This window comes from Limosilactobacillus reuteri, from assembly GCF_020785355.1.
GTDB classification, from domain to species: domain Bacteria; phylum Bacillota; class Bacilli; order Lactobacillales; family Lactobacillaceae; genus Limosilactobacillus; species Limosilactobacillus reuteri_I.
Map to the genome: position 1 here is coordinate 1 of NZ_JAJGVH010000080.1, position 100,407 is coordinate 100,407.

The 100,407-nt window shown below is 39.9% G+C and carries 99 protein-coding genes, 9 tRNA genes, 2 pseudogenes, 1 riboswitch and 2 other annotated features; of the genes and pseudogenes, 87 read left to right on the forward strand and 23 right to left on the reverse strand.

The annotated features are described in order from the left end of the window. The first annotated feature begins 29 nt into the window (after positions 1-29). The 11 genes from LMB56_RS07800 to LMB56_RS07850 all read left to right on the forward strand — a co-directional run bounded on the left by LMB56_RS07800 (position 30) and on the right by LMB56_RS07850 (position 3,928). A tRNA-Val gene (locus tag LMB56_RS07800) sits at positions 30-102 on the forward strand. Positions 103-138: 36 nt separating this feature from the next. Further along, positions 139-211, forward strand: a tRNA-Phe gene (locus LMB56_RS07805). 5 nt (positions 212-216) lie between these two features. After that, positions 217-299: transfer RNA gene (locus tag LMB56_RS07810), tRNA-Tyr, on the forward strand. 6 nt (positions 300-305) lie between these two features. Continuing rightward, positions 306-376, forward strand: a tRNA-Trp gene (locus LMB56_RS07815). Positions 377-393: 17 nt separating this feature from the next. Continuing rightward, positions 394-468 (forward strand) — tRNA-His (locus LMB56_RS07820). Between the two features lie 36 nt (positions 469-504). Next, positions 505-575 (forward strand) — tRNA-Cys (locus LMB56_RS07825). A 14-nt stretch (positions 576-589) separates the two neighbouring features. After that, positions 590-674 (forward strand) — tRNA-Leu (locus tag LMB56_RS07830). Between the two features lie 224 nt (positions 675-898). Next, positions 899-1,087 carry a hypothetical protein gene (locus tag LMB56_RS07835; protein ID WP_229283729.1) on the forward strand — a complete coding sequence of 63 codons (189 nt, stop codon included), beginning with the start codon at positions 899-901 and terminating at the stop codon, positions 1,085-1,087. Further along, on the forward strand, positions 1,077-1,433 hold the full coding sequence (gene tnpB / locus LMB56_RS07840) for an IS66 family insertion sequence element accessory protein TnpB (protein ID WP_122480873.1): 357 nt from the start codon (positions 1,077-1,079) through the stop codon (positions 1,431-1,433). Before LMB56_RS07835 ends, tnpB begins: the two co-directional genes overlap by 11 nt. Positions 1,434-1,503: 70 nt before the next feature. Next, positions 1,504-3,048 (forward strand): IS66 family transposase, encoded by a 1,545-nt coding sequence (gene tnpC, locus LMB56_RS07845; RefSeq protein ID WP_229283731.1) that lies wholly within the window; start codon positions 1,504-1,506, stop codon positions 3,046-3,048. A 325-nt stretch (positions 3,049-3,373) separates the two neighbouring features. Next, positions 3,374-3,928 carry a GNAT family N-acetyltransferase gene (locus LMB56_RS07850; RefSeq protein WP_229277834.1) on the forward strand — a complete coding sequence of 185 codons (555 nt, stop codon included), beginning with the start codon at positions 3,374-3,376 and terminating at the stop codon, positions 3,926-3,928. Positions 3,929-3,967: 39 nt separating this feature from the next. Here LMB56_RS07850 and LMB56_RS07855 read toward each other — a convergent pair whose 3' ends face one another. Beyond that, positions 3,968-5,365, reverse strand: coding sequence for a DHA2 family efflux MFS transporter permease subunit (locus LMB56_RS07855; RefSeq protein ID WP_229283732.1), 1,398 nt, complete (start codon positions 5,363-5,365; stop codon positions 3,968-3,970). A 394-nt stretch (positions 5,366-5,759) separates the two neighbouring features. Here LMB56_RS07855 and nrdD point away from each other — a divergent pair, with 394 nt between their 5' ends. From nrdD to apf (LMB56_RS07885), 6 genes are all read left to right on the forward strand, one after another. Next, positions 5,760-7,994 carry an anaerobic ribonucleoside-triphosphate reductase gene (gene nrdD, locus LMB56_RS07860; RefSeq protein WP_229283733.1) on the forward strand — a complete coding sequence of 745 codons (2,235 nt, stop codon included), beginning with the start codon at positions 5,760-5,762 and terminating at the stop codon, positions 7,992-7,994. A gap of 65 nt (positions 7,995-8,059) precedes the next feature. After that, positions 8,060-8,638 (forward strand): anaerobic ribonucleoside-triphosphate reductase activating protein, encoded by a 579-nt coding sequence (gene nrdG, locus LMB56_RS07865; RefSeq protein WP_003664234.1) that lies wholly within the window; start codon positions 8,060-8,062, stop codon positions 8,636-8,638. 11 nt (positions 8,639-8,649) lie between these two features. Continuing rightward, positions 8,650-9,540 (forward strand): SufD family Fe-S cluster assembly protein, encoded by an 891-nt coding sequence (locus tag LMB56_RS07870; protein ID WP_229283737.1) that lies wholly within the window; start codon positions 8,650-8,652, stop codon positions 9,538-9,540. A 384-nt stretch (positions 9,541-9,924) separates the two neighbouring features. Beyond that, a complete protein-coding gene (apf, locus tag LMB56_RS07875) occupies positions 9,925-10,719 on the forward strand; it encodes an aggregation-promoting factor (protein ID WP_229283739.1) in 795 nt (264 codons plus the stop codon). A 156-nt stretch (positions 10,720-10,875) separates the two neighbouring features. After that, positions 10,876-12,576, forward strand: coding sequence for a phosphoenolpyruvate carboxykinase (ATP) (locus LMB56_RS07880; RefSeq protein WP_122481336.1), 1,701 nt, complete (start codon positions 10,876-10,878; stop codon positions 12,574-12,576). A 328-nt stretch (positions 12,577-12,904) separates the two neighbouring features. Then, positions 12,905-13,609: an aggregation-promoting factor gene (apf, locus tag LMB56_RS07885; RefSeq protein ID WP_229283744.1), complete on the forward strand. Its 705-nt coding sequence runs from the start codon at positions 12,905-12,907 to the stop codon at positions 13,607-13,609. Positions 13,610-13,729: 120 nt separating this feature from the next. Here the strand turns inward: apf (LMB56_RS07885) and LMB56_RS07890 are convergent, their stop codons facing one another. Next, entirely contained in the window at positions 13,730-14,491 is a 762-nt protein-coding gene (locus LMB56_RS07890) for an exodeoxyribonuclease III (protein WP_229283745.1), read from the reverse strand. 295 nt (positions 14,492-14,786) lie between these two features. On the opposite strand from LMB56_RS07890, the gene LMB56_RS07895 reads away from it, so the two are divergent. Continuing rightward, positions 14,787-16,028, forward strand: coding sequence for an NAD(P)-dependent oxidoreductase (locus LMB56_RS07895; RefSeq protein WP_229283747.1), 1,242 nt, complete (start codon positions 14,787-14,789; stop codon positions 16,026-16,028). Then, on the forward strand, positions 16,021-17,319 hold the full coding sequence (gene preA, locus LMB56_RS07900; RefSeq protein ID WP_003664227.1) for an NAD-dependent dihydropyrimidine dehydrogenase subunit PreA: 1,299 nt from the start codon (positions 16,021-16,023) through the stop codon (positions 17,317-17,319). Before LMB56_RS07895 ends, preA begins: the two co-directional genes overlap by 8 nt. A 241-nt stretch (positions 17,320-17,560) precedes the next feature. Here preA and LMB56_RS07905 read toward each other — a convergent pair whose 3' ends face one another. Further along, positions 17,561-18,409, reverse strand: coding sequence for an aldo/keto reductase (locus LMB56_RS07905; protein WP_229283748.1), 849 nt, complete (start codon positions 18,407-18,409; stop codon positions 17,561-17,563). Between the two features lie 132 nt (positions 18,410-18,541). On the opposite strand from LMB56_RS07905, the gene LMB56_RS07910 reads away from it, so the two are divergent. The 3 genes from LMB56_RS07910 to LMB56_RS07920 all read left to right on the forward strand — a co-directional run bounded on the left by LMB56_RS07910 (position 18,542) and on the right by LMB56_RS07920 (position 21,036). Further along, positions 18,542-18,973: an Hsp20/alpha crystallin family protein gene (locus tag LMB56_RS07910; protein WP_066035893.1), complete on the forward strand. Its 432-nt coding sequence runs from the start codon at positions 18,542-18,544 to the stop codon at positions 18,971-18,973. Positions 18,974-19,093: 120 nt separating this feature from the next. Then, positions 19,094-20,593: a Y-family DNA polymerase gene (locus tag LMB56_RS07915; RefSeq protein WP_229277841.1), complete on the forward strand. Its 1,500-nt coding sequence runs from the start codon at positions 19,094-19,096 to the stop codon at positions 20,591-20,593. Continuing rightward, positions 20,593-21,036 (forward strand): hypothetical protein, encoded by a 444-nt coding sequence (locus tag LMB56_RS07920; RefSeq protein WP_003668556.1) that lies wholly within the window; start codon positions 20,593-20,595, stop codon positions 21,034-21,036. Before LMB56_RS07915 ends, LMB56_RS07920 begins: the two co-directional genes overlap by 1 nt. A 16-nt stretch (positions 21,037-21,052) precedes the next feature. Here the strand turns inward: LMB56_RS07920 and LMB56_RS07925 are convergent, their stop codons facing one another. From LMB56_RS07925 to LMB56_RS07935, 3 genes are all read right to left on the reverse strand, one after another. Next, positions 21,053-21,577 (reverse strand): HdeD family acid-resistance protein, encoded by a 525-nt coding sequence (locus LMB56_RS07925; RefSeq protein ID WP_003664221.1) that lies wholly within the window; start codon positions 21,575-21,577, stop codon positions 21,053-21,055. 169 nt (positions 21,578-21,746) lie between these two features. Next, entirely contained in the window at positions 21,747-21,914 is a 168-nt protein-coding gene (locus LMB56_RS07930) for a hypothetical protein (protein ID WP_003664220.1), read from the reverse strand. An 11-nt stretch (positions 21,915-21,925) separates the two neighbouring features. Next, complete coding sequence (locus tag LMB56_RS07935) at positions 21,926-22,537, reverse strand: VanZ family protein (protein ID WP_324294059.1); 612 nt, start codon at positions 22,535-22,537, stop codon at positions 21,926-21,928. Between the two features lie 90 nt (positions 22,538-22,627). Here LMB56_RS07935 and LMB56_RS07940 point away from each other — a divergent pair, with 90 nt between their 5' ends. Then, positions 22,628-23,974: an amino acid permease gene (locus tag LMB56_RS07940; protein ID WP_229283749.1), complete on the forward strand. Its 1,347-nt coding sequence runs from the start codon at positions 22,628-22,630 to the stop codon at positions 23,972-23,974. 31 nt (positions 23,975-24,005) lie between these two features. Here LMB56_RS07940 and LMB56_RS07945 read toward each other — a convergent pair whose 3' ends face one another. Continuing rightward, on the reverse strand, positions 24,006-24,461 hold the full coding sequence (locus LMB56_RS07945; protein ID WP_003664217.1) for a Fur family transcriptional regulator: 456 nt from the start codon (positions 24,459-24,461) through the stop codon (positions 24,006-24,008). A 123-nt stretch (positions 24,462-24,584) separates the two neighbouring features. Between LMB56_RS07945 and LMB56_RS07950 the strand changes: the two genes are divergently transcribed. From LMB56_RS07950 to LMB56_RS07975, 6 genes are all read left to right on the forward strand, one after another. Then, positions 24,585-26,024, forward strand: coding sequence for an MFS transporter (locus LMB56_RS07950; protein WP_229283750.1), 1,440 nt, complete (start codon positions 24,585-24,587; stop codon positions 26,022-26,024). A 78-nt stretch (positions 26,025-26,102) separates the two neighbouring features. Then, positions 26,103-26,642 (forward strand): DNA-3-methyladenine glycosylase I, encoded by a 540-nt coding sequence (locus LMB56_RS07955; protein WP_229283751.1) that lies wholly within the window; start codon positions 26,103-26,105, stop codon positions 26,640-26,642. Between the two features lie 50 nt (positions 26,643-26,692). Continuing rightward, positions 26,693-26,805: riboswitch (SMK box riboswitch) on the forward strand. Further along, complete coding sequence (gene metK / locus LMB56_RS07960) at positions 26,803-27,990, forward strand: methionine adenosyltransferase (RefSeq protein ID WP_003664212.1); 1,188 nt, start codon at positions 26,803-26,805, stop codon at positions 27,988-27,990. It overlaps the preceding riboswitch by 3 nt. A gap of 52 nt (positions 27,991-28,042) precedes the next feature. Beyond that, positions 28,043-28,251: a binding site (T-box leader), on the forward strand. 60 nt (positions 28,252-28,311) lie between these two features. Further along, entirely contained in the window at positions 28,312-30,732 is a 2,421-nt protein-coding gene (gene leuS, locus LMB56_RS07965) for a leucine--tRNA ligase (protein WP_229283752.1), read from the forward strand. Positions 30,733-30,794: 62 nt separating this feature from the next. Beyond that, positions 30,795-31,058 (forward strand): type II toxin-antitoxin system HicB family antitoxin, encoded by a 264-nt coding sequence (locus LMB56_RS07970; protein WP_229274252.1) that lies wholly within the window; start codon positions 30,795-30,797, stop codon positions 31,056-31,058. A 114-nt stretch (positions 31,059-31,172) separates the two neighbouring features. Further along, positions 31,173-32,822 (forward strand): putative polysaccharide biosynthesis protein, encoded by a 1,650-nt coding sequence (locus tag LMB56_RS07975; protein WP_016496675.1) that lies wholly within the window; start codon positions 31,173-31,175, stop codon positions 32,820-32,822. 63 nt (positions 32,823-32,885) lie between these two features. Here LMB56_RS07975 and LMB56_RS07980 read toward each other — a convergent pair whose 3' ends face one another. Next, on the reverse strand, positions 32,886-33,746 hold the full coding sequence (locus tag LMB56_RS07980) for an NAD(P)H-hydrate dehydratase (protein ID WP_229283753.1): 861 nt from the start codon (positions 33,744-33,746) through the stop codon (positions 32,886-32,888). Positions 33,747-33,834: 88 nt separating this feature from the next. On the opposite strand from LMB56_RS07980, the gene pepV reads away from it, so the two are divergent. The 3 genes from pepV (at position 33,835) to LMB56_RS07995 (ending at position 36,913) form a co-directional block, all read left to right on the forward strand. Next, positions 33,835-35,238 carry a dipeptidase PepV gene (pepV, locus tag LMB56_RS07985; protein ID WP_229283754.1) on the forward strand — a complete coding sequence of 468 codons (1,404 nt, stop codon included), beginning with the start codon at positions 33,835-33,837 and terminating at the stop codon, positions 35,236-35,238. Between the two features lie 25 nt (positions 35,239-35,263). Further along, positions 35,264-35,776, forward strand: a complete 513-nt coding sequence (locus tag LMB56_RS07990) for a universal stress protein (protein WP_229283755.1) — start codon at positions 35,264-35,266, stop codon at positions 35,774-35,776. A gap of 90 nt (positions 35,777-35,866) precedes the next feature. Further along, positions 35,867-36,913: a glycoside hydrolase family 73 protein gene (locus LMB56_RS07995; RefSeq protein ID WP_229283757.1), complete on the forward strand. Its 1,047-nt coding sequence runs from the start codon at positions 35,867-35,869 to the stop codon at positions 36,911-36,913. A 34-nt stretch (positions 36,914-36,947) separates the two neighbouring features. On the opposite strand, the gene LMB56_RS08000 is transcribed toward LMB56_RS07995, so the two are convergent. Next, positions 36,948-37,580 carry a deoxynucleoside kinase gene (locus LMB56_RS08000; protein WP_122481816.1) on the reverse strand — a complete coding sequence of 211 codons (633 nt, stop codon included), beginning with the start codon at positions 37,578-37,580 and terminating at the stop codon, positions 36,948-36,950. Positions 37,581-37,795: 215 nt separating this feature from the next. On the opposite strand from LMB56_RS08000, the gene LMB56_RS08005 reads away from it, so the two are divergent. From LMB56_RS08005 to folP, 14 genes are all read left to right on the forward strand, one after another. Next, positions 37,796-38,404 carry a hypothetical protein gene (locus LMB56_RS08005; RefSeq protein ID WP_003668538.1) on the forward strand — a complete coding sequence of 203 codons (609 nt, stop codon included), beginning with the start codon at positions 37,796-37,798 and terminating at the stop codon, positions 38,402-38,404. Between the two features lie 81 nt (positions 38,405-38,485). Continuing rightward, entirely contained in the window at positions 38,486-39,502 is a 1,017-nt protein-coding gene (rbsR, locus tag LMB56_RS08010; RefSeq protein WP_229283758.1) for a ribose utilization transcriptional repressor RbsR, read from the forward strand. Positions 39,503-39,558: 56 nt separating this feature from the next. Then, positions 39,559-40,482, forward strand: coding sequence for a ribokinase (gene rbsK, locus LMB56_RS08015; RefSeq protein ID WP_003668535.1), 924 nt, complete (start codon positions 39,559-39,561; stop codon positions 40,480-40,482). A gap of 116 nt (positions 40,483-40,598) precedes the next feature. Next, on the forward strand, positions 40,599-40,844 hold the full coding sequence (locus LMB56_RS08020; RefSeq protein ID WP_003668533.1) for a hypothetical protein: 246 nt from the start codon (positions 40,599-40,601) through the stop codon (positions 40,842-40,844). Then, complete coding sequence (locus LMB56_RS08025) at positions 40,828-41,505, forward strand: CPBP family intramembrane glutamic endopeptidase (protein WP_229283759.1); 678 nt, start codon at positions 40,828-40,830, stop codon at positions 41,503-41,505. Before LMB56_RS08020 ends, LMB56_RS08025 begins: the two co-directional genes overlap by 17 nt. Positions 41,506-41,849: 344 nt before the next feature. Beyond that, positions 41,850-42,128, forward strand: a complete 279-nt coding sequence (locus tag LMB56_RS08030; RefSeq protein WP_003664194.1) for a heavy metal-binding domain-containing protein — start codon at positions 41,850-41,852, stop codon at positions 42,126-42,128. An 82-nt stretch (positions 42,129-42,210) separates the two neighbouring features. Next, positions 42,211-42,294, forward strand: a tRNA-Leu gene (locus LMB56_RS08035). A 76-nt stretch (positions 42,295-42,370) separates the two neighbouring features. Then, positions 42,371-42,766, forward strand: a complete 396-nt coding sequence (locus LMB56_RS08040) for an ASCH domain-containing protein (protein ID WP_229283763.1) — start codon at positions 42,371-42,373, stop codon at positions 42,764-42,766. Positions 42,767-42,829: 63 nt separating this feature from the next. Beyond that, positions 42,830-43,189, forward strand: a complete 360-nt coding sequence (gene folB / locus LMB56_RS08045; RefSeq protein WP_324294730.1) for a dihydroneopterin aldolase — start codon at positions 42,830-42,832, stop codon at positions 43,187-43,189. 2 nt (positions 43,190-43,191) lie between these two features. After that, a complete protein-coding gene (gene folK / locus LMB56_RS08050) occupies positions 43,192-43,704 on the forward strand; it encodes a 2-amino-4-hydroxy-6-hydroxymethyldihydropteridine diphosphokinase (RefSeq protein ID WP_229283765.1) in 513 nt (170 codons plus the stop codon). Further along, a complete protein-coding gene (gene folE / locus LMB56_RS08055) occupies positions 43,686-44,264 on the forward strand; it encodes a GTP cyclohydrolase I FolE (protein WP_003664184.1) in 579 nt (192 codons plus the stop codon). Before folK ends, folE begins: the two co-directional genes overlap by 19 nt. Next, positions 44,251-45,510, forward strand: a complete 1,260-nt coding sequence (locus tag LMB56_RS08060; RefSeq protein WP_229283766.1) for a bifunctional folylpolyglutamate synthase/dihydrofolate synthase — start codon at positions 44,251-44,253, stop codon at positions 45,508-45,510. The genes folE and LMB56_RS08060 overlap by 14 nt, the downstream gene beginning before the upstream one ends. After that, positions 45,500-46,087 (forward strand): non-canonical purine NTP pyrophosphatase, encoded by a 588-nt coding sequence (locus tag LMB56_RS08065; protein ID WP_229283767.1) that lies wholly within the window; start codon positions 45,500-45,502, stop codon positions 46,085-46,087. The genes LMB56_RS08060 and LMB56_RS08065 overlap by 11 nt, the downstream gene beginning before the upstream one ends. Position 46,088: 1 nt before the next feature. Next, a complete protein-coding gene (gene folP, locus LMB56_RS08070; protein ID WP_229283769.1) occupies positions 46,089-47,252 on the forward strand; it encodes a dihydropteroate synthase in 1,164 nt (387 codons plus the stop codon). On the opposite strand, the gene LMB56_RS08075 is transcribed toward folP, so the two are convergent. Then, positions 47,218-47,553 (reverse strand): hypothetical protein, encoded by a 336-nt coding sequence (locus LMB56_RS08075; protein WP_003664176.1) that lies wholly within the window; start codon positions 47,551-47,553, stop codon positions 47,218-47,220. The genes folP and LMB56_RS08075 overlap by 35 nt on opposite strands. Before the next feature lie 141 nt (positions 47,554-47,694). On the opposite strand from LMB56_RS08075, the gene LMB56_RS08080 reads away from it, so the two are divergent. Together LMB56_RS08080 and LMB56_RS08085 are read left to right on the forward strand one after the other, a co-directional pair. After that, positions 47,695-47,967, forward strand: coding sequence for a hypothetical protein (locus LMB56_RS08080; RefSeq protein ID WP_003664174.1), 273 nt, complete (start codon positions 47,695-47,697; stop codon positions 47,965-47,967). A gap of 63 nt (positions 47,968-48,030) precedes the next feature. After that, positions 48,031-48,101 (forward strand) — tRNA-Gly (locus LMB56_RS08085). A 52-nt stretch (positions 48,102-48,153) separates the two neighbouring features. Here LMB56_RS08085 and LMB56_RS08090 read toward each other — a convergent pair. Then, positions 48,154-49,092: an L-lactate dehydrogenase gene (locus tag LMB56_RS08090; protein ID WP_019252916.1), complete on the reverse strand. Its 939-nt coding sequence runs from the start codon at positions 49,090-49,092 to the stop codon at positions 48,154-48,156. Positions 49,093-49,104: 12 nt separating this feature from the next. Further along, positions 49,105-49,920 (reverse strand): bifunctional hydroxymethylpyrimidine kinase/phosphomethylpyrimidine kinase, encoded by an 816-nt coding sequence (gene thiD / locus LMB56_RS08095; protein ID WP_229277859.1) that lies wholly within the window; start codon positions 49,918-49,920, stop codon positions 49,105-49,107. Between the two features lie 359 nt (positions 49,921-50,279). Here thiD and argS point away from each other — a divergent pair, with 359 nt between their 5' ends. The 6 genes from argS (at position 50,280) to LMB56_RS08125 (ending at position 59,534) form a co-directional block, all read left to right on the forward strand. Continuing rightward, positions 50,280-51,968: an arginine--tRNA ligase gene (gene argS, locus LMB56_RS08100; RefSeq protein WP_003668521.1), complete on the forward strand. Its 1,689-nt coding sequence runs from the start codon at positions 50,280-50,282 to the stop codon at positions 51,966-51,968. Between the two features lie 167 nt (positions 51,969-52,135). Continuing rightward, positions 52,136-54,301: a PBP1A family penicillin-binding protein gene (locus LMB56_RS08105; RefSeq protein ID WP_229283771.1), complete on the forward strand. Its 2,166-nt coding sequence runs from the start codon at positions 52,136-52,138 to the stop codon at positions 54,299-54,301. Positions 54,302-54,349: 48 nt separating this feature from the next. Next, positions 54,350-54,721: a YlbF family regulator gene (locus LMB56_RS08110; protein WP_003670831.1), complete on the forward strand. Its 372-nt coding sequence runs from the start codon at positions 54,350-54,352 to the stop codon at positions 54,719-54,721. 79 nt (positions 54,722-54,800) lie between these two features. Beyond that, positions 54,801-55,985 carry a metallophosphoesterase family protein gene (locus LMB56_RS08115; RefSeq protein WP_229283773.1) on the forward strand — a complete coding sequence of 395 codons (1,185 nt, stop codon included), beginning with the start codon at positions 54,801-54,803 and terminating at the stop codon, positions 55,983-55,985. A 3-nt stretch (positions 55,986-55,988) separates the two neighbouring features. Continuing rightward, on the forward strand, positions 55,989-58,481 hold the full coding sequence (locus LMB56_RS08120) for an ATP-binding protein (protein WP_229283775.1): 2,493 nt from the start codon (positions 55,989-55,991) through the stop codon (positions 58,479-58,481). Positions 58,482-58,595: 114 nt separating this feature from the next. Beyond that, entirely contained in the window at positions 58,596-59,534 is a 939-nt protein-coding gene (locus tag LMB56_RS08125; protein WP_019252921.1) for a peptidylprolyl isomerase, read from the forward strand. 51 nt (positions 59,535-59,585) lie between these two features. Here LMB56_RS08125 and LMB56_RS08130 read toward each other — a convergent pair whose 3' ends face one another. Continuing rightward, entirely contained in the window at positions 59,586-59,816 is a 231-nt protein-coding gene (locus tag LMB56_RS08130) for a hypothetical protein (protein ID WP_229277863.1), read from the reverse strand. A gap of 2 nt (positions 59,817-59,818) precedes the next feature. Continuing rightward, positions 59,819-60,253: an HIT family protein gene (locus LMB56_RS08135; RefSeq protein WP_003668511.1), complete on the reverse strand. Its 435-nt coding sequence runs from the start codon at positions 60,251-60,253 to the stop codon at positions 59,819-59,821. A 136-nt stretch (positions 60,254-60,389) separates the two neighbouring features. On the opposite strand from LMB56_RS08135, the gene LMB56_RS08140 reads away from it, so the two are divergent. The 6 genes and pseudogenes from LMB56_RS08140 to LMB56_RS10560 all read left to right on the forward strand — a co-directional run. Beyond that, positions 60,390-61,127 (forward strand): ABC transporter ATP-binding protein, encoded by a 738-nt coding sequence (locus tag LMB56_RS08140; protein ID WP_019251391.1) that lies wholly within the window; start codon positions 60,390-60,392, stop codon positions 61,125-61,127. After that, on the forward strand, positions 61,120-62,322 hold the full coding sequence (locus LMB56_RS08145) for an ABC transporter permease (RefSeq protein WP_035156978.1): 1,203 nt from the start codon (positions 61,120-61,122) through the stop codon (positions 62,320-62,322). The genes LMB56_RS08140 and LMB56_RS08145 overlap by 8 nt, the downstream gene beginning before the upstream one ends. Before the next feature lie 12 nt (positions 62,323-62,334). Then, positions 62,335-62,976, forward strand: coding sequence for a tRNA (guanosine(46)-N7)-methyltransferase TrmB (gene trmB, locus LMB56_RS08150; RefSeq protein WP_003668507.1), 642 nt, complete (start codon positions 62,335-62,337; stop codon positions 62,974-62,976). A gap of 267 nt (positions 62,977-63,243) precedes the next feature. After that, positions 63,244-66,099, forward strand: a pseudogene (locus LMB56_RS10605) (YSIRK-type signal peptide-containing protein); the annotation flags it as partial. Positions 66,100-67,357: 1,258 nt separating this feature from the next. Beyond that, positions 67,358-67,765, forward strand: a complete 408-nt coding sequence (locus tag LMB56_RS10555; RefSeq protein WP_411378249.1) for a hypothetical protein — start codon at positions 67,358-67,360, stop codon at positions 67,763-67,765. Between the two features lie 89 nt (positions 67,766-67,854). Next, a pseudogene (locus LMB56_RS10560) lies at positions 67,855-67,968 on the forward strand (LPXTG cell wall anchor domain-containing protein); the annotation flags it as partial. A gap of 45 nt (positions 67,969-68,013) precedes the next feature. On the opposite strand, the gene LMB56_RS08170 reads toward LMB56_RS10560, so the two are convergent. The 4 genes from LMB56_RS08170 to LMB56_RS08185 all read right to left on the reverse strand — a co-directional run bounded on the left by LMB56_RS08170 (position 68,014) and on the right by LMB56_RS08185 (position 72,014). Beyond that, positions 68,014-69,516: a glycosyltransferase gene (locus LMB56_RS08170; protein WP_229283776.1), complete on the reverse strand. Its 1,503-nt coding sequence runs from the start codon at positions 69,514-69,516 to the stop codon at positions 68,014-68,016. A gap of 37 nt (positions 69,517-69,553) precedes the next feature. Then, complete coding sequence (locus tag LMB56_RS08175; RefSeq protein ID WP_229274257.1) at positions 69,554-70,534, reverse strand: aldo/keto reductase; 981 nt, start codon at positions 70,532-70,534, stop codon at positions 69,554-69,556. Positions 70,535-70,702: 168 nt separating this feature from the next. After that, a complete protein-coding gene (gene glsA, locus LMB56_RS08180) occupies positions 70,703-71,623 on the reverse strand; it encodes a glutaminase A (RefSeq protein WP_003664135.1) in 921 nt (306 codons plus the stop codon). 52 nt (positions 71,624-71,675) lie between these two features. Beyond that, positions 71,676-72,014 (reverse strand): PepSY domain-containing protein, encoded by a 339-nt coding sequence (locus LMB56_RS08185; RefSeq protein ID WP_003664133.1) that lies wholly within the window; start codon positions 72,012-72,014, stop codon positions 71,676-71,678. A 164-nt stretch (positions 72,015-72,178) separates the two neighbouring features. Between LMB56_RS08185 and LMB56_RS08190 the strand changes: the two genes are divergently transcribed. The 4 genes from LMB56_RS08190 (at position 72,179) to LMB56_RS08205 (ending at position 75,511) form a co-directional block, all read left to right on the forward strand. Beyond that, complete coding sequence (locus LMB56_RS08190) at positions 72,179-72,499, forward strand: thioredoxin family protein (RefSeq protein WP_003664132.1); 321 nt, start codon at positions 72,179-72,181, stop codon at positions 72,497-72,499. A gap of 128 nt (positions 72,500-72,627) precedes the next feature. After that, positions 72,628-73,275: a YtpR family tRNA-binding protein gene (gene ytpR / locus LMB56_RS08195; RefSeq protein ID WP_229283777.1), complete on the forward strand. Its 648-nt coding sequence runs from the start codon at positions 72,628-72,630 to the stop codon at positions 73,273-73,275. A gap of 126 nt (positions 73,276-73,401) precedes the next feature. Next, positions 73,402-74,706, forward strand: a complete 1,305-nt coding sequence (murC, locus tag LMB56_RS08200) for a UDP-N-acetylmuramate--L-alanine ligase (protein WP_229283778.1) — start codon at positions 73,402-73,404, stop codon at positions 74,704-74,706. Between the two features lie 91 nt (positions 74,707-74,797). Then, positions 74,798-75,511 (forward strand): Bax inhibitor-1/YccA family protein, encoded by a 714-nt coding sequence (locus LMB56_RS08205; RefSeq protein WP_229283780.1) that lies wholly within the window; start codon positions 74,798-74,800, stop codon positions 75,509-75,511. 58 nt (positions 75,512-75,569) lie between these two features. On the opposite strand, the gene LMB56_RS08210 is transcribed toward LMB56_RS08205, so the two are convergent. Beyond that, entirely contained in the window at positions 75,570-76,244 is a 675-nt protein-coding gene (locus LMB56_RS08210; RefSeq protein ID WP_011953513.1) for a YoaK family protein, read from the reverse strand. Positions 76,245-76,367: 123 nt separating this feature from the next. Here LMB56_RS08210 and polA point away from each other — a divergent pair, with 123 nt between their 5' ends. From polA to yjeM, 22 genes are all read left to right on the forward strand, one after another. Continuing rightward, positions 76,368-79,034 carry a DNA polymerase I gene (gene polA, locus LMB56_RS08215; RefSeq protein ID WP_229283782.1) on the forward strand — a complete coding sequence of 889 codons (2,667 nt, stop codon included), beginning with the start codon at positions 76,368-76,370 and terminating at the stop codon, positions 79,032-79,034. A 14-nt stretch (positions 79,035-79,048) separates the two neighbouring features. Then, positions 79,049-79,879 (forward strand): bifunctional DNA-formamidopyrimidine glycosylase/DNA-(apurinic or apyrimidinic site) lyase, encoded by an 831-nt coding sequence (mutM, locus tag LMB56_RS08220; RefSeq protein ID WP_229278544.1) that lies wholly within the window; start codon positions 79,049-79,051, stop codon positions 79,877-79,879. A 3-nt stretch (positions 79,880-79,882) separates the two neighbouring features. After that, the gene (coaE, locus tag LMB56_RS08225) at positions 79,883-80,482 is read left to right on the forward strand and encodes a dephospho-CoA kinase (RefSeq protein ID WP_229278542.1); all 600 of its coding nucleotides are present in this window, start codon (positions 79,883-79,885) and stop codon (positions 80,480-80,482) included. Between the two features lie 45 nt (positions 80,483-80,527). Further along, a complete protein-coding gene (gene nrdR, locus LMB56_RS08230; protein WP_003668489.1) occupies positions 80,528-80,992 on the forward strand; it encodes a transcriptional regulator NrdR in 465 nt (154 codons plus the stop codon). A 17-nt stretch (positions 80,993-81,009) separates the two neighbouring features. Next, the gene (locus LMB56_RS08235; protein ID WP_229278540.1) at positions 81,010-82,365 is read left to right on the forward strand and encodes a replication initiation and membrane attachment family protein; all 1,356 of its coding nucleotides are present in this window, start codon (positions 81,010-81,012) and stop codon (positions 82,363-82,365) included. Positions 82,366-82,385: 20 nt separating this feature from the next. Then, entirely contained in the window at positions 82,386-83,327 is a 942-nt protein-coding gene (gene dnaI / locus LMB56_RS08240; protein WP_229278538.1) for a primosomal protein DnaI, read from the forward strand. A gap of 46 nt (positions 83,328-83,373) precedes the next feature. Further along, positions 83,374-83,510: a sequence feature (ribosomal protein L20 leader region), on the forward strand. A gap of 42 nt (positions 83,511-83,552) precedes the next feature. Then, positions 83,553-84,065, forward strand: a complete 513-nt coding sequence (infC, locus tag LMB56_RS08245; RefSeq protein ID WP_003664107.1) for a translation initiation factor IF-3 — start codon at positions 83,553-83,555, stop codon at positions 84,063-84,065. 22 nt (positions 84,066-84,087) lie between these two features. Next, positions 84,088-84,285 (forward strand): 50S ribosomal protein L35, encoded by a 198-nt coding sequence (rpmI, locus tag LMB56_RS08250; RefSeq protein ID WP_003664106.1) that lies wholly within the window; start codon positions 84,088-84,090, stop codon positions 84,283-84,285. Positions 84,286-84,329: 44 nt separating this feature from the next. After that, positions 84,330-84,683: a 50S ribosomal protein L20 gene (rplT, locus tag LMB56_RS08255; RefSeq protein ID WP_003664105.1), complete on the forward strand. Its 354-nt coding sequence runs from the start codon at positions 84,330-84,332 to the stop codon at positions 84,681-84,683. A gap of 152 nt (positions 84,684-84,835) precedes the next feature. Then, on the forward strand, positions 84,836-85,366 hold the full coding sequence (locus tag LMB56_RS08260; RefSeq protein ID WP_229278537.1) for a YqeG family HAD IIIA-type phosphatase: 531 nt from the start codon (positions 84,836-84,838) through the stop codon (positions 85,364-85,366). Beyond that, complete coding sequence (gene yqeH, locus LMB56_RS08265) at positions 85,359-86,486, forward strand: ribosome biogenesis GTPase YqeH (RefSeq protein ID WP_003675744.1); 1,128 nt, start codon at positions 85,359-85,361, stop codon at positions 86,484-86,486. The genes LMB56_RS08260 and yqeH overlap by 8 nt, the downstream gene beginning before the upstream one ends. A 23-nt stretch (positions 86,487-86,509) precedes the next feature. After that, a complete protein-coding gene (gene yhbY / locus LMB56_RS08270) occupies positions 86,510-86,821 on the forward strand; it encodes a ribosome assembly RNA-binding protein YhbY (RefSeq protein ID WP_003664099.1) in 312 nt (103 codons plus the stop codon). A gap of 12 nt (positions 86,822-86,833) precedes the next feature. After that, positions 86,834-87,487, forward strand: coding sequence for a nicotinate-nucleotide adenylyltransferase (locus LMB56_RS08275; protein ID WP_019253097.1), 654 nt, complete (start codon positions 86,834-86,836; stop codon positions 87,485-87,487). Then, the gene (gene yqeK / locus LMB56_RS08280; protein ID WP_229273682.1) at positions 87,480-88,094 is read left to right on the forward strand and encodes a bis(5'-nucleosyl)-tetraphosphatase (symmetrical) YqeK; all 615 of its coding nucleotides are present in this window, start codon (positions 87,480-87,482) and stop codon (positions 88,092-88,094) included. The genes LMB56_RS08275 and yqeK overlap by 8 nt, the downstream gene beginning before the upstream one ends. Continuing rightward, entirely contained in the window at positions 88,094-88,450 is a 357-nt protein-coding gene (gene rsfS, locus LMB56_RS08285; RefSeq protein WP_003670865.1) for a ribosome silencing factor, read from the forward strand. Before yqeK ends, rsfS begins: the two co-directional genes overlap by 1 nt. Next, positions 88,450-89,190: a class I SAM-dependent DNA methyltransferase gene (locus LMB56_RS08290; RefSeq protein ID WP_153702966.1), complete on the forward strand. Its 741-nt coding sequence runs from the start codon at positions 88,450-88,452 to the stop codon at positions 89,188-89,190. Before rsfS ends, LMB56_RS08290 begins: the two co-directional genes overlap by 1 nt. Positions 89,191-89,201: 11 nt before the next feature. After that, the gene (locus LMB56_RS08295; protein WP_229283783.1) at positions 89,202-90,335 is read left to right on the forward strand and encodes a nucleotidyltransferase; all 1,134 of its coding nucleotides are present in this window, start codon (positions 89,202-89,204) and stop codon (positions 90,333-90,335) included. 129 nt (positions 90,336-90,464) lie between these two features. Continuing rightward, positions 90,465-91,022 (forward strand): DUF177 domain-containing protein, encoded by a 558-nt coding sequence (locus LMB56_RS08300; protein ID WP_003664093.1) that lies wholly within the window; start codon positions 90,465-90,467, stop codon positions 91,020-91,022. Between the two features lie 54 nt (positions 91,023-91,076). Next, positions 91,077-91,256 carry a 50S ribosomal protein L32 gene (rpmF, locus tag LMB56_RS08305; protein ID WP_003664092.1) on the forward strand — a complete coding sequence of 60 codons (180 nt, stop codon included), beginning with the start codon at positions 91,077-91,079 and terminating at the stop codon, positions 91,254-91,256. Positions 91,257-91,477: 221 nt separating this feature from the next. Beyond that, entirely contained in the window at positions 91,478-92,164 is a 687-nt protein-coding gene (locus tag LMB56_RS08310) for a response regulator transcription factor (RefSeq protein ID WP_113897509.1), read from the forward strand. Positions 92,165-92,176: 12 nt separating this feature from the next. Further along, on the forward strand, positions 92,177-93,652 hold the full coding sequence (locus tag LMB56_RS08315) for a HAMP domain-containing sensor histidine kinase (RefSeq protein WP_153702963.1): 1,476 nt from the start codon (positions 92,177-92,179) through the stop codon (positions 93,650-93,652). Positions 93,653-93,840: 188 nt separating this feature from the next. Then, the gene (gene yjeM / locus LMB56_RS08320; protein ID WP_003668471.1) at positions 93,841-95,334 is read left to right on the forward strand and encodes a glutamate/gamma-aminobutyrate family transporter YjeM; all 1,494 of its coding nucleotides are present in this window, start codon (positions 93,841-93,843) and stop codon (positions 95,332-95,334) included. A gap of 84 nt (positions 95,335-95,418) precedes the next feature. Here yjeM and LMB56_RS08325 read toward each other — a convergent pair whose 3' ends face one another. The 4 genes from LMB56_RS08325 to LMB56_RS08340 form a co-directional block, all read right to left on the reverse strand. Then, entirely contained in the window at positions 95,419-96,798 is a 1,380-nt protein-coding gene (locus LMB56_RS08325; RefSeq protein ID WP_229283784.1) for an MATE family efflux transporter, read from the reverse strand. A 78-nt stretch (positions 96,799-96,876) separates the two neighbouring features. Beyond that, positions 96,877-97,287, reverse strand: coding sequence for a peptide deformylase (locus LMB56_RS08330; RefSeq protein WP_229273687.1), 411 nt, complete (start codon positions 97,285-97,287; stop codon positions 96,877-96,879). A gap of 63 nt (positions 97,288-97,350) precedes the next feature. After that, entirely contained in the window at positions 97,351-98,301 is a 951-nt protein-coding gene (gene yidC, locus LMB56_RS08335; protein WP_229283785.1) for a membrane protein insertase YidC, read from the reverse strand. Between the two features lie 98 nt (positions 98,302-98,399). Continuing rightward, complete coding sequence (locus tag LMB56_RS08340; protein WP_229283787.1) at positions 98,400-98,675, reverse strand: acylphosphatase; 276 nt, start codon at positions 98,673-98,675, stop codon at positions 98,400-98,402. A 363-nt stretch (positions 98,676-99,038) separates the two neighbouring features. Between LMB56_RS08340 and LMB56_RS08345 the strand changes: the two genes are divergently transcribed. Next, entirely contained in the window at positions 99,039-100,268 is a 1,230-nt protein-coding gene (locus tag LMB56_RS08345; protein ID WP_229282092.1) for an IS110 family RNA-guided transposase, read from the forward strand. The last annotated feature ends 139 nt before the right edge of the window (positions 100,269-100,407 follow it).

Genomic DNA, 100,407 nt, shown 5'->3' on the forward strand with positions numbered 1-100,407 from the left:
TGGGTTCAAATCCCGCACGGGTCACTTTTGGAGGATTAGCTCAGTTGGGAGAGCATCTGCCTTACAAGCAGGGGGTCACAGGTTCGAGCCCTGTATCCTCCATTACAACTTAATAGTTGTATATACCCATGATACAATGGCTCGGTAGCTCAGTTGGTAGAGCAACGGATTGAAGCTCCGTGTGTCGGCGGTTCGATTCCGTCCCGCGCCATTTATGGGGGAGTAGCGAAGTCTGGCTAAACGCGACGGTCTGTAAAACCGTTCCTTCGGGTTCGGTGGTTCGAATCCACTCTCCCCCATTTTATAGGGATATAGTTAAACGGTATAACTACGGTCTCCAAAACCGTCATTGTGGGTTCGATTCCTACTATCCCTGCTTAACTGAATATTTTGGCGGTATTGGTGAAGTTTGGTTAACACACCGGTTTGTGGGTCCGGCACGCGTGGGTTCGAATCCCACATACCGCCCTTTTGATTAAGCGTATTACTTAATCTTAACTATTTGGTGGTATAGCCAAGTGGTAAGGCAGAGGTCTGCAAAACCTTTATCATCGGTTCAAATCCGATTACCACCTTTTAGTTAGCTGATGCCTCTGTGGCGGAATTGGCAGACGCGCTGGACTCAAAATCCAGTTCCCGTTGAGGGAGTGTGGGTTCGACCCCCACCGGAGGCATATTTAAGCAGGAATGCGAAGTATCAGCTAAGCTAAAGTTAACACCTGTAACTCTTGTGTATCAAGGGTTGCAGGTGTTTTTGCTTTTTAAATGATTTTACTTTTGATTCGATTTGTGCATCATTTGTGCATCAGCATCATAAGCAGTCCATAACAGTACGTCTAGCCCTAGCTACCTCAGATCTCCTATACTGAGACTATCATCAGTAAGGAGATTTTTATGTATGACAGAACAAAATGAAATTATTACCTCAGTTTTCAAAAATAAAGCAAGTGATTTTAAGAAGCAAGTTTTTACGGCACGCCCTGCCGTAAAAATCAATGTAAATGAAGTCGAATTAACTATTTTTAAGGGAACTAATTCTATTTTGGCTTCAGATATTGCTAAAGTGGTTATTCGTTATGCTCGTTAATTGGCATGATCCAGATCATATCTATTTAGTCTGTGGAAAAACCGACATGCGAAAAGGCATTGATGGGCTCGTAATGGTGATTGCCGAAAACTATGGATTAGAATTATATAGCAATTCGCTTTTCTTATTTTGTGGTGGACGTAATGATCGCTTTAAAGGATTGTTTTGGGATGGTGAGGGCTTTATTATGCTCTATAAACGGTTTGAAAATGGCCACCTTAGTTGGCCGAGAAACAATAATGAAGCCAAAGAATTATCCGCTCAACAGCTCGACTGGTTATTGCAAGGACTGAACCCATTACCAATTCGTAAAATTCAAGCTGTTCGGCCGGGAAGCTTTTATTGAGTTACCTCTATTTAAAAGAAGAATTCTTTGATATAATTACCAAAGAATTCTTCAAAGGAGGTGACGTACCATGAAACAAACAGCAGAAGAACAAATCAAAGAACTTAAACAGCAATTAGCTGATGCCAATGAAAAAATTGCTCAATTAATGGCAATCATTAAACTTCAGCGGAACCAAATCTTTGGGAAAAAAACTGAAATAATGGAGTCCGTAGTGAATGGACAACAATCATTATTTAGTGAGCAAGAAATGGATCAACTTCAAGATCCTGATATTTCAGTCACGAAAGTGACTGAAAAGAAAATAAAGCAAGTGGTGCGTCACCGGAAAGCAAAGCAATCTGGCCAGCGGACCACTTTTTTAGATGGCTTACCGCAGGTTAACGAAGTCATCTCATTAAAAGATACTAACTGTCCTCACTGTCATCAATTAATGAAAAGAATAGGTCAACACATTTATAGTCGAGAAGCTCGGTTAAAGCCAGCTGAATTATATTGTGTGAACTTGATTCAAGAAACATATAAGTGTGATGAGTGTATTAATTCTAATGGTAGCGAGGTATTAATTAGTAGCGAGATGCCCCAAAGTCTTTTACCGCATAGTTACTTTTCGAGTACTATTTTAGCAAAAGTAGCAGAATTGAAGTTTAATCTTGCATTACCGTTTCATCGTCAAATTAAGCTTTGGCAAGCCATCGGCTTACAAGTTGATGCCCGACTATTGGCAGCGAACATCATTAAAGTTAGTCAAACTTACCTTGAACCACTGTATGATTATTTACAAGGATTAGTTAAAACAGAACCGGTAATTCATATGGATGAAACACCATTTAAAGTAATTGATGAATCTAATGGAAATGGCTATTTTTGGGTAACGCGATCAACGAAAGAATTCAGTAAACATCAAATTACCATGTTTCATTACTATAATACCCGAGCAGGCAAAACTATTGGACAAATTCTTGGTCAGCAATATAGTGGAGTGATTATGTGTGATGGCTATGGTGGATATAGTGATCGATTATATCCTCAAGCAAAGTTTGGGTCATGTTTAGTTCATATTCGACGTGAATTTTACCGCATTACATGTTTATTGAAAAAGGAGCAATTGAAGAATTCCAAAGCATACCAAGTTTTACAACTAATGCGACCAGTTTTTCACGAAGAGAAACAATTAGCATATCACACTCATAAGGAAAAGCTAGTGCAACGTCGGTTGCACGTAAAACCCTTGATGGACAAGCTCTATGCCTATTTAGAAAACATTAACTTTCCTCAAGGACGTTTAAGAGCCGCCATTAACAATGCTTTAAAGTTAAAAACACGAGTGTATCGAATTTTTGAAGATGGCCGTGTACCATTAACAAATAATCCTGTTGAACAAGCGATTCGTCCATCAACTCTTATTCGAAAGAATAGTTTATTTGCGAAAAGTACTGCCGGAGCTCAGGCAAATGCCATTTTCTATACTTTGGTGGCAACTGCAAACCAGAACCATTTAAATATCTACAAATACTTTAAGTATCTTTTTGATCACTTACAAAACCGCAAGGACGAAGGACTTGAGGCTTATTTACCATGGTCAAAAAAAGTCCAAACAGAATGCCATAAATAAAAACGGGGACATGAATTACCACTTTCGGTAGCTCATGCCCCTGATTTTTTCAATTCGTACTGTTATTGACTGCTTACAAAGCAATCTTAGTATAGGAGGTTTTTCTAGGGAAGGAAAACACGATATTGTAGTACCAATTTTTAAGATTAGGAATTCAGTAGTTAATAAGGAAGAATTTGTTCCTCTATAACTGAAGTGGTTATTCGTTATGCTTGTTAATTGGTAGAAGATTTCATTGAAGCTTAATTAAAATTAAAGCTAGTCTCTTGTTTCTTGTCTGGTAAGTTTTTTCTAGGTACTATTACATAAATGGAGGGATTCTTAAATGATTGAAGTTCGTCAAATATCTACAAAGTCAAATGATTTCAAAAATATCAAGCGGGTTTATAATACCGTGTTTCCACAAAATGAACTTTTACCATTATCTTTACTTAAAATGCGTGCTAAAGCGGGGAAAGCAGAATTTTGTAGCATCTATAATGAAGAAGGAAAATGGGTTGGCTTTTTCTACACAGTCTACAACAAGCGTATCGCCTATATTTTCTTTCTAGCAATTGATCCTCACTATCATGGACAGGGCTTGGGTAGTGCGACGCTAACCGCGATCAAAGAACGATATGCTGGAAAGCAGATAACACTTAGCGCTGAACGCCCAGATCCTCATGCACCCAATAACGAACAGCGACTCAGACGACATCGTTTTTACGCTAAAAATGGTTTTGTCAAAACGGGTCTTTATACCGTTGAAAAGGGTAATGAAAAATTTGATCTTTTAAGTACACAATCAAACGTGAATCCACAATTTTACCAACAGTTAATGGATAGTTATCTGACTAAACATCGCCGCCATTACTTGCCGTATAAGATTGTTAAAGAGTAAAAAAAATCCCCACTACATGGATGAGTAGTGAGGATTTATTTAGTTTTTCTGATCTTTAATTTTGAATGATAAGAGCAGTGCTACCACAATTAAGATAATTGCAAAGTAAATGCCGTAGTGGAAACCATTGGTAAAGCGAATAGCTTCGGATCCACTAATAGGAGAACTACCCCAAGCCAAGCAACCAGTAGCTAAGGCTGTGGCAAGCGCACCGATAACCTGTTGCATTGTATTCATGATTGTACTGCCGTCACCAGATTCTAATCCAGAAAGCGTACTTAGAGCACTAGTTTGTGCAGGAGACATTGCTAAAGGACAACCAATCATTAAAATAATATGCGCGCATACAACGTAGATAATGGGACTATGCGGCGTCGTAAAGGCCAGCATCAAGGCACCAAATAAGGCAAGGACAAAACCAATTAAAACAGGACGTTTAGCCCCAATACTATCGTAAAGGCGACCTGCAATTGCAGAAGTGGCTGCATTAATAATTCCACCAGGGAGCATTACTAGTCCAGTAAGGGCAACGGAAACTAAGAGCCCTCGTTGATAGAATAACGGTAAAAGATACATCGTGGAAAGAATAATTCCAAAGTCAAGCATCACGATTGAAGAACCAATTGTGAAAGCCCGATACTTAAAGATATGAAGATTTAAAATTGGTTCTTCCAGATGAAGTTGGCGATGGGTGTAAAAGATTAAGACAATAATTCCGATTATTAACGCACTGAGAACTGTAGGTGAAGTCCAACCATCTTCACTAGCCAAACTAGCACCAATAACGAGCCCTGAACAACCTACTGCCGATTCAATAATTGAGAGCACATCAACATGCGGCTTAGTAATTTCACCAACATTTTCTAATGAAGTGATAGCAAAGATCAAGGCAATAAATAAAAACGGAATAAATAACCAGAAGATCCATTGCCATGATAATTTAGCAAGAATTAGCCCAGTTAAAGTAGGACCAATTGCAGGGGCAAACATAATTACGAGGGCACATATTCCTAGAACTGCTCCAATTTGTTTCGGTGGGAAGATTTGCATTACCACTGCAAACATTAATGGAAGAATTAAGCCTGTTCCGATCCCTTGAATCATTCGTCCAATCAACAAAATAGTAAAATTATGCGCTAAGGCAGAAATACAAGCCCCAACCATGAAGTCAATTAATGCAAATATAATGACTTGGCGGGTCGTAAACCATTTAGTAATAATACTGGACAGTGGCAAGATAATCCCAATAATTAACATATATCCAGTAACTAACCATTGAATTGTTGACGTACTTACTTGAAAAGCTGCCATCAATTTTGGCAAGGCAATATTTAATGAGGTCTCACTAAACATTCCGACAAAAGCTCCTAGCAGCATACTAACCATCATTAATCCTGGATGTGCTGCTTGTTTACGAGCTTGTAAAGCATTTTCCATAAATATAAAAACTCCTTTTACCCTAAAAATTGCACAAGGATTAGTCTAGCAAATCGTGCTATCTGCTCGTAAGTTATTTTTTTAATAACTAATAATCTTAAGTATATTGATTAAGATTATTAAGTTAGGGTTAGCGTTTTCAAATTTGCGCTTTTAGGGATAAAAAATTCTATTCAGTGATAATAGTAATTTAAAAATAAATGATTTAAAAGGTCTCACAGTAATCTCAAAATAGCGTCGTTGCTTGTATTTTCATTTTATTCCTGGTAGATCAGAACAGAATATTTAAAGAATTAACTTGACCACAACATATAGTGTTTCGAATGTCAATACTTCCTATAAGTTGTATTTTGAGCTATGATAGATAACGTTAATTACGAGAGGGGAAATAAAAATGAAAGTGGAAATAATTGATAAGAAGGATCTTAAAAGTTTGACAAGTATTCAAGTAGTTAAACGTGATGGAACAGTAACGTCATTCTATTCCTACAAGATTAACCTTGTTTTAAATGCGCTCAATGCTGATGAGCAGACTAGCCAAAGTGTTTATGTTACCTTATTGGATGTCTTACTTAATCAAACAACTGTCACTACTAAAAAGATTGCGGATCTCTTTGTTCAAGGACTGGTCAATGCTAATCATGAAGAATTGGCAAAAGTTTACCGTGATTATCGCCAGCATGATGAAGAAGCATTTGCTGAAGCCACTAATCCCCAAAATAAGTTAGAGCAGCTTTTCGACCGAAACTCCCGGATTGTTCACGAAAATGCTAATAAAGATAGTCATGTTTTTAATACTCAACGGGACCTGGAAGCAGGGGTCGTGAGTCGTGCATTAGGATTACGGATGCTTCCAGGTATTGTGGCCAAGGCGCATCTTCGTGGTGATATTCACTGGCATGACCTTGATTATTCACCGGTAACGCCTGAAACTAACTGTTGTTTAATTGACTTTGATGAGATGTTTAAGCATGGATTTAAGATTGGTAATGCTTGGGTTTCTTCACCACGCTCGATTCAAACGGCAACCGCGCAGATGTCGCAGATTATTGCTAACGTGGCTTCCCTGCAATATGGGGGATGTTCCGCTAATCGGATTGATCAATTATTAGAACCATATGCAAAGCTAAATTACGAAAAGCATATGAAGGATGCCGAAGAATGGATAGTACCAGAGAAACGGGAAGAATTTGCTCGTGAGAAGACCAAAAAAGATATTTACGATGCAATGCAGGCTTTAGAATACGAGATTAATACCCTCTATTCTAGTCAAGGTCAAACTCCATTTACGACCATTAACTTTGGCTTAGGGACAAGTTGGATTGCCCGGGAGATCCAAAAAGCTATTTTAATGATCCGGATTAAGGGCCTTGGTAAGGAACATCGTACAGCCATCTTTCCTAAATTAACTTTTACTATTAAACGGGGCTTAAATCTTGACCCTGAAGATCCTAATTATGATATCAAGCAACTAGCGCTTGAGTGTTCAACGAAGCGAATGTATCCAGATCTTTTGATGTATGACAAGATTAAGGAACTAACGGGGAGTTTTAAGACACCAATGGGTTGCCGTTCGTTCTTACAGGGATGGACAGATCCAGAAACTGGTAAAGAAGTAAATTCAGGCCGAATGAATTTAGGAGTAGTGACAGTCAACTTGCCACGGATTGCCCTGGAGGCTCATGGCGATAAGCAACTATTCTGGGAAATTTTTCAAGAGAAGATGAATATTTGTAAGATTGCCTTGGATTACCGGATTAAGCGTACTAAAGAAGCCAAGCCTGAAAATGCCCCCCTCCTGTATATGTATGGAGCATTTGGTAAACGGCTAAAGAAAACTGATAGTGTCGATGAAGTCTTTAAGAATAGTCGGGCAACTGTTTCGCTAGGTTATATTGGTTTATATGAAGTATGTACGACTTTCTATGGGTCAAATTGGGAGCATAATAAAGAAGCGCATGACTTTGCGATTGCAATTACTAAGGCAATGCATGATTTATGCGCTGAATGGGAAAAAGAAGAAGGATATCACTTTAGTCTTTATTCCACTCCTGCTGAATCGTTAACAGATACATTCTGTCAAGATGATTTGAAGAAGTTTGGTCGGGTTGAAGATGTAACAGATAAGGAATACTACACAAATAGTTTCCACTATGATGTTCGTAAACATCCGACACCATTTGAAAAGCTATCATTTGAAGAGGCTTTTCCCAAGTATGCGGCTGGTGGTTTTATTCATTATTGCGAATACCCCAACTTACGCCAAAATCCAAAAGCCTTAGAAGCAGTGTGGGACTGGGCATATGATCATGTTGGCTATCTTGGAACGAATACTTCAATTGATCAGTGTTTTAAGTGTGGATTCAAAGGTGAATTTGAAGCAACTGCTCGCGGTTTTAAGTGTCCGCAGTGTGGGAACCATGACCCGGCAACTTGTGACGTTGTTAAGCGGACATGTGGTTATCTTGGTAATCCTCAGCAGCGGCCAATGGTTCATGGACGGCATGAGGAAATTATTCACCGGGTTAAACATATGAATGCTGGAATGATCAAGAATGCAGCTGAATTTGAGCAACAGCGGCAAATGGATAATAAAGCCCATGCTCATATTACTGGTGATCAAATTTAATTAATTATCAAAAGGCCAGTTGCCCGCAAAGCTACCGGCCTTTTATTATATAGGAGGAAAAAGAAATGGCAGAAACACGATTACCCCGTAACCCTAAACCACAAGAATGGTTAGCGAAGGATCATTCACTACAATATATTGCAGACTATAAACCCTTCAATTTTGTTGATGGAGAAGGGGTCCGGTGTAGTTTATATGTTAGTGGATGCCTTTTTAATTGTCCTGGTTGCTATAATAAGGCAGCGCAGAATTTTCATTATGGGCAGCCATACACTCAGGATTTAGAAGATCAAATTATTGAAGACCTTTCCCAGAGTTATGTTCAAGGATTGACTTTATTGGGTGGCGAACCATTCCTTAATACTCAGGTTTGTCTGAAGTTAGTTAAACGGGTCCGGAAAGAATTCGGTCATGAAAAGGATATTTGGTCTTGGTCTGGCTATACTTGGGAAGAATTAATGAAGGAGTCGAGCGATAAACTTGAACTCCTGCACTACCTCGATATTTTAGTCGATGGTCGATTCTTGCTGGCTAAAAAGGACCTTACCCTTCAGTTTAGGGGGAGTTCAAATCAACGAATTATTGATGTTCCGCAATCTCTTCAAACGGGGAAAGTGGTTATTTGGGATAAGCTTGTTCATTAGAGGAGAAAACGATGGCAAGAATTTGGAAGCAAGAGCCAGCATGGTTAGAGAAAAAACGTCAACTAGCAGTTCTGCTGCAATCACGATTCCCGACTTTACCCGGCCAAGAAGAATGGGTGGATCACTGGCAAAAGAGAACAACTAGTGTAAGCAGAGATTGGCTTTCTTTACAAGAAGATAGCCTAACTGCGATGCCTCTTGAACAAGCGGTTAATGAATACTCAACACTATTACAAGAAAATTTAATGGAGAAGGCGATCTTTTGGCAGGATAGCCAGTTAGCAGCCATGCACCTTGCAAATATTGATTGTGGACAGTTTATATATTTGCGTCCACAAATTACTCAGGAGCGTCCAATTGTCTTTAGTCCCTACCTTAACTCTGCGAACACTCACAATATTATTGTCATCAGTGCGGGGGCTAACGCAGTAATTGAAGAACGGATGGTTAATGATACGTTATTACCATCATATGAAGGAACAGAGATTTTAGTTGGAGCTAATGCGCACGTTACGTACCGGCAGGCAAATCGCTCGACCAGTAAAAATATCTATCGGACAATCCATGCATACCAAGCTCATGGTTCAACACTGCAGTTTGAAGTAGCGAGTCAAGTTCAAACTAAAGCTACTGTTGATCTTTATAGTTTTCTGGATGGTCAAAATACTCAATGGGCGACAACAATTGCTTTAAGCGGAACGCAGCAGTTAACCGCACTGGTTGATGGTTTTGGTAAGGGAACTTCTGCCACTCTTACCCAATATCGGGATCCAGAAGTGGTCACTGGAGCACCTTTTAAAGTAAAAGCCGGTGAACCACTGCCAATTAGCGAAGATATCCATCCATTAAAAGAATTAGCTAGTAGTGAGCGCTGGTTAAAACAAACAATGATTGCTGAATAGGGGCTAAAGTTAATTACAGTAATGTTACAAGAAAACATTAATAACGAAAAATAAGTCGTTGAAATTCTTCTTTATAAGAAAAATTCAGCGACTTATTTATTATTATGTTACAAATTTTGGCTAATTCTGGGGAAAAGTTAGCTAGACCTAAGTTACTATCAGGACGTGGCCGAGGTTGATTTGCTTGACAGAGTATTAAAATTTTTATTACAAAGTATTACGAAAATCAACCGAATTGATATTTCGGAGTAATCCGCATGTAATTTTGGGGGAGTATAGTAATAGGTGTTGAGAGATATGAGGACTCAACAACTTAAACTAAATTAAACTAATAAATAACTAATTAATAAAAAGTATTTTATGAAAAGGATGGGATTTTTCTTTATGAAGTTAACTAAAAACATCGCGAAAATCACTGCTGCCGTTGCAGGTGCAGTTGCCTTGGGAACATTCGCTACTGCAACTACTGCTAATGCTGATTCTGTTTACACGGTGCAAAGTGGTGATACCTTATCAAGTATTTCCTATAAGTTAGGCCATGACTTAACTTATGTTGACTCTTTAGCTTCGACTAATCAAATTGCCAATAAGAACTTAATTTATGTTGGTCAAAAGTTAGTAATTAAAGATGACGGTGAAGTAACCCAAGCAACTGCTCAACAAGCTGCTACTTTACCTGAAGCATCTCAAGCTCCAGCATCAGCTAGTGTTGAAAGTCAACAACCTAGCCAAGCTCCGGTGGTTGCTAGTCAGGCTCCTGTAGCAACAAGCCAAGTACAATCATCAGCTGCACCGGTTTCTGCTCCTGCTCAATCACAGGCTCCAGTACAATCTCAAGCACCAGTTCAATCAGTAGCTCCACAACAATCAACTGTTTCAGCTGCTGCTCAACAAAGCTACAGTGCACCAGTACAAACACAAGCTGCTAGTTCAAACTACAGCTCAAATGTTAGTGGTAATGATGCTGCTGCTAAGGCTTGGATCGCAGCTCGTGAATCAGGTGGTAGCTACAGTGCTCGTAACGGTCAATACGTTGGTAAGTACCAATTATCAGCATCATACTTAAATGGTGACTACTCAGAAGCTAACCAAGAACGAGTAGCTGACCAATACGTAACTAGCCGTTATGGTTCCTGGAGTGCTGCTCAATCATTCTGGCAATCACATGGTTGGTACTAAAATTCAATAATTAGTTTTAATAGTAGGATAATTGTCTCTATAAGAGGTAGTTATCCTATTTTATTTAAATAAATGAAAAAAAGTTAATATTATTTTCATCTTAATCTAAAAACTATACTATAATAGAAGTATTCGAATGATGAAAGGATGAGATCCATGTCAAAAGAGAGTCAGATTATTGATACAAAATCATTATATGTAAACCCTGACCGCGGTGTTGCAACGTTAAACTATAGTCAAAATTACTTTACTGATATTCCTTCATTAATTAATAGTGATGAAGTAAAGGAAATTATCCGTCTGTATTTAGCTTCACGTAACCCGGATAATGATGATGATGCTTTTGATAATGCGACTGTTAATAAGTTTGTTGATATTTTGAAGAAAGTTCTGTTTGACGATGACAGTGCTTTTGATGAATATGATCCTAAAGATATTCTTGAAAGTGTCGAAGAATTATATTCATACTATCGTTCACTATTACGGGTATCAGTAATTAATCTTAGTGATAATCAGATTATCGGGAACGAATTCCGGACCATTGATACTCAATTCAACGACTTAGTGCGTAAAGCATACCGGATCCTCGAAGAAAAGCTCCAAGGTTTTGAAAACCGGACTTATCGACAAGTTAATGCGGCAACTAACGCAACAATTTTAGTTCAACAACAAGATTGGAAGATTCCAGCTGGTTATGAAGAACTAAAGGATATTGATTTTATTAATACGGTGATGCTTCGTCCGCCAATGATGATGCATACTAAGAGTAACAAACGGGAAGGAGTCTTTTCTGAAGTAAAAGATAACCCGATCGAACGTTTCCGTGGTGAACGCGGTAAGTGGTATTGTTACCCAGCTAAGATTGGTGAAAGTTTAGCCTTTATTTACTTCAATGTTGATTACTTGGTAAACGGAATCGCGCTTTCGAACTTATTTGAAATTGCATCACCTGATGAGATTAAGGGACAAAAACCTGATATGATTCTTCTTTTCGGTCTAAAAGAAACAGAAGGCATGGTTTCTCATTACTATCGTGACGAAAAGAATGATTTGTGGGTTGGTGAAGTACCTTACACAGATAAGACTACTTACTTTGGTTACATGAAGAAGATGTGCTTGACGCTCCATAACCTTCATCAAATTTACAATGGTCGTCTGCCAATTCACGGCTCCATGTTGAAGATTAAATTTACTAATGGTAAAGAAAAGAATGTTGTTTTCTTCGGTGATTCAGGTGCCGGAAAGTCAGAATCAATTGAAGCATTGCAAGAATTAGCTGACGACAAGATTGTCAGCATGGAAACAATTTTTGACGACATGGGAAGTTTTACCCTTACTGATGGTGAACCAGGGGTATATGCTCAAGGAACAGAAACTGGTGCCTTTGTTCGTCTTGATGATTTGAGTAGTGCCGTGGCCTTCAATAACATGGACCGGGGTGTTTACCTTAACCCTGAACAAAAGAATGCCCGGGTTATTATTCCTGCTGATACCTACGAAAACGTAATCAAACATCACCATATTGATATGTGGCTATACGCTAACAATTATAGTGATGAAGTTGGTATTCATCGTTTTGATACAAAGGAAGAGGCAGAAAAAGTATTTATTGCTGGACAACGGAAGGCCCTTGGAACAACTGATGAAGTTGGAATGAGCAAGACATTCTTTGCTAACCCATTTGGTCCAGTTCAAGAACCAGAATTAACTAAGCCGATTATTGATAAGGTCTTTACAAAGCTATTTGACCAAGATGTATACGTTGGAGAAATCTTTACTCACCTTGGTAATGACAAGTCAAAGGATGCTTTGAAAGAATCAGCTCAAGAATTGCTTGATGTTTTGATGAATAATTAAGATTACGATTAAGACAATTTTGTCATCGCCCTGTAACAAACAGTCTGTTACAGGGCGATTTTTGTGTCGTCAAGAAAAAATGAGCAGTTTTTTTGAATAATTTTTACATGAGATAATTCTAGTTATAATTTTACAAGTTACTCAAAAGCGATTAAATCAACGTTTAAGCGACTATAAAAAAATCAGCGAACATTTGTTACAAAAAATTACAGAAATAACGAAATTTGATAAGTCCTAGTAACCCGCTCGTAACCCTAATCCTGTATAGTAGTTATCGTTGAAATGAGTTATTTGATTAATTAAGAGAAAAGGATGGATTGAATTTATAATGAAGTTATCTAAGAAAGTAGCCAAGATTACAGCAGCGATTACTGGTGCAGTTGCATTAGGAACAGTAGCTACTGCAACGACTGCAAACGCCGACAGTATTTACACGGTGCAAGCAGGTGACACCCTTTCTGGGATTTCTTACAAATTAGGTCACGATCTAACTTTTGTAGATACATTAGCAAACAACAATAATATTGCTGATAAGAACTTGATTTACGTTGGTCAACAATTAGTAATCAAGGATAATGGTGAGGTTGCACCAGCTACTCAAGAAGAAGTTGCTACTTTACCAGCCGCAAATGTTGCACCACAAGCAGATACACAAGCTACACCTGCTGAAAATCAAGCACAACAAAACCAACAAGTACAATCAAACCAAGAAGCACCAGTTGCTCAACAACAAGTACAAACTCCACAAACACAAAATGTACAACAATCTAGTGCTCAAGCATCAACTGGCTATAACTCAAATGTAGCTGGAAATGATGCTGCTGCCAAGGCTTGGATCGCAGCTCGCGAATCAGGTGGTAGCTACAGTGCACGGAATGGTCAATACATTGGTAAGTACCAATTGTCAGCATCATACTTAAATGGTGACTACTCAGAAGCTAACCAAGAACGAGTAGCTGATCAATACGTAGCTAGCCGTTACGGTTCATGGAGTGCTGCTCAATCATTCTGGCAATCACACGGTTGGTACTAAAACAAGATTTAATAAAATAGATAATCAACAAATTTCAAACATACGATAAAAGAGGTTGGAAAAATTTTAGTTTTTCCAACCTCTTTTCGTTTAACTATTATAAAATTTAGCTCAGTTTTCTTATACTTCAACATTAGCAACAAGTTCAATTGGACAGTGACTTGAACCTTTAACATCGGAGAGAATCTTGGCTTCTTCAATTCGTTCTTTCCATACATCAGAAACTAAGAAGTAGTCGAGGCGCCAACCAACATTTCGTTCCCGTGCGTCATAACGATAACTCCACCAGGTATATGCACCATGCAAATTAGGATGAAGATAACGGAAAGTATCCGTAAAGCCAGCATCAAGTAATTTGCCAAAATCAGCTCGTTCTTGTTTTGTAAAGCCGGCTTTATGATGATCTTCTGTTGGCTCTGCTAGGTCAATTGGTTGATAGGCAACGCTCATATCACCACCAATGATTACTGGCTTACTACTTTGTAAATTAGTAACATAATCAAGAAAAGCACGATCCCAGTCGAGACGATAATCAAGATGTTGCAACTTTTCACCTGAAACTGGGACGTATACATCAATCAAATAGAAGTTTGGATATTCGAGCGTGATTAGTCGCCCTTCTTTATCAAAAATTGAATTATTCATTCCGTATATAACGTTTTCTGGCTTATATTTAGTAAAAATGGCGGTACCAGAATAACCCTTCTTTTCCGCATAATTCCAGTATTGGTAATAATTAGGAATTTGAATCGGTTCTTCGCCTTTATCCAATCGTGTACGTTGTAGACAGAAGAAGTCAGCATCTTGGCGCTTAAAATCTTCGATAAATCCATGATTAATGGCTGACTTCAAGCCATTGACACTCCAAGAAATAAATTTCATGTTAATCCTTCTTTCAATTTAACCAAACCATGTCTCTGTAATAATTGTACAAGGAATTTGATTTTTCATTAAGTAATAAGACTCTTTTTGTGATTTTTGATACAAAAACTGTTGTAGATGTTAAATAAAAATATTCATATTGTATATACGAAGATATCAACTTTAAGAATAAAAGATGCAATATATTAAGGGGATCGCCTACTTATATCAAAAGCGTTTATATAATATTATTTATATATAAAGTTACGTTTATCACAAAATTGTCAAAGAGTCACAACTTAGAGGAGGGTGTCTAATGACTTCAAAATATGAAACAGAGTCGAAAGGTTACACGATGACAACCGTAATGCAGGAAGCTGCACGATGTTTATTATGTCATGATGCACCATGTTCACAAGCTTGCCCAGCACATACTAATCCAGCAAAATTTATTCGAAGCGTTCTTTTTCGTAATGTCAAAGGGGCAGCTGAAACGATTCGGGAAAACAATGCGTTAGGATCAATCTGTGCGCGTGTTTGTCCAACTGAACGTTACTGTGAAAAGGCATGTACTCGGGCTAAAATCGACGGGCCAATTGATATCGGTGGGATTCAACGGTATGTCACTGATATGGAGCGAAAGATGAACATGAAGATTCTTAAAGCCGGTAAGCCAAATGGGATGAGTATTGCCATCATTGGTAGTGGCCCATCAGGTTTACAGGCAGCTACGACTCTCCGTGAAAAGGGCTATGCAGTTGATATCTATGAAAAAGCTGCTAAGGCTGGCGGTTACTTGACCTACGGCATTCCTGAGTATCGGTTGCCGGAAGAAATTGTGGATTATGAAGTTCAACGAATTGTCGACCTTGGTGCGCACATTATCTATAACACAACTGTTGGAAAAGATATTTCAATGGATGATCTTAAAGCTCGTTACAATGCAGTAATTGTTGCTATTGGGACGAGTGAAGCAAAGATGCTGCCAATGTTTGAACACAATATCTGTACTGAATCAGCAATCTCATTTTTAGCCCGGGCAAAAGAAAGCAAGGGCAATTTAGAAGATCTTCCGCAAAATGTTCTTGTTATTGGTGGTGGGGATGTTGCAATGGATGTTGTAACAACCTTAAAGAAGCTTAACGTTCCTTATGTTACCGATGTTGTTTATGAGCAGTTTGATGAATTCAAAGCTTCTAAAAAGGAACTTGCCGGTGCGCAAGAAGCTGGTGTAACAATTGTTGATGGTTACGTTCCAAAAGAAGTTCATCAGAATCGTGCTACCTTTACTCACCGGAAGATTAAGAGTGAATTAACTATTACTGCTGATAAGATCATTTTAGCAGTTGGTCAAAAAGCGAATGCAGAAGGACTAGACATTGACTTACAGCATAATGAAATTCCATTCCGTGAACCACGATTCCGGACAAAAGATCCCAAAGTTTTTGCGACTGGTGATATTGTTGCCGGAGGTAAAACCGTTGTGGTAGCAGTGCAGAAAGGAAAAGAAGTAGCAGAAGAAATAGACCGGTTGTTAGGAGGACGAGAAAATGATTAAAAAAGATTTATCTGTAGACTTTTTAGGCGTTCATTTTGAAAATCCATTTTGCTTGTCGTCCTCACCTGTTGGGAACTGTTACGAAATGTGTAAGAATGCGTATGACGCTGGTTGGGGCGGTATCGTATATAAGACTTTATCACCAACACACTTTAAGATTGATGAAGTTTCTCCCCGGTTCGATGAATTAGCCAAGGAAGACATGCATTTTGTTGCCTTTAAGAATATGGAACAATTATCAGAACACCCCTTGGAACAAGATTTGGCTGATATGCGACGGTTAAAAGAAGAATACCCCAATAAGGTCTTGATCGCATCAATCATGGGTGAAACCTTGGAAGACTGGACCAACCTGGCCAAGTTAGTAACTGAGGCTGGGGCTGATATGATTGAATTAAACTTCTCTTGTCCGCAGATGACTTCTCATACCATGGGTTCTGATGTAGGAACTAATCCAGAATTATGTAAGAAAAATTGTGAAGCTGTTAAACGCGGGACTAGCCTTCCAGTCCTTGCGAAGATGACACCAAATATTACGACGATGGTTCCAGTTGTAAAGGCATGTCTAGAAGGAGGGGCAGATGGCTTCTCCGCAATCAATACGGTTAAATCAATTGTTGATGTTGATCTAAAGAAGAAAGTTGGCTTACCAAATATTGATGGTAAATCTTCTGTTTCTGGATTATCTGGGAAAGCTGTTAAGCCAATTGCTTTACGTTTCTTACAACAATTACGGTCAGCAGCCGGCCTTGAACAACTACCGATTTCTGGAATTGGGGGAATTGAGACCTGGGAAGATGCTGCTGAATTTATTCTTTTGGGTGCTACTACTCTTCAAGTTACAACTGCGATCATGGAATATGGTTATCGGATCATTGATGATCTTACTAATGGTTTAATGCATTACATGGAAGAGCAACATGTAGACCACCTTCAAGATCTTGTCGGCTTAGCTAATAAGAATATTATTCCTACTAACCAGCTTGACCGAAATTACAAGGTTTACCCTAAGATTGATTGGGATAAGTGTATCGGTTGTGGCCGTTGCTTTATCTCATGTCAAGATGGTGCTCACCAAGCATTAACTTGGGATGATGAAAAACGGCAACCAGTCTTTGATAAGAGTAAGTGTGTCGGTTGTCAACTTTGTGCACTTGTTTGTCCTGTGGGGGCTATTAAGTTAGGCCTTGTTGAAATTAAGCCGGGTCACAAAGGTAATCCAGCAGAAATCGATGTAGGATCTCAACGTCTTCATCGCTATCACCCGGTAAAGGCTAATCAAGAAAATTAATTATTAGTTTTCCTCATATATGAAAAAATCAGGGACTGTGACATAAATTAAGTTACTTTCATAAAAAGCAAATACGCAGTACAACAATGGCCTCCAACGTCCGGCAAAAAAGCCGAACATTGGAGGCCTATTGTTGCTTGCGGGGGCTCCCAGAGGCTAGCTTCGCGTCGAAAAACGAAGTCACAAGTGACTTCTGTCTCGCTCCCTCGATTTTTAGCTTTATTATGTCACGTTGCAACTCTTAAATTACTGCGAGGGGCTCTTTTTTAGTTGGTGATGGGAATTCTTTTTGTAAAGCAAGTAACTCATCATCACTCAGTTCAATATTACCGGCTGCAACATTTTCTTCAGCATGTTTTGGACTGCTGCTCTTTGGAATAGCAAGGACATTTCCAATTCTTAAAACCCACGCAAGCATAATCTGATTGACGGTTGCATGGTGATTTGCGGCAATTTCTTTTATTAGCGGATTCTCGGTTAACTTTCCAGATAAGCTGTCACCCTGTGCAAGCGGGGAATAAGCTATTAATGGGAGCTGATGCTGTTTCATTAAGGGAAGGAGGTCAAATTCAATTCCGCGACTATCGAGATTATAGAGATCTTCGTTAGCAACGCAATCAGTGCCATTTTTAAGGCGCCATAATTCTTCAAGATCATTGACATCGAAGTTTGAGACTCCCCATGCTTTAATTTTTCCTGCTTTTTTAACTCGTTCTAATTCATTGACTGTTTCTGCCAACGGGATCCCACCTCGCCAGTGCAAAAGGTAAAGATCAAAATAGTCTGTTCCTACGGTTGCTAAGCTCTGGTCTAAACTATGCTCAAGTTTTGTCTTGCTGGCATTTGAAGGAAGAACTTTATCAATTAAGAAAAGTTTTTCCCGGTTATATGGTTTGATGGCCTCAGCGACAAGCGCTTCAGAACGACCATCGCCATACATTTCTGCAGTATCAATAGCTTGTGCGCCAGCGTCAATTGCAGTTTGAATTGCTTTAATTTCTGTGGATCGATTGACGAGGGAATTTCCTATATTCCATGTTCCAATTCCAATTGCGGGCATTGAAACATCATTGATTGTAACTTTTTTCATTTTGCACGGCTCCTTTCACTTTTCCTACTCCTATTATATTCTTTTTAGTCAATGGTCCCTAGCATATTAATTGCATTTTAGCTGAAAGCGTTTAACATAGACAATGAATAAGAAAGAAAGGAAGCATTCTTTATGGCTAATGAATTACAAAACCGTAATAATTTATTTGATAGTTTGATGAACATGCGTAACTGGATGAACGATGATTTCTTCTCTAACCTAACTCCGGTGGCTGATCACATGAAGACAGATGTTACAGAAGATGACAAGAATTATACCGTAAAGATTGACATGCCTGGATTTGATAAGAAGGATATTCACATTAATTATGCTAATGATATTTTGACAGTTACTGGTCATCGGGATACCTTTGCTGATGATGGTGATAAGGATGGCAATGTTCTGCATTCTGAACGTCGGTATGGCCAAATGAGTCGGCAATATCGTTTGCCAGATGTAAATAAGAAGGATATCAAAGCTCAATACAAGAATGGTGTTTTGACAATTACTCTTCCTAAGAAGGATGAGACTGATGACGATGAAAATCATATTGATATTGAATAATTAAATTAAGTTAAATAAGGAGGCTGAGTTTTCCCAGTCTCCTTATTTTTGTCTGTTTCTTGAACGTATGTTTGGCTGAGGGTATAATAGTATTTACTAAAAGGATGGAGGTACATTACAATGGGGCGAACATATATGGCAATCGATTTGAAATCATTTTATGCCTCGGTCGAATGTACTGAGTGTGGGCTTGATCCTTTAAACGCTAACCTTGTAGTTGCCGATGAATCGCGAACTAGTAAGACTATTTGTCTCGCCGTCTCACCAGCTTTGAAAAAGTTTGGCGTTTCTGGTCGCCCGCGATTGTATGAGGTGGAACAACGGGTAGCGTATTTGAATAATCGTCGTGCCAAAGAAATGTCTCACCAGCGATTATCACCAGTTGTTTCAATTTACCGGGATGAATTATTAAAATCACCAGAACTTAAAATTGGTTATAAGATCGCACGTCCACGAATGAATTTTTATCTTGAAAAAAGTGCCGCCATCTATGAAATTTATTTACGCTATTTACCACCAGAAAAGATCCATGTTTATTCTATTGACGAGGTAATGATGGATATTACTGATTATCTTAATGAATATCATGTTAGTGCCCGTTCTTTAGCTAAGGAAATCATCCAAACAATCAAAGCAGAGACCCAGATTACTGCAACTGCAGGAATTGGAACTAATCTTTTCTTAGCGAAAGTAGCGATGGATATAGTAGCTAAACGGATTCCAGGGGATGAAGACGGGGTCCGGATTGCACAAATGAATGAACATACTTTCCGCCGTTACCTTTGGGCGCACCAGCCACTAACAGACTTTTGGCGAATTGGTCCTGGATATGCGCGACGACTAAAAAAGCTAGGTCTTTATACAATGGGAGATATTGCTCGTTGTTCTTTGGGAAAGTTATCTGATCCAATGAATGAAGAAGTATTATACCGCGAATTTGGAAAAAATGCGGAAATCATTATTGACCATGCGTGGGGATATGAGTCCGCAACCATTAAAGATATCAAAAATTATCATTCATCTGATCATGGAGTATATTCTGGGCAGGTGTTGCCTCGACCTTATAACTTTACAGAAACCCGGTTAGTGATTCAAGAGATGGTTAATTCATTAGCTCTCCAGTTAACTAAGCAAAACTTAGTAACTGATCAAGTAGCTTTAAGGGTCGCCTATGATGTTTCTAATATATCAGAGGATTACCAAGGGCCGTTAGTGACAGACTTCTATGGACGCCAGGCGCCAAAACCGATGCATGGAAAGGCTAATCTTTCCTTACCGACTTCATCTGGGACAGAATTGATGGAGGCATTTATGAAGTTATGTGATTCTGACCTTGATCGGCGATTGACAGCTCGTAAAATTACGGTAATAGCGAACCACCTTCTCTCACCACGACTTGCTCGATTGGCAAATTACAATGAGCAGTTAGATTTATTTACGGACTCAACGAAAAAACATAAGAATCGTTCCAAGGTTCAAGAAAAAGATCAAAAACTACAAAGACTTGTCCTCGATTTGCAAAATGAGTACGGTAAAAACGCCATTATTCGAGCAGCTGATTTGAAAAAAGGTGCTACTCTTTTGGAAAGAAATAATCAGATTGGAGGGCACCAAGCATAATGGAAAATGAAGATTTGTTGAAAATAGAAAAAAGCTTGTTTAGTGATACCTCAAAGTATCGTGATATTATCAACACCCCTCGGCATGTTTCTCAAGCTCATACGCCAATGACCACCGAAGATCGCGCTGCGCAGTTTTCTCCTTTTGCGGCCTTGACCGGCTACCATCAATTATTAGCAAAAGTAGGGGAAAAGTATGGTCATAAAACTTATCCCACAGCTGAGATGAGGCATCGAATTAGAGTCCAACTTGCCATGATTGAACGGGGCCGATCACATCCGCTAATAAAAGTTGAATTCTTTAATGGTAAGACTGGTTTTTATGAAGAATACACGGGGCAATTAAAACGAATTGATCACCATGCTCACCACCTAATATTTGATGACGGAACAAGGCTTATAATTCAAAATATTCGTAAAATTAAAAGAGATCAGCAAAACTGACCTCTTTTAATATAAGTTAAAATGCTTGAATAAGTTTCATGATTCCGAAAACAATCAAGAATGTTGAAACTAACCATACCACTGTAATAGCGGAAAGTAATGGGCTAAATAAAAGAATAACCCCTAAGACCAAACTCAAAATTGCTAGAATTACAATGAACCAGTAGTATCCGCGATGAAATTCCTTGAAAAATTTTGCACTGAGCAATTCAGTGATGGAGTCAAGGATAAACCAAATAGCAAAGATAATAGCGATGAAGAGCACACCAAAACCTGGTTGGAAAAGAAAAATAATTCCTAAAATAATATCTAAAATTGCAGAAAAAATTAACCAACCTGAGGATTCTCCTAAGATTCGACCGATTCGTTGACGGAACCATAATTCATAAATTCCGCGGAAAATAAAAGCAATTCCGGCAACAATGGCTAAGAAGTGAAGGGTTTTATCTGGCCGCGTGAATGATGCAATTCCGGCAATGATAAATAAGACTCCAACAATTAGGCTAAACCAGTCAAAGCCCTTTTTAGTTTCTTCAAACATTGAAAAACCTCCCTAAAAATAAAATCATTAATATCATAGTTCAAATGGGTTGATAAAACAAGAAGAAAGGAAATCTCAACAAGGTAGCATAATACATATAGAATAAAATAGTAAAAGCCGGAAGAAAAGTTCTTTTTTCTTTCGGCTTTTGTCGTAATTTCCCGGGAAATTAAAGGTGCTCTTTAATACCGTTGGGAAAATCCTTATCAATCTCCTTTAAGATTGGTAATAATGAATTGACATATTCATGATATGCTTCGATTGGCTTTAGATCTTTTGCTCGGGATTGTAGTAAGGTAAGAGCAATATCATGTGCTCTTTGTTCATTTGTAATCATCTTTTACCACCTCAGTTATTCAGTTTATCAGATTTTCCACCTACTAGCATAAATTGTTTAATAACTTGATGAAAAATCGTTTGATCAAGTATGATCATTACTGCAAAACCAATTGTAGTTCCGATGGTATTGCTAATCAAATCATCCACATCGGCAACCCTTCCAATATGAAAAAGAAGGTCGCAAACAAATTGGTTACACTCGATAAATAAGCTGAAGAAAAAGCCGTAGAGAATAGCACGACTGAAGGGCATTTGGTGATTAATTAAATAAAGATAAACTCCTAGTGGCAAGGTCATCACAATATTTAAGAAAAATTCTTGGCTGAGTCCTTGGAGGGGGATGATATTAAATGGTACGCCGTGAAAATAAAATAAAAGTTTGTTAGCAGAACTAAAATTAAACATTGAAGGAGTTAGGCAGAGCCAGTCGATAGCAGTTAAGTAGATAAAAAAGGTTGCAATTGTAATATGCTGGCTGAAGTTAGGAAATTTTTTCCAAAGGTGATTATGGGTAACGAGGACAGATCCTGCAAAAAAATAAATAAAAAATGGGATCCAGTGAATTAATGCGTACAATGTAATTTCTCCTTCTACGAAAAATGGTATACAATAGGTTTTCAATGTTATATATCATAGTTGATTTTTTTAGTAATGACTAGTAAACCTAACTAGGATTAATAAAACTTCAATTATTGAGGAAGAGAGAGAATCATGGCAGAAAAACAAGAATTTACACGTAAACTTAAAAGCCGTCATATTCAATTAATGGCGCTTGGCGGAACGATTGGGACAGGATTATTTCTTGGATCGGGGAAGGCAATTCACGCTGCTGGTCCAGCAATCCTTTTAGCATATTTAATTACTGGAATTATTTGTTTTGGAATTATGCGGGCCTTAGGGGAATTGCTTCTTTCCGATTTACATTACCATTCATTTATGGATGCGATTCGTAATTATCTTGGTAATCGCGTGAGTTTTATAATGGGTTGGGCTTATTGGGCGTGTTGGCTAGCATTGGCGATGGCCGAAGTTACCGCCATTGGATTATATTTTCAACTATGGTTTCCTCAAGTTCCCCAATGGTTACCTGGATTAGTAACTCTGCTAATTTTACTGGGATTAAATCTAATGACTGTTAGTACGTTTGGTGAACTCGAATTTTGGTTTGCCCTTATTAAAATTTTGGCAATTGTTATTTTAATTGTCGTTGGCGTCATTTTAGTTTTGCTTCATTTTCATTCGGCAAGCGGCTATCTCGCTACTCCTGCTAATTTAGTTAATGATGGGGGCTTTTTTGCTACCGGGACAAAGGGCTTCATGCTTTCTTTTCAAATGGTTGTATTTGCCTTTGTTGGAATTGAAATGGTAGGGGTGACAGCCGCTGAGGCAGAGAACCCTAAAGTTGTTATTCCTAAGGCGATTAATGGCATTCCCGTTCGAATTATGCTCTTTTATATCGGTGCTTTGGCTGTCATTATGTGTATTTATCCATGGAGTAAACTTTCACCAAGCAATAGTCCGTTTGTCCTTGTTTTCCGTGACATTGGTCTTCCGGGGGCCGCTAGTATCGTTAATTTTGTAGTAATTACTGCTGCGGCTTCTGCTTGTAATAGTTCTCTATATACAACTGGCCGAATGCTGGCTGAGTTAACCTCTACTGCTCACCGGCCTGTTATCCGTAAGATTAGTCGCTTATCTACGCGGTCGGTACCTGCAACAGCGGTTATTATTTCTGCAGTTGTTATTGGAATTGCCGCTATCTTAAACTTAGTAATGCCAGAAGGAGTTTTTACTTTTGTTTCCAGTATTGCTACCACGAGTTTTCTCTTTGTGTGGGCTGCTATTATCTTGGCGCATTTAAAATATATTCGTCAGCATCCGCAATCGAGAACTTTCAAGATGCCAGGCGCGCCTTTTACTGACTATGTTATTTTAGTTTTTCTTTTTATTGTGCTAATTGTTTTATGTATGGAGAAACAAACTTTAATTGCGCTTATACTAACTTTAGCTTGGTTTGCAGTTCTTGCCGTTGCTTCATTAACACAAAAGAAAGCATAAAAAATTCCCCGAGTTTTCGGGGAATTTTTTACTAACGATTCAAATGTAATTTACGTTGACACTCGGGACAAATGCCATGGACTTCGATGTTATTTCCTGTAACTAGATAGCCAGTCTTTTCATGAGTCATAACCGTTAATTCTTTCGTGATTGCAGTAAAATGTTCATCAAAAACATCAGAAATCTTACCACAATTATCGCAGACGACATGATAATGCGGGTGGCCGAAATAGTCAAAGTGAGTACTGCCGTCTCCATTTTTTAGCTCAATTACGAGATTATAATCAACGAAGAGTTTTAGAGTATTATAAACAGTTGCCATACTGATATTGGCAACTGTGTCTTTAAGGTCATCATAAATCATTTCGACACTCGGATGAGTATGATGATTGATTAAGTAATTTAAGATAGTTTTCCGCTGGGGAGTAAGACGAACCTTGTTTTCACGAAGATGGTCAAGAGCTCGATCAAATTCTGCTTCTGCCATAATGTCGTCCCCTTTCTTAAAATAATTATAATCTATTGACATTATAACATTTACATTCACTAATTCAAAACATATAATAATTAACGGTCAGATAATAATTATTCTAAAGAGGGAGAGAATGATATGGATCAAAGTATCGCACGTAATGGAAAAAGCTATAGTCGCTTTTGGTTTATTTTTACTTTACTAGTTGGTACCTTTACGATGTCAATTAGTCAATCATCGTTGTCAACTGCCTATCCAACCTTAATGAATGCTTTTGGAATTTCAGCATCAACCGTTCAATGGCTGACGACTGGTTTTATGCTCGTAATGTGTGTCAGCATGCCAATTAGCCCGTGGATGCTCAATAATATGAGTTTTAAGACAATGTTCATTGGAGCACTGGGACTATTTGATATTGGATCCTTGATGATTGTCTTAACCCCCGCGTCTTGGGGAATTAATGGCTTCTGGTTTATGATGATTGGACGGGCCATGGAGGCATTTGCCGTTGGAGTACTATTCCCATCATATCAAACTGTTTTGCTTGAGATTACGCCTAAAGAAGAGCGGGGTTCAACAATGGGAATTGCCGGTTTGGTAATGGGATCCGCCCTTGCTTGTGGACCGATTGTTTCAGGAATTATTCTAAAATTTTTTAGCTGGAAGAGCCTTTTTATCCTCTTCATGCTTGTTATTTCGGTAATTATTTTAATGGCTGCTAGCGGACTGATCCAAGATGTAATGGAACGCCATGAAACGAACCTTGATTGGCTATCAGTAATTTTACTAGTTGGATTAATTGGGATTATGTACGTTGTTGACCAAACTGGAAAAAAGAATCCTGCATGGGGAATAAATGCAGGGATCTTTATTGTTAGTCTTATTGCGGTTATCTGGTTCTGCATTCGGCAGCTTCACCTCAAGCACCCGCTATTGGAATTACGGGTATTGAAGACTTTTAATTATGATTTAGCAATTCTTTTAACGTCGATTTCATATATTGCCTTAATTGTAACGACAATAATTTTTCCCCTTTATTATCAGGGAGTATTAAAAGTTAGTCCATTTGTTTCTGGGATGGCCTTAGTACCTGGAGCTGCTTTTCTTAGTATCCTGAATCCTTTGTCAGGAAAATTGGCTGATAAAATCGGGTTTAAACCGACAATGCTAGTGGGAATGTTTATGATTATCATTGGCTGGGTTGCTGGATTAATCGTCCTTAATCATCTCAGCTTATTGGGAATGATCCTTTGCGCAATGGTGATTGAAGGTGGAAATGCCTTTGTAATGATGCCAGCTGTCACACTGGGAGCAAATGCCTTGCCTGATGAATTAGTACCCCACGGAACTGCCGTAATAACAACTGTCCGGCAAGTTCTCGGATCCGCGGGTGTTACTATTTCAACACTGATCTTAACGGTTGCTACTACAAATGCACTTCAACGGGGAAGTTCGGCTCAAGTTGCTTCCCTTCACGGCTATCATTTGGTATTTATCGGCATGATCATCACTGAATTGATTGGGCTCATACTAGCATTTATGCTAAAAAATACTAATAAAGAAAAAAGTACAAAATAACCAAAAATTCGTATATAAAATAGGGAGGAGAAAATTTCTGCTCTCTATTATTTTAAAATCAAAAAAGAGGTATTAATAATGACACTTAAACGACCACAATGGGCAAATGCGACACCGGAAATGCAAGACTATTATGATCACTACTGGGGCTTTCCAGTTCATGATGACCAGCAGTTATTTGCAATGTTATCTTTAGAATTATTTCAGGCCGGTTTAACTTGGCAAACAATCTGGCGGCGGCGAGAAGCATTTAACCAGGCATTTGCGAACTTTAAGATTGAAAAAGTTGCTTCCTTTACCGATGAAGATATTAATCGATTATGTGAGGATGAAACTATTATTCGTAATCGTCTTAAAATATTAGCGGTAATTAATAATGCACAAGTGATTTTAAAATTACGGAAAACGGGAAAGACGTTTGATAATTATGTGTGGCACTTTGTTGATGATCAACCGCAAGACTTGGGGTTAACTACCGATGTTGAATTAGCTTCTAAAACGCCGGCCTCAGAAGAAATAGCCAAGCAAATGCGGAAGGATGGATTTAAATTTGTTGGTCCGACAATTATTTACTCTTTCATGACAGCGGTGGGAATGGTCAGTGCCCGTTTAAAGTAAGAATGTAAGGATTAACATTGATTGTTGGTTGACAATTATGCTAAGATTATTCTCGTTATAAAGCAATTCCCGATAGGATTCACGTCTGAACGTGAAGATGCCTTGTAACCGCAACTACAAACTATTTGAAAGTTTCAATAGAATATGGGGGAATTAGAAAATGGCAGAACGACATTTATTTACATCCGAATCAGTATCAGAAGGACATCCAGATAAGATTGCTGACCAAATCAGTGACGCGATCTTAGATGAATTGCTTAAGAAGGATCCTGATTCACGGGTTGCAGTTGAGACCTCAGTTACCACTGGACTAGTATTAGTCTTTGGTGAAGTTTCTACTAAGGCCTACGTTAATATCCAACAGATTGTGCGGGACACAATTCGTAAGATCGGTTATACAGATGGTAAGTACGGTTTCGATGCTGATAATTGTGCTGTTATCACTGCAATCGATGAACAATCACCAGACATTGCGCAAGGGGTTGATGACTCCTTAGAAACGCGTGAAGGTGAAGCTGATCCGCTTGATAAGATTGGTGCCGGTGACCAAGGATTGATGTTTGGTTACGCTACTGACGAAACACCTGAATATATGCCATTAACATTGGTTTTAAGCCATAAATTAATGCGTAAGATTGCTCAACTACGTAAGGATGGCGTTATCTCTTACCTTCGTCCGGATGCAAAGGCTGAAGTAACTGTAGAATACGATGAGAATGACAAGCCGTTACGTGTTGACACCGTTGTTTTAAGTACCCAGCATGATCCAGAGGTTTCACTTGATCAAATTAAAAAGGATATTAAAGAACAAGTGATTGAAGCTGTCATTCCAGCTGAGTACCTTGATGACCAAACTAAGTACTTCATTAATCCAACAGGTCGGTTTGTAATCGGTGGACCGCAGGGAGATGCCGGTTTAACAGGACGGAAGATTATTGTTGATACTTATGGTGGGGCTGCCCATCACGGTGGTGGAGCCTTTTCTGGAAAGGATGCTACTAAGGTTGACCGTTCTGCTAGTTATGCTGCGCGCTACATTGCTAAAAACATTGTCGCAGCGGGTTATGCTAAGAAGGCTGAAATTCAAGTTGCTTATGCCATCGGTGTAGCAGAACCAGTATCGATCATGATTAATACTTATGGTACCGGTACCCGTTCAGAAGAAGAATTAATTGCCGCTGTTCGAAAAGTATTTGATTTACGTCCAGCTGGAATTATTGAAATGCTCGACTTGAAGCGGCCAATTTACAAGCAAACTGCTGCTTATGGTCACTTTGGCCGGACTGATGTGGACTTACCATGGGAACACCTTGATAAAGTTGACGAATTAAAAGAAATTTTAGGCTAATAATTTAGTTACACGCTTGCAATCATTAACGGTGGTTGTTAAAATAGGCGTTAAATATTTGATCGTAATAGAAATAGTAGTTTTTGACGAGGTCAGCAGAGATCCTGTGGTGGTGTGAACAGGAGACTGGTCATTTACGAACTCATCTAAATGTGATTATTACTGAATCTTAGTAGGTAATGACGTTTACCGCGTTAAGGTCCTAAGCGCCATGGCTTCCATGGAAAACGGGTGGTACCGCGGAGTTATTTCGTCTCGTAGATTGATTTCTACGGGACTTTTTTATTACGATCATCAAAATCAGAATAAGGAGTAGAAAATATGGCTTACGATCATAAGACGATTGAAAAAAAGTGGCAAAAGTTTTGGAAGAAGAATGAGACTTTCAAAGCTGACCTTAATAAGGACCAAAAGAAGTACTATGCATTAGACATGTTCCCATATCCATCTGGTCAAGGACTCCACGTTGGTCACCCAGAAGGTTATACCGCTACGGATGTAATGTCACGGATGAAGCGGATGCAAGGATTTAATGTCTTACATCCAATGGGGTGGGATGCATTCGGTTTACCAGCTGAACAATATGCATTAAAGACTGGCCACAACCCTAAGGACTTTACGAACAAAAATATTGACCATTTCCGTGACCAAATCCAATCACTTGGTTTCTCATATGACTGGGATCGGGAAGTAAATACGACTGATCCTCAATTCTACAAGTGGACTCAATGGATTTTTGAACAGCTCTACAAGAAAGGGCTTGCTTACGAAAGTGAAATTATGGTTAACTGGGCCCCTGATTTTATGGGTGGAACAGTTGTTGCCAACGAAGAAGTTGAAGATGGCAAGACTAAACGTGGCGGCTACCCCGTATACCGTAAGCCAATGCGTCAATGGGTTTTAAAGATTACTGCTTATGCGGACCGTTTGATTGATGATCTTGACCTTGTTGACTGGCCAGAAAGCGTTAAGGAAATGCAACGTAACTGGATCGGTCGTTCAGAAGGTGCGTCAGTATTTTTCCCAGTTGTGGGGGATGAAGATACTAAGATTGAAGTATTTACGACCCGGGCAGACACGCTTTTTGGTGCTTCCTATGTAGTTCTTGCTCCTGAACAAGAATTAGTAGATCAATTGACGACGCCAGAACACAAGGCGGAAGTTGAAAAGTACAAGGAAGAAGCATCACGGCGGTCTGACCTTGAACGGACTGACTTAAATAAGGATAAGACTGGGGTATTTACTGGTTCTTACGTCATTAATCCAGTTAACGGTGAAAAACTGCCAATTTGGATCAGTGATTACGTGCTTGCCTCATACGGAACCGGAGCAGTAATGGCTGTTCCTTCCGGTGATCAACGGGATTATGACTTTGCTACTAAGTTTGACTTGCCAATCAAACCTATTATTGAAGGCGCAGATATTTCAGAAGGTGCTTTTGATGGCGATGGTAAACACATTAATTCTGGCTTCCTTGATGGTTTAAATATTGCTGATGCAAAGCAAAAGATGATCGATTGGCTTGAAGAACACGATGCTGGTCATAAGAAGGTTAACTACCGTCTTCGTGACTGGATCTTCAGTCGGCAACGTTACTGGGGTGAACCAATTCCAGTTATTCACTGGGATGATGGGACAACCTCATTAGTTCCAGAAGATGAACTTCCACTTGAATTGCCAAAGACTGATAACATTGAACCATCAGGAACTGGTGAAAGTCCATTAGCAAATGTTGAAGATTGGGTTAACGTTTATGACGAAAATGGTCGGCATGGTCTTCGTGAGACTAACACCATGCCACAGTGGGCCGGTTCATCATGGTACTGGCTCCGGTACACTGATCCTCATAATGACAAGGAATTTGCCTCAAAAGAAGCTCTTGATTACTGGTCACCAGTTGATCTCTATGTTGGTGGAGCTGAACACGCTGTTCTTCACTTGCTCTATGCTCGATTCTGGCATAAGGTTCTTTATGACCTCGGTCTCGTACCAACTAAAGAACCATTCATGAAGCTTGTTAACCAGGGAATGATTCTTGGTTCAAACCATGAAAAGATGTCGAAGTCCAAAGGTAATGTTGTTAACCCTGATGACATTGTTGACCAATACGGGGCTGATACTTTACGTCTTTATGAAATGTTCATGGGACCACTTGAAGAATCTGTGCCTTGGGATGAAAAGGGACTTCATGGTGCTAATAAGTGGGTTCAACGTGTATGGCGGTTATTGATGGATGATAATAACCACCTTCGTGACCGGGTATCTACTTTCAATGATGGTAAGCTTACTAAGGTTTACAATCAAACTGTTAAGAAGGTTACCGAAGACTACGAACGGATGCACTTCAATACGGCTATTTCTCAATTGATGGTCTTTGTTAACGAAGCCTACAAGGTTGATGATTTACCAGTTGAATACATGAAAGGCTTTATAAAAATGATTGCACCAATCATGCCGCACATGGCTGAAGAACTCTGGAGTCAATTCGGTGAGAGTGATACAATCACTTATCAACCATGGCCAACTTACGATCCAAAAGCTTTAGTTGAAGATGAAGTTGAAATGATCGTTCAGGTTAACGGTAAGGTACGGGCTAAGATTAAGATGGCCAAGGATACTGACCGCGATGAAGCACAACAACTTGCTTTAGCAAACGAACATGTTAAGAAGTTTACTGATGGCAAGGATATTAAAAAAGTCATTGTTGTCCCTAACAAGATCGTTAACATCGTTGCAAAATAGTAAATTAATAAAGGGCAGGGAATCTATGTTTTCCTGCTTCTTTTTATTTGAGGAGATCAGTTATGGAAATAGTAAGTTATCCAGCAATTTTTACCCCGAAAGATAATGAAATTCAAGTCGATTTTCCAGATTTGCCAGAAGCATTTACTCAGGGGAAAACAATGGATGAGGCGATGGATTTTGCTAAATTGGGCTTAGCGATTACCCTTAATGATAAACTCGGCCACTTTGAAGTTGCCCCAGCCGTAAGCTCATTAGAGGCGTTAAAGCAACAACATCCAGATCAAATCATTAAAATGGTAACTGTCGATTTGGAACAATACTAGGTTAAAGAAATATTAAAAACGGTAAATCGAATTGCACCAGCTTTTTATTCACGATAAAATGATTAAGATTGTGTAAACTCGATTAAAATAAAAAAGGTAGGATTGCAACAAATCATGGAAGAAAATAAAGTAAATGATTTGAGCAGCACCGCAGTAAAAAAAGATTCGCGAACAAAGATGATTACAGGATCAGCTTGGATGACAGCTGGTAGTATTACTTCGCGGATCTTAGGGGCGCTGTACATTATTCCGTGGGTTACATGGTTAGGAGCTTACAGTAACGAAGCGAATGCCTTATATGCTCAGGGGTACAATATTTATAATATGTTTTTAGTGATTGCAACGGCGGGGATTCCTTCTGCAATTTCTAAAATGGTCGCGCATTATAACGGAATAAACCAGTATGGCGTTAGTCGCCGACTGTATCATTCTGGAATGTACGTTGCAATGGCAATGGGTGTAATTTGTACAACGGTGATGATGTTTGGGGCTCGTTTAATGGATAATGGAGATCCAAATATGATTCCCGTTATCCGCTCGTTAGCTTGGGCTATTTTGATTATTCCGGGGATGTCAATTACCCGAGGATTTTTACAAGGATATAACTGGATGGCACCATCAGCAATTTCACAATTTGTTGAACAGCTTTTCCGGGTTATTTATATGTTGGCGGCTACTTATTTCATCATGAAGATTCAAAATGGTAGTTGGGTTAGTGCCGTTTCCCAATCAACCTTTGCGGCCTTTATCGGGGCAATTGGTGCAGTAATTGTCTTGGGAATTGCCTGGATGCGTCATCAACGTGAAATGAATGACTTGGTGGCACATGGTGAAATAAATACTGAAGTTTCAACCCAAACATTAATTTTTAAGATTATTTATCAGTCAATTCCGTTCATCATTATTGAATCAGGGGTAACGATTTTCCAATTAATTGACCAATATACCTTTAAGCGGATGATGCCATTAGTCGGTCACTTTACTAAGTACCAGATGGACGTTACTTATGCCTTATTTGCGTTTAATGCCAATAAGCTTTACATGATTGTTATTTCATTAGCTTCTGCATTAGCCGCAACAGTTATTCCGTTGCTTGCAACAGCCCGGGCTCAGAACGATCAAGAGGATATGCGAAAACAGATTCAAAACGTTCTCTTGTTATTCTATTTTGTGATGATCCCGGCTGCTCTTGGATTATCCGCGGTTGCCCAGCAAATCTACACCGTCTTTTACCGTTATGATGCGGCAGGGGTCGTGGTACTGCAATTTGCGGCTTACATTTCGATCATGTTAGGCTTGTATACTGTAGCCGCAGCAATGATGCAGGGGATTTCTGAGAATAAGAAGATGATGATGTTCTTAGCCATTGGAATCGTAATTAAATTTATCCTCCAGTTTCCATGTATTTGGATTTTTGAAGGATTAGGACCACTAGTTTCAACCGGAATTTCAATGTTTGTGATTAACTATTTAATCTTGCATTCCTTTAATATGGAATTTCACCTACGTTTTGATAAGATGGCCCTGCCAACTAACCAGATTTTAGCTTACTCCTTAGTGATGTTTGCCGGGACAAAGATTGTAATGTTAATCATTGGCCATTTTGTTAGTCCATATGGGCGCTACACTGCTTTCTTCTCCTTAATTCCGGGAGTAATAGTCGGAGCAGGAATTTATCTCTATCTCTGCTTAAAGTCACGATTAGCCGACCAGCTATTGGGACCACGAGTAGCAAGATTACGAACGATTTTACACATTAAATAACAATGCACACAAAAAGGTTCAGAGTGAGGATTTGCTCTGAACCTTTTTTATATCCTTAAATTCTTAATTCAAAAATCCAATATGGTGATCTTCATTCATCCCCTCCATCTTTTTCATGAAGGTAGGGAGAGCACGGCTAATTTGATGAGGGAGAACAATATACTGGCTTTCAGCGATCTTTTCCGCAATCGCACTGTGCGCATAAACGGCAGCAAGGACGGCCTTATCTGCCTTCTCATTAAATTCAGCAGTGAAACCTCCAACCATTCCAGCAAGAGTATCACCCATTCCACCAACTGCTTGGGCGGGGGTACCGATTGGCAATTGATATACTTGGTCATCAGTATAAATTTCTGTGTGGTGCTTCTTTAAGACAATGGTAGCACCAAGTTTTTCTTGAGCGGCTCTGCTTTTATCTTCAGTTTGCTCCCCAATCTTGATTCCAGAGAGCCGTTGCCATTCCATTTCATGAGGAGTGTAAATGATATTTCCTTGTGGTTGTTCAAGCTTTTCCATCGCCATAAGGGTAATTGCAGATCCATCAATGATCACATTTTGTTTCTCGGTCGTATGAGCAAAAACATTTTTCAAAATTCGTAAACTTGTTTCATCATTTCCGAGGCCTGGCCCAACGACCACACTGGTAGCAGCTTGGGTAAGGTCAGCGACTAGGGCATCATCAGTAAAATCAGCGAACATTGCTTCTGGCAACTGCGCATGGAGGGCACTAGCGTTGATTTCATCAGTAGCAGTTGTTACAAGCCCAGCACCAGCACAGACGGCCGCGGTTGATGCCATGATGATTGCGCCACCAAAATTACGATTGCCGCCGATAAGAGTAACTTTCCCAAAAGTACCTTTAAAACTGTTTTCAGGACGGGGAGTAATAACATCCTTTAAGATTTGGTCAGTAAGTTTTTTCACAGTTAAGACTCCTTATTATTTTATTTAATAGACAATTTAATGGTATCATTAAAATTAGTCAAAGTAGAATATTTTGGAGGGATTAATCTTGACTGATTGGATGAAAGCCGCAGAGGCACAAAAAGAAAACTATTTAAATGATCTCGTAGCATTAATGAAGATCCCTAGTGTCCGTGATGATTCGGCGGCAACAGCTGAATACCCGCTTGGCCCTCGTCCTGCCCAAGCGCTAAAAGCATTTTTAGAGATGGCAGAACAAGACGGTTTTAAAGTAAAGAACATTGATAACCTTGTTGGGTATGCTGAATGGGGTGAAGGTGATGAAACACTTGCTATTTTAGCCCATCTTGACGTAATGCCTGCTGGTAAGGGTTGGGATACGGATCCATTTGACCCAGTTATCAAGGATGGTAACTTATATGGTCGTGGTGCTTCTGATGATAAGGGACCTGGAATGGCCGCTTACTATGCCTTAAAGTATTTGAAAGATCAAGGCGTAAAGTTTAACAAGAAAGTTCGTTTTATCGTTGGAACTGATGAAGAAAGTAACTGGACTGGAATGCATCGTTACTTTGAAGTTGAACCAGCCCCAACATTTGGTTTTTCACCAGATGCGGAATTCCCAGTAATTAACGGTGAAAAGGGGCAAGTATCGCTCTTGCTTGATGTTCCTGCTGGCAATGGGGATGCCTCAACACAACTAGTTAGTTTTGAATCTGGCTTACGTTTCAACATGGTACCGCGGGAAGCAGTTGCCCTCATGCGGACGGATAACCCTCAAGAAGTTACTAATGATTTTGGCCACTTTATTGAAGAAAATCCGATTGAAGGTAATATTGAATCAACAGATAAGGGGCTTAAGATTACTGTCATTGGAAAAGCTGCGCATGGAATGGAACCAGAAAAGGGAATCAATGCGGCAACCTACCTTGCAAAGTTCTTAAATCGATATGACTTTGGTGGGGGCGCAAAGAGCTTCATTGAATTCTTAGCGGACTATCTTCATTTAGATACGCGGATGGATGGCTTTAATGGTGCTTACACTGATCCGGTAATGGGTGAATTAACTATGAACGCCGGAATTTTAAACTTTGATGCGGACAAGGGTGGTCACATTGACATGAACTTCCGCTTCCCTAAAGGCGTGACACCAGATAAGCTAGAGGATACTGTAAAGGCGATTGCCGACAAATTACAAATTAAAGTTACACAAGGTCCATCTCAAGCTCCACATTATGTTGATCCAGACGATCCAATCGTTAAGACATTGATGCAAGCTTATATTGACCAAACTGGAGATACAGACGCAAAGCCAGAAGTCGTTGGTGGTGGAACTTACGGTCGTTTGATGAAGCGGGGCGTTGCCTTTGGTGCTTTAATGCCACATACGCCAAATACAATGCATCAGGCTAATGAGTATCAACCTGTTAATGATTTAATTACATCGATGGCGATTTACATGGAAGCAATTAATAATCTCGTTACTGATTAATTTTGTGCTAAAATAAGGATACAAAATGGAGGTGGCAAGAATGAGTTATCAAAATATTCTTGTTGGTGTTGATGGTTCAAAGCAAGCTGATATGGCTTTTGAAAAAGCAGTTGACACTGCTAAGACCAATGATGCTAAATTGTACTTATTAAGTATTATCAATGGTGAACGCTACCCAAGTACTGGTCCTGGTGGATACGGCTTTGTTAGTCATAGCATTTATGATTCAGCAATTGAAACAATGCAAAAGAAATTAGCTGACTACAAGAAAAAAGCAGAAGCTGCTGGAATAAAAGATGTCGAAACTGATGTAAAAGTTGGTAACGCTAAGGTTGAACTTGCAGAACGTTATCCAAAAGAAAATGATATTGATTTAATCATTATTGGCGCAACCGGATTAAATGTTGTCGGTCGTCTGCTTGTTGGTTCAACGGCTGCTTATACTATTCGTGAAGCACCATGTGACGTTACCGTTGTTAAGACAAATTTGAAAAATCAAAAGTTGGATATTAAGGAAACGACATATCCTGAAATGTAAAGCATAAAGACTAGGGGGAATTTTCTTCTAGTCTTTTCTAGTTTAAAAATGCAAATTCATAATTTTCACGTATATATACTATAGGACATTATGAAGGAGTGTTTTATTGTGTTAAACCGCCGTGCTATTACAAGTGCATTAATTGTTTTAACAAGCCTTAATGGGCAACCGATTAAAGCGGACGCTATCCAACAAGCACGATTTGATGCAAATGAAGATGTAAAACGTGCAAAGCCGATTGATGAAGAGGCCTTAGTTAATCATGATGAAGAATATATTGATGCTTATTTAACAGAATATGAAAATGCTGCTCAAGCGAAGGAAAATGAGCAGAATAATGCTTTGACAGGTACAGAGGAAGAGCCAGAGCATGAAACTATTCAATCTTCAACTGAAAATTCTGCTGAACAAAGACAGTTGCTAGAAGATAAAGAAGATGAGCAGGTTTATCAACCTCAACAACCATCCGCAGTCCAAGCACGATTTATTAATCGAATAGCCCCAGCTGCTCAACAAATTGGTCGGGAATATGATTTGTATCCATCAATTATTATTGCGCAAGCAGCCTTAGAGAGCGACTGGGGATGCAGTACGTTGGGAAAGGCGCCTAATAATAATCTTTTTGGGGTTAAGGGTTATTTTGCCCGGCAAACAGTTGCTCAACCTACGACTGAATATGACGAACAAGGACATAAGTTTCAGGTCGTTAGTAATTTTCGCCAGTATGCAAGTGAATATGAAGCATTGAGAGATTATGCGCAAACATTAGAAGCCCCACTTTATCAAGGAGTTCATCGTCAAAATACCAAAAATTATCGTGAAGCTACGCGGGCACTTCGCGGACGATATGCAACAGATCCCGAGTATGATCGGAAGCTAAATCAGCTGATTGATACTTATCAACTTACTAAATACGATGATCAAGTTAATACCAGCAATGAACGGGCTAATCCTATTCCAATGACAGACAGGAAAGAGGAGAGTGAGGCGATGCCGATCGTTGACAAACATCCTGTTCAAGCGCGAAAGAACGATGTTAGTATCCCTTCATATGTTCCCTTGCTTGGTGGAGTGGGGACAGCAGGAATGATTGAAATGTTTCGTCATTTGTTGAAGAAAAAGAAAGAGCATGATTAAAAGGTAGACCCCTAATCATGCTCTTATCAATTATTTATCGTAATGACTTTAAGCGCTCATCGATCATTGCTAAGACTGCATCAACATTCTTAGGATTTTCAAGATCATAACGCTCTAAATCAATTTTCATTTTTGGACTAGCATCGTAATCCTTATACCATTGCTTGTAGGCACTCCACATCTTGTAATAGTAATCCTTTAATTCTGGATTAGTATCAATTTGCTCGTAATCCCGCCCGCGCTTTTTGATTCGGTATAAGATGGTTTCAAAATCAGTTTCAGAATAAACCATTAAATCTGGTGCGCGCTTAGGTAACTGTTGGAGGTCGCTCATCATATTATCGAGAAGCTTTAGGTATACTTCTAATTCAGTATCAGTGATGTTCCCCTCGGCGTTATTTTCTCGCGTAAACAAGGCATCTTCGTAAATAGAACGGTCAAGCACGTTGTTATCATCAGTAAGTGCTTGTTTAATCATTGAGAAACGCTTGTTTAAAAAATAAATTTGGAGTAAAAAGCCGTACTGTTTTGGATTTTTATAATACAGTGGTAAAACTGGATTTTCTCCGACTGGTTCAAAAAATGCTTTTGTATGTAAGTGTTCGGCAATCTTCCCAGTTAAAGTTGTTTTACCGACACCAATCATCCCTGCTGTAATAATCACCATAATGGCCCCTCTTTACTTTTTTGTCACAAAAAATATCTTACTACAAAATATTGTGGAATGACACACCTAATTTTACAATATTTGGTGGTTCCTAGATTTAACTTATCGTGGTAAAAGTTATCACATCTACATTGTTAGCGATTATAATAAGAATAGATATGTGATTAAATTTTAAAAATCTAATCATGTGAAAAATTAATAGTAAGGAAGTAAAGATGAGAAAAGAAAGTGAAAGTGAGAATCGCGTTCAATTAACAATGGCTAAGCAACAGGGAACGTTGATTGAAGTTCATAACTTGCCAAACGATGATTATTTTAATGTCGGATTTGTGGTTGCCCTCGACCCAGTATTTTGCTTAATGATCAGTATTGACTGGGACGGCAAAATCAACGGACTAATTGCTATTCGGATTAAGAGCATCCTTTATACGGAACGTCACAGTGATTATCTAATGACGGTTTCTGAAAAGACTAAAGTTGCCCATGATTACAATTATTTTGATATTTGGCAAGTGCAAAAGTTTATCGATAACCATCCAGAAATTACTCAAGGGAACCTATTGTCAAATCTCCTCAATGATTCTTATGAAAACCGCCTTCCAGTTGTGATTGGCACTGAAAAGTATAAGGGGAGTGATGATTTTACAGGGATAATTACTGATCTCACGCCCATTAAGGTAACAATTCATTACTATAATGACCATGACCTATCTTCATTGTGGGAATATGATATTTTGCGAGCTAAGATTGATTACCTCCGCGTTCGTGGGACTCAAATGGCAACCGGAAAACAGATTTTTAATGATATTTTTAATGAAATGTGATTGCAATATGAGTTGAGATAGTTTAAATTAATTAAATATTATTAACTAGATAAAACTGTTTACTAAAGAGGTTGAACAGCCATGAAAAAGAAAATAACAATTCGTGATTTAGCGAAAGAAGCAGGAGTTTCTGTAACTACTGTTTCGCAAATTTTGAATAATAAAGGTGATCGGTTCAGTGAAGCAACCCAGGAACGAGTTTTAGCATTACGGGACAAATATAAGTACGTTCCTGACTTCAATGCCCGAAATTTAATCTTAAAGAGTGCCAAGACAATTGGGGTACTAGTTCCCAATATTGCTAACCCATTTTTTGGGACTTTTGTTGAAGGGGTACAGAGTGTTGCTCGTGAAGCAGAATTTATTCCGCTCGTCTTTAGTGCCAACCGTGACCCAAAGCTAGAAAAGTATTATCTTTCCCAGATGATTGAGCGTTCTATTAGTGGGCTGGTGATTGCTAGTGCAACGATGACTACCGAGACAATTAAAGAGGTTATCTCCTTTAATGAGATTCCTTACATCTTGTTTGATCAGAATCATACGCAAGAGGGTGATCGAGTTCAAACGAATGATTACCTTGGTGGCCAAATTGCAGCTAAACACCTTATTGAGCTTGGACACAAACATATTGCTGTTCTTACCTCTGACAATCCTACTGAAAACTTAAATCACCGAATGAATGGGTTCAAAAATATTATTAACGAAAATAATCTGAGCTTAGATCCGATTCACGATGTTATTCGGGCACCCTTGACAAAGGATGGCGGATATAAAGCGGCAAAAGATGTTTTAGCAACTGGTGCCTCTGCTGTTTTTGCGGCAAATGATGAAATGGCAATTGGATTGTTGCGAGGGCTACATGAATTAGACGTTAAGGTTCCTGAAGATATTTCTGTGATTGGTTATGATAACATCTACTGGGATGATTATGTTTATCCCCGATTAACTACGGTACAACAGCCGATTTTTGATCTTGGTGCTGGAGCTACTAAAATGCTTATTGAACAGATTAGTCATAATAGTGCGGAGGCCCGTGTGCAAAACTTTCCAGTAAAATTAATTAAACGAGATAGTACAAGTTCCTATCGTCCAAAATAATATGGTATGATGATATTATCACTTAGATGCCAATTGTTTAAGGAGGAAATAAACAAATGACAAATCATGTAACAATTGTAGGTAGTTTAAATGTTGATACAACGATGAAAGTTAAGCGGATGCCATTGCCTGGAGAAACGATTGCCGCTTTAAGTAAGACTAATGCTGCTGGGGGAAAAGGGGCAAACCAAGCCGTTGCTGCTGCACGTTCAGGCGCTGAAACAGCATTTGTTGGTCAAGTTGGTGATGACGCTGGTGGTAAGATGATGATCAACGACCTCAAGAATAACAACGTCGACACAACTGGGATCCATGTTGACGATCAAGCAGGTACTGGATCTGCAGCCATCTTACTTGATGAAAGTGGCCAAAACAGTATCTTAGTATACGGAGGAGCTAACCAACAATTAAGCGTTAAGGAAGTTGAAGATGCTCGCGATCAAATTGCTGCTGCCGATTTTGTCATTGCTCAATTTGAAACACCACAAGAAGCTACTTTACGGGCATTCCAAATTGCAAAGGAAAATGGCGTAAAGACAATCTTGAATCCTGCTCCTGCTCATGAAATTAACCCTGACCTATTGAAGTTAACTGACTTAATCATTCCAAATGAAACAGAAAGTGCTGCTTTAACAGGAATTATTATTACAGACGAAACTTCAATGCTTATGTCAGCTGCTAAGTTTGCTCAAATGGGTGTCCGTAATTTAATTATTACTGTTGGAGCAAAGGGTGCCTTCTACTGTACTCAAGATGGTTACAACTTCATTCCTGCCTTTAAGGTTAATGCTGTTGATACTACTGCCGCTGGTGATACATTCATTGGTGCTCTTTCATCCCAATTAAAGCCTGATATGAGCAACATAGAAAAGGCAATTGTTTACGCTCAACGGGCAAGTTCATTAGCTGTTCAAAAGCTTGGTGCATTACCATCAATTCCTACTTATGACGAAGTAGTTGCTGCATCAAAGAATAACTAGGTTTAGTTAAATATAAATTAAAAATGGTGAGGCTGAGGAAAGCGAAAACTTTTCTCAGCCTTCTTAGTACCCTTGCACTTTACATGTTGATTTAGTAAACTGTTGGACAAATAATAATGGAGGTTTTCTTTGTGAAAGCAGAATTTATTCTTAAGGTGGTCATTCCGCCGTTTATCATCTTTGCGCTTTTAGTATGGTTGACTGCTGAAAATTATATTTCTGGTTGGGTGATGTACCTTCTCTGGGTAATTGGTTTCGTAGTTGCAAATATCATTGTGACAAAAATTTCTACCCGGTGGAGTATCCAACGAATGCGTGAGAAACGGGCAAAGGAAGAGAAAAATAATGATAAAAGTAATTAAACAGTGGACATCTAAGGTGATTTTAATTGCACTGATGCTAATTGCAATTGAAGTTCCCCCGATGGCAGTTAATTTTGCTTTACGTTATTCAAAAACCAATCAGCTTATTGTGGACGGATTTATGGCCTTATTCATCGGTTTAATGTTAGCGATTATTTGGTGGGCACACCGGACATATGAAGCTTATAACCAATTAGGGCAGCCAGCGGGAATAAAGGTTGGTTGGATTATCGGTGGTTACCTAGCAATTGTTTTGGGAATGGATGTCCTTAGCTATCTTAACAAACTTATCTATCATCAAACTGAGACAGCAAATAACGCGGCATTGGGAAGTATGCTTGGCCATAATCAAGTGATCACGATCGTATTTTGTTTCTCGGCAGTTGTTTTAAGTCCAATTGCTGAAGAATTTATTTTTCGTGGTACATTGACAAATATGTTTTTTAAGCGTGGCAACATCTGGCCGAAAGTTATCCTCTCGGGGGTAATCTTTTCTACAGGTCATATGAGTACTAACCCCATTAGCTTTTTGATGTATGCTTATATGGGAATGGTTTTGGCATATGTTTATTTGCGAACGGACGACATACGAAATTCAATTGCAATTCATATGATTAATAATGCGATTGCGATGTATGTTCTCTTAGTTCAAGTTGTCTAAAGTTAATTGTTGAAATCGCTTACACACGGTGGTAAATTATAAGTGTGGAAAGATTAGAGTGGTAAGATCTCCTATATCAATCTAGCACCGAAGAAATTATTAGTAGGCTAGAAGCAACATAAGTGTGACATGAAATCTTAGACTGAATATTTATGTAATAAGGTCACCAGGGTGCACTAGGTTGATGATATAAATGCGACTTTGCGGAAGTTAGAATCAAAAATGAATTAATAATTAGTTCCCTAGCAAAGTAGCAGATTCTTTCCGCAATAAACAAAAGAGGCTGGAAATGTTCCGGCCTCTTTGTTATTTTAAAGTGGTAGTGATTTTAGGAGGATAGCGAGATGTTTTTATCAACCGAGGGATTTCCACAAGCTCACCGCATTTTAGGGATTGTTAATGCCACCAGTCATTTGGCGATGCCTACCGAAGCAATTGATTCATTTGAGTCCATGGATCAATTATTTAGTGATGTTCAAGAAAAATTAAAGCGGCGGGCCAGTGAAAAAGGTGCAGATGGTGTTGTTGGGGTTCGTTTTACTACGGATGTTGCTAATATGCAGGTTGCACCCAAATTCTTGGTCCTAACCGCATATGGAACAATGATTCAATTTGTTAAATAAGAGTAAATTGAGGATTGCCAATAAAAATACTTGTAATTTTTGATGAGTTCGGTATACTTAATAATGTTACAAAATAGTTAGTGCTTCAGTGGCGGAATTGGCAGACGCGCAACGTTCAGGTCGTTGTATGGTTATCCATGTACAGGTTCGAATCCTGCCTGAAGCATCATAACAGCTCGGTAAACATTAATTTGCCGGGCTTTTTTCTTTATATTGAAATAAAACTGCAAAGGAAGACCAAGATGAAAGCTTTATCAATTCATTCCGAATATGGAATGGCAATCTTAAATGGCACAAAAACAGAAGAGTACCGGACATGGACAACTAAATATCGTGGTGATCTTTTAATTTGCAATAGTGCGAAGAAGACACGTAGGGCGGTAGCTGGTCATGCGTTATGTGTTGCTAAAATCACTGGAATTGAGGAACGATATGACGGTGAACAAAAATATTATGCATGGGTGATTGCACCCTTTGAGGAAGGTGGTTCTTATTGGATTGAACCATTAAAAGTTAAGGGACAGTTAAAATTGTTTAACGTCGATGACCGTTTGATTAAACCTGCGCCGTTCACTAATCCTTTCTCAAAAGCTGGTGAGCAATGGTACCAGGAAAAGATTGCTCCCTTAATCTATTAAGATATTTTCACCAACTAACTTATGCGTTATGATAGAAAATAAAAAATGAAGGGGCAATAGCTTATCGGAAAGATTAGAATTAACAACATGGCATTTAATACTTACAATGGTGTGTTTGCGGAAGAGAAAAAGCTTGGTCAAAAAATTGAAATTGACTGTGAAATGGACTATCCAATTGAAACGATGGTTAAAACTGATGAATTAGAGGAAACTGTCAGTTATGCTGATGTTTATGAAACAATCGCGGAGTTTGTTGCCCATCATAACTACAATTTAATCGAGAGCCTTGCTAATAACTTATTACATGAGCTTTTCAAGATATACCCGATGCTTGATGGAATTCGTGTTCGCATCCGAAAGTATAGTGTGCCGATCGCCGGAATTTTCGATAATGTCGAAATTGAAGTAGCAGGGAGCAAGTAATTATGACTGAAGCCTACCTAAGCATTGGCAGTAATATGGGCGACCGGTTAGTGAACCTTCAAAAAGCGATTCAGCTGTTAAATGTGCCACCTAAGATTAATATTATAGCAATCTCCTCAGTGTATGAAACAGAACCAGTGGGGGGCGTGAAACAAGATTCTTTTTACAATATTGCGGTTAAGATTGCGACTGGTTTAACGGCTCAGCAGCTTCTCAACCACCTTCACAATATCGAACAGGAGTTACATCGACGTCGACTTATTCATTGGGGACCACGGACAATTGACCTTGATATCATTGATTTTGGTCATCAACATATCAAAACACCAACGCTAACGATCCCTCATCCAGAAATGGCTAACCGACAGTTTGTTTTATTGCCAATGCGCGAAATTACTAACCAAAATGATCCTTATTATCAACAATTGGATCATTTGTTAAATAAGACTCCAGACCATAATTGGCTTAAAAAGATATATGGACGAGAGGTATTTTCATGGACCAACAAAAAATAGCAAAGGCTGTTAAAGATTTATTAATTGCAATCGGTGAAGATCCTGAACGAGAAGGATTGGCAGAAACACCCCAACGCGTTGCCAAAATGTACCAAGAAGTTTTTTCTTCTCTTAATCATCAACCAGAAGAAATGGCCAACTATAAGGTTTTCCATGTTGATGATGTGCCGGAGATGGTATTAGTGCAACACATTCCTTTTTATTCAATGTGTGAACACCATTTGCTGCCTTTTTTCGGATACGCGAATGTGGCTTATGTTCCCAAAGATAAAAAAGTTATTGGCCTTAGTAAAATTCCCCGGTTGTTAGATTTTGTAACGAAAAAACCGGGGATGCAAGAACGCGTTACAACTGATTTAGTAGCCGAGTTGCAACGAATTCTTGATCCAGCCGGGATTGCAGTAACCATTGCGGCCCGCCACCTTTGTATGGAAATGCGGGGTGTTAATAAGGCTGGTCAATTTACTTATACTGATAAGTTTACAGGCCAATTTAAGACTGACCGTGATTTGAAACAAGAATTTCTAAATCAAACGAGGAATTATCGTGCAGACCTATGAACAAATTAACGCGGGCTTTAATCGCCAAATGCTGGGAGGACAACGGGATCGGGTAAAATTTTTGCGACGAATTCTTACTCGTTTAGGAAACCCTGACCAGCGATTTAAAATTATCCATATTGCGGGGACAAACGGAAAAGGCTCGACTGGGACAATGTTAGAACAGGGGTTGCAAAATGCTGGCTACCGGGTCGGCTATTTTAGCAGCCCTGCTTTGGTAGATGATCGGGAGCAAGTTAAGGTTAATGACCATTTAATTAGTAAAAAAGATTTTGCAATGACTTACCAAAAGATTACCGAACATTTACCCGCTGATCTTTCACCTGATGACATTACCATTTTTGAGTGGTGGACCCTGATAATGCTGCAATATTTTGCGGATCAAAAAATAGATTGGGCAGTCATTGAATGCGGTTTAGGCGGTCGAGATGATGCAACCAATATTATCAGTGCGCCTTTTATTAGTGTGATAACGCATATTGCCCTTGACCATACACGGATTTTGGGCCCAACGATTGCCAAAATTGCCCAGGCCAAAGCAGGAATTATCAAGACCGGCACTAAGCAAGTATTTTTAGCGCCGCACCAAGAAAACGACGCTCTCACAATTATTAAAGAGAAGGCCCAGCAGCAAAGAGTAGGATTAATGCAAGCAGATGCCCAGTTAATTGTTGATGGGAAAGCAATCCTGAAAGTTAATCATAAAATTTATAAAGTTCCTTTTAATTTATTAGGGACTTTCCAAAGTGAAAATTTGGGAACTGTTATCAGTGTATTTAATTTTCTTTTTCAACGGGGACTTGTTCCTTCTTGGCAGCCTTTATTATCGACGCTTGCGACAGTGAAGATTGCTGGTCGAATGCAGAAAATCGCTGATCATCCCCCTATTATTTTGGACGGGGCCCATAACCCAGATGCAGCCAGGCAACTTACCGAAACTATCTCTAAGTTTCCCCATAATAAAGTAATTATGGTTCTTGGTTTTCTCGCTGATAAAAATATTAGTCAGATGGTTAAAATTTATCAGCAAATGGCAGATGAGATAATAATTACTACTCCTGACCATCCGACCCGCGCTCTTAATGCAAGTGCGTTAAAATCAGCTTTGCCTCAAGCGATTATTGCTGATAATCCCCCAAAAGGGTTAGTGATGGCAAAAAAGATTGCGGAGCCGAACGATTTAATTGTTGTAACGGGTTCTTTTTATACGATTAAAGATATCGAGGCCAATTTAGATGAAAAATAATTTTATTATTGCAACCCATAATATTCATAAAATTAAAGAAATCGAAACCATTCTAAATTTTTACCACCAACATGGTGAGGGGTATCGAAAAAACTTACCGCAACAAACCTTTCCTCCTGAATCAACAGTGAGCTATGAAGAAAACGCAAAGGAGAAGGCCCTCTTCATCAGTCAACAACTACCGGCAGCAAAAATAATTGCCGATGATTCTGGCTTAGAACTCCCGGCTTTTCCTAGAAGATACGGGGTGCAGACAGCGCGGGAATTGGCGCAAGAAGTTCCTAATGGTGATTTAAATAATTACTTGATCCATTTAGTCGATGGTAAATCCCGACAATTTATAATGAAAACAACAATTGCCCTAGTGATAAATAATCAAGTGGTTAAAATGGCTCATGGTCAATTAAAGGGGACAATTGCTCATGCCGAACGCGGAGTCAATGCGACGGGGTTTGATCGGATTTTTATTCCAGCTGGCGAATCACAAACGCTTGCCGAAATGGACCAGCCGACCCGCATTTCTTATTTACATCGTGCACGAGCTGTTAAAAATTTATTAGATCAATTAGGAGAATGAAATGAAAGTTACTGAAAAGTTAGTTACTAAAGACCATTCGAAGTTAGTGTCCGCGATCTTAGCCGACCAAGTTAATCGCCATCAGCAGCTTTTATTGACGTGGGAGTGTTCAGATGTGGAGACGGCTGGAATAGTAGAGCGATTTATCCGTCATTTTGATACCCCCGTCGCTTGTGTTGAAAAGCGCGTAGAATTTTCTTTCCCGCTCCTTTCCCTAAAAGAACTAATAGCGCAGGTGAAAGAGCGGTGGGAAAATGACCAAGAATTAATTGCTTCTCTTGAGCAGGTTTACCATCGTCACCAGATTATTTGGCGTGCAGGCCGGTTTATTTTTGATTTGACAGAGCAACCGGTGATTTATGGAATTTTAAATGTAACTCCTGACTCATTTTATGATGGGGGTAAATTTCAATCCCACTCCGCTATTGCTAGTCAAATTGCTAAGATGGTGGCAGCTGGGGCAAACGTAATTGAAGTCGGTGGGCAAACTACGAAACCGGGTGGCTTTAAAGAGGTTGATCCGGAAGAAGAAATTGCGCGAATTATGCCGGCTATTCAGCTTCTTCGTGAAAACTATCCCCAGATTGCGATCGCAGTTGATACGTATAAACTCCCAGTAATGGCAGCGGCAATTAAGGCCGGAGTAGATATTATCAATGATGTGCAGGCATTTAATTCAAAACAAAAACTAATTTTGATGGCTAAGGCAAATGTTGGAATGGTAACGATGCATAGCAGCCGAACCCATGACTATGATAACCTTACCGTAGCGATGCAGAAATTCTTTGAACACAATCTTGGAACAATAGCGGCTGCTGGCATTGATCTTGACCGAGTGATTTTAGACCAAGGAATTGGGTATGCAAAGGTTGCGGATGGTTACCAAGATTATGCGATGATGCGCAACATTGACCAGCTTAATTACCTCCAGCGCCCGATTATGGTTGCGATATCCCGAAAAGGTTTTGGTCAAAAATTATTTAATCTAGCAAAAGAAGACCGTCTCGGCGTAACATTGATTGCTGAGACAGCAATGTATTTGCGAGGCGGTCATGTTTTACGAGTTCATGATGTTGAGGAAACTAGTCAGTTAGTGAAAATGATTGACACTATTGAAAACAGTTATTGGTTTAGATCCACCAGCAGCCAATCCCAAAGGCAATAATAAGGGCAATAAAAAGTAAGGCTGTTAGATAGGGATTGCCAAATGTTTCCCGTTTAAGGCGGAAAGCAGTTTCCATTAAGATATAGATTAGAATTAAAAAGATGATCCATACTAGGTTGCTCAGAAGCTGAGTTTTAAAATGAAGAAAGGTGTGGACAATCGAAGCGGTCAATAAAAGGAAAAAGAATAAACGGCTTAATTCAAGCCAGTTAGTCACTTTCCGTTCAATTTTTGCATGCAGACCAGTGGTAGTGGTGAGAATCAAAATAATGATTAAGACCGCCACTATTATTTTTAACATATGGGTAAACTCCTTTCGGCTTTGATTTTAGCATTAATGAGAGAAACTGACTATATGCTTTTGACTTGAAAATATAATAAAAAAAGTGTATGGTACGTATATTGCTTGCGTAAAAATAAATAATATTTGAGGTGAAATCAAGTGGCAGATTTTGAAATTGGCGATATTGTAAAAGGAAAGAAATTCGGTCCCCTCGAACATGAATTTTCTGGTGTTGTTGAAAAGGTTTATACTAATTCAATTATGGTATCTATCCAAGATTTTGATCCGTCTGATAAAAGCGGGGTTAACGAATTAAATGGCCGCGCTGTTATTCGCCAAAAAGAAGCTAAGATGGTAAAAGCTGTTCCTCGTGAAGAAAAAAAGGATGACGAAGAAACAGCAGAAGATGCTAAATCTTCAAAAAAATCTTAAAAAAAGATGACAAATAATTAGAAGAGGTATATACTAACTAAGTGTTGAACTTAGTTAGTTAATGCGGGTATAGTTTAGTGGTAAAACTCAACCTTCCCAAGGTTGCGTCGCGAGTTCGATTCTCGTTACCCGCTCTTATAAAAAAGCTGAGGCTGAGAGAAAATTTTCTCCCAGCCTCAGCTTTTTTTAGATCTCAATCTTCGCTAAAACTTGATGCATTGCTTCAGCAGACTGTTGCATCTTTTTAACTTCATCTGATGTTAATGGATATTCAACGACCTGGCCGATTCCTTGACTATTAATGATGGCAGGCGTTCCTAAGTACAGGCCCTTAATTCCGTACTGCCCATCAAGCGGAGCCGAAATCGGTAGGACAAGATTACGGTTTTCGATGATTGCCCGTGTAATATACGAGAGGCATTTAGCAATTCCGTAGAAAGTAGCCCCTTTATTGGCAATTATTTGACTGCCAGCTTCGTGAACTGCTTTTTCAATTTCACTTTTATCAGTATTTGAAAGGGCAGTAATTGTGTTGAGGGCTTTTCCGCCGATTGTGATTTCATTAAAGGCCGCAAAAGAAGTATCACCATGTTCACCAAGCATTAAGGCATCGATGACATTGACAGATAGGTGTAATTTCTTACTTAAGAGAACTCGTAGCCGCATTGAATCAAGAGAAGTTCCGGTCCCAATAACGCGTTCTTTAGGAAAACCGCTGATTCGCTGCGCAATTGTTGTAAGGATATCAACGGGATTGCTCGAGATAACGAAAACGCCAGTGAATCCACTTTTGACAATTGGTTCAATAATTGATTTAAGAATCGTAGTGTTTTTATTAACTAGGTCTAAACGTGTTTCACCAGGTTTACGGGGAATCCCAGCCGTAATAACAACCACGTCAGCATCAGCAGCATCTTCATAAGTTCCCGCATAAATCTTTACTGGGTTCGTCAGGGGTGTAATATCAGCAAGATCAGCCGCATCCCCAACTGCTTTTGACCTTGTACGATCCACCAGTACCAATTCATCAACTTCATTTGTTGACTGCAATAATGAAAATGCAAATGATGAGCCGACAGCCCCGTCACCTATTAATACAACTTTGTGCCTATACGTATCAAGCATCAAAAATTCCTCCTAATGCAGCTTCTTTTGCGCATCCCAATGATTGATTGGACCAAATTTATGACCAACCGTTAATGGATTTGCGATTGCTGCGTAAACGGCATCTTTAGCCTTTGTTACTGCTATTTTAACATTATTTCCCTTCGCAAGCTCGGCAGCAATGATCGCGGAGAAGCTATCCCCGGTTCCATTCAATCGATCAGTCTTAACAAAAGGTTTTTTGAGCCAGAAGCTATCGCCGTCTTCAAGAAGAACAAAGTCATCAACAGTTGTTTGGCTATCATCATTATGCGCGCCCTTAATCACCACATTTTTTGCCCCTAAGTCTTGAAGATAATGAGCTGCTTTAACCCGTTCTTCATCTGTGGTCATTTCAATTCCTGTTAATTTTTGTGCTTCATAGAAATTAGGGGTAATAACAGTTGCAAGGGGAATAATTCGTTCACGAAATAGTTCATAGGCGGATTGTTCAAGCAACATTGCACCGTGCTTAGTAATAATCACAGGGTCAACAACTAACGGGCCAAAATGTTCAGGCGAATAGTTATCAGCAACGACATTAATAACATCGTCATTAGCAAGCATTCCAGTTTTGGCTGCTTTGATGTCAAAATCTTCACTTAATACTTTAAACTGTTCGGCAATAAATTCTTGCGGCATTACTTGGGAAGAGGTGATCCCGTAAGAATTTCCGGAAACAGCGGCAGTTAAAATACCGTGACCATATACGCCATCCGCAAAAAAAGCATGAAGGTCAGCGGGCATTCCAGCACTCCCGTCCGAATCGTGACCTGCAATTGTGACAGCTTGAATTGTAGGGTTTGTCATAAATAACTCATCAACCTTTCATTATTATTTAATGATAATAATTGTAACATATAATAAGTAAGAGAAAAGCAATAACTCACCCCGTAGATTAGTCCTTGTTTTTAAACCTAAATTTGTTATAATAATTGAGTATGAAAATAGGATTTGAGGAGTAGTAGCATTTTGAAATCTACAGCGACCCTTTGTTGATGAGAGTTAGGGGCTTTTCGATTTGTGAAGGCGTGCCTCAGATATTTCAATTAAATCAATGAATGAGTGGAATTCTAATTCAATTAGAGTGGTACCGCGGGTAAATCTCGTCTCTAGTAAGCATTATGCTTATTAGGGGCGTTTTTTTATAAGTATAAGGAGGAATATATATGAGCGATAAGCAACAAGTTGCAGCTGCATTGGCACAAGCATTGCCAGAGATGGATGTTAAAGAAATTGAAGCTAAGATTGAACGGCCAAAAGATTCTAGTAATGGGGATTACGCTTTCCCAACATTCTTCTTAGCTAAGACCTTACATAAGGCACCGCAAATGATTGCAAGTGAATTAGTTGAAAAGGTTGACCAAAATGGTTTTGAAAAGGTAGTTGTTGCAGGACCATATATCAACTTCTTCCTTGATAAAGCTCAAGTTGGTGCTAAGATTTTGCAAACTATCTTAGCAGATCCTGAACATTATGGTGAGATTGATCTTGGTCACCAATCAAATGTTACGATTGATTATTCATCACCAAACATTGCTAAGCCGATGGGAATGGGGCACCTTCGTTCAACCATGATTGGTGAAGCTGTTGCCCGGATTCTTGAAAAAGTTAACTACAACTTGATTCGGATTGACTACCTTGGTGATTGGGGTACTCAATTTGGTAAGTTAATGGCTGCTTATGAGATGTGGGGAGACGAAGCGGAAGTTAAGAAGGATCCAATTAATACTTTGCTTAAGTACTATGTGCGGATCAATAATGAAGCTGACGAACATCCAGAATACACTGAAGCAGGTCGTAACTGGTTTGCTAAACTTGAACATGGTGACGAAGAAGCATGGCGGCTTTGGCACTGGTTCCGTGAAGTTTCTCTTGAACGGTTCCAACGTGTTTATAAGATGCTAGATGTTAATTTCGACTCATTCAATGGGGAAGCTTTCTCTGCTCAAAAGATGGAAGAACCTATCCAATTGTTACGGGATAAGGACTTATTAAAGCCTAGTCGTGGTGCAGAAATTGTTGACCTTGATGAATATAACTTACCACCATTACTAATCATCAAGAGTAATGGAACGACAACGTACATCACTCGTGACTTGGCAACTGCACTTTTCCGGAAGCGGATGTATGGTCATGCTAAGTCCCTCTACGTTGTTGGTGCCGAACAAGAAACTTACTTTAAGCAATTACGTGCGGCCTTAAAGGAAATGGGCTTCAACTGGTGGGATCAAATTGAACACATCTCCTTTGGTTTAATGAACTTAAACGGTAAGAAGATGTCTACGCGGAAGGGTAATGTTGTTTCCCTTGAAGACGTATTGAATGATTCTATTGATTTAGCACGGAAGCAAATTGCCGAAAAGAACCCTGACCTTGAAAACGCTGATGAAGTTGCTAAAGAAGTCGGTGTTGGTGCCGTTATCTTCCACGATTTAAAGAACTACCGTCGGAATGCTGTTAACTTCAAGCTTGAAGATGTTGTTAAGTTTGAAGGTGAAACTGGTCCTTATGTTCAATATGCTCGTGCTCGTGCTGAGAGTATCTTACGTAAGGGTGGCATCCGGGACTTTAGTGATGTTGACTTGACAAAGGCCGGTGCTGAAGCTTGGGAATTAATCAGCTTCCTTGGCCAATACAGCGAAGCAATCAAGCGGGCTGCATTAAACTACGATCCATCAGTAATCGCTAAGTATGCCCTTGAATTGGCTAAGAAGTTTAACCAATACTACGCTCACACTCGGATTCTTGATAAGGACGAAGCTCAACCAGCACGGTTAGCTCTTACTCAAGCAGTTAGTGATGTGCTCAAATCTGCCCTTGACTTACTTGATATCAAGGCACCAGATGAGATGTAATTGTTATAACTACTAAATATTATTGTGAAGAGACTTGAGAGAATAAGCTTTTCTCCAGTCTCTTCATTTTTAATTTCTGGTAAAGCTGGCGGAGAAAATAGCTTACCATTTGCCAAAATGTGATAAAATAATTGTCAGCTTTTTGAAATGAAAATGGAGATTTGTTAATGAATCGTGAACCACAATCTAATTCAGATTTGAAAGAGCGAATCATAGAGTGGTTAAAAAAGACTTGGGCATCGTTCCGAGTTTGGTTTAAACACTATTGGCAGCTCTTTGTTGCGATGCTGAAAAAGTTCTGGCATCGTTATCAATTAACGCGATGGATCATTGTTATTTTTCTAGGAATTTTCTTAATTACCAGTATCCATTTGACGTTTGTTGCTAAAACTGCAGATGTTAAAAATCTTAAGAACCGGTTGCAACGGCCAACAATGATTTATGATCGTAGCAATCAATCGGCCGGGAGCCTCTACGCTCAAAAGGGAACTTATGTGGAATTAAAAGATATTTCATCAAACGTTCCTAACGCGGTCCTCTCGACTGAAGACCGAAACTTCTATCATGAACACGGCTTTTCAGTCAAAGGGTTAGGCCGGGCTGGCTTCTTACTAGTGAAAAACAAACTTCTTCACCGTGACTATATCTCTGGTGGGGGTAGTACTTTAACACAGCAACTGGTTAAGAATGCCTTTTTGACTCAACAACAGACCTTCTCCCGAAAGGCCCGGGAAATTTTTATTGCGGTTGAGGTAGAAAACCAATACAGCAAAAATGAGATTTTAACAATGTACCTCAATAATGCTTACTTTGGTCATGGGGTATGGGGAGTTCAAGATGCGGCCAAGCGTTACTTCAATGAAAACGCCAGTCAGCTAACGGTACCCCAAGCAGCTACCCTGGCCGGAATGCTGACGTCACCAGGGATGTACGACCCAGTAGAACATCCAACAGCGACAAAACAACGACGGAATATGGTTCTTCAGCTGATGGTTGAAAATCATAAGCTGAGTCAAAGTGCAGCGGATCAATATAAGCAAACACCGTTGAATATTACCAACGGCTACGTGCCAAATGATAGTTATAAGTATCCGTACTTCTTTGATGCGGTCATTGCCGAAGCCGAAAGCCGTTATCATATTTCAGAAAAAGATATTATGAATAACGGTTATCGGATTTATACTACCCTGGATCAGGATCAGCAGCGGTCAATGCAGCAAACTTATGACGATGACGATAACTTCCCGCAGAACTCAGCCGATGGCACAATGGTTCAATCAGCCTCGATTGCGATGAATCCGAAAAATGGGGGAATTACCGCGGTCGTTGGGGGTCGTGGGAAACATGTCTTCCGTGGATTTAACCGTTCTACGCAGATGCGGCGGCAGCCCGGGTCAACGATTAAGCCGATTGTTGTATATACCCCAGCCCTAGAGCATGGGTATTTCTATGATTCAGCGCTTCAAGATAAGAAACAATCATATGGAACTAATAATTACACGCCAAAGAACTATGATGATACCTATAGCGGGACGGTGCCGATGTATAAGGCTCTTTATGAGAGTCTTAATGCCCCAGCAGTCTGGTTATTAAATAAGATCGGTGTCAATCGTGGTTATGACATGGCAAAGAAGTTTGGCTTGCCAGTCGAAAAGGGTGATAAGAACCTTGCCTTAGCCCTCGGTGGTATGACCCGCGGTGTATCACCGCAACAAATGGCTCGTGCCTATGCGGTCTTTGCCAATGATGGGTTGATGCCATCCCCGCACTACATTACCAAGATTGAAGATGCCTCTGGAAAGGTGATCGCCAAAAATGATGGTAGCAAGAATAAGCGGATCATTTCTGGTAAGACAGCCAAAGAAATGACTAGTATGTTAATTGGCGTATTTGATCACGGAACTGGTGAAACGGCCAAGCCAAGTGGATATACGCTTGCCGGTAAAACGGGGACCACAAACTCAGGGGTAAAAGGCGATGATTCCAATGATCGTGATAAGTGGATCGTGGGTTATACGCCCGATGTAGTGGTTGCAACATGGGAAGGCTATGATGATACCAACCAAAGCCACACCCTAAACGATATTTCTGAACGGAGTATTAACTACCTTTACAAGAATGAAATGAGTGCGATTTTGCCAAATACTGCTGGAACCAAATTCACGGTTGAAGATGCGCAAACACGGGCAAATGAAAAGACAAAAGGTTCCTCTAAAGGTTGGGGATCATTCCTCAAAGATGGGGGCGACTTTGTAAATAACTTCAACCAATCAGTAAATAATTTTGGTAATAAGGCGAGTCAATGGTGGAGCAATGTTCGATCGCTTTTCTAGGATAATATGATACAATTAATCTAAGAACGAGATAAAGGAGACTTTTACATGGTTGTAAATATTTATGATACTGCAAATGAACTTAGTCGCCAATTGCGCGAAACTCAAGAATATCAAGGATTACAAAAGGCTTTTGAAGCATTAAAGGCTGACAGTGACACTTTTGACACCTTCAAGAAGTTCCAACAAGCTCAAGCAGATGCTCAACACAAGCAAATGACTGGTCAACAACCAACTGATGATGAAATTAAAAACATCCAAAACCTTGCCAAGGAAGTAAGCGGTAAGAAGGTTGTTCAAGACTTGATGAACCAAGAACGGCAAGTTGATAGCATGCTTCAACAATTGAATAAGACAATTACAAGTCCAATTCAAGATCTTTACAGTGAAGTAATGCCAAAGATGCCAGGACAAGAATAATTAATTTATTACGATCCAAGTAAGGGGCTGGGAGAAAGCAAAATTTTTCTCAGCTCCTTTATTGTTAAGAGGAAAAATTATGAAATTTATTCATACAGCCGATTTACACCTTGATAGTCCCTTTTTAGGGTTGACTTCGATGCCCAAGCCGTTATGGGAACGCGTCCATTCGTCGACATTTGCTGCTTTTCAAAAGATTGTTGATGATGCAATTGACTTAAAAGTTGATTTTGTTTTAATTAGCGGGGATATTTATGACCGTGATCAGCAAAGCATTGTCGCTACTGATTTTTTCATCAAGCAATGTGAACGACTTAATCAAGCCCACATCCCCGTTTATCTACTTTATGGTAACCACGATTATCAAATTGTCCAAGATACGGGAGAGCTGCCAGCAAATGTTCATGTTTTTGGCAATCGCGTAACGACCACCACTCTTACTTTGGCAAATCATGACAGTGTTGCTATCTCAGGCTTTAGTTATGATCAACGCTGGATTCAAGAAGATCAAGTACAAAAATATCCACCAAAAAGAAACGAAACTTGGCACATTGGGATGCTTCACGGAGCAGTTCGGAAAAGTCAAGATAACCACTATGCTCCGTTTACGACCGATGAATTAATCGCTAAAAATTATGATTATTGGGCACTTGGTCATATTCACAAGCACCAAATCTTGAATGAGAAGCCGCCAATTGTTTATAGCGGCAATCCGCAGGGACGGCATAAAAATGAAGTCGGACAGCACGGTTATTATTTGGTGGAAAGTCAGGGCAATAAACTTGTGCCGCAATTTAAACCAGTTGCGGAAATTGAATGGACAAGTCTAACTGTCAATGCTTTATCAACTAGTAGTCTTGCTGAAGTGGAGCAATACTTGTCGCAAGCAATTGATGACAAACTAAAAAATACACCATTCCAACTGGTAGAGCTGACGATTGCTAACATTGAACAACTTTCACCAACAATTCGGCACCTGCTTGCAAATGGGGATGTCCTTGAACACCTGCAAGACCAAAATGCAGATAATGGTAAATGGTGGGTTTATGGTCTCTTACTTCACCAGCAAAATTCGCTGCCATCAATGACTGACCTAGATGAACAGTATTGGCAACAAGCTGCCCAAGAAGTATTTACCCCTGCTAATATTGCAGAATTAACAAAAAGTTTAGCGCGGGATGCCGATTTAGCAGCTAAGTTGATAACCCTTGATCTTAAGCAACTAAAGCAAGCAACGACTCAATTATTGCGGCGGGAGGATTAGCGTATGAAAATAAAAAAAGCCCATATCGATGGCTTTGGCAAATGGCATGACCAAGATTTTGACTTCACAGCTAACCCCCAAATAATTTATGGCCCTAATGAAGCCGGAAAGACAACCTTGATGGCCTTTCTTGTTAGTATCTTATTTGGCTTTGCGGATGGGCGGGGAAAGAATCGGTTTGCCCAGTATATTCCGAAGACTACTTTTAGTTATGGTGGAAGTTTATTAGTTGAGATCAACGGCCATGATTACGTGATTAAACGGGAACGCGGGCGGAATGGCGGTAAGGTTAGTGTGACTGATTCACAAGGACGTCAAGGTGGTGAACAAGAACTAAAGCAATTGCTTGGCCCGATGGATCGGTCGCTCTATCAAGCTCTTTTTAGTTTTGGGCAACGAGACTTAACAGCTGTGGACGAGCTTAATCGGGATGAATGGCAACAACATCTGCAGCAACTAGGAGCAGTTGGCAGTGCGCAGTGGGACCAGTTGATCAATCAGTACCAGAAACAAGCTGACCATCTCTATAAACCGCGCGGACGGAAATGGCCCCTTAATCAAGACCTTCATCAATATGCGAACTTGACAGATAAAATTAATCAAGCGCACGGTAAATTTCACCGTTATCAGGACCTACAGGCAGATTTGAAGACAAACAAAGAAAAATTGCGGCAAGCACAGGCAGAATTGCAAAAACAACAGCCGCTTTTGCAAAAATTAGAACATTTACAGCAGTTGTGGTCAGTTTACCATGAATGGCAAAGTAGCCACCAAACTCGGCCGCTTGCTGATTATTTAACTGATCAGCAGGTTACGACGGCACAAGAACTACAAGTTAGGGAAAAGGAACTTCGCCGCCAACAACAGGTTTATCAACAGCGCTTGGCAAGGATCGATCATCAGTCTCCACAAGCGCCTAAGCATTCACCACAAAGTATGCCGGAACTTCAACGACTTAAGGAGCAGGTAGTTGAATTACAAGCGGAAGAGGCTTTGCAGCACCGTCAACAAACACAAGCTAATCAGTGGCAACAGGAATTAACTGCAATTAAAACTCGCTACCACCATCCCTTGCCAGCGCCATTAACCTCACAGGAAAAAGCAGAACTTGCCCGACTTCTTAATATCCAACCGCTTTCTCGGGCAAATACGAACCAGTCAAATGGCGATCTTTCTCGGGCCGCAATGATCGGAATTGTCGGCGGTTTTGTCCTCTTTATCATCGGGTTGTTAGCGAATGCCACTTTTATTACTGCTATCGGAGCAATGGCGGCCTTTGCGACAGTTATGTATCTTTATTATCAACGCCAAGGAAGTCATCCTGCTCCAGTAACGACAGATTCCCAAGCGATCATGGCGTTCGGTCAAAAACATGGCTTACAGAATTTTCCGCCTGATCAATGGCTATTAATGCAGGGAGATTTACAACGGAACGCCGAATTAGTTGCCCAGCTCCAAACTGCCAAACAAGATCAGCAAAGATATGACCACCAGCTTGCTATCTTTAACCAACAATTGCCACCAGCTTTGCAAAATCTAACGTTGACGGCTGTTAGGACTAAATTGGATAATTTGCTGGAACAAGGGCAACAAGCGCGCCAGGATATCCAAGCGAATACCCGGGAAAAAGCAACGATTGCTAACAATTTAGCCCAGCTCAATCAAGACTACAGTAAAATTCATCAGCAAAAAATGGCGATTTATCAGCAAGCCGGGGTGCATGATGATAACCAGTTTACCCAGTACTTGGCAAGCCGTTCTGCGGCACAATCACAAGCCTTGGCATCAGATGCCTATGGACAACAATTAACTGCAGAAGACCGCCAAGCCCTCGCCGCATACGCAAATAAAGATGAGCTAATGACGGCTTTAGCGAAGACTCGGCACCAGCTTGATCAGCTCAACCTAACAATCTCCCATACCCACGAGAAGATTCAAAAAGATAAAGTCGAAATTGATAGTTTGGTTGAAGACGGGACCCTCAGCAATTTGGAACAAGAGCGGGCCAATCTGGCTGCTAAGATTTGGCGTGAAGTACAGGAATGGTTAAGGTACCAATTGGCAATTCAGTGGATTAATAGGGCCCTGGTAGGAGCTTCAGCTGATCGTTACCCTGCAATCATTCGCCAGGCAGAACAATATTTTGCCTTGCTAACTGATCATCGGTATTCCCAGATCGACTTAACGGCGGATGGGATTAAGGTGGTGCGAAGGGATCAAGAAGTCTTTTTAGTGGAAGAATTGTCGCAAGGAACGGCTGAACAATTGTATATTGCGCTCCGGCTTGGCTTTGTCACCGTGATGAGTGATCAAGCTAACTTCCCGGTAATTATTGATGATGGGTTTGTTAATTTTGATAATGTTCGGCGGCAACGAATGCTGGCCTTGCTAGAAAAAATTGCTGAGAAGAATCAGGTTATCTATTTTACTGCTGATGATCGGATTAAGGATCTTGACGTTAAAATTCTTGACCTACAAGCATTAAAACGTGAATAAATTATGAAGATGGTATAAACATTTATTTATGAGACTGGCACGAAAAAATAAGTGTGGTATATTGGATGAGTGAAGTTATCGAAAAAATATTTTGTTTAAGGATGTGTTTCTTACATGAAATCCAAAAAGTTAATTGCTATCATTGCAGGAGCCGCATTGATGATGCCGCTTGCTGCCTGTGGAAATAAGGCTGTCGCTACTACTAGCGGTGGTAAAATCACTGAGAGCGAATACTATAGCAGCATGAAGCAAACCAGTGCTGGTAAGCAAGTGCTTCAACAAATGATCTTAGATAAGGTTTTGGAGAAGCAATACGGTAAAGAAGTCAGTGATAAGCAAGTTAACGCGCAATACAACACTTACAAGAGTGAATACGGTTCTGACTTTAATGCTTACCTTCAAAGTCAAAACTTAACTGAAAAGTCATTGAAGCAACAAATTCGGTCAAACTTACTCTTGACTGCCGCTGCTCGTCACTACTCCCACATCACTACTAAGCAGATCAATAAGCAATGGACCAAGTACCAACCTAAAGTTCAAACTGCGACGATCCTTGTTGGTAGTAAGTCCGATGCTGAAGATATCATTAACCAATTAAATGACTCTAGCAACAAGTACAAGACTTTCAAGAAGCTTGCTAAGTCCAAGTCAACTGATAGTCAAACTAAGAACAACGGTGGTAAGCTTCCAGCCTTTGATAATACTGACAACCAACTTGACTCAGCTTACAAGAAGGCTGCCTTTAAGTTGAAGACTGGTGAATATACTACTACCCCTGTTAAGACTGATGACGGTTACCAAGTAATTTATATGATCGAACACCCGGCTAAGGGTAAGAAGAGTCAACACATCAATGACTTGAAGAACCAAATCGTTCAAGAAAACATGAACAACCAAAACTTCATGCGGAAGGTTGTTTCAAACGTCTTGAAGAAGGGTAACGTTTCAATCAAGGAAAACGATGTTAAGAATATCCTTGATGATTACCTTAATTCAAGCGCCACTACAAGTAGCTCTAGCAACAACAGCAGCAGTGCTAGCTCAAACAAGTAAATAGGGTATAAAAAATAAGGTTACGGAAAATTTCCGTAACCTTATTTTTTATTACTTCTGCTGTTCCTTTTGATCAATCTTGAGCACATCCAGAATAATCTGAATACGGTTCAGCCGGGGTTCAGTCTTGAACTTCCACTTTTTAACATCGCGTTCAACATCGTTAATAAACTTTTGCACACCTGGGATGGCGCCCTGTAGTTCATCAATGCTGTTCTTCAACTGTGAAACTTCGGTGCTGAGCCGTTTGAATTCCTCTTGAATTTCTTTTAGCCGTTGCATAACTAGTCTTCTTTCATTTGATCGATGATTGATTGTTGGATTTCTTTGTACTTTTCATCGTTGTAGTTACCAGAATTGTCCTTAAAAATCATCTTAAAATCATCATCGCTAGTGTACCGTGGAATCAAGTGGAAGTGGGAGTGGAAGACAGATTGATAAGCGACTTCACCGTTGTTGTTAACCACGTTCATCCCCTTGATGGCCGGGTTAGAAGCCTTAACTGCCCGGGCAATCTTTGGAATACGGGAAAATACTTGGGCAGCGAGATCAGCATCGTAGGCAAATAAATCGGGAACGTGCTTCTTAGGGATGACGAGGGTATGACCAGGAGTTCCTTGTGAAATATCAAGGAAGGCCTTTACAACGTCATCTTCATAGACTGTGTAGCTAGGAATCTCACCGTTAATGATTTTGCAGAAAATACAATTATCGTCCATATTAATCGCTCCTTTTGAAGATTAAACTTATCATAAGTATACCGAAAAAATCGCATTCGTGCATGATTTAGTAGAAGAAATAACCTATGATATAATAAAAAGATATGACTAAGCAATCAATAAGAAGGGATGAATAATGGCTTTAGAGATAAATAAACTTGTTGGTGGATATTCCCAGATTCCCGTACTAAAGGATGTCAGCTTTGATGTCCAACCAGGTGAATTAGTTGGTTTGATCGGCCTAAACGGTGCCGGAAAGTCAACAACGCTAAACCACGTTATTGGCTTGCTGCGACCATTTTCAGGATCGATTAAAATTAATGGTCTTACTATCCAGGCTAACCCGGAAGAATATAAAAAACAGATCGCCTATGTTCCCGAAACGCCAATTCTTTATGATGAATTGACCCTCCGTGAGCATATTGATTTAACGATTATGGCGTACGAGTTGGACCACGATGAAGCATGGCAGCGGGCGACAAAATTATTAAAACTTTTTCGGCTTGACAATAAGCTTGACTGGTTCCCCGCAAACTTTTCTAAGGGGATGAAGCAAAAGGTAATGATCTGCTGTGCCTTTATGACGAAGGCCAAGCTGCTGATTATTGATGAACCATTCTATGGGTTGGACCCCTTGGCAGTTCATGACTTGCTAGACTTGATTGAGCAAAAGAAGAAGGAGGGCGTCGCAGTTTTGATGTCGACCCACGTCCTTGATACGGCGCAACGGTATTGTGACCGCTTTGTCCTATTGGCAGATGGAAAGGTCCGGGCACATGGAACTCTCGATGAATTACGAGCCGCTGGTGATCATGCCGGCGAATCCTTAGATGAGATTTACTTGCATCTTGCAAAGGGTGATCGTGATGAATAAGTTATTTAGCAAGCGTCGCAGTCAACACTTTATGCTCTTACTGCGTTACTGGCGGTTAGTCTTCAATGACCACTTTGTTATCGCCTTATTTTTCCTGTTCGGAGCCTTGGCGTATGGCTACTCCCAATGGCTGCCAACCTTGGGACCGCATGAATGGTGGACCCGGCTGATCTTGATCGGCTGGTTTACGGTCATCGCCCAAATTGGTCGTCTTGCAACGCTGATCAAAAAGCCGGACCCAGTCTTTCTCTTGCCGCAAGTTGAAGGAATCCATCGTTACCTTAACCAGGCGACCTGGTATAGTCTGATCTTAGCGGAAATAATGACGGTAGTGGGGGCCTTTATCGCCTTACCGTTCGCATTGACAACGGAAAAACTCAGCAGTGCCGAGATTGTGACCATCTTTTTAGTCGCCATTGTCAATAAGGCTGATTGGATGCATGTGGCACGAAAATCACTGAGTTTGCGCTGGGGTGATCAACAATGGCGGACCCGGCTAGAATACTGGGTAAATCCGCTCCTTGCTTCCATCGCAATGTGGCTGGTAAATCCCTATGTCGGTCTTGTCGTGGCAGTGATCTTGTACTTGGCGGTAATTGTTTATTATCGTGATCTTGCCGTTAATTGGCGGATTGCCGTTAAGGCGGAACAAGATCGGATGTACAGTGTCTACCGTTTCTTTAACCTCTTTACTGATGTGCCAAGTGTTCAAGGAAATACCAAACGGCGGAAGTGGGCAGATGGCCTGATCCGCTGGCTAAGCAAAGATGGTCAACCATGGTCTTACTTATACGCTCGCGCATTTGTCCGGAGTACCGAAGTGAGCGGGATTGTCAGTCGGTTGACCCTACTAGGAATGGTGATTGTCTTCTTACTGCCAGCAGGTTGGCTAAGTACTCTGGTGGTCGTGCTCTTTATCTACTTGATCGCGACCCAGCTAATGCCACTCTATGACCAGTATGAATCGAATGTCTTTACCCATATCTATCCGATCCCTGCTAGCCAGCAACAGGCAGACTTTAAGCAGCTATTAGCCAAGGTGACGGCGCTTGAAGCATTATTGATCGCTCTTGCTAGTATCGGTTGGCAGTTGAACGTCGGCCAGATGGTAATTAATCTTATTATTGCGGCAGTGGAAGTGGTCTTATTAAGTCGCTTCTACTTCAATGTCAGAGTCAAAAAACTAATGAAATGAGGATTTTAATTTATGCGTGTGAAACATAAAAAGTGGGCTGATCCATTAATTGCTGCCCATCCAGAACTAATGATTGATGATGCTACTCAATTTAAGGGCAAGTGGCAATCACGGTTTGCAAAAGAACAACCCCTCCACTTAGAAGTGGGGATGGGAAAGGGTCAATTTATCATTGGCATGGCCAAGGATCATCCAGAAATCAACTTTATCGGTCTGGAGATTCAGCGGACTGTTGCGGCAATCGCCCTTAAAAAAGCGCTCGAGGAAGACTTGCCAAACTTGCAATTGATTTGTGGGGATGGAGAAGACTTGCAAGAATACTTTGAAGATGGGGAAGTTGCGAAGATGTACCTTAACTTCTCTGATCCATGGCCGAAGAAACGGCATGCTAAACGGCGGTTAACCTACAAGACCTTCTTAGCAACCTATCAGCAGATCCTCCAAGATCAAGGCGCAATTGAACTGAAGACTGATAACATGGGTCTCTTTGAATTCTCCTTGGAAAGCATGAATAACTATGGGATGATCTTTGATGGCGTCTGGTTAGACCTGCACCACAGCGAAGAAAATGAACATAATGTTGAGACTGAATATGAACAAAAATTTGCGGCGAAAGGCCAACCAATCTATAAGCTAATTGCTAATTTTAAGTAAAATACTAGTCAGTAAGTAGACGAATGCTTGCTGACTAGTATTTTTTTACTTTTTTGCTGGGGTGAGAAATCGATTTCTTTATCGCAACATCAAGTGAAAAAGTGTATTTAAAAGTAATTCCACCATAAATGGAATGATAATTTTGTGTTTATGGTTCGATAAATATGTGCTAGAATGTTCTCGAAAAATAAATTATAAGTTATGACGTACAGATATATGGGGGGATATTGAATGTCGAAGAACAATGCACAAGAATATGTACGCAAAATGGAGCCGCAACGGCAACGATTTGGGTTACGCAAACTCAGTGTGGGTGTTGCGTCTGTGTTACTAGGAACTACTTTTATGATTGGAGGTGCAGTAGCGCACGCTGATAGCACACCTACTACGCAAGAAGCAACAGCAGCAAATGCCGATATTACGCAGTCGGCTTCTACTTCTGTTGTACAAGCTGATAAACAAACTAATGGGGAACAAAACTTAGTCGAAAATACTAGTAGTAATTCACAAAAGGAACAACAATTAGTAAATAAAACAAGTAATGAGAGCACAGATCAACTGAATAATGAAAAGAATCAAGAACTGGTAAATGATAATGAGTATGAATCGATTACTAATTTAAACAAAAATAACGTCAATACACAAAATACTCCAGTTGAAGAAAGTAAGGTTTCTCAATCTACTACTGAACAGAATGCAAGAATTGATTTAACGTTTGTTGATGATGACGATAACGGAAAGATAGTAGATTATTCATATTTGCCAAGCGAAGATAATGGTCATCATTATGCATACGGTAAAGTTGGCGATAAGGTTAGTCCGAAAGCATACAATAACGGTACGATGAGTATTAAAAGGATGCTTGATATCTTAGATATTGGGTATTATGAACCAGCTGGTGCATATCAAGATCAAGCTCCAAAAGAATTTACTAGCTCTGAAATGAGCTTTCAAATTCATTTAAAGCATCAGACAGAGCAGAAAGTATATCATACGTACAATCTTACTCGAAATATTCACTATCGTTACACATCGGCAAGTAATGGTGAAACGATGCAAGATGATCAAGGAAAAGAAGTTCCTGATTATAAAGTACAGTATCAAATTACGCCAACGGTTATTTTCGATCTAGTTACCAATAAGGTGAAAAATGGAGTATTCAATGTTAAGAATTTAACTACTGGCGAGACGTTTACATTTAATAGTCAAGCTAATCGACTAAAAGCTGATAATTTTGATCCTATTAAATCTCCAGATGTATCACAACGATGGAAACCTGAAGAAGCAGAAATAGCAGCATCATTTAACAATCTACCTGATCTTGATAATTGGCAAAGATTCTTTAATGGAGCGGAATTTAATGATAATCAAACGGTAAATTATAAGGTAGATTATACGCAAATGAATATTGGCGATTATGTTCCAAATAATCAAGTATACTTTAATACAGATATCGAAGTGTCGAGTGATGGGACAAAAGAGACGGTATATCGTTACTTCTATTATGGAATGAGCGATGAAAATGATGAAGGAGTTAACATCGATCATGTAACTAAGCAACACTATGGTGGCCGCCAAGCTCTTGAGTTTACGCGTACGAAGACTGTCGATACTGATGGGCAAGTGACATATGGTAAATGGACTCCCGTCACAACAGATACTTTCCCTGAATATATTTATAAGAATAATTATCAGGTTAAAGGATATGATGGACAGTATGCTCATGCACCAGCTGTAAAATATGATCCAAATGATCTGATGCATAATGGAGGGATGAGCGTTTTTGATCCATATGCTCCTTTATACAAGGTTTCGATTATCGATGATGTAACTGGCAAAACTTTAAATACTTACACAGAAAATCCAGTACCAGAAAAAGATTACCAACATACTCTTGATAGGGCAGAACAAACACGTAAAAATATTTATGATCAAGTTGATGAATACAAGAGTAAAGGATACACGGTTGCAAGCGATGACTTTGGTAGTATTAGTATTAATAATACTGATAATGCCAATCATAGTGAAGGGACTGAAGATGACGCTAAGTATGTATATACAATTCACTTAACTACAAATAAGGCTATTGCACATACTGATACTAAGACAACAACGCGGACAATTCACTATGTAGCAAATGATGAAAATGGTAAGCAATTACAAGATGATACAACTCAAAATGTAACTTTGACTAGTAGCACTTACTATACTGATGCTGTTACGGGTCAAAGAGTTAATGCTAGACAAAATGTAAATGGTGAATGGTTTGTTGATGCATTGAATAGTACGCTTCCTAAAATTACTTGGACTGTAAATGCTGATAAGAGTACTGGCTTAACAGATGATAGCCAAAACTTTGCTGCCGTTACAACTCCAGAAACTATTACCTTATCTACTGATGAAGCTGCAAAGCGTGGTACTGATGATGGTGAGTGGTACTTAGTCTCAACTGATAAGAACGGCGAAGTATCGTACGGCGATCCAACTAGCGATACTTGGCAGACTGATACTCCTAACAAGATTGCTGATGGTTACTTGGTCTACAAGCAAAAGGCTCAATATAACATTCACTACATCGACGTTAACGGTGTTGAAGGTAAAACTACCTACGAACCAACTGATGGTAAGGAATTAAAAGATCATCAAGTAACTGATGTCGGTAGTGAAGATAAGACCTATGTCGGTGACACTCCAGATGCTACCCAGAAGTTATGGAGCCCAGCAGATTATGAAAAGGCTGGTTATGTTTTAGTTGGCTTATCTGATAATGCCAAGGGCGATTTGCTTGGTAAGCAAACCTTAACCAAGGGTGTTCAAGATCAATATGTTTACTTGAAACACGCAGTTAAGACTATTACGCCAAACACTCCGGTTGAGGACGTGCCAAAAGATCCAAATGGTAATCCAATTGTAGACCCAAGTGATTTACATAAAGAATTCCACCGGACTATCTTCTACAAGGCTAATGTAACTGACGGTCAAACTTTAATGGGTCAAAGCGACCAAAAGACTGAATTTAACGGTACCATTGCTTATGATATTGTAACTGGTAAAACAACTACTCCAGAAACTGTTAAGGATGTTAATGGCAAGGATGTTCAAGTAGCTACTCTTAAGGATGGCGTTATTACTTGGGATAAGCAAAATGATAAGTTTAGTGCTATTAATCAACCAACTATTGAATTGAAGAAAGGCGACAAATACGCAACTTCTGACGATATGATTGGAACTTGGGAATTAGTTGATGGTGAAGCTGGTGAAGTTGACTTAACTCCAGCTTCTAAGAATCCAGAGGACAAGACCCTTGTTTACAAGCAAAAAGCTCAATACAACATTCACTACATTGATGTTAATGGTGTAGAAGATAAAAACACTTATACTCCAACTGACGGTCATGAACTTACCGATCATCTAGTTCCTAACGTTGGTGAAGGTAAAGGCATCTTTGTTGGTGACACTCCAGATGCAACGGCTAAGTTATGGAGCCCAGCAGACTACGAAAAGGCTGGCTATGTTCTAGTTGGTTTATCTGATAATGCCAAAGGTGATTTACTCGGTAAGCAAACTTTAACTCATGGCGTCCAAGACCAATACGTATACTTGAAACATGCAGTTAAGGACATTACACCAAACACTCCAGCCAGCGACGTGCCAAAAGATCCAGATGGAAAACGTGCCGTTGATCCTAGCGATTTACATAAGAAATTTACTCGAAACATTACCTTTGTTGCAAATAATGATGCAAAGAGTCCTTTGAAGGATGCAGTTTCTCAAAAGGTTGAGTTTGATGGTCATATTTATGTAGATATGGTAACTGGTCAAACCACCACTCCAGAAACTGTTAAAGATGCAAATGGTAAGACGACGCAAGTTGCAACTACTAAAGCTGGTAATATTGAATGGAACCATGACACTCAAACTATGGATGAAGTAGTTCAGAAGTACATTACCTTGAACAAGGGTGACAAGTACGCAACTTCTGATGATATGGTTGGTACTTGGCACTGGATTAGTGGTACAGCTGACGAAATCACTCTGAACCCAACTTCAAATAATCCTGAAGATCTTGTATTAGTTTATGAAAAGAACAAGGGTGAAAGTGGTCCAGAGTCAAGTTATAAATTACCACAACTTGACTACGGCGAATCAGGTCCATCAACTGACTATGACTTACCAAAGCTTGACTATGGTCAATCAGGTCCATCAACTGACTATGACTTGCCTAAGCTTGACTACGGTCAGTCGGGTCCATCAACTGACTATGACTTACCAAAGCTTGACTATGGTCAGTCGGGTCCTGAGTTGAACTACGACTTGCCGAAAGCAGAAATACCAAGTCAGCCAACTGTTCAACCAACAGAGCAGCCGACGAGTCAACCGACTGTTCAACCAACTGAACAGCCAACAAGTCAACCAACTGTTCAGCCAACTGAACAGCCAACAAGTCAACCGACTGCTCAACCAACAGAGCAGCCGACGAGTCAGCCAACTGTTCAACCAACAGAACAGCCGACGAGTCAACCAACTGCTCAACCAACGGAACAACCGACAAGTCAGCCGACTGCTCAACCAACGGAACAGCCAACAACACAACCGTCTACTCAACCAACGGAGCAGCCGACGAGTCAGCCAACTGCTCAACCAACAGAACAGCCAACGAGTCAGCCGACTGTTCAACCAACAGAACAGCCGACAAGTCAGCCAACTGCCCAACCGAGTGAACAGCCAGCAATTGAATCAAATACTCAATTACCTGGTGAACAAAAGGATGAAGAACCACAACCAATGACTACCCAGGTCACTGCCAAGAAAGGCGAAACTTCTATTGTCGAACCTACTAGTTCTTCATCAACTCAACCAGCTGCTAAACAAGAAGCTCAACAATTACCACAAACTGGTAATCAAAAGTCATCAAGCTTAATTGGTCTCGGTTTTGCTAGTCTTCTCTCAGCACTTGGTTTAACAAAAGTAAATAAGAAACGGAAAGATTAATTTCGAATAAAAAGGAGTAACCCTTAGCCATCTCGGCTGTGAGGATTACTCCTTTTCTTTATTACTAATTAACTTTTGCCACTTTTTAGCGACATGATCGAAGCGGTATTTTTGTGCTGCTTTTTGTGCATGGTGGGCATACTTCTTTGCGAGGTCGGGATCTGCTAATAGTTTTCGCAATTGTTGATACAGGGCCTCTTGATCATTCGGCGGAATCAGTTTACCGCTCTGCTGGTCATCGATTATATCTGCTGGTCCATAGTTGATGTCATAGCTAACAACAGGGCAACCATGACCCTGTGCTTCTAGGACCGCCATTGCAAAACCTTCATAATAGCTTGTTAAAATCTCTGCTTGAGCATGTTCATAAGCAGTACTAAGATCATTACAATAACCAACGAAATTAATATAGCTCTCGGCTTTATTTTCCTTCACCAATGACTTGAGAGCATTAGCAGTTTGGTTTTTATTCCAACTATCGCTATAACCATAAATATCGAGGGTAACTTGCGGAAAGTCTTGATGAAGACGAACAATCGCATTGATAATATGATCAAGTTGTTTGATTTTGGAAAGCCGCGCAACTGCAATAAATCTTCCTGCCTGGCGTTGGCTAACGGGGATTTCTTTTGTGAGTTCTGCACTTGTTAAATAAGTCACAGGGATGCCGTAGCTCTGGTTAGTTTGGAACCGTTTTGCAGCGTCTTGAGCTTCCCATTGCGTGGCAGAGATCAGCCCACTTAGCTGTCCTTTTGCGAGCATTGTTGCAATTGGCTGGTAGATTGCCGAAATAGGGCCGTTGCTTTGGCCGTCGTCGGTAAAGGCCGAGTGAAATACTTGGTACCGTCTTGCTGGCTTTTTCATTAGCGTAAACGCCTTTAAAGCGATGTTAGAACGATCACTGATAAGGCTTGATTGAGGATTATCTCCAACAAGCTCATCTAAAAAGTGCGCTCGAAATTCGATTTCATTATCAAATTGCCATTCCTGTCCTTGATCAACTAGCTGGATGAGGGTAAGAATGGGGACATTACCTTCACCACCGCGATAATGATAGATTATCTTGACCTGTCCATCATGATCGTAATACTGGCGGGCAATTAACCGTCCCTTATCTTCAAAATATTCAGTATAGGTCCGCCATCCTTGATCGTAAAAGTCCCGTCGATTGGTAAAGCCGTACTGATCAAGGTAGTCGATATAGTATAACCGTCCGTTGCGGAAGTTTACGCGAACCCGCACTTTGCCGTTGCGTAGGGCACAATTGTCCTTAACTTGGCAGCCAGGGACAGTCAACGCCTGCTTAATAATAGCTTGATCAACTGTGGGATCATCACGATAAGGAAGCTGTTGATAAAACTGATAGATATTAAGGACGCGACCTTTAACTTTAAGTTTTTCTTCAACAGTTTGATGGTCGAAGTTATACAGCATCGTGACAATGGTCACAGGGACATTTAGATGATCGAAAATTCGTAGCCGTTTGACTTGGGCAAGTTCGATAGCCGAGGTGTGTAAATCTTGCCGGCTAGTGATGAAATAATTCATGATAAATTCCTTTTTAAACGATTTGGTGGTTTTCCACTTAGTCTGGATCTTTTAATGATTTACCACTCTTAATTTGTTTAAATTGATTGAATGCTTGTTCAATTGTTTGATATTCGTCAGTCGAAAGTTCAATTTTCATTGCTTTTGCATTAGAGAGTACTTGACGGGCATTTTTAGCTCCTGGAATCACCGCAGTAATGAGTGGATTTTGCAGGTACCATGCGAGGATTATTTGAGCAATCGTAGCATGATGGTTATCAGCAATTGGACGGACGAGATCAACAGCATGTAAGATTGTGCTGTAACGTGGCTCTTTAAAGTCTGCAATTTGGCTACGGATATCATCAGCAGGGAATGTTGCATCAGTGGTATACTTTCCAGTTAATAGTCCAGAAGCTAGCGGGAAGTAAGGGACAAAGCTGATCTTATTTTCATTCAGGTAGTCTAGCATTCCTTCCGTTAAATGATCTTGATGAAGAAGGCTGAATTCGTCTTCTACAATGTCAACATAACCATCCGCATTTGCCTCTTTAATTTGATCAAGACTGAAATTGGAAATTCCGATTGCCCGAATCTTTCCTTCTTCCCGTAATTTCTGCAGAGCACCGACTGCCTCTGCTTTCGGCGTATCATGATCAGGGAAGTGCAGATAGTAAATGTCAATGTAGTCAGTTTGCAACCGTTTTAAACTGTCATTGACCTGCTTAGTAATAAAATCCGGATCATTATTAATAACTTCTTTACCCGTTGAAAAATCATGAGCGCCCTTTGTTGCAATGATGATTTTATGACGATCGTAATCTTGAATGGCTTGCCCGATCAGTTCCTCTGAATGACCCAAGCCATAGACATAGGCAGTATCTAATAAATTAATTCCATTATCTAAAGCAGTCTTAACAAGATCAATGCCGGCTTGATCATCTAAACCTGGGAAGAGATTATAACCGCCAACAGCGTTTGTTCCAAGACCGAGGGGATTTACTTTAACTTCTGAATGACCGATTGTTACTGGATACATCATGAGAAACCTCCTTATTGGTGAAAGCGTATGCATCAATTGCCTTAATTATACTAAAAATATTCTTGGTATGTACCTGAATATTGAATTGGAATAGTAAATTAACGAAACTGGATTGAACATTGAATATAATTAAGTAGATCCCGATAAGGAGGCGAATATTTGCAACTAGTACCTAAAAATATCAAGTTTTAATTTTTTACTGATGAGTTCAAGGAGTGCTAGCCCGGCAACACTATTACCAGCATGGTCGAGTGCCGGACTGAAAATTCCGATCCCGTAATGATTGGGGGCAGCAGAAACTAAACCGCCACCGACACCGCTCTTAGTCGGTACACCGATTCGAACGGAATAAGTTCCTGATTCATTGTAGAGGCCAGTCGTCATCATGACCGATTTTGTATATGTAGCAGCCTCGCTTGAAATGATTCGTTCATTATTCCAAGGAGCGATCCCGTCATTGGCAAGGACAGCACCGAGATTAGCAAGACTTTGGCAAGTGACCATCATTGAACACTGCTTAAAATAGGTATCAAGGCTAAGGGTTACATCATTAGTGAGGACTTCTTTGGCCTTGAGATAGTAGGCTAACGACCGATTCATATCCCCGGTTCGCAACTCCGATTGGTAAATTTCTTCATTGAGGGTGATATCGGGATCATTGCAAATTTTACGACTAAATTCAAGGATTTGGTCAAAGGGAGAAAGCCCATCTTGTTCTTCGATTAATGAACTGATGAGGATGGCACCACTATTAATAAAAGCATTGAGAGGGTGCGTCTCTTTAGTGATTTCCATGTTAAGGATTGTATCGAACGGGAAGCCGGTCTGGCGTGTTCCCACTTGCTCTTCAACTGCTGACAAGCCTAAACGTTCAATTGCGTAGAGGAGGGTGATTACTTTCGAGACACTTTCGATAGCAAACCGAACTTGCGATGCGCCTGCTTCTACTTTTTTATCATTTGTGACGTCAAAAAGGTAAACGCCAAGTTGATAAGGGTCAACTTTTGCTAAAGCAGGAATATAGGTTGCTACCTGTCCTTCATCAATTTTGCTCCAACATTCTTGAATTGCGTCATTAAGATTCATGATAGTTCTCCTTTAATTAAAAAAGCTGGGAAATTTGTCCCCAGCCTTTGCTCTAGTTATTCTCAATCCGTTTTAATTCTAATAGACTACCAGTATATGCATCAGCAATAAACTCGTAATCTACTTCTTCGCCATCTTCTAGACGAGAAACGCCGCCTTCATAAGCATGGGTTTTAACCGCGAATCGTTGAAAAGGTACTGCTTTATCATTGATCCAGCTGCCGGTTAAAGAACCTTCACTTGCAAAATCGTTTTTGACTAATTTTAAGATCCGATCAGCAGATATTTGGCGGTTACCAAAAAGTTTACCAGCGATAAAACCGGCGATTCCAGATGCACCTAATGTGACTGGAATCAGCCAGGGGTTGAGGGAGTTATTGTTTGCATTCATATGATTGCTTCCTTCACTATTTAAATTTAATCCGTTCTTAACTTCTCATTTATTCTATCATTTTTAATTATTAAAATCCAAATATCTAGTCCTTGCAAGCAGATTACTTACAATAGATAAGAAGCATGGTATAATATTGCTAAAATGATATAGGGATGAGGATTATGAAAAGATTACCACAATTAAAAGAAGATCAATTAATTGAAACTATTGGCAATGGCAAGGTCGTCCTTTTCTTTACAGCGGATTGGTGCCCAGATTGCCGTTTCATTAAGCCGGCAATGCCTGAGATCGAACAAGACTTCAGTGATTATACTTTCTATGAAGTTGATCGCGATGAAAACATCGACCTCGCTGCTGAATTAAATGTATTTGGAATTCCAAGCTTCATTGTATATGATAATGGTAAAGAAATTGGTCGATTTGTCAATAAAGATCGTAAAACTAAGCAACAAGTTGAAGATTTTTTAAACAATTTGAAGTAAAATAAGAAGGCTGTGAAAATAAAGGGACTGAATCATTCAGCCTTCTTTAGTTTTAAATTAGATTTTCATAGTCTTCTTTTTATGTAATAATATAAAATGGTAGATTATATTAGAGAGAGGAATATTTGATGTTAATTTCAAGTTACAATCCCAATGAATTAGGCGACATTTTAGTCGTTATTACCGCTCCAGATGCGGATGACCAAATTACTAAGATTGCTGATGATGTAGCTCAGATCACCGCTGAAAAAGATGGTGCATTACTTGGCTATAACTTTATGAACGCCAGCAAGATCTTACCAGAATTAACAAGTGAAAACGGGCAAGTATTTTTAGATGCAGCCCAAGTTGAAAAATTAAATGCAAAGTTACAAGAAGCAGGCTTTGATAAGCTCTTAACAGCTGACGAAGATCCTAAGTTTGTGGTTGGTTATGTTGAAAAGATCACTGACCATCCTAAGTCTAACCACTTAAAAGTAACGCAAACACGGATTGCTGATGATAAGACTGTCCAAATCGTATGTGGATCTCCTAATGTTGCGGAAGGTATTAAAGTGGTAGTCGCTCGTCCTGGTGCGATGATGCCAGACGGTAAGATCATTTGGCCTGGTCAATTGATGGGTGTCGATAGTGCCGGAATGCTTTGTGGTTTCCGTGAACTACGGATTAAGAACGCTCCAGACGAAAAGGGCTTGTTCATTATCCCTGATGACTGGCAAGAAGTCGGTGAACCGGTTGATTTTGCCAAGGCCGATACGTTCTACCCAGAAAACTGACAAAAAACAGCTGATTACTATTGCCAAAATTTTATAATGCTTTATTATTTAGTGAGGGATGGATCATAGTTACTGATCTACCCCTCGCATTTATTTTAAATTGAATTGTTGAAAGGAATTGGATTGATGGAACAAAATACATATTACTTTGTTGGTATTAAAGGGACCGGGATGGCCTCTTTAGCACGTATCCTTCATGACAAAGGACACCAAGTACTAGGTTCAGATATTGAAAAGGAAACATTTACACAAGCGCCATTATTAGAGGCGGGAATTAAAATTTTGCCATTTGATCCAGCCAATTTGAAACCAGGGATGATTGTTATCCAAGGAAACGCTTTTGATGATGATCACCCAGAGATTAAACGAGCACATGAATTAGGCCTTAAAATTTTAAGCTACCCTGAGGCTGTTGAAAATGAGGTTAAGAATCATACTAGTATTGGGATTGCTGGAGCACACGGTAAGACCAGTACGACTGCATTGTTATCACACGTATTAGCAGCGGTTGAACCAACCAGCTACTTGATCGGTGATGGGGTAGGTAAAGGAAATGCGGACGCTCGCTTCTTTGTTTTTGAAGCCGATGAATACCGTGATCACTTCCTTGCCTACCATCCAGACTATGCAATTATGACGAACGTTGACTTTGATCACCCCGATTACTTCAATGATTTGGCAGATGTTCGTGATTCATTTGAAACGTACGGTAAGCAGGTTCAACGGGCAATTTTTGCTTGGGGAGATGATCCTAGTCTTCGTGACTTAAACGTTAATGTTCCGGTTTACTACTATGGAACTAATCCAGATGATGATTTCCGGGCAGAAAATATTCAACGAACACCAGAAGGCTCAACATATGATGCTTACTTCCGCGACCAAAAACTCGGCACATTCACCATCCACTTATATGGTGAACACAGTGTTCTTAATAGCTTAGCAGTACTAGCAGTTGCATACATGGAACACATGAACATGGATGAGATTCAACAGGAATTAGCCAACTTTAGTGGGGTAAAGCGTCGTTTCAGCGAGACTGACATTGTGGATACAACCATTATTGACGACTATGCTCACCATCCAAGCGAAATTAAGGCAACAATTGATGCGGCACGGCAAAAGTACCCAGATCGTGAAGTTATTGCTGTTTTCCAACCACACACATACTCACGATTGGCTGCTTACATCGATGGCTTTGCAGAATCGCTTAGTCGGGCAGATAAGACTTTTGTTACCCCAATCTTTGGTTCAATTCGTGAAAATGCTGGAAATGTTTCTAGTGCTGATTTGGAGCAACGGATTGACGGTAGTGAAGGCATCGACATGGATACCATGGATAAACTTTTGCAATATCATAATGCAGTAGTTGTTTTCATGGGTGCCGGTGACGTTGAAAAGTACGAAGAAAAGTACAAAGAATTGCTAAAATAATTAAAGATTTACTTGAACGAAATGGTGGCCTCTGCTACCATTTTTATAATTAGTCAAATAAAGTCAAATTAAATAGAAAGAGGGAGTTTTGATGAATAACTTTTCTCAAGAACCAGAGCGTCGGGTTGTCACTGACGCAGCTGGCTTGAATAGTTTCTTGACCCGAATGTATGGAAACATGACGTTGGCAGTTCTTGTTTCTGCATTCAGTGCTTACTTGACCATGGGGGTATTCCGGAGTGCCGTTTTCGGTTTCTTTAGTGCTCACCCTGGAATGGTTTGGGTTATCTTATTGCTACCGATTGCTTTATCAATGGGGGTAAGTTTTAGTGCTACGCGGAATCCAGTTGGGGCATTTATTATGCTGATGCTGACGGCGATAATTTATGGTGTTGAGTTTGCAATTATTGCTGGTGTTTATTCGGGAGCAAGCATTGCCTCGGCTTTCGTATCATCCGCGGCTGTTTTTGTCACGATGGCTTTGTATGGGACCATTACTAAGCGCGACTTAAGCAAGTTTGGTGCTCACGCGATGGCTGCCTTGATTGCTTTAATGATTGCTTACCTTATTAACATGTTCTTACAAAGTCCTGCCATTGCTTACATCTTCTCCTTTATCGCTGTTATTATCTTTACTGTTTTAACAGCTTGGGATGCACAAAAGATGAAGCAAATCTACATCAACTATGGTGGCGAAGTATCAACAAATGGTTTAGCTGTTCTAGGTGCCCTTCAACTGTACTTAGACTTTGTAAACCTCTTTATCTCACTTCTTCAAATTTTTGGAATGAGTGACCGAAATTAATTGAAAAGGCTAAGAAAAAGCAAAAACTTTTTCTTAGCCTTTTTCCTACTTTAAATGATTAATTTTTAGCATTCTTTTTTGTTAAATAATAAGAACTATCAGTTACGAGAATCAAGAACGTTGCGATCCAGATAGTTTTCATTCGGAAAAAGGGAAGCAACTGAGCGGAAATGATCGCGCCAAGCGTAAAACAGATCACGATCATTAAATAACTAAAGGCAGCTGATCGTTGCGAGCGATCGTGATGAAAATAATATTCACTCCAAGCAACTGCTGCCTTTTTGACACTACCGCTTGTAAAGACACTGTTATAACCGAGCCCTTCGATTTTGCTGAAAGCGGCACTTTGCATTGCAAGACCAAATGAAACGGCTGGTACCATCAGATAGTCAGGAAAGCTATCCGGGAGAAAACCGATAATTGCTCCTACTAATAAAATCGGCAATAGACAAACTACTCGCCAATAATCAGTTCTTAAATGGGCATGGAGGATGCTCACCATTGCCAATCCAAGAATAAATGCGATCAATGAGCCGAGCCGGTCAACGACGCCGAGAAAATTGTGATTGGCAAGCGCGGCACTAAGAAAAATAATGTTGCCAGTTTGGGCTGCTGCCATTGTGCGCCCACATTTGATATATGTAAAAGCATCGATGAAGCCACCGCTAAAAGTGAGGAGCAGGGCAAAGAGACGTGCTTCTGCTGGCTTTTGATAGTTAATGAGTTTATCCATGAATTTCATCTCACATCTAATGTTTTTTCATTTTAATTATAGCTTAAATCTTTGGTCAAGAAACTAAACCATTACTATATTCTCTGGTACAATTACTATTAGCGATAGAAGGGCGGGAATTAAATGACAAAACAATTATTGTTAATTGACGGAAATAGTATTGTTTTCCGGGCATTTTTTGCTATGCATAATCAAATGGACAAGTTTACAAATAAGGACGGCTTGCATACAGCTGCAATTTATGGCTTTAAGTTGATGCTTGACCATGTGTTGCAAAACTTTAAACCGGATGCGGCTTTAGTAGCCTTTGATGCAGGAAAAGTAACCTTTCGGACGAAAATGTATGATGACTATAAGGGTGGTCGAAACAAGACGCCTAATGAATTGACCGAGCAGATCCCTTATGTGCGTGAATTGATCAAAGACTCTGGGTTACATAGTTATGAATTAGCTAACTATGAAGCTGACGATATTATCGGTACTTTGGCTAAGCAGGCGGATGATGCTGGCTACAAGACGTTGATCGTAACTGGAGATCGGGACCTTACCCAGCTAGCAAGTGAGAATACGACCGTTGCCGTTACCCACAAGGGAGTTACTGATACGGAGCACTACACGCCAGCACATGTCGAAGAAAAATTAGGGATTACGCCGCGCCAAATAATTGATATGAAGGCACTGATGGGTGATTCTTCTGATAATTATCCTGGTGTAACTAAAATTGGGGAAAAGACTGCGATCAAGCTTGTAAAACAGTTTGGTTCAGTTGAAGAGCTTTATGACCATATTGATGATCTCAAAAAGAGTAAGATGAAAGAACATTTGATTGAGGATGAAGAGGTTGCTCGCCAATGTAAGACATTAGCGACAATTCTTCAGGATGCTCCGATTAAGATCGGCTTAGATGATCTGCAATATCAAGGCCCACAAACGGATGACTTGATTAAGTTTTACAAAGAGATGGGCTTTAAATCTTTCTTGAAAAAGATGGATGTCGATGGGACTGGAGAGGAAGACGAAGCTGAGATTGCTCCAATTGACTACACGGTTTTAACTAAGGATAACTTAGATGAACTAGGACAATTGACGGGTGAAGTCAGTTTTTACCTTGAAATGCCAGAAGAAAATTACCATACGTCACCATTCGCTGGTTTTGTGATCGGTAATGAAGGACACTGGTTTACAAGTCGAGATGTGGACCTGCTTAAAGAGGAGCCCCTCAAAGATTTGCTCCAGAGTGATAGCGTTAAAAAGAATGTCTTCAATGCCAAGGCACAAATCGTTGGTCTGCATCGTCTCGGTATTCCACTTGAAAATATTAATTTTGATCTGCTTTTGGCATCTTACCTTCTAAATACTAATGACAATAGTAACGACCTGGGACAAGTAGCTCAGGAACACGGTTACGATGATGTCCGAACAGATGAGGAAGTTTATGGTAAAGGTGCTAAGCGTGCTGTGCCTGATGATAACGAGACCTTCTTTAGTCACCTGGCTACGAAAGCGCGGGCAATTGAACAGCTGCGCAAGGATCTTTTTGCCAAATTAGACGAAAATAAGCAAACGCCACTATATACTGATATTGAATTACCCCTAACCCGGGTTCTTGCAAAAATGGAAATCGCGGGTGTCCATGTAGATGCACAAACTTTGAAAGATATGGGCAGTAAGCTAACTGAACGGCTATCAGAAATTGAAAGTCAGATCTATCAAGAAGCTGGCGAGGAATTTAACATTAACTCCACTAAGCAACTAGGCCATATTCTGTTTGAAAAATTGAAATTGCCAGTGATCAAAAAGACCAAGACCGGTTATTCCACTGCAGTTGATGTGCTGGAAAAGTTAGCTGATAAGTCACCAATTGTTGAGCAAATTTTGGAATATCGTCAAATTGCTAAGCTTCAATCTACTTATATCACTGGTTTGCTGAAAGTTATTCATTCAAATGACCAGAAGATCCATACGCGCTACTTACAAACATTAACGCAAACTGGTCGCTTGTCCTCTGTTGATCCTAACCTGCAAAATATTCCAGTACGGTTGCCGGAAGGACGCTTGATTAGGAAGGCATTTGTTCCTAGTCATGAAGGCTGGCAAATCTTCTCTTCAGATTATTCGCAAGTTGAATTACGGGTTCTTGCCCATATCACTGGTGATAAAAACCTTCAGGAAGACTTTAAGAATGGTGAAGATATTCACGCCAGTACAGCTCGTCGGATTTTCCATTTAGCCCCAGATGCCGAGATTGACCGTAATATGCGGCGCCGGGCAAAAGCGGTTAATTTCGGAATTGTTTATGGGATTAGTGATTATGGACTGGCGCAACGGATTCATGTTAGCCGTGCGGAAGCTCATGAATTTATTCAAAATTACTTCCATGAATTCCCCGGTGTAAAGAAATACATCAATGATACGATTGCGTTTGCTAAAGAGAATGGTTATGTTGAGACGATTACTCACCGCCGTCGTTACTTACCAGATATTCATGCCAAAAGTTTCAGCAAGCGATCATTTGCAGAGCGGACTGCAATGAATACTCCAATTCAGGGAAGCGCTGCTGATATCATTAAGATTGCGATGATCCGGATGCAAGATGAGCTTGAGAAACGCCATCTAAAGGCAAAAATGCTCTTGCAGATTCATGATGAATTAGTCTTTGAGGCTCCAAAGGAAGAAATCCCGGTTCTATCGGAATTAGTGCCAAAAGTAATGGATTCGGCCGTTAAGTTAGATGTGCCGCTTAAAGTAGATAGTAAGTATGGGGATACCTGGTATGACCTTAAAAAATAGATCGGAGGAATTAAATGCCTGAATTACCAGAAGTTGAAACTGTTCGCCGCGGTTTGCTGAAGATTGCCGCTAAGCGTAAAATTAACGCGATCGATGTTTATTATGGTAAAACGATTACCAATGACGTTGAAGATTTTCGGCAGGCGTTGATTGGCCAGACGATTGAAAATGTTGATCGGCGAGGGAAATATCTTCTTTTTCGTTTTACTAATGATTTGACGATGATTTCACATCTTCGTATGGAAGGAAAATATTACAACCAACCGATTGGCGGACCAATTGATAAACATACCCATGTTGTCTTTGAATTTACAGATGGTACGGAATTATGTTACCAAGACACCCGTAAATTTGGCCGGATGACATTGGTAAAGACCGGTGATGAGATGAATGTCGGTGGATTGAGGACGATTGGCCCTGAACCGACAGAAGACGCCTTTACCTTGCCATACTTTACAACTGAATTAAAAAAGAGTCGGGGAAAGATTAAGCCATTCTTGCTTAATCAGCGTCATGTCGCCGGTCTGGGTAACATTTACGTTGATGAGGTACTATGGATGACGGGGATAAATCCGGAGCAACCAGCCAATACTTTAACAGCTAACCAGATTGCTGAATTACGGGAAAATATCATCAAAGAATTGGCGACAGCGATTAAGTACAAGGGAACCACTGTGCATAGTTTTACGAATGCATTTGGTGATGCTGGCGCTTTCCAAGATCGCTTAAAAGCTTATGGTCATGCGGGGGATGAATGTCCGCGTTGTGGCACAAAAATGGTTAAAATTAAGGTTGCTGAACGCGGAACGACCTTTTGTCCCCACTGTCAAGTATTGAAGGAATAGGAAATGACAAAAATAGTTGGATTAACAGGTGGGATCGCAACGGGGAAGACAACGGTAAGCAACATTTTGCGCCAGGCTGGGATTCCGGTGATTGATGCTGACCAAGTAGCGCGGCAAGTCCAGACACCAGACTCGGTTGGGTTAACGAGGATTGTCAAAGTATTCGGCCCGAAAGTGCTTTTGCCAACAGGTGAGCTCAATCGGCCGGCCTTAGCAAAAATTGTCTTTAATGATAAAGAAGCGTTGAAAAAACTCAATGAGATTCTTCAGCCATTGATTTACGATGCAATTTTTGCGCAGGCTGATACTTTGAAGAAACAGGAAATTCCACTCGTGGTGTTAGATGTACCATTATTATTTGAGCAACACTATGATGAAGATTGTGATTATGTTGTAGTTGTTTATACTGATCCGCAAACGCAGCTTAAACGGTTAATGGCTCGTGATCACTGTTCTAAAGAGGAAGCCCAAGCGCGAATTGCTGCCCAAATGCCATTATCAGAGAAAGAAGCGCGGGCGGATTTTAAAATAAATAATAATGGTGACCAGGTTGCCTTGCAAAAACAAGTCGCATCCTTAATAAATCAGCTAAAAGCAAAGTAAAATGTGGTAAAATAAAGTACTTATACTATAAAGGAGGGGGACACATTGCGCTGTCCACATTGTCACAAAAATGGATCACGGGTTGTCGATAGTCGGCCAAGCGAAGACGGAAGCTTTATTCGTCGTCGTCGTGAGTGCATTCATTGTGGCTTTCGTTTCACAACCTTTGAACGGTACGAGGAAACGCCACTACTAGTAATTAAAAAAGATGGCACGCGCCAAGAATTCAGTCGCCAAAAGATCCTCAATGGAATTGTACGCTCGGCGGAAAAACGACCGGTTAGTATGGAGCGGTTGACTAAGATTGCAGATAAAGTGGAAAAACAAATCCGGAGCATTGGTGAAAGCGAAGTCTCCAGTCAAATTATTGGTAAATTTGTGATGAACGAATTAAAAGGCGTCGATGAGATTGCCTATATTCGGTTTGCAAGTGTTTACCGCCAATTTAAAGACGTTGATGCCTTTATGAGCGAACTTGAAACCATGATGAAGGCAGAACATAAAAAATAACTTAGGAGGGCTGTAAAATGACTGCAGCAGCTTTTGACCCGCAAGCCGGTTATATTGTTACGGCCAGCACTGCATTTATTAGTTTTAATGACCAGACTTTTGCAACATTTTATCAGCCGATTTTAGGACCAGTTGCGTTTAGCTTTTTTTATGCGTTAAAAGCGCGTTTGCTGCCTAATCCTACGATTGCCAACCGGACCTTGCAAAGTGACCTGTTAGCCCAGGTAAATGCTGGCGGCCAACAAGTGCTGGAGGCTCTCCATCGTTTAGAGGCAGTTGGCTTAGTGCAAACTTATTTCCAGCACGATGAGATCGGGGATGTATATGTTTATGAATTGCAGCCGACCCTTACTCCAGAAAAATTTTTAGCTGATAATTTGCTGAGTATTTTACTTTTAGAGGAAGTAGGAGATGAAGCATTTGAACGTTTGACTAAGCAAAGCCGGCAATACAAGCTTGCTTCTTCTAACACTTCACTAACTAATGTGAGTCACAACTTTTTTGAAGAATTTCATATTAACTCGCAGTCAATTACTGAAACACCACAAGCGATTTTAACGGCGCGAAAACAATCACCGGTAGAAAAGCAACCCCAGTTAACCGTGGGGATGAGCGATGACTTTGATTGGTCAACCCTCATTCACTTACTGGCTAATCAGCCAATTGTCAGTGCGGACCTTGAAAATAATCGAGACCTAATATTATTAGAACATCAATTATACGGGATTGATGCGCCAACGATGAAGACATTGGTTTTGCGGTCGATTGATCTGCAAACTAATCATTTCAATCCGAAAAAATTTAAGCAAATTGTCGCATCTGCTTATAATATCGTCTATTCTTCAACGACAAAAGTAGCGGAAAAAGAAGCACCAGTGACAAATAAAAATAGTGAACTGACTAGTAAAGATCAAGAATTATTGGCAACAGCTAAGGATTATTCTCCGGTTGAATTTCTCCAGGTCCTTAAAGGGCAGACGGGCGGCTATGTAACTTCAGGTGAACGTCATATTCTGACAGGCTTAGTAGCGCAAGAAAAGCTTACCCAAGATGCCATTAATATCTTAACTTGGTATGTGATTAGTGACCGGGGGAATTCTACTTTGACAGCTAATTTTGTCGATGCAATTGCCAATAACTGGCTCCAACATGGCGTAATTAATGGAGAGCAAGCTATTGTCCAATTAAAGACTTTTAATAAGCAGTCGCAAGAAAAGAAAACAAAGACGCCAAAGAAAAATAAGTGGCGCAAAACGATTAAGGAACCGATGCCAGAATGGAGTAAGAAAGATACGAGCGAGCTAATGAAAAAAGCTTCCTCACAAGAAATTGCTAAACTGCGTGAACGGATCGCTAATCGTAAGAAGAAGTAGCAGCTAAAGGAGGTGGCAGCATGCAGTCACTAAACAAAACTTTACAAGAGTTAATGCGCGGTCAAAATATCGCAAACAATATTCAACAAACGATGAAGCAAGTTTATGCGGATAAAGATGTTCAAGCATTCTTAAACGAAAATCGTGACCGTCTTAGTAAAGAAGCAATTAAACGGGGACAATCAAAGCTTTATGAGTTTTTTCATGAAAAGCAATTAATTGAAAAAGGCGTGCCAACTGTTGCCCCAGGATATTCTCCACAATTGGTTATCAGTGCCGGGCAGATTGACGTAACCTACGTTCCCACTAAACAGTTATTAGAACGGCAGCGCCAACGTTATATTCAACGGTTAGTTAACTCGATTAATATGCCTAAGTTCATTAAAAATGCGTCATATGATGATTATTATTTAAATGAGGATACCCAGACTGATACACGAACAAAGGCAATTCAAGCAGCCATGGATTTTACGGATAATTACCAAAAAGGTGAGTTTCAACCAGGCCTTTACTTGTACGGGCAATTCGGGGTCGGGAAAACATACCTTCTTGGAGCAATTGCTAATGAACTTGCTAAGAGCAAGGGCATTGCAACAACGATGGTTCATTTCCCTAGTTTTGCTGTTGAAATGCGGAATTCAATCAAACAAAATAATACCGGCGAAAAATTGGATGCTATTAAACGGGCGCCGATTTTAATGCTTGATGATATTGGGGCTGGTGCAATGACAACGTGGGTAAGGGATGATATTTTAGGAGTGATCTTAGAATATCGGATGCAAGAAGAATTACCAACCTTCTTTAGTTCTAATTTTTCAATGGATGAGTTGCAAAATAACCATCTTGCTATCAATGCGCAAGGCGATAATGAACCCCTCAAAGCGGCCCGTATTATGGAAAGAATCAAGTACTTATCACGCGAGATTGAAATGGAAGGAAAGAATTTGCGTGATAAGGGATAAAGTTCTTGACATTAAACTTTGAATTTAGTAAGCTAATAAACGTTGAAAGAAAAAGCAGAAGCACCCGCTTCTCGCCTAGGTGATATCGATCGCCGGGCTGACGAGATGAATGATAATCGACCACTAGGATAAGGTCGTTGTTATGAAGCGGGGTACTTTTGTACCTCGCTTTTTTGCTTGATCTTTCGCTAAAAAAATTGGAGGTGCGTTGCCATAGCACAAGATATGATTGTCAATAACGGTATTCGTGCACGGGAAGTGCGGTTAATCGGTCAAGATGGTGAACAATTGGGCATTAAGTCTAAGCGTGAAGCGCTACAATTAGCTGAAGAAGCTAACTTAGACCTAGTATTAGTTGCACCAAAGGCACGCCCAGCTGTTGCCCGCATTATGGATTACGGGAAGTACCGTTTCGAGATGCAAAAGAAAGAGCGTGAAGCTCGTAAGAAGCAAAAGACGATAACGGTTAAGGAAATTCGCCTTAGTCCATCAATTGATACTAATGACTTTAATGTTAAGTTAAAGCGTGTTCGTAAGTTCATTGAAAAGGGCGATAAGGTGCGGATTTCATTACGTTTCCGTGGTCGTGCTATTACCCATAAGGATATCGGTCGTGACATGATTGAACGAATGGCTGAAGAAACTTCAGACATCGCTACTGTTGTTCAACGTCCGAAGATGGAAGGGCGGAGTATTTTCTTAACTCTTGCTCCGGCTGCTGATAAAGCAAAGAATTAATTTAAGAAGGTAGGAATTAGTTATGCCAAAGATGAAGAGTAACCGTGCTGCTGCCAAGCGTTTCAAGCGTACAGCTAATGGTGGATTCAAGAGTGGAAACTCATTCACTAGTCACCGTTTCCACGGTAAGACTAAGAAGCAACGTCGTCAATTACGTGGTTTGAGCATGATGGACAAGACCAACGTAAAGCGTTACAAGAAGTTATTACCATTTAAGTAAACTTCACAAAAATAACTATTTAATATACGTAGGAGGATTTCAACATGCGAGTTAAAGGTGGAACTGTTACGCGTGCACGTCGCAAGCGCATTATGAAGTTAGCAAAGGGTTACCGTGGTTCAAAGCACCGTCTTTTCAAGACTGCTAAAGACCAAGTAATGAAGAGTTACACTTACGCTTTCCGTGATCGTAAGGTCAACAAGCGTAAGTTCCGTGAACTTTGGATTGCTCGGATTAACGCTGCTGCACGTATGAACGACATTAGTTACAGCAAGTTAATGCACGGCTTAAAGGTTGCTAACATTGACATTAACCGTAAGATGTTAGCTGATTTAGCTGTTAACGATGCAGATGCATTTAAGGCACTCGTTGACGAAGCTAAGAAAGCTCTTAACTAAGCCTAAATAATCTTCGGTCGCTTATGATGCGTATGCATGATAAGCGGCTTTTTTAATTAGTTGCTTTCCGAGTAAAGCACACGATATAATTAAATACTAGAACATTTAATCGGGTTAACCGATTGGAATATTAAATTTGATGAGGTGCGACTTTGTTAGAGATATTTAAACCAACATGGATGGTTAATACAATATATTCTGTTTCTCCTGCCCAATTAAAAGAGCAGGGAGTGCGAGCTGTTTTTAGTGACCTGGATAATACCTTGATTGCTTGGAACAATCCAGATGGAACTCCAGAATTAAAGGAATGGATGGATGCTTTACGGGAAGCCCATATTCCACTAATTGTTATTTCTAATAATAGTAAAGAACGAGTTGGGAAAGCTGTTAACAGCCTTGACCTTCCATTTGTTTCGCGATCATTAAAGCCCTTAAGTTTTGGGATTGATCGTGCACGAAAAAAACTTAATTTAACAAAAGATGAAGTGGTTATGGTTGGTGACCAGTTATTGACTGATGTTGCTGCGGCTAACCAAGCGGGCATTCGCAGCATTTTAGTACGCCCGCTATTAAATACGGATAAGTGGGATACCCGTATTAACCGCTTCTTTGAACGCCGTGTTTGGAAGAACTTAAACAAAAAATATCCAGATTTAAAATGGCAGGAGGATTTGAATGACTGAACAAGAACAACAAACTGAAGAATTACGTTGTATAGGTTGTGGGAGTATTATTCAAACGGAAGATCCTAATGGCTTGGGTTATACGCCTAAATCAGCCCTTGAGAAGGGAAAAGAGACAGGAGAATTATACTGTCAGCGTTGTTTCCGTTTGCGGCACTACAATGAAATTGCTCCAGTGTCATTAACGGATGATGATTTTCTGCGCCTATTAAATCAGATTCGGGATGCCAATGCTTTAATTGTGTATGTTGTTGATGTTTTTGACTTTAATGGAAGTTTAATTCCGGGCTTACACCGTTTTGTTGGCGATAATCCAGTATTATTAGTTGGAAATAAGGAAGACTTGTTGCCACGTTCTCTACGGCGGCCAAAGTTAACTGACTGGATTCGTCAACAGGCAAATATTGCCGGATTGCGTCCAATTGATACGGTTCTTGTTTCAGCTAAAAAGAACCATCAGATTGACCACTTGCTTGATGTGATTGAAAAATATCGACACAATCGAGATGTTTATGTTGTAGGTGTTACCAATGTTGGAAAATCAACGTTAATAAACCAAATTATCAAGCAACGAACGGGAGTAAAAGAATTGATCACTACTTCACGCTTCCCAGGAACTACTCTTGATAAGATTGAAATTCCGCTTGATGATGGGCATGTTTTAGTTGATACGCCTGGAATTATCCATCAAGAACAAATGGCCCATGTCTTATCACCAAAAGACTTGAAGATTGTGGCACCCCAAAAAGAGATTAAACCAAAGACTTACCAATTAAATGATGGTCAAACATTATTCTTAGGTGGCGTTGCGCGGTTTGATTATCTTCATGGTGAACGTGCGGGAATGGTTGCTTACTTTGATAATAATTTACCAATTCACCGTACAAAGCTAAGCAATGCTGATAATTTCTATGCTAAACACTTAGGGGATTTGCTTACCCCACCGACTAGCGATGAAAAGAATGAGTTCCCACCATTAGAACGTTATGAATTCCACATTACCGAAAAGAGCGATATTGTCTTTGAGGGTTTAGGATGGATTACTGTTCCTGCAAAAACGACTGTTGCTGCATGGGTTCCGAAAGGTGTCGGGGCTCTGGTACGGCGCGCAATGATTTAATTAATATTTGAAAGGAAAGACTTATGCAATTAAGAGGAAAACAAAAACGATTTTTACGAGCACAAGCAAACCACCTTCAACCACTATTTTCTGTAGGTAAAGATGGTCTGACTGACAATTGGCTTGCTCAACTAGATGGCGCACTCGACCGTCGAGAATTAATTAAGGTTAGCATTTTGCAAAACTCAGATGTTACAACTGATGAGGTTCGCGAATTAATTGAAGAAAAAACTTCTATTCAGGTAGTTCAAGTTATTGGTCGGGTATTAGTTTTATTTAAAGTTTCAGCAAATAAGGATGCCCGTGAATTGTCATCACGAGTAGCTGAAATCTAAGTAAAAGTAGGAGTGACGGTTTTGCAAAGCTGTAGTGTAGTAGATAAGGTGCAAACCCAGGCGCAACCGGAGACTAAGGTTAGTGGACACCGTAAGCGAATCGGCCTCTATGGGGGAACATTTAATCCTATTCACAATGCTCACCTATTTATGGCGGATCAAGTTGGTCATGCCCTCTGTCTTGATCGGGTTGATTTTTTACCAGATGCTAAACCTCCCCATGTTGATCATAAAGATTCCCTTGATCCTCAATTGCGGTTGCAGATGCTTGAATTAGCAGTTGCTGATAACCCTTTTTTAGGGATTGAGCATGCCGAATTAGAGCGGGGAGGAGTTAGCTATACTTACGATACTATTAAGTATTTGTTAGATAAGCACCCTGATGTGGATTATTACTTTATTATTGGCGGGGATATGGTCGATTACCTTGACAAGTGGTACCGGATCAATGATTTAATTCGATTGCCCCATTTTCATTTTGTCGGCGTTCACCGTCAAAGAGCGAAGAATGAGACACAATATCCAGTAATTTGGGTAGATGTCCCAACAGTTGATTTTAGTTCAACCGATATTCGACAACGGGTGCAACATGGTCAATCAATCAAGTATATGGTCCCAGATGCCGTAAGCAAGTTTATTGAGGAGCATCAATTATATCGTGAATAAAGAATTAGTTTATAATAAAAGTTATATCCCAATGACACGGTCTGAACTTATCGACCGTCTCAAAAAGGCGTTAAAGGATAAACGATTTCAGCATGTGTTACGTGTGGAAGAGACAGCGATTAAGTTAGCTGAGCAATACGGGGTTGATGTTGAAAAAGCTAGTATTGCAGGCCTGTGTCATGATTATGCCAAACAGCGCCCTGACGAAGATTTTATTGCTGAGATTAAGAAAAAAGGACTTAATCCACTGCTCTTAGATTATGGTAATGCAATTTGGCATGGAGTAGTTGGTGCAGAGCTAATCAAGGATGAATTAGGGATTTGGGATGAAGATATCCTAAATGCGGTTCGCCACCATACTACTGGGGCGCCAGTAATGACAAAGCTCGAACAGGTTATTTACATGGCTGATTATATTGAGCCGGGTCGAGACTTTGCAGGCGTAAAAAAGGCGCGAGTAATTACAGCAGCAAACCTTCAAGCAGGGGTTGCTTACCAAACAAAACATACGCTGGCTTATTTGATTGAAAGTGGAAAGCCGGTATATCCAAAGACAATAGATACCTATAATGCATGGGTTCCACAATATGAAGGAGAGATAGATTAATGGATAGTAAACAATTATTAGAAATGGTTGTCAAAGCTGCCGATGGTCGGCGCGCAGAAGATATCGTCGCTCTTAAAGTTGATGAGATTAGTCCAATGGCTGATTATTTCGTTATTATGACAGGGGGGTCAGACCGTCAAGTACAGGCGATCACCAATGCCATTGTTGAAAAAGCACATGAAGAAAATGTCAAGATTGGTAGCGTTGAAGGTAAAAATCATGCTCAATGGGTATTGGTTGACCTTGGAGACGTGGTTGTCCATGTTTTCCGTGAAGAAACTCGTCAATTCTATAACCTTGAAAAATTATGGGCCGACGCACCCCTTGTCAATATTAACGACTGGATTAATGATTAATGATTTATCAAAGTTTTGCCCAGTTATATGACCAGCTTTTTGATCCTGAAATGTATCAGAAGTGGGAAGAATTTACAATTAAAAACCTTCCTGCTGATACTAAGAACATTTTAGATTTAGCTGGCGGTAGTGGACGGTTGGGAGTAATGCTGGTTGCTCGTGGATTTGACGTAACGGTTGCTGACTTTTCTGCTGAGATGCTTAGTATTGCCGATCAACATGCGACGGAAGCAGGGGTTAATCTGCATCTCTTGCAAGCTGATATGCGGGACCTTAGTGCTTTACCGCAGTATGATGCGATCACTTGTTATGCGGACTCTTTTTGTTATTTAGACGATGCAACGGCCGTTCAAAAGACCTTCAATGAAATTGCTGATCACTTGAAAGATAATGGTGTCTTTTTATTTGATGTCATTTCTCCTTATCAAACTGATGTCGTTTATCCGGGGTATATGTTCAACTATGAAGATGAAGACCACCAGCGAGCGTTCATGTGGCAGTCTTTTAAAGACGATGATGTTGATCATGGTGTAATTCATGAATTAGCTTTTTTTACTCGAGATAATGATGGACGCTATGATCGTGTTGGAGAGACCCATTATGAGCGTGCTTATGAATTGCCTTTGTTAAAGCAGATGTTATCTCAAGCTGGCTTTAATTCTGTTGAAGTGGGATCAAATTTTTCGACTTCTATCAAAGAAGAAAACCCAACACGATGGTTCTTTAAGTGTCATAAATAAGGAGAGTTCACATGAAAGCAGTAGGGATGGTTGTTGAATATAATCCATTTCACAATGGGCATCGCTACCACCTTCAGCAAGCGAAAAAAATTTCCAGGGCAAATGTAACGGTAGCGGTAATGAGTGGCAATTTTACCCAGCGTGGTGAACCGACAATCGTTGATAAATGGTCGCGAGCTAGGGCAGCAGTGATGAATGGTGTGGACCTTGTAATTGAACTACCGGTTTTTTATGCTGTCCAACCAGCACACCGGTTTGCCGGAGGAGCGCTGAGTCTCTTAAATGCTCTTGGCGTTGACTCGATTGTCTTTGGGAGCGAGCATCCAGAATGGGATTTTGCCCGTTTGGTGAAGGCTGAAGAAGCTTTTAACCAGGAAAGTTTTAACAAGTATAATGCAACTTATGCCACCCAATTTAACGAGCAATTGAAGGAACAAACTGGTGTCACCCTGATTGATCCCAATGATATTTTAGCTTTTGCTTATACCAAAGCTAAAATTAACCAGGGTTATCATTTTGAATTGCTGCCTATCAAGCGACAAGGGAGTAACTATCACGACCAGCAAATCAAAGGCAAGATTGCGAGTGCGAGTGCAATCCGTCAGGCAATCAGTGAAAAGGGCGATTATCGCCAAGTTGTTCCCCAGGTGATGGGAGATATATTGGCGGAAATAAAGGGCATTCCTTCATGGACAGACCTTTATCCTTTATTACGTAATCAGCTTATTCAAGCGCCTGTTTCAACCCTTCAGTCAACTTATCTAATGGCGGAAGGATTAGAATATCGGATGAAAGAAGCTGCCCAGCGGAGTCTTGACTTTAATTCGTTTATGAAATTCACCAAGACTAAACGGTATACTTATGCCCACTTATTGCGAGTTTGTTTATACACTATCTTGCAGATTACCCAAGAGGAAGTAGCTGAGCATAGTAAACATCCTTATCTTCATGTCTTGGCCTTTAATAAGCAAGGCCGTGAATACCTTCATGAGGTAAAAAAACAGCTTGATCTACCGCTGATTACAAAAGTCGACCAAGAAATGCGGGATCAATTGCTTAACCTTGATTACCGAGCAGGAAAACTATATCAGTTATTTACGCCGGCTGAACAAGATTTAAAGCACCCGCCGATAATTATTAATTAACGTCTTTGATAAAGTTTGGTAAAATATTCTAAGTAGATTTGGTTCCCTAAAAGGTTGTCAAGGAAAAAACATTGACAACGTATAAGGGGACTAGTATAATTGCACATGTTGCATTAGGAGGTTAGTACGTTGAAATGGTCGTTAGCTGAATTACATCGTTACCAAGATGAACCACTTCATATTCAAAGTACTTTTGATCTGAACGCATCATTAACGAAGCTGTTTCCAGATATTATTTTAGCTGTTCAACCAGTTAAAGTTGATGGTTACGTTACTTATGACGATGGTGATGCAACGATTAGCGCTCATGTTACAACGACGTTAACCGTTCCATCTAGTCGCTCGTTAACACCCGTTCAATTACCGCTCGATTTTACGTTCTCAGAGACGTATATCGATGATCGTTCACACTTTGCCCGCTATGAGGATGAAGATGAGGTTGTTTTCCTTATTAAAAAGGGTGATTCAATTGATTTTGATACTGCATTAGCGGAAAACATCGTTGAACAGGTACCGCTACGGGTTCTTTCTGCCGAAGAAAAGTCTGGCAAACCAATGCCAAATGGAAAAGGCTGGAGTGTTATCTCTGAAGATGACTACAAGGCCCAGCAGCAGAAAGATGACAAAGTTGATCCACGTCTCGCTAAGTTGCAAAACCTTTTTCCTGATCAGGATAACAAAAAATAGCGGACGGTTAAAAACCATTTGTGGATAATTCTAATTTCTTAGGAGGTGTCAAACATGGCTGTTCCAGCACGGAAGACTTCAAAGACTAAGAAGCGTATGCGTCGGGGTCACATCAAGTTAAATGTACCTGGCCTTACCCCTTGCCCAAACTGTGGTGAACTTCGCAAGTCCCACATGGTATGCCCAAGTTGTGGTTACTACGACGGCAAGCAAGTTGTTAACACTAACAACTAATTAATATAAAAGCTATCCTTTAGGCGCCGGACCTAGGATAGTTTTTTTATTTTAAAATTTTCTAAGAATTTACAAGTGAAAAATGATATAATCTAATTCCTTGATAAATCGAGATTTTTAGTATAGAGAATGCTAGGGTTTATTAAAAATTTGTGATAAAATTATTGTGTTTTATTAATACGTATAACAAGTAAAAGATTATTATAGTAGGTGAATTATTAATGAGTCGAATTTTAATTATTGAGGATGAGGAAAATTTAGCAAATTTTGTAGAACTTGAATTAAAGCATGAAGGGTACGATACAGATGTAGAACTTGATGGTCGTGCTGGATTAGAAGCAGCTTTAAATCAAGATTTTGATGTGATTTTGCTAGACTTGATGCTCCCAGAATTAAATGGGATTGAAGTTGCACGGCGGGTTCGTGAAATAAAAGATACACCAATTATTATCATGACCGCTCGTGATTCTGTTATTGACCGTGTCTCTGGTTTAGATCATGGGGCAGATGATTATATTGTTAAGCCATTTGCGATTGAAGAACTCCTTGCACGGGTGCGGGCGTTGTTGCGTCGAATCAGCATTGAAGATGGTAATAGTAAAGAACACCAAACAACGGTCAATTACAAGGATCTTACCATTGAAAAAGAGAATCGGGTCGTTCGTCGTGGTGATGAGGTAATTAACCTTACAAAGCGGGAATACGAGCTACTCTTGATCTTGATGGAAAATATCAATGTTGTTATGTCACGAAAAGACCTTTTGAGTAAGGTGTGGGGTTATGACTCCAAAGTTGAAACCAATGTTGTTGATGTTTATATTCGGTACTTACGGAATAAGATCGACCGGCCTGGTGAAAAGAGCTACATCCAAACGGTTCGTGGTACTGGGTATGTAATTCGCTCCTAGGAATGATCAATTATGAAGCAAAAAGATGAAAGACGGTTTGTTTCACTAAAAATTAAGTGGGCAGCTGGGACGGCATTAGGGTCATTAATCATCTTTTGTATCGTTGCCATGGCATTGTTTAGCGCATTTACGCAAAATTTATTTCATCAGGAAAGACAATTGTTGAATCAAGGGATGACCAATATTAGTACACAATTAGGTACTATTGATAAGCCCTTAACCAAAAAGAATGTTAGTCACCTTATTGATCCAGACAGAAACCGGTCAAATATTATTTCCGGAGAGGAATATAAACGACCGGTAATCAAGGAATTAAGTGATGGTCACTTGGTTATTAACATTTATAATCCTGATGGTAAGAATATTTTGAGTACGGGCCGCTATATTAAAAAGCCACAGTTTACGACTAACCGTAATATCCATATTGCTGCTGGTCCCAATCATGATGTGTTAGTTGGACAGATGCCAATCTATGGCCAGAATAATCGGCAGTTGATTGGGTACTTACAAGTTGAAAATAATCTCGATGCTTATATGCAAAGCTACCATCAGTTAGCATTGGTATGTGTCTTGGCGCTCTGCCTTGTTGTGATTGCGAGTGGCCTCTTGGGATACTTTCTGTCACTGTTTCTTCTCCGCCCATTGGATGGGATTCATGACACGGTTAAGGAGATTAGTGCAGATCCGACTAAAGATGTCCGGGTACCAACCACTAATCGTAATGATGAATTAGCAGAACTGATAACGATGTTTAATGAGATGCTTGATCGGATGCAGCGGTATATCGACCAGCAGTCGCAATTTGTCAGTGATGTTAGCCATGAACTGCGGACACCCGTTGCGATCATTCAAGGACACTTAGAGATGCTGCAACGTTGGGGCAAGGATGATCCGAAAGTGCTGGATGACTCAATTGAAGCAACGTTAATTGAGACCCGCCGGATGAAAAACCTGGTTCAAGAAATGCTTGATTTGAGCCGCGCAGAGCAAGTGGAGATTAACTTCCGCAATCAGCATACGATTGTTAATGATGTGGTTCACCAGGTCTACAATAACTTTAAGATGTTGTATCCGGATTTTACTTTCCGTTTGGACGACGATCTGAAAGAGCCAATCATGGTTGATATTTATCGCGATCATCTTGAACAGGTGCTTGTAATTTTATGTGATAATGCCGTCAAATATTCCACCGATGACCATAAAGAGATCCATATTATTCTTTCACGAGGGATGAATACTGTTGAAATTGGTATTCAGGACTTTGGTGAAGGGATCTCGCCAGAAAATGTAAAACGGGTCTTTGATCGTTTCTATCGAGTAGATAAGGCGCGTAGTCGTAAGAAGGGTGGTAATGGACTAGGCCTTTCAATTGCCAAGCGACTAATTGAAGGTTATCACGGTTCGATTACCCTAGAAAGTTCAGTGGGTGCTGGATCATTGTTTAGAATCATTTTACCGATTATTGAAGATCCAGAGACAAAAAAATAAATATTTAAGATGTGAGAATAGAAGCAAGATGAGAAACTTTTGCTCCTATTCTCACTTTTTTATTACAAAACATTTTTATTCAATTGTTTTCCAAATGGCCGACAAAATAAGCGATGTTTTCAACCAAGGGCGGTATAATGAAAACGGATACTAAAATATGAGGATTTTTATTGAGGAGTTGAATAGGAGTGGCTGCGAAAGAGCAGAAAAAATTAATCACAACGCCAACACTGGTGTTAATGATTATTTCGACAATATATGGGTTTGGTAATGTTTCAATAGCTTATGATCAAATGGCATATGCGGGGATGTTTTGGTATATCCTTGCTGGAGTTTGTTTCTTCTTCCCTTGTTGTTTGATGATGGCTGAATATGGCTCGGCGTTTAAGGATGCCCAAGGGGGTATTTATTCATGGTTAGCTGGTTCGATCGGGGAACGGCTGGCCTTTATTGGAACCTTTATTTGGTTAGCGAGTTGGGTTCTGTGGCTAGTATCAAGTGCATCTCGGCTTTGGATAACATTGTCGGCACTATTATTTGGTCATGATACTACCCAACAATGGCACTTTTGGATTTTTAATTCTAATCAGTTAATTGGTATCTTGGCGATTCTCTTCGTTTTACTGGTGACTTTGCTAAGTTCACAGGGAATTAATGGGATTACGAAAATCAGCTCGTTTGGTGGAGCGTTTATGATTGGAATGAATGCAATTTTTATTATTGCAAGTTTAGTGACGATTATTGCTAACAAGGGGGTTACTGCCCAGCCTATTCATGGTATTAGCAGTTTTATCGAATCGCCTAATCCTGCTTTTAAGACGCCAATTGCGATTATCTCATTCGTTGTTTACGCAATTTTTGCATATGGTGGAATGGAAAATCTTGGTGGAGTTACTGATAGTATGAAAAATCCGGCGAAGACATTTCCAAGAGGTTTAGTTATTGGTTCGCTCTTAACGATTGGCAGTTATGTGCTAATGATTTTAATGACGGGCTTTAGCGTTAATTACAATCATGTTATTGCAAAATCAAGCGTTAACTTGGGTAATGTTACTTATGTTGTCTTTAACCAATTAGGATACCAACTAGGTGTTTCGCTAGGGTTAAGTCATGCTACTAATATTTTTCTTGGTGTTCTCTTTACGCGAATGATTGCGTTAGCTGGGCTGATGGGGATGTTAGGAGCAATGTTCCTGCTAGTGTACTCCCCGATTAAGTCCTTTATCATGGGAGCCAATCCTGAGTTATGGCCTAAAAAAATTGTGACTCTGAACAAACATGGGATGCCGGCATATGCAATGTGGATTCAAGCAATTTTTGTTTCGTGTATTATTTTCTTAGTTGCATTTGGGGGTTCAGCAGCTGCTAGTTTTTACCAAATCTTGACAGATATGGTTAATGTTTCAACCTGTGCTCCTTATATCTTTCTTGTTGGTGCATTTCCGTTCTTTCAAAAGAAGGATATTCCACATGATTTTGTGGTATTTAAGAACCATTTTTGGACAAATGTATTAGTTATCTTTGTTGAAATAATTGTTTGCCTAGGAATCATCTTTACGTGTATCCAACCGATTATTGAGCATGATTTTCAAACTGCATTCTGGACAGCATTTGGTCCGGTTTTCTTTGGAATTGTTGCTTGGATTTTCTACAATCACGCATCAAAGAAAATTACAAAGTAGATAAAAGAGACTATTGAAAAAATCAAAAATTTTTTCAATAGTCTCTTTATTCATGTGAACCTTAACGAGAAGATTATTTTCCACTTACTCTTTATTCAATTTTTTAAGTCGCTGGTAAATGATAATTCCACCGATGCAAGTAATAACAAATTCAGTAAAAGGAACTGCTGCCCAGACCCCGTTGATTCCGGCAACTTTTGCCAGAATAAAGATCGCGGGGAGAAGGATAATATAACCACGAAGAATCGATAAAGAAAATGATGTTCGCGCTGATCCGATTGCTGTTAAGAAAAGGATGAACAATAGGTTTAACGCACTGAAGAATACACTTGTAAAGTAAATCGGAAGACCAACACTAGCATAGGCGAGGAGTTGGCCAGAATGAGAAGTATTAAAAACTTCAATAATGGGATGCTTAAAGGTGATTAGGATAATAAAGCTGATTGTTGCTAGAAAGAGGGTAATGATCATCCCATTTTTTAACGTCATCGATACATTCTTGTATTCGTGTTTACCAAATTCCCGACTAGCAAGTGGTTGAACGCCGAGCGCTACCCCATTAGCAATTGCTAGTACAACGATGGCAATGTTGGAAATAACGCCATATGCGGCAACGGCATAGTTATTAGCCAGCTGCAATAAAACATGGTTAAAGAAATAAATACTAACACCAGTACTTAATTCGTTTAATGCTGAAGCAACCCCTAAGCGTGCCGAACGCCAAATGTTCCTTAGGTGAGGGACAACCCAGTGCCATTCTAATTGTCGGCCGACAAACTTCCGATGAAAACTTAAAACCACCAAGCTAATTGCTGGCGAAAATAATACTGCCAATGCTGCTCCTTCTAATTTAAGACCCATTCCGAAAATAAAGAACCAGTCGATGAGGATAACAGATAATGTTTCGGTTAAGGTGGCCTTCATGGTTAACGTGGGATTGCCATCGTTACGAATGAAATTAATGGCAATGTAATTAACCATATAGAGAGGTCCGCTCCATGAAATTATTCGTAAATAAACGATTGCCATCTGACGAGTTGCATCATCTGCCCCAAGAAAATCAACTACTGGAGTCGCAAAAATGTTTAACAGGATTGCTAGGATAAACCCAAAAGTAAAAGCAAAAATCATCAGTTGACTAAATAATGATTTTATTCTCTCAGGATGCATAACCTTATTTAACGAAAAGATTGTGGCACCACCGACTCCCAGTAATAGCCCAGTTCCATTAAAAACGTTGAATAGGGGGAGCACCAGGTTAAGCGTAGTTAAGCCTAAAGCCCCGGCCGCGATTGAAATAAAAAGGGTGTCAATAATAACATACATTGACATCCCGAGAGTGGCGACAACATTACGAACAACATAATGCCGTACTTCTTTGGTAATTGACATTGGTGAATCCATATTAAAACCTCCACAAAACTTGCTCCCATCCTCCCAGTTGGACGCCTGTTTGAGAAGCATAACTTAATTTGTTGCAGAACCCGGCGATTCTACTTTCCTTATTTCATTTATTGATATTTTAGCAAATATTCTCATTGCTTATATTATAATTCCATTACAATGGTCAATTTCATGTTGAACAATCTCAGCAGCAAAATCTGTAAGTTCTAATGTTTGCGTTTGCCAGCTCTGATTGCGAAATTTAACGGTAATTTGCTTATACCGTTTAGTAGGACGCGTTCCGCTTAATGAAAGGCATCCTTCTGCAGTTTGATAAGGTTGACTTTTAGCGACGATTTGTGGATTGAACATTACGACATTAAAGGGCCCGATTCGCGCAATAATTGCATTCTTATTTACGCCAATCATATTGGCAGCCATTCCAACACATTCAGCTTGGTGAGCATTAAGCGTATCGCTAAGATCGGTTGCAAGGGGCAAATCAGCTTTAGTAGTGAGGGTTGCTTTTTTTGCAAGTAACTGTTGGTCTTTAATAATTGGTTTGATCATGTGTCTTCCTCCGAAAAAACAAAGCTGAGAAAAAACTTTTGCTTTCTCCCAGCTTTTTGATAATTATTTTTTATGATGTTGTTGTTTACCAGCATTACGTTGACGATTACGGTTTGCTTGATCGCTTGGCTTGGCATCGCCTTTACGTAATTGGTCAATTGCATCAGTCGGTTTAGTTGAAGAACTAGGGGTGTTAATTACTGGTGCTTTAGGCATTTTAATTGGATTCTTCTTGCTTTCTTCTTCAATTTGGCGACGAATCCGCGGACGGTAAGCATTGACCATCAAAGTTTGTAAGATGGCAAATAGTCCACCGATGAAGAAGTAAAGGCCTAGTCCGGCAGAAGAAGTGATGGAAATGAAGAAGGTCATGAAAGGACTCATCCAAATAGCAGCCTTCATTTGCTTCTTCTGGGCTTCAGGAACACCAACAAGCCCAAGATAACTCTGGGCAGCATAGGCGATAAAAGATAAGACTGCTAAGATAATGCTTGGCTTACCAAGTGGAATCCCAAAGAAAGTTGCGTGGTAAAGGTCTGGCGAATAACGGATAGCAGCATATAAGGCGGCGAAAATTGGCAGCTGAATTAACAATGGTAGACAGCCGATTCCGCCAGTTAAGCTAATATTGTTATCCCGGTAAAGAGCCATCATTTGTTGACTAACGGCCGCCTGTTCTTCAGGAGTCTTGGCCGCTTTTTGTTTTTCTGTTAGCTCTTTAATCAGTGGTTGAACCTTGGACATCTTTTCTTGCATAATGGTTGATTTTTTCATTTGAGAGAACATTACTGGTAAAAGAATTGTTCGCACAACTACCACAATGACAATAATTGCCCAACCGTAGTTATTGCCCATGTGGCTGGCTAACCATTCCATCAAGTGCTGCATTGGTTTAGCCATATAATCATAGACAAACCCGTATGGTCGACCGCTCTTAGTAGTCCGTACACATCCGCTAAGAAGCAGTAGGAGGGTAAAGAGACCCCCAGCGATCGTTATTCGTTTTCGTTTCATATTAATGAATCAAACTCCCTTATTTCTTTGTATATTAATTACGTTAATAGTACGTATTTTACTCTATTCAGGAATTGAATTCTACCGCTAATCGCGAACTAATGCGTGATTTGAAATGAATGATGGTAGTTTTGCAGGCTTCCCTCGACGATTTTAACCTTATTAATTCGAGCATAAGGAGTGGGTCCAGCTTTAATTTTAGAGATTAATTGCTTAACGATCTCAATGGGACCCTGCAGTTCGCAATAAACGCTCCCATCGTTCTTATTCATAACGATCCCCTCAATTCCAGCCTGCTGTGCCAACTGATAGACGCTCCAGCGGAAACCAACTCCTTGAACGCGTCCAGTAATGGTAAGGTGGTAATTAATCATAATTAAAACTCCTCGTATTCTATAAATATATCCTTACGGATTTTGCTACATTACAACTTGTTTTCTGGTCACCGCATGATAACCTCTAATTATCATTGGCTTTGGTCAACTGGTATAGGTTAATACCTCCTGTAGTTTTTAACTACTTATGAAGTCTGCCGCCCAGCCAATCTACTGATTTTCGAACTCACATGCTGTATCGATTAGATAGTTTACTAATTCAGAGTAGGATTAGGTGCAGCTTTAACTCTCTAACCAATGAATACTGATACTTGCGAGGATGTTTTTAGTGATTGTAATTAGGGGCTATCATGCAGTGATCAGATTAAGACCAGTAAATTTTAATGAAAGGAGGCCATTCCAATGAAACTTTTTGTCGGTATTGACGTTAGCTCAAAAGATTTAGTAACTTCAATGATTTCTGAAGAAACAACTGAAGTTGTTTTCCATGGTAACTTTGTTAATGATTTGAAAGGCGCAACAGAATTAAAAAACATGATTATCGATACGGCGAATTCAAATCATCTCGACCAAGTTGTGATTGGCATGGAAGCCACTTCCATTTACAGCTTTCACCCAGCAATGTTTTTCCAAGAAGACTCGGACCTTAAAAAGTTCAATACACAATCCGTGGTTATCGATCCTAAGAAAACTAAGCGCTATCATGATGTCTTCGCTGAAGATAAAAATGATCAAATCGACGCTTTTTACATTGCTGACTTCCTACGTGTTGGACGCTATTCAGTAGGGATTGTTCGTCAAGAGAACTACATTGCCCTGCAACGCTTAACGCGTTCCCGATATGAGCTTGTTCAAAGCTTAGCTCGGGCTAAGCAACACTTTATTGAGAACCTATACTACAAGCTCAATAAATTAGTAATTTCTGATGAACTGAATACTTCTATCTTTGGTTCAACGATGATGAGTCTGCTAACTGAAGATATGACTACTGATGACTTACTTAATCTTTCGATTACTGATTTAGCCGATTATCTGAATGAACACGGCCGGGGTCGCTTCGCGAACCCTGAAGCCTTGGCGAAAATAATTCAAAAGGCAGTTCGTGCTTCTTATCGTTTAGACAAAGTAATTGCTAATTCAGTTGATACAGTTCTCTCCGTTTATGCCGAGGAAATTAAAGCTTTTCAGAAGATGATTAAAGACCTCGACAAAGCAATTGAGAAAGTAGTTCAAGTAACTGATGAAGAACAGATTTTGCGCTCCATTCCCGGAATTGGACCAGTATACGCTGCTGGTATTTTAGCTGAAATTGGTCAAATCGAACGATTTGATAATGAAGCTAAATTGGCTAAATATGCTGGGCTTTCCTGGCGAGAAAAGCAGTCCGGAGCTTACGCTAGTGATAATACTCCGCTCAAGAGAACTGGTAATGCTTATCTTAGATACTATTTGGTTGAAGCTGCCAACAGAGTTAGAATCCAAGATCCAGTTTTTGGTGAATATTATCGGCGTAAATATCAAGAAGTAAAGCATACCCCATCAAAACGCGCTCTCGTCCTTACCGCACGTAAACTTATTAGGGTGATTTTCTTCCTACTCAAAAATCATCAAATCTATCAGGAAAAGAGGTAATTGGTATAGGAAGATAAACTGATTCTCGACGCTTAGCTTTTAAAACACCTTGGGATCAAGGCTTATTTAAGTGCGTCAAAAATCTGGTCAAAACAAGTTTGTCAGTGATAATTTTATCTTGACTTATTACCACATGACT

What these genes read in the sequence shown, in the direction of transcription:
- folP (WP_229283769.1), top strand. Translation starts at nt 46,089, where the DNA reads ATGAAAGTTACTGAAAAGTTAGTTACTAAAGACCATTCGAAGTTAGTG.
- LMB56_RS07895 (WP_229283747.1), top strand. Translation starts at nt 14,787, where the DNA reads ATGACTTCAAAATATGAAACAGAGTCGAAAGGTTACACGATGACAACC.
- glsA (WP_003664135.1), bottom strand. Translation starts at nt 71,623, where the DNA reads ATGAATCTTAATGACGCAATTCAAGAATGTTGGAGCAAAATTGATGAA.
- murC (WP_229283778.1), top strand. Translation starts at nt 73,402, where the DNA reads ATGGAACAAAATACATATTACTTTGTTGGTATTAAAGGGACCGGGATG.
- trmB (WP_003668507.1), top strand. Translation starts at nt 62,335, where the DNA reads ATGCGTGTGAAACATAAAAAGTGGGCTGATCCATTAATTGCTGCCCAT.
- metK (WP_003664212.1), top strand. Translation starts at nt 26,803, where the DNA reads ATGGCAGAACGACATTTATTTACATCCGAATCAGTATCAGAAGGACAT.
- LMB56_RS08065 (WP_229283767.1), top strand. Translation starts at nt 45,500, where the DNA reads ATGAAAAATAATTTTATTATTGCAACCCATAATATTCATAAAATTAAA.
- preA (WP_003664227.1), top strand. Translation starts at nt 16,021, where the DNA reads ATGATTAAAAAAGATTTATCTGTAGACTTTTTAGGCGTTCATTTTGAA.
- LMB56_RS07970 (WP_229274252.1), top strand. Translation starts at nt 30,795, where the DNA reads ATGGAAATAGTAAGTTATCCAGCAATTTTTACCCCGAAAGATAATGAA.
- rpmI (WP_003664106.1), top strand. Translation starts at nt 84,088, where the DNA reads ATGCCAAAGATGAAGAGTAACCGTGCTGCTGCCAAGCGTTTCAAGCGT.
- LMB56_RS08175 (WP_229274257.1), bottom strand. Translation starts at nt 70,534, where the DNA reads ATGTATCCAGTAACAATCGGTCATTCAGAAGTTAAAGTAAATCCCCTC.
- LMB56_RS08325 (WP_229283784.1), bottom strand. Translation starts at nt 96,798, where the DNA reads ATGCTTCTCAAACAGGCGTCCAACTGGGAGGATGGGAGCAAGTTTTGT.
- LMB56_RS07890 (WP_229283745.1), bottom strand. Translation starts at nt 14,491, where the DNA reads ATGAAATTTATTTCTTGGAGTGTCAATGGCTTGAAGTCAGCCATTAAT.
- apf (WP_229283744.1), top strand. Translation starts at nt 12,905, where the DNA reads ATGAAGTTATCTAAGAAAGTAGCCAAGATTACAGCAGCGATTACTGGT.
- rbsK (WP_003668535.1), top strand. Translation starts at nt 39,559, where the DNA reads ATGACAAATCATGTAACAATTGTAGGTAGTTTAAATGTTGATACAACG.
- LMB56_RS07910 (WP_066035893.1), top strand. Translation starts at nt 18,542, where the DNA reads ATGGCTAATGAATTACAAAACCGTAATAATTTATTTGATAGTTTGATG.
- LMB56_RS08235 (WP_229278540.1), top strand. Translation starts at nt 81,010, where the DNA reads ATGACTGCAGCAGCTTTTGACCCGCAAGCCGGTTATATTGTTACGGCC.
- LMB56_RS08130 (WP_229277863.1), bottom strand. Translation starts at nt 59,816, where the DNA reads ATGCAACGGCTAAAAGAAATTCAAGAGGAATTCAAACGGCTCAGCACC.
- LMB56_RS08000 (WP_122481816.1), bottom strand. Translation starts at nt 37,580, where the DNA reads ATGGTGATTATTACAGCAGGGATGATTGGTGTCGGTAAAACAACTTTA.
- LMB56_RS07955 (WP_229283751.1), top strand. Translation starts at nt 26,103, where the DNA reads ATGACACTTAAACGACCACAATGGGCAAATGCGACACCGGAAATGCAA.
- LMB56_RS08295 (WP_229283783.1), top strand. Translation starts at nt 89,202, where the DNA reads ATGAAAGCAGTAGGGATGGTTGTTGAATATAATCCATTTCACAATGGG.
- LMB56_RS08345 (WP_229282092.1), top strand. Translation starts at nt 99,039, where the DNA reads ATGAAACTTTTTGTCGGTATTGACGTTAGCTCAAAAGATTTAGTAACT.
- LMB56_RS08315 (WP_153702963.1), top strand. Translation starts at nt 92,177, where the DNA reads ATGAAGCAAAAAGATGAAAGACGGTTTGTTTCACTAAAAATTAAGTGG.
- LMB56_RS07850 (WP_229277834.1), top strand. Translation starts at nt 3,374, where the DNA reads ATGATTGAAGTTCGTCAAATATCTACAAAGTCAAATGATTTCAAAAAT.
- rsfS (WP_003670865.1), top strand. Translation starts at nt 88,094, where the DNA reads ATGGATAGTAAACAATTATTAGAAATGGTTGTCAAAGCTGCCGATGGT.
- folE (WP_003664184.1), top strand. Translation starts at nt 43,686, where the DNA reads ATGGACCAACAAAAAATAGCAAAGGCTGTTAAAGATTTATTAATTGCA.
- tnpB (WP_122480873.1), top strand. Translation starts at nt 1,077, where the DNA reads ATGCTCGTTAATTGGCATGATCCAGATCATATCTATTTAGTCTGTGGA.
- LMB56_RS08115 (WP_229283773.1), top strand. Translation starts at nt 54,801, where the DNA reads ATGAAATTTATTCATACAGCCGATTTACACCTTGATAGTCCCTTTTTA.
- LMB56_RS08105 (WP_229283771.1), top strand. Translation starts at nt 52,136, where the DNA reads ATGAATCGTGAACCACAATCTAATTCAGATTTGAAAGAGCGAATCATA.
- LMB56_RS08340 (WP_229283787.1), bottom strand. Translation starts at nt 98,675, where the DNA reads ATGATTAATTACCACCTTACCATTACTGGACGCGTTCAAGGAGTTGGT.
- nrdG (WP_003664234.1), top strand. Translation starts at nt 8,060, where the DNA reads ATGGCAGAAACACGATTACCCCGTAACCCTAAACCACAAGAATGGTTA.
- polA (WP_229283782.1), top strand. Translation starts at nt 76,368, where the DNA reads ATGACAAAACAATTATTGTTAATTGACGGAAATAGTATTGTTTTCCGG.
- LMB56_RS08145 (WP_035156978.1), top strand. Translation starts at nt 61,120, where the DNA reads ATGAATAAGTTATTTAGCAAGCGTCGCAGTCAACACTTTATGCTCTTA.
- LMB56_RS08135 (WP_003668511.1), bottom strand. Translation starts at nt 60,253, where the DNA reads ATGGACGATAATTGTATTTTCTGCAAAATCATTAACGGTGAGATTCCT.
- LMB56_RS07920 (WP_003668556.1), top strand. Translation starts at nt 20,593, where the DNA reads ATGGAAAATGAAGATTTGTTGAAAATAGAAAAAAGCTTGTTTAGTGAT.
- nrdD (WP_229283733.1), top strand. Translation starts at nt 5,760, where the DNA reads ATGAAAGTGGAAATAATTGATAAGAAGGATCTTAAAAGTTTGACAAGT.
- LMB56_RS08185 (WP_003664133.1), bottom strand. Translation starts at nt 72,014, where the DNA reads ATGAATGCAAACAATAACTCCCTCAACCCCTGGCTGATTCCAGTCACA.
- LMB56_RS07975 (WP_016496675.1), top strand. Translation starts at nt 31,173, where the DNA reads ATGGAAGAAAATAAAGTAAATGATTTGAGCAGCACCGCAGTAAAAAAA.
- thiD (WP_229277859.1), bottom strand. Translation starts at nt 49,920, where the DNA reads ATGACAAACCCTACAATTCAAGCTGTCACAATTGCAGGTCACGATTCG.
- argS (WP_003668521.1), top strand. Translation starts at nt 50,280, where the DNA reads ATGAGCGATAAGCAACAAGTTGCAGCTGCATTGGCACAAGCATTGCCA.
- tnpC (WP_229283731.1), top strand. Translation starts at nt 1,504, where the DNA reads ATGAAACAAACAGCAGAAGAACAAATCAAAGAACTTAAACAGCAATTA.
- yqeH (WP_003675744.1), top strand. Translation starts at nt 85,359, where the DNA reads ATGACTGAACAAGAACAACAAACTGAAGAATTACGTTGTATAGGTTGT.
- LMB56_RS08030 (WP_003664194.1), top strand. Translation starts at nt 41,850, where the DNA reads ATGTTTTTATCAACCGAGGGATTTCCACAAGCTCACCGCATTTTAGGG.
- dnaI (WP_229278538.1), top strand. Translation starts at nt 82,386, where the DNA reads ATGCAGTCACTAAACAAAACTTTACAAGAGTTAATGCGCGGTCAAAAT.
- LMB56_RS08290 (WP_153702966.1), top strand. Translation starts at nt 88,450, where the DNA reads ATGATTTATCAAAGTTTTGCCCAGTTATATGACCAGCTTTTTGATCCT.
- LMB56_RS07925 (WP_003664221.1), bottom strand. Translation starts at nt 21,577, where the DNA reads ATGTTTGAAGAAACTAAAAAGGGCTTTGACTGGTTTAGCCTAATTGTT.
- rplT (WP_003664105.1), top strand. Translation starts at nt 84,330, where the DNA reads ATGCGAGTTAAAGGTGGAACTGTTACGCGTGCACGTCGCAAGCGCATT.
- LMB56_RS08120 (WP_229283775.1), top strand. Translation starts at nt 55,989, where the DNA reads ATGAAAATAAAAAAAGCCCATATCGATGGCTTTGGCAAATGGCATGAC.
- LMB56_RS08170 (WP_229283776.1), bottom strand. Translation starts at nt 69,516, where the DNA reads ATGAATTATTTCATCACTAGCCGGCAAGATTTACACACCTCGGCTATC.
- yidC (WP_229283785.1), bottom strand. Translation starts at nt 98,301, where the DNA reads ATGAAACGAAAACGAATAACGATCGCTGGGGGTCTCTTTACCCTCCTA.
- folK (WP_229283765.1), top strand. Translation starts at nt 43,192, where the DNA reads ATGACTGAAGCCTACCTAAGCATTGGCAGTAATATGGGCGACCGGTTA.
- rbsR (WP_229283758.1), top strand. Translation starts at nt 38,486, where the DNA reads ATGAAAAAGAAAATAACAATTCGTGATTTAGCGAAAGAAGCAGGAGTT.
- LMB56_RS08020 (WP_003668533.1), top strand. Translation starts at nt 40,599, where the DNA reads ATGGAGGTTTTCTTTGTGAAAGCAGAATTTATTCTTAAGGTGGTCATT.
- LMB56_RS07855 (WP_229283732.1), bottom strand. Translation starts at nt 5,365, where the DNA reads ATGGAAAATGCTTTACAAGCTCGTAAACAAGCAGCACATCCAGGATTA.
- LMB56_RS07880 (WP_122481336.1), top strand. Translation starts at nt 10,876, where the DNA reads ATGTCAAAAGAGAGTCAGATTATTGATACAAAATCATTATATGTAAAC.
- LMB56_RS08310 (WP_113897509.1), top strand. Translation starts at nt 91,478, where the DNA reads ATGAGTCGAATTTTAATTATTGAGGATGAGGAAAATTTAGCAAATTTT.
- LMB56_RS08040 (WP_229283763.1), top strand. Translation starts at nt 42,371, where the DNA reads ATGAAAGCTTTATCAATTCATTCCGAATATGGAATGGCAATCTTAAAT.
- ytpR (WP_229283777.1), top strand. Translation starts at nt 72,628, where the DNA reads ATGTTAATTTCAAGTTACAATCCCAATGAATTAGGCGACATTTTAGTC.
- LMB56_RS08140 (WP_019251391.1), top strand. Translation starts at nt 60,390, where the DNA reads ATGGCTTTAGAGATAAATAAACTTGTTGGTGGATATTCCCAGATTCCC.
- apf (WP_229283739.1), top strand. Translation starts at nt 9,925, where the DNA reads ATGAAGTTAACTAAAAACATCGCGAAAATCACTGCTGCCGTTGCAGGT.
- coaE (WP_229278542.1), top strand. Translation starts at nt 79,883, where the DNA reads ATGACAAAAATAGTTGGATTAACAGGTGGGATCGCAACGGGGAAGACA.
- rpmF (WP_003664092.1), top strand. Translation starts at nt 91,077, where the DNA reads ATGGCTGTTCCAGCACGGAAGACTTCAAAGACTAAGAAGCGTATGCGT.
- LMB56_RS08210 (WP_011953513.1), bottom strand. Translation starts at nt 76,244, where the DNA reads ATGGATAAACTCATTAACTATCAAAAGCCAGCAGAAGCACGTCTCTTT.
- LMB56_RS07905 (WP_229283748.1), bottom strand. Translation starts at nt 18,409, where the DNA reads ATGAAAAAAGTTACAATCAATGATGTTTCAATGCCCGCAATTGGAATT.
- LMB56_RS07835 (WP_229283729.1), top strand. Translation starts at nt 899, where the DNA reads ATGACAGAACAAAATGAAATTATTACCTCAGTTTTCAAAAATAAAGCA.
- LMB56_RS07930 (WP_003664220.1), bottom strand. Translation starts at nt 21,914, where the DNA reads ATGATTACAAATGAACAAAGAGCACATGATATTGCTCTTACCTTACTA.
- LMB56_RS07950 (WP_229283750.1), top strand. Translation starts at nt 24,585, where the DNA reads ATGGATCAAAGTATCGCACGTAATGGAAAAAGCTATAGTCGCTTTTGG.
- LMB56_RS08075 (WP_003664176.1), bottom strand. Translation starts at nt 47,553, where the DNA reads ATGTTAAAAATAATAGTGGCGGTCTTAATCATTATTTTGATTCTCACC.
- infC (WP_003664107.1), top strand. Translation starts at nt 83,553, where the DNA reads ATGATTGTCAATAACGGTATTCGTGCACGGGAAGTGCGGTTAATCGGT.
- LMB56_RS08190 (WP_003664132.1), top strand. Translation starts at nt 72,179, where the DNA reads ATGAAAAGATTACCACAATTAAAAGAAGATCAATTAATTGAAACTATT.
- LMB56_RS07870 (WP_229283737.1), top strand. Translation starts at nt 8,650, where the DNA reads ATGGCAAGAATTTGGAAGCAAGAGCCAGCATGGTTAGAGAAAAAACGT.
- LMB56_RS08025 (WP_229283759.1), top strand. Translation starts at nt 40,828, where the DNA reads ATGATAAAAGTAATTAAACAGTGGACATCTAAGGTGATTTTAATTGCA.
- LMB56_RS07995 (WP_229283757.1), top strand. Translation starts at nt 35,867, where the DNA reads ATGAAGGAGTGTTTTATTGTGTTAAACCGCCGTGCTATTACAAGTGCA.
- LMB56_RS07990 (WP_229283755.1), top strand. Translation starts at nt 35,264, where the DNA reads ATGGAGGTGGCAAGAATGAGTTATCAAAATATTCTTGTTGGTGTTGAT.
- LMB56_RS08125 (WP_019252921.1), top strand. Translation starts at nt 58,596, where the DNA reads ATGAAATCCAAAAAGTTAATTGCTATCATTGCAGGAGCCGCATTGATG.
- LMB56_RS08005 (WP_003668538.1), top strand. Translation starts at nt 37,796, where the DNA reads ATGAGAAAAGAAAGTGAAAGTGAGAATCGCGTTCAATTAACAATGGCT.
- LMB56_RS07945 (WP_003664217.1), bottom strand. Translation starts at nt 24,461, where the DNA reads ATGGCAGAAGCAGAATTTGATCGAGCTCTTGACCATCTTCGTGAAAAC.
- LMB56_RS08205 (WP_229283780.1), top strand. Translation starts at nt 74,798, where the DNA reads ATGAATAACTTTTCTCAAGAACCAGAGCGTCGGGTTGTCACTGACGCA.
- mutM (WP_229278544.1), top strand. Translation starts at nt 79,049, where the DNA reads ATGCCTGAATTACCAGAAGTTGAAACTGTTCGCCGCGGTTTGCTGAAG.
- leuS (WP_229283752.1), top strand. Translation starts at nt 28,312, where the DNA reads ATGGCTTACGATCATAAGACGATTGAAAAAAAGTGGCAAAAGTTTTGG.
- LMB56_RS07915 (WP_229277841.1), top strand. Translation starts at nt 19,094, where the DNA reads ATGGGGCGAACATATATGGCAATCGATTTGAAATCATTTTATGCCTCG.
- LMB56_RS07940 (WP_229283749.1), top strand. Translation starts at nt 22,628, where the DNA reads ATGGCAGAAAAACAAGAATTTACACGTAAACTTAAAAGCCGTCATATT.
- LMB56_RS08110 (WP_003670831.1), top strand. Translation starts at nt 54,350, where the DNA reads ATGGTTGTAAATATTTATGATACTGCAAATGAACTTAGTCGCCAATTG.
- LMB56_RS08330 (WP_229273687.1), bottom strand. Translation starts at nt 97,287, where the DNA reads ATGATCAAACCAATTATTAAAGACCAACAGTTACTTGCAAAAAAAGCA.
- yhbY (WP_003664099.1), top strand. Translation starts at nt 86,510, where the DNA reads ATGCAATTAAGAGGAAAACAAAAACGATTTTTACGAGCACAAGCAAAC.
- LMB56_RS08090 (WP_019252916.1), bottom strand. Translation starts at nt 49,092, where the DNA reads ATGCTTGATACGTATAGGCACAAAGTTGTATTAATAGGTGACGGGGCT.